We start from the raw sequence: 115343 nt of genomic DNA, 5'->3' as shown, positions 1-115343 counted from the left end.
TGATTGCACCGTTCAACCCGGAAGCCGAATCTGGGTTCGAAGATCTCGGAAACGGGCTGTGGGCAAAACGTATTGCCTATGATGATTCGATGCGGATCTACACCCAACTTGTGGTGGCTCAGCTTTCAGGTATTCCTGTACGCATCATCCGCGCAGTTTCCAGCGAAGAACATGACGTGATGTTCCAGATCGTCTCCCTCCTCACGGATGCTCCATACTGTGCGGAAGTGAATTTCCAGCGCTGGGCAGGTGGAACGTATACGGCACTTTCGTTGCCAGAGCATTTGGAAAACCAGCACAAGCAGGAAGCCACCCCAGTATCGTGGTCGATTGAAGGGCGCCCTGCTGCCACCGCTGTACGCAGCGAACCGTTCCACTCCCACGATCAGAACACGATCGTGCAAGAGGCGTTCAACTTGCTTGGTCAAACGTGCCCGCCAGCGTGGACCGAGGTTGCTATGCAGGCTCAGATCATTGGAGATTCGGTGATTTATGAAGCTAATGCCAAGTTAGAAGGCGATCAGGGTGCTCGCCTTAAGGTGGTGCCTACCGCCATCCTCCACTACATGCGCCAGCTGAAGAAGCTGCGGATCGCATCAGGCGAAGGCCCATTCTTCACTATCGTGATCCAGGCCGTAAAGGACGGCCAAGGTTCTGTTTCGCTGAACGCAGAAGCACAGCCGCCATACGCGGATCAGGTTTCTGATGAGCAGTGGGAAAAGGAATTGGAAATCTTCCGTGCCAGTGGCCATCCGATCCCCGAATGGCTTAGTGCCAAGGCGCTTTCCCTGCCTCGCAGCGGAAGCGCATTCGGCCCAGGTGCGTCGCAGAAAGAAGATATGCCGATCGATTTAACGGCCGATATTTCCCCTGCGCCGGATGAGGCCTAAATATCCGCTCTTTAACTACCCCGCTATCTGTGCCATGCTGTAGATAGCGGGGTAGTTAAATTCGAAAGGAAAATCCCTATGTCTCACACAACCCTTAAAGTTTCTGGTCTTACATGCGGTCACTGTGCACAGCACGTCACCGAAGAGCTCACGGAACTGGGCGTTTCCGCACTCAACGTGGATCTGAACGCTGGCGGTGTTTCTACAGTGACGTTCGAATCCAGCGAACCTTTCACGGACGATACGATCCGCGAAGCCATCGCTGAGGCCGGCGATTACACGGTAGAGAGCATCGAAACCAAGTGAACATTGATCTCAAGATTTCGGGTATGACTTGCGCGTCGTGCTCTGCACGCGTGGAAAAGAAACTCAACAAAGTCCCCGGCGTGAACGCGGTTGTTAATCTGGCAACGGAACGCGCCCACGTCGAATTCCCTGCCACCCTTACCGAAGCTGATCTCATCAGTGTCGTGGAGAAGGCAGGATACGGGGCAAGCGTTGTAGAAGAAGCCGATCACACCGATTCGGCTGCCGCGCGAAGTGCTGATATGCGCCGCAGATTTGTTGTGTCCGCAATCTTGAGTATCCCAATCATTGCGATCTCGATGATCCCTGCCTGGCAGTTTGCCGGATGGCAGTGGGCCATCACCGCGCTGGGCATCCCGGTGGCTTTCTGGGGCGGATGGCCGTTCCACAGGGCGGCGTTTGCCGCAGGCCGGCACGGCACGTCCACCATGGATACGCTGGTGTCATTGGGCGTGATCGCGTCGATGGGCTGGTCAGTGTGGGCGCTGATCTTCGGCGGCGCCGGCCACATCGGCTACACCATGTCTATGAGCGGAATGTTGAGCCTCGATTCGCATGGCCACACGCATATTTATGTTGAATCGGCAGCTATGATCGTCACATTCCTCCTGCTCGGGCGGTGGCTGGAATCGCGATCGCGCCGCAAAGCGGGCGATGCTCTTCGCCTGCTTCTTTCCACCGGCGCACCCGTAGCTCACCTCATCACCGATTCCGGTGAACGCCAGATCCCTGCCGAAGATCTGCAGGTGGGGGACGAATTTATGGTGTATGCCGGCCAGAAAATTCCCACCGACGGCCTGGTAGTTTCCGGTTCCAGCGCCATCGATACGTCGCTTGTTACCGGCGAATCAATCCCTGTTGATATTCAGCCAGGTGGCACGGTTATTGGCGCTACCTTGGTAACCAACGGTTCGATTCGCGTACGCGCTACCCGGGTTGGAAAAGATACGACGTTGGCGCACATGGGCCGCCTGCTCGAACAGGCTCAGGTTGGAAAGGCCCCTATTCAACGGTTGGCAGACCAGATCGCCGCTGTATTCGTACCGGGCGTACTCATCTTGGCCGCCCTCACATTCATTGCCCGAATCGTATTCTTCAATAACTCCACCGATCTGGCTCTGGCCTCTGCCATTACCGTTCTTGTGGTGGCATGCCCTTGCGCGCTAGGACTCGCAACGCCTACGGCGTTGCTCGTCGGCTCCGGAAAACTCTCCCAACATGGAATCCTCATCTCTGGGCCGGAAGCACTCGAAAACGCACACTCACTCACCGCGATCGCACTGGACAAAACAGGAACCCTAACCGAAGGAAAACTGGCCATCACCAGCGTTTCTCCCGCTCCAGCGTCGTTCGATCTGCTCCCGTTACTGGCCGGAATCGAACGCCATTCACGCCACCCGCTCGCGCAAGCGATCGTGGCTCACGCGCGCGAACGGAACGTAACGCTGGCGGACGTATCGAACGTACGCGAAGAAGCCGGCCGCGGAATAACTGCAACCTGGAACGGCACAACGGTGTACGTAGGAAACCCATCGTGGCTGGTCAGGAACGGAATTCCTGTGCCGCAAAACGAGCCGGACGGAACTGTGGTGGCCGCCGGCACGCCAGGCACCGGCGAAACCCCCGGAACCTACTTCGGCCACGTGACGCTCACAGACACACCGCGCGCCCACGCCACCGAATCGCTCGACGCGTTACGAAACCGCGGTATCACGCCAATCATGGTCACGGGCGATAACCCAGCCAGCGCGGCCCCGATCGCAGCCGCGCTCGGAATTACCGAAATCCACGCGGGCGTGCTCCCCGAAGACAAACTCGCGCTCGTACACTCGCTCCAAGCCAGCGGACACAAAGTTGCCATGGTGGGAGACGGAATCAACGACGCCGCCGCCCTAGCCGCCGCCGATCTTTCCATCGCCATGGGCAGCGGAACGGACGTGGCGCAAGCCAGCGCGGACGTGATCATCGTAGAATCGCGCATCACCGCCATCCCCACCATGCTGCGAATCGGCGAAAAAACTCTGCGAATCATCAAGGAAAACTTGGCCTGGGCGTTCGGCTACAACCTGATCGCGATCCCACTAGCGATGTTCGGCGTGATTGCGCCGGGGTTGGCAGCGATCGCGATGGCAAGTTCGTCGGTGATTGTTGTAGCAAATTCGTTGCGCCTTCGTAACGCCTGACACCTCCTGAGAAAACCCCTAATTCCACGCTTGAAGGGGACATCGGGCGGTATTGTGAGGGATAATTTTTAACGTGAGCACTCCTCTTTCTTCACGCACCGTGACCCTCGTTGATGTTCCGCAACGCTGGATGCGCCAGCCTGCGGATCTTGTGGGCGCCATCGTGGCGCTACTGGCGATTGCGGGCGTAGTTGTGTTGTCTGCCTATGCGCGCCTGACTGTCTTGGGTGTGACGAATGATGTTCGCGCAGCCACGTCTAGTTTGATCGAACAATTGTTTTTTGTGCCGATTAACGTGCTGGAAGGCGTGGTGTCGTTTTTCTTACCGCTGGCGCTGATCGTGGAGATGGTGTTCAAGCGCCGGTGGCGAACGCTGGTTACTGCGATCGTGGCGAATCTAACCGCTCCCTTTTTGGCGTGGTTGGCCCATACTGTGGCCGCCGAATTGATTTATGGGGCGGGGTTGCACGGCACTGTCTCGCTTCAGACTTTTATTCACCCTGTTCCGTATTTGGCGGCGATTGCCGCGTTGTTGACTGTTGCGGGGTCGTTCCAGGGTTCGCGTTTGGTGCGGTGGGGCTGGATTTTAACGTCACTTGTGGCACTGTTGCTTGTGCTGCAGGGTAAGCAAACCTTGCCGGGTTCGGTGGCCACAATTTTGTTAGGTGTGAGCGTTGCACTCTTGTTGCGGTTTGTGATTGGTGCACCGCCGCAGCGCGTGACGGGCGCGGCGTTTGTGGATTTGGTTCGCCGCGCTGGTGTGGATCCGGTTGAGATTATTCGTTACGATTCGCCAGATTCAGTCCCAGTTTCGGCATGGTCTGTGGAGGCGCGCGGCCCGGTTGGGTACGTGGATTCGGGTGCGATTCGTAAGTTGGCGGCCATGTGGAACGACGATCCCGCCATCACCCTACCGTCTATTTCTCCATCTCGCGTAGTTTCTTCGTTGGATGGGCATCACGGCCACATGCTGGCTACAACGGCGCGCCATAAATACCCTACGTTTAAGCCCGCATCGGTATCGCGTGTGTATGTGGTTCGGGATGCGTCTGGGGATATTTTCCGAGTCCATGTGTTAGATGACGATCGGATTATTGTTGGAGCTCTTGCGGATTTGTGGCGCCAGCTCCGGTTGAAGATTACATACCATGGCGCGGCACACACCTTGCAGGAGGCAGCACAGCAGCACGTGGTGATGCAGCTTGCGGTTGAACACGCGGGCGTTTCACGGGAAACATTCGTTTCTGATGCTCACGCAGATTCTTCCGTATGCTTGGTGTATCGGATTCCTGACGCTCCGTTACTAGATGACGTCGATGGGGAAGATATTTCTGACTCTCAGCTGGATTCGTTATGGGAACGTTTGCAAAAAGCTCATGCACGTGGTTTTTCCCATGGGGATCTTCATGCAGGGTGCGTACATTTGGATAATGCGGGGCTTCATATTTCCCACTGGCAAGATGGTTCACTAATGGCGTCTGAAACTGTTCGCCTAGTGGATCTTGTTCAGGGATTGGCGATGCTGGCAGGCATTGTAGGCGTAGATCGGGCCGTGTCTTCACTCATTCGTTCTGTTCCATTTGAACGCATTATGTCCCTCGTTCCACTTCTACAAAAGGCAATTCTTCCGCCACGGACCCGCGAAGATTTCCCGAAATCGAAAGACGTTGCGCGGATTCGTGAAGTGTTAGAACAGCGGCTACCAGATGTGGAGCCCATGGAACCTGTGGAGCTCAAGCGCTTTTCACCAAAGACCATCATCACAGTCTCTATCGGCGTTATTGCCGTCTATCTTCTTGCTGCGTCAGTGAATTTCACTGATCTTTCGGCTGCGCTGAAAACTGCCAATCCATGGTGGATGATCGTGTCATTTACTTCCGGTTTACTCACGTACCTTGGTGCCGCGATCACATTGAAGGCCTACACCCAAGAACGAGTTCCGTTAGGCCAATCAATTTTAGTACAGGTGGCAGCATCGTTAGTCACCCTCGTGGCTCCAGCCGGTATCGGCCCGGCGGCCTTAAACCTACGCTTCTTACAGAAGAAGAACGTGGGGATTGCACCAGCAGTGGCTACCGTAACTGTAGTTCAGCTAGCCCAATTCGTTACCACAGTAATCTTCCTGATTCTTCTTACCTTGGTTACGGGCGAATTCGGGGCGCTTTCTATGCCATCTGGTTCAATCATATTAGGAATCGGCGTAACGGCATTGATTCTAAGTTCTGTTTTCTTAATCAAGCCACTACGCACCTGGATCTTGGTAAAAATCAAACCTACAGTGGAGCAGATTTGGCCCCGGCTAGTCTGGTTAGGAACGCATCCTCAACGATTGGCCTTCGGATTCCTTGGCTCAATCATCATGACTATTGCATTTGTTGCCTGCTTTGGCTGTGCATTAGCAGCATTCGGATATCAACTTCCGCTGGTTACGTTAGCTGTCACCTACCTTATTTCCAATTCTGTTGGTTCGCTCGTCCCTTCCCCAGGCGGAATTGGCCCAGTTGAGGCCGCATTGACTGGCGGTCTCGTACTAGCAGGAATTCCATATTCTGTGGCTCTCTCAACTGCCGTACTCTACCGGCTCTTCACATTCTGGGGCCGTGTACCACTCGGGTGGATTGCTCTGCAGATCGCTACCAAGCGTAACTACATTTAAGTGTGACGTTTAGTAGAATAGAGCCATGAACGAACGCGCAGGAACATTGGCTCAGCCATCCGATCTCACTGATATTGATGCACTCGTTAGTGCGTATTACGATATCGAACCAGACCCCTCAAACCCAGCCCAACAGGTGGTATTCGGAACCTCCGGCCACCGCGGATCTGCGTTTGATGGAGCCTTCAACGAAGCCCACATCGTGGCAACAACGCAAGCAATCGTGGAATACCGCCGCGCTCACGGCATTGACGGCCCGCTATACATCGGCCGTGACACCCACGCGTTGTCCGAACCGGCAGAACGTACAGCACTAGAAGTACTTGCCGCGAACAACGTTGAAGTCCGTATTGATGCTCGCCGTTCCTGGACTCCAACCCCTGCAGTCTCCCTCGCCATCCTTACCGCTAACGGCGCCAATACTGCTGACGGTGTTCGTACGTCCGGCCCAGGATTAGCCGACGGCATCGTCGTCACCCCATCCCACAACCCGCCACGCGACGGCGGCTTCAAATACAACCCGCCACACGGCGGTCCAGCAGATTCTGACGCCACCTCGGCTATCGCGGCGCGAGCAAACGACATCCTGCGTGACGGCTGGCGCAACGTGGCGCGCGTCAACTATGACCTGGCGCTCAAGGCAGAAACCACCCGCGGGCACGATTATCTCTCTGCGTACGTCGACGATCTCCAATCGATCATCGATCTGGACGCGATCCGCACCGCCGGCGTACGAATCGGCGCAGACCCCATGGGCGGAGCGTCCGCAGAATACTGGGGTGCAATCGCAGAACGCTACGGCCTTGATCTCACCGTTGTGAACCCCACCGTTGATCCAGCCTGGCCATTCATGACTCTCGATTGGGACGGCAAGATCCGCATGGACTGCTCCTCCCTATACGCCATGGCATCCCTCCTAGAACGCATGAAGCCAGGTGTTGACGGCCGCTCCCCATTCGACATCGCCACAGGAAACGATGCGGATTCGGACCGCCACGGAATCGTGACCCCAGATGCTGGGCTCATGAATCCAAACCACTACCTGGCAGTAGCAATCAACTACCTCTTCACCCACCGTCCACAGTGGCCAGCCAACGCTGGCGTGGGCAAAACACTCGTTTCGTCCTCGCTCATCGATCGTGTTGTAGGAAGCATCGGGCGCGAACTCATCGAAGTACCTGTTGGATTCAAATGGTTCGTCCCAGGCCTTATTTCAGGGAAAATCGGATTTGGCGGCGAAGAATCTGCCGGGGCCTCCTTCCTCCGTAAAGACGGCACAGTATGGACAACCGATAAAGACGGCATCATCATGGATCTGTTGGCATCCGAAATCACGGCAATCACCGGCAAGAGCCCATCCCAACTCCACCGTGAGTTGGTGGAGACGTTCGGATCGTCGTCGTACGCCCGAATCGACGCGGCCGCAAGCAAAACCGAAAAAGCCAAGCTCGCCGCGCTCGCTCCGCAGGACGTGACCGCAACCGAACTCGCCGGCGAACCGATCACCGCGCGGCTCGTGGAAGCACCCGGAAACGGCGCAAAAATCGGCGGTCTCAAAGTGACTACCGAGAACGCGTGGTTCGCCGCCCGCCCATCCGGAACCGAAGACGTCTACAAGATCTACGCCGAATCGTTCCACGGGCCGGAACACCTCGTCCGTGTCCAAAACGAAGCCAAAGCCGTTGTTTCCGCAGCTCTAGGAGCCTAGGTGATCCACCAGTACCAACCCCGCATCGAACTCAATCGCACCTCAGATACCCCACTTCACGTGCAAATATCTGAACCGATTGAACGTGCCATCACCGATGGCACGTTAGCCGCGGGAACTGCCATCGAAAACGAAATCTCGATGGCACGCAGGCTCAACGTATCGCGGCCAACCGCGCGCCGAGCCATGCAAACACTGGTGGAGCAAGGGCTACTCATCCGGCGGCGAGGCAAGGGCACCATCGTGGCGCCCAAGCCTCGCCACCGAATCTTCAAACTCACCTCACTCAACGAAGAGCTACGCGGACAAGGCAAACATCCCACCACACATATCCTCACCTACAATGTGATGCCCGCATCCCACAAGATGGCACACCAACTCGACTGCCTAGAAGGGGCTCCCATCCTCGAACTCGAACGTCTCCGCTACCGCGACGGCGTGCCCGTAGCCGTGCTGTATAACTGGATGCGGGCCGATCTTGCCCCCAGCTTTGCAGACCTCGAAAAACGCGGCCTCTACGAACTCATCCGCGATTCCGGCATCACCATCGCATCCACCACCCAATCCGTCAGCGCCGAACGGCCCTCCCGCCGCCACGCCAAACTCCTCACCATCCCCACCCGCCAGCCAGTGCTCACCATCAACCGCACCGCGTTCGACGAACACGGGGACATCATTGAATGGGGCATCCACACCTACCGCGGGGATCTCTACACTTACGAATCAACCGTGTTTGCTCAAGGTGAGCAGGGATAGGGGCACAGCAGGCGGAAGGGTTGGGCGAGCCCACTATTAACTTCCTCTTTTATAGGCCTATGTGTATAAGAGACACATAGTGACCTTATTCAATCTGTTTTTTGAAACAAACTATGCGCGAACAAAGAATTCCTTTTGAAATTCGCCGCCAACCACCTACCTGTACCAATCATCTCTCAACTTTAGGTAGGCTTGCACCTATGGGTTTTGCACATATGGCACGCACAATCGAAGATTCTATTAACCGACGCGGTATCGTGAAACGGCGCCGCGCCGGCTGGCTACCAAACATCATCGGATACACCGGATACGGTTCAGTTTCCGCAGTTCGCGTACTCGCGCGCGCAGTCATGGCCGATCCCCACGCACACAAAAAACCCGCCACCCTGCCATTCCTGCCAAGCCTCACCCACACATACGCCAGCCAAACAGTCAGCGATATTGCCACATTCGCCGCCGAAACCGCGGCAGAAGCAGAACGCGGATGGCGCCAATTCTTCACCACACAGGTAGGCTTCCTCCCAGTCACAGTTACCATCGGGAACCAAACCATCCACACACGTACTGATCGAAGTGGATACTTGGACATCATCGTCGAAAATCATGGACTCGAACCCGGCTGGCACGAAGCACTCATCACCCCCGCCGCAGGTGAGTCGATCAATGCGCCGATCATGATCGTCTCGCCGGACGCAACCCGTGGGCTCATCTCGGATATCGACGACACGATCGTGGTCACATGGCTCCCGCGCGCGATGCTCGCGGCGTGGAACTCGTTCGTCAAACACACAAACACCCGCCAAGCCGTACCCGGAATGAACAGCTTCTACCGCACACTACTAGAAGACTCTCCCAAAGCGCCCGTTTTCTACCTCTCAACCGGCGCCTGGAACACCTACCCCACGTTCCTCAACTTCATCCAGAAAAACGAACTCCCCATCGGCCCCATGCTCTTCACCGACTGGGGCCCCACCCCAACCGGCCTCTTCCGCTCCGGGCAAGAACACAAGAAAACGCAACTGCGGAACCTGCTCATCATGTTCCCCAACATCGAATGGTTCCTCGTAGGCGACGACGGGCAAAACGACCCCCTCATCTACGACGAACTCGCCCGCGAACACCCATCGCGTGTTCGCGGTATCGCACTGCGCGAACTCAACCCTGTAGAACAAGTCCTCTCCCACGGATCGCCTGAAGCATTCGGGAAAAACCGTGAAGATTGCGATTCGGAAGGCGATGGCGTGCCCGTAATCCGTGGGAAAGACGGATTTGCGTTGGATGTGGCGGCTCGGCGCGGGTTTCCTCGGTAAGGGGGGCGGGTATTGACGAAAAACTCACTTATTTCCGGCGATGGGCCTCTATAGGGGCCTATCGCCGGCTGTGGGTGAATTTTTCGTCAGAAACATACTGATCGCCAGAAACATACTGGCATGGGCAAGATCACTTCGTGCTCAACCGCACCAGCAGGCCGCGGTGATCAGAGCCGCCAACAGTCACGATTGCAGCATCTGCCCCACGGAACGACCCACTATATAAAACCCGATCAATAGGAGCCGAAAGAGTAGCCGGAGTATTCACAGGCCACGTGCCAACAGCGCCAGAGCCAGCATCTTTGGCGCCATCCCCGCAGGTGAAGCCTTGAGCCAGCTGATGATCGATGGTGGAGTTGAAATCGCCGGCCACGATGATATTTGGCCGGGAGCACAGTTCATATACAGAGCGGGTTTGTTTCCGCCAGGAATCCACAAACCGGGGCATGGGTGCGATAGGGTGAACGCCAACGATTTCTGGGCCGTTTCCGGCAACGGGCCGAGCGGATACGGCGGCGGCCTCCGCCGGGGCCGTATCGCTCTGCTCGTATTTCCCGAGGGTCTCGGATATGAGGAGGATTGTGGAGCGGAATTCGGGATCGTATTTGGAGGTGGCGGTGTCAAAGTGTTGAAACCGAAGGCCGCGTTTGGCCAGCAGCCGCACGAGTTCGTGCCCGCGATCCCCTGCCGTTTCGGCCAGTACGATCACGTCTGCGCCGTTGGCTTCGGCTAGCTGGGCGATCTGACCTGGGGTGGTTTTGCCACCGAGCGTATTGTAGGTGAGAACCGTGATGTCCCCGTTTCCGCGCGCGGTGGCGGTGATTCCGTGATCTGGCCCGAGTTTTCCAGGGTTTGCCAGGCCGCGTTCAAGTATCACTCCGAATTGGAGCACGCCGCACACGGCCAGCATGGCGGCCAGCGCGCCGGCGATCCGTCCCATATTCAGGAGTTTCCGGCGTACAACCGCAAAGATCGCTAGGAGTAAGGCGCTGAAAATAAGCCCTGCTCCGATCCAAAATCGCATGGAAATAATTTGGGCGAGTGGGGTGGAAAGCGCCAAGGTGGAGGTGTATTCGGTAAGGTCTGGCCGGCAGAGGAGAATACCGATTGCGGCTATGGCTAGTGAGAGTGTGCCCCACACGAATTTCATAAAGTACCCTTTCTTGGCTGGAATACTTTTTTAGTTTAGGCTACGAGCTGGGGAGAGTTTTGAGCACGTTCGCGCTTCGCTTGATTGAGAGAAAAGTGACGTCCTGACATTGTCGGACCCCCGTGAGAAAATAGTTTCGTGGCAAAAGATTTCCGTACCCAGTTCCGGCGCCGTGGGTGGCGCCCGTTTTCACCTAGCCAGCTTGATGCTCGCCGGGCGGTGTTGCCTGCGATTTCGTATCCGGCTCAGTTGCCTGTTTCTGCGCGCCGTGAGGATATTAAGGCGGCTATTTCCGCAAGTCAAGTGGTGATTGTTGCAGGTGAAACTGGTTCTGGTAAGACTACCCAGTTGACGAAGATTTGTTTGGAGTTGGGGCGTGGTATCGCGGGGATGATTGGCCATACGCAGCCGCGGCGTATTGCTGCGCGGTCGGTTGCGTCGCGTATTTGTGATGAACTGGGTGTGGAGCTTGGTGGCGCGGTTGGCTTCCAGGTTCGGTTTACAGAGCAAGTTTCGCCGTCTACGTTGGTTAAGTTGATGACTGACGGTATTTTGTTGGCTGAGATTCAGTCTGATCCGCTGTTGCGCCGGTATGACACGATTATTATTGATGAAGCTCATGAGCGTTCGCTGAATATTGATTTTCTTTTGGGATATTTGGCGCAGCTTTTGCCGAAGCGGCCGGATTTGAAGGTTATTATTACGTCGGCAACGATTGATTCGCAGCGGTTTGCGGAGCATTTTGGGGCGCGTATGTGTGGCGGAGGGCCTGGGGTTTCGGCGCCGATTGTGGAGGTTTCTGGGCGCACGTTCCCGGTTGAGGTGCGGTATCGTCCGTTGGATGGGATCGACGACGCGGTGGCGGATTCTCCTGATCTTGACCACAGCGTGGATCAGATTTCGGGGATTGTGGATGCTGCATGTGAGTTGATGGATGAGGGCCCTGGAGATATTTTGGTGTTCCTTTCGGGGGAGGGTGAGATTCGTGAAACTCAGAAGGCGTTGCGTGATGAGTTAGGGAATCGGTTTGTTGATCCGGGTGATCATTCGTCGGTCCCGGGCGCGGTGGAAGTGGTGCCGTTGTTTGCTCGCTTGTCTGCCGCGGAACAGCAGCGGATTTTCTTGCCTCATGCGTATCGGCGGATTGTGTTGGCTACGAATATTGCGGAAACGTCGCTTACCGTGCCTGGTATTCGTTATGTGATTGATCCGGGTACGGCTCGTATTTCACGCTATTCCCCACGTACTAAGGTGCAGCGGTTGCCGATTGAACCGATTTCGCAGGCGTCTGCTAATCAGCGTTCGGGCCGGTGTGGCCGTGTGGCTGATGGTATTGCGATTCGTTTGTATTCGGAGGATGATTTCGCAGGCCGGCCGGAGTTTACGGAGCCGGAGATTCAGCGTACATCGTTGGCATCGGTGATTTTGCAGATGGCGTCGCTGGGGTTGGGCACGGTTGCAGATTTTCCTTTTATTGATCCACCAGATATGAAGGCAGTACGTTCTGGCGTTCAGTTGTTGGAGGAGATCGGCGCGTTGGAGCCGGATACTCGCACTCCTGTATTGACAAAGATTGGCCACAAGTTGGCACGGTTGCCGATTGATCCACGGTTAGGCCGCATGTTGTTGGCGGCTGTGGATAATGGTGCGGCTACAGAAGTGCTGGTGTTGGTGGCCGCCATGTCGGTTCAGGATGTTCGCGAGCGCCCAGTGGAGTTTAAGGCGCAGGCGGATCAGCTTCATGCGCGTTTCACGGAGCCGTCGTCGGATTTCTTGGCCTACTTGAATTTGTGGCGCTACCTGCGTACTCAGCAGCGCGATCTGTCAGGTTCGGCGTTCCGGCGGTTATGCCGGGCGGAACACCTGAATTGGTTGCGGTTCCGCGAATGGCAGGATGTGGTGTCTCAATTGCGTGAGCTGGCAAAGCCGCTGGGAATCACGTTGAAGAACATTGCGTTGCCTACGGCTGCGCAGATCCGTCAGGCTGGGGAGAAGAATAATGACGTCTCCCAAAATCGGGATATTGTTCATGCGGTGAAGGCTGTGGGAGCATCGGCGGATGCTCCAGCGGCTGATGCTATCCACAGGTCGCTTCTTGTTGGTTTGCTATCTAATATCGGGTCGTTTGATCAGCGTAAGCGTGATTACCTTGGTGCTCGGGGTACTCATTTTGTGATGTGGCCTGGTTCTGGTTTGGCGAAGCGCACACCTGATTGGGTGATGGCTGCTGAATTAGTAGAAACGTCGCGTCTTTTTGCTCGATCTGTGGCGAAGATTGATCCGGCGTGGGTGGAACGTGCGGGAGCTCATTTGGTGAAGCGCACGTATTCTGATCCGTTCTGGTCGAAGCGTGATGGTGCCGCGAAGGTGCACGAAAAGGTGTTGTTATATGGGCTTACGGTGGCGGCGGATCGTCAGGTTCTGTTGTCTTCGGTGGGTACTGATTCGGCGCGGGAATTGGCGCGCGAAATGTTTATCCGCCACGCCTTGGTGGAGAATCAGTGGCGCACGTTCCACCAGTTCGTGAAGGATAATCGGCAGGCGTTGGCTGATGCTCGCGATGTCGAAGAACGCTTACGTAGTCACGGTTTGGTGGCAGATGAAGCAGCCCAGTTCGTGTTTTTCGATGAACGTATCCCGGCGTCGATAGTCTCTGCACGTCATTTCGATTCGTGGTGGAAGAAGGAACGCCACCAGAACCCAGATTTGCTTGACTTCACGCGCGAGTTTTTGTTGGGCGAAACGGAGGCATCAGATGATGATTTCCCACAACAGTGGCGCCAGGGCGATATCACGTTGTCGATCAGTTATACCTTCACGCCGGGTAGCCATGCGGATGGTCTAACTATCGATGTGCCTATTACTCTTCTCCCTCAACTCACCGATGACGGCTTCGATTGGCTTGTTCCCGGCATGCTTGATGAACTCGTGGTCGCCACAATACGCGCCTTGCCGAAGCGGATTCGCCGGCATCTGGTTCCGGCTCCGGACGTGGCGCGGGAAATCCGCAGCCTCCTGCCAGCCTGGGATTCGGTGGCACACGGGCAACCCGGCGCACCAACCTTCGAAGCGGCATTCACGGATGCTGTACGGAAACTGCGGTCGATCGACATTGATAAGGATGCCTGGGCGGAAGCCTCCTTGCCTCCCCATCTTGTTATCACGTTCCGGGCTCGTTCAGAACGCGGAGCTGTGCTAGATGAAAGCACATCGATTGAACATTTACAGCGATCGTTGGCTCCACAAACCCGATCGGCTGTGGCACAAGTAGTCAAAAGTGCCGTTGCGGCAGCCGTGAACACTCCGGTGGTCGATACGCCTGCACTGGCCGGTACCGGCGTTCCTCTCACCACCTGGCCAGCGATGGATTCTATTCCCGAGGTCATCGAGACCTCCGGCGCGCACGGCCACGCCGTGCGCGGCTATCCTGCTTTGGCCGAAGTTTCAGCCAAAGCAGGCACCGTCGTCGAACTCGTTGTACGTGCACAGCCCGCCGAACAAGTACGTGACCACGCGGCCGGAATCGTGCGATTGTTGGCCGGTGAACTGGCACTGCCGGACGCTCGCGTGAGCACACGGTGGACCAGGCGCGAATCGTTGGCTATGGCGGCGTCTCCTTACAAAACTACGCAAGCACTCATCTCCGATCTGCATATCGCGGCCGTGCGAAACTTGGCTACACAATGGGCACGGGAAAACAAGAAACCGCTCGGTCAACTGCGAGAACGCACTGATTATGAGGCGTTGCGAACCTGGCTAAAGATTCGCGTGGAAGATGAAATCTATCGCGTTGCGCAGATTGTTGTGCGTGTGCTGGAAACGTACGGGGAAGTCGATAGTGCGATCCGTGGAGCGTCATCATTGGCGCTGATAAATACTGTCACGGACGTGCGAGATCAGGTAAATCGCCTGGTAGCCCCCGGATTTATCGCACGCACTCCGTACGAATACCTGGCTCATCTGCCACGCTACCTAGCAGCGGCGCGAATCCGTTTAGAAAAGGCACCCACCAATTCAGCCGACGATTCTCTAGCATGGCAAGTGGCCGACATCAGTGACGCAATAGCCGAAGAAGAGGCGGCGCAAACTATGTATGATCCGGTCAAGGCTGCCGCACTTGTGAAAGCGCGGTGGATGATCGAAGAACTGCGCGTCTCCTTCTTCGCACAGCAGTTGGGAACAAGCGGAAAGGTATCGGTGCAACGAATCCGTAAACTTGTGAATTGATCGGCGATAGCGTGAAAATCCGGCGTAATGTGCTCAAGGTTACGCCACACATAGTTGCATAACTATGCGGTTGTTAGAATATACTTCCATTATGGGCGCGAGCCTGCATACTCATTCCATCCGCGAGGAGAAACCATGAAAACCCTGAAAATTACTGCTGCAGCCGCAGCACTCATCTTCACCCTGGGCGCTTGTGGCTCCGACGCCACGTCAACAGACGCTGACGCCGCAGCTACAACCGGCGACGTCCGCGCCACCGACGTTTCGCACATCAAAAAAGTAGACGAGATCGCAGCACTCCTGCCAGAATCCGTCACCGCAGATGGAACCCTCACGTTCGGAACCAACGCATTCTACGCACCAGCCGAATTCTATGCAGAAGACGGCACCACCTTGCAGGGCTTCGATATTGACCTCGCACACGCACTCGGGCAAGTACTCGGGCTCAAAGTTTCGATCGAAAACGCAGAATTCGCAGCCGTCATCCCCGGCATCGGAAAAACATACGAAGCCGGAATCGCTGCCATCTCCGTGAACCCAGAACGTCAAGAAACCGTTGATCTCCACCAGTACTACGAAGCCGGACTCCAGTGGGCAGTCCCGGCAGGAAACCCAAAGAAGTTCGATCCAGCTGACGTCTGCGGCAAGATCATTGGCGTACAGACCGGTACCGCTCAAGACGAATACTTGACCGAACTCAACACCACCGATTGCAAAGACAAGCCAGTCCAGATCCAGCGCCAAGCAGAACAGCCACGCATCAGCCTGCAACTTGCACAGGGCCAGCTCGATGCCATGTTCGCAGATACGCCCGTCGTCGATTTTGCCGTTCTCCAAACAAACAAGCAGATCGAAAAAATCGGTGACCCAATCGACGTCGTCGGCCTTGCCATCGCAACCCCTAAAGGTAGCCCAACCACGGAAGCCATCAACAAGGCCCTCCAACACCTCATCGATACCGGCGAACTCGCCAAAATCTTCACCACGTGGGGAATCAAAGACGGCGTAGCCACCTCACCCATGCTCAACCCAGCGAAGTAGACATCATGCCAGAAAACAGCTCACCCGAACTCATTCACGCAGTCCCCGTACGCCACTGGGGCCGCTGGATCTCAGCCGCGGTCGTTGCGGTCATCGCCTACGCGATCCTCAACCAGCTCATCGTCAACCCGCAATTCCAATGGGACGTTGTCTGGGCAAACCTGTTCAAGATCCAAATAGTGAAAGCCGTAGGCTGGACTCTGGCACTCACCGTGGCAGCCATGGTACTCGGCATAATTCTTGCCGTCACCATGGCAATCATGCGGCGCTCCGAAAACCCGGTACTCCGCTCCGTAGCCACCGCATACATCTGGTTCTTCCGCGGAACCCCGATCTACACCCAACTCATCTTCTGGGGCCTGATCGGAACCCTCTTCCCTACAATCACTGTTGGAATCCCAGGCGTCATTGATTTCTTCACCTTCGCCCCAAACACCATCTTTGCGGAACGTCAATACACCATGTTCCTCTTCGCGGTACTCGGGCTAGGCCTCAACGAAGGCGCCTACCTGGCGGAAATCGTTCGCTCCGGCCTCAACTCCGTTGATCCAGGGCAAGAAGAAGCAGCCAAGGCGCTCGGCATGAGCAACGGGATGATCCTCCGCCGGATCGTGCTGCCACAGGCCATGCGCGTGATCGTGCCACCAACCGGCAACGAAACAATCTCGATGCTCAAAACAACATCGCTAGTGACCGCCGTTCCACTCTCCCTAGAACTCACCCATGTGACGAACGCCAGCGGCTTCTCCAGCTTCAAGCCAATCCCATTCCTGATCGTGGCCGCCATCTGGTACCTAGTGATCACATCCGTGCTGATGGTTGGCCAATACTACCTCGAAAAGTTCTACGGCCGCGGCGCCGGATCTGGCGCACAAACCCCGAACGCGCGCGGTAAAAAGGCGCGGGCCGGGCGGCAGGCGGCAATCAACGCATCACGCACCACCACCGACGATCCATTCGCCGAATACACGCCATAATCGAGGAACCCCAATGAATACTGCCACTCAACCAAAAGTTCACGTCACTAACGTTCACAAATTCTTCGGCGATCTCCACGTGCTCAAAGGCGTGTCGTTCGACGTCGCCCCTGGAACCGTCACCTCCATTCTGGGGCCATCCGGCTCCGGAAAATCCACCATGCTACGCTGCATCAACCTACTGGAAACCATCCAAGCCGGATCAATCCACGTTGATGGCACACTCATGGGATACAGCGAAAAAGGCAGAAAACTCTACGAACTCACCACCAAGCAGGCCGCACAGCAGCGCGCCAAAATCGGCATGGTCTTCCAGCGATTCAACCTGTTCCCACACAAAACGGCACTAGAAAACGTGATGGAAGCACCCGTGCACGTACTCGGCATGGCAAAGGCCGAAGCCAAGAAGCAAGCCGAAGAACTCCTCACCCGCGTTGGCCTGGCCGAACGTATGGAGCACTACCCGGCCGAACTATCCGGCGGCCAGCAGCAGCGCGTGGCAATCGCCCGCGCCTTGGCCATGAAGCCCGAACTCATGCTGTTCGATGAGCCCACCTCCGCGCTTGATCCCGAACTCGTGGGCGAAGTCTTGAGCGTTATGCAAGATCTTGCACGGGATGGCATGACCATGGTTGTTGTCACCCACGAAATGGGCTTCGCCCGCGAAGTATCCGATCAGGTTATCGTGATGGATGACGGCAAGATCATCGAAGCCGGCTCACCAGCCGAGGTATTCGATCATCCAACCAGCCCGCGCGCTAAAGAATTCTTCTCGAAGGTGCTGTAGGGCGCAGCCCGGCCCCAATCGGCGGCCTGCTGGACAGGAAGCGCTTATATGGCGCTGCTGTCCAGCAGGCCGCTTTTTGAGCACTGGGCACTCTTACCGTCGCCATGCAGCCATGCCAACCAAGCAATGTTTAAGCATTGCTCATGTCCCAAAAACTCGACTGAGCGTGCCGATGTACCCGCTTTTAGCTGCAACGATGTCATTAAATCCGCAGGTCCTAAGCAATAATGAGATGAGCACATATATCAATCTAATCTCCTGCGAGATTCTACGCTTACCGTAAAAATCAGGTTGATGCGTAAATTAGATAAGTGTAAAGCACAAGATAACAGCACCCCCTACGCCTCTCAACGAAGATGAACGAGAATGGCTACCTCGACAAATCGCGTTGGATATCAATGCGACCAGGCGATTGCAACAAATTGCAAAGCAAGATGCTAGACAATTTGCGAAACCTTCAGTGGATAAATCCATACATAAACACTACTAACCGCGTAACGAGCCAACAAAGAGCATCGCGGCAAACGCGGCTCCACCAGCGCAGGCCCACCATTCAACAGCCGCCCACAACGGCGTCCGTTCCAACGGGCCACGCCGCACCGGCAAAATCTCCGCCTTATTTGGCAAGAGCTTCGGACGCTTCACAATTTTATCGATGAGTTCGCGCTGCGCCGGCGTCGTCGTCGAACCCTCCACAAGCTCACCCAAACCCGGCTCCACCTGGAACAACGGAAGCAACGCACCCACCGGCGGCTCCGCCGAACGGACCGTGACCATCGTGCTGAACGGCGCTCCGCCGCCAACCGGAAGCGCAACCACCGGAACCAAAATGCCACGGCCACCACCGGAATGGACTTCGCGGGCGAAGGTCGATTCGTTCGTTCCCACAACTCGCGCCACCACGGGAATCGGCTCCCCACGCGCAGGAATCCACACCCACCAGAAAGCCGCCGCGATCAGGCCAAACGCAACGGCCGGGAGCAGAACCAAAAGCATGCGGAGAAGGGGAACTTCGTCGATGAAAAGGAGCATCCCCACCACGGCGCCAAACAAAAAGCCGGCGGCAAGGGCGGCGCTGGCGCGGCGGGCGTGGTCGATGGGGCGGTTCGCCGGCAATGCTGCGCGGCTCATACGAAGCACAAGATCAGTTCCAGACATGGTTTCAAGTATAGCCAAGCCCGGATCAGAAGTTTCTCCAGCTATACTAAGGAACCGTGAATCTTGACGATGCTTACCGGATGGGGCGGCGGCTCATGGACCAGCACGGGCTGGCGGAGTGGACGCTCGAATTCGACCGCGCCAAACGCCGCGCCGGCGCCACACACTTCGCGCACACGAAAATCACGCTCTCGCGCGCGCTCACCGAAGCCTGCCCCGAAACCACAGTACGGGACACGATTCTTCACGAGATTGCGCACGCGATCGTGGGGCCGCGTCACGGGCACGACGACGTATGGCGCCGGACCTGTGTGAAAATTGGTGGGACTGGGGCGGCGCGGCTGGAAGGCGCGCCGCAGATTCCGGGAGCGTGGGTCGGGAAATGTCCGGCCGGGCATGAGATTCAGCGGCATCGCCGGCCTACTCGCCCGATGAGTTGTGCCACCTGCCAGCCGAAGCGTTTTTCTGCCGAACATCAGTTCGTGTGGCGGCGCCGGCTGGGTGCGGCGGATCAAGCTTAACCCCGCGCTTTCTGCAGATCGCAGGCTAGCTCCGCGACACCCACTCCACGATGCCGCGAGCGCCAACTTCAGCCATCTCTAAGGTGTCGTAGAATCCTGAAGAATCGCCGTACCAAGGATCAAGAACATCAAGTTCTCCGTTGGACGTGTAGAAATCCGATCCGCGCCCAGCCGCCACTTTTTCTTGGCCTTCGAGGGGGCCGCCGGGGCAGAAGGCGCCGCGCGGCGCAACGCGAGTGGTGCCGTCGAACTCTCGCCATAAATGGATACGTTCCACATGGTCCGCCCCGAGCCCAGCCGCCAGCACCATCCGCCGGAGTGCGCGGGCGTGCCCGGTGGTCATAGCCAAGATCAGATCGGCATCCGCAAGTTCAGCCGCACTAGCCTGGTGAGCATAATGATCGCGAGGCACGTCGTACCCCTTTTCCCGCAATACCGCGGCAGCTCGGCGATCGATCGGATTCCCAGTTTCTTCAGCGGACACGCCTGCTGAAGAAACCTCCACCGCCAGCCCTGCACGTGCCGCCACATCGCGCAGCACGATCTCGCCCATCGGAGACCGGCAGATGTTCCCGGTGCACACAACTAAAATCTTCATGCCATCCCTTTCTGTTGGCGGTGTTTGGCCGCCCACGGCCCAAAGTTCCACCAAAATCAGGCCCGCGCGGCCCAATCTTCCACCAAACCCGAGCCTTGCCGGCCCAATCCGACACCGTGAAAGTCCCAAATAAGCGGCACACAGCTCAGCAGTGCCATATAGAACACTGCTGTCCCGCTCCGCGCCGATCGAGCGCCGGCAAGCAGCTTATTAAGCCCCGCCAGCCCCTCCAGCCCCTCAGAAATCCCAGTCTTCGTCTTCGGTGGCTTCGGCAGTGCCAATAACATACGACGATCCCGACCCACTAAAGAAGTCATGGTTTTCGTCCGCATTCGGCGAAAGCGCGGCCAAAATTGCCGGATTCACCGCGGTCTGATCGGCCGGGAAAAGCGCTTCGTACCCGAGGTTCATGAGCGCCTTGTTGGCGTTGTAGCGGAGGAACATCTTGACGTCTTCGGTCAGCCCCATCTCGTCGTACAGAGATTCGGTGTAGCCTTCTTCGTTTTCGTACAGGTCCTCGAGCAGCGAGTACGTGTAGTCCATGAGTTCGGCTTGCCTCTCCGCCGACGCCCTCTTCACCGCCTGCTGGTACTTGTATCCGATGTAGTATCCGTGTACGGCTTCGTCGCGGATGATCAGCCGGATCAAATCGGCAGTGTTGGTGAGTTTCGCGTGGGCGCTCCAGTACATTGGCGCGTAGAACCCGGAGTAGAAGAGGAACGATTCGAGCATGGTGGATGCGACTTTGCGCTTTTCCGGATCGTCGCCGCGGTAGTAGTCCAGAACGATCTGGGCTTTCTTTTGCAGGTATGGGTTTTCTTCCGACCAGCGGAACGTTTCCTCAATCTCCTGCGACGAAATCAGTGTCGAAAAAATCGACGAATACGATTTCGCGTGCACCGATTCCATGAAGGCGATATTCGTTAAGACGGCCTCCTCATGCGGCGTAATCGCGTCCGGGATCAGGGAAATCGCGCCCACGGTCCCTTGCACGGTGTCCAGCAGCGTGAGTCCGGTGAACACTCGCGTGGTCATCAGCTGTTCGTGCGGCTTGAGCGTGTTCCAAGATTGGATATCGTTGGAGAGCGGAATCTTTTCGGGCAGCCAAAAGTTTCCGGTGAGCCGGTCCCATACTTCTTGGTCTTTTTCGTCGATGATTTTGTTCCAGTTGATCGCCTGCACTGAATCAACGAGTTTAATTTTTTCCGACATATTCGCCTCCCGTTTGCTCTGTCTCCCCATTTTCTCACGCCTCGCGCCCGCTTCCAACGGTTTCGTTTGCGGTTTAGGATGGTTTTATGACGACGACGAACGCGCATCCAACTCTTTCCGTTTCAGGTAGCGGGAAATCTCGTATTGGTGGTCTTGCTCTCGCTCGCGGGGTTGCGATCGTAGGAATGTTTTGGGCACATCTAGTGGTATTCGATGAAAATCATGGCATAACTGGGTTTTAGCTCGGATTCCGCATGGTCGTTCGGCGATTTTTTCGTTTCTTGCCGGCGTGTCGATCACATTGATGACTGGCCGGGATGAACCGTATGTTGGCGAGCGTTGCAGGCTCGGTTGCGGATTGTGGGCCGGGCGTTGGTGCTGTTGCGGGGCCACTGTTGTTGGTGCTTATTAAGTCTGCGATGGGTGCGGCCGGCGTTTTTGCTGGTGGCAGGATTGGCGGCTTGGGGCCAGCCCGGATGGCAGAAGCCATACGGGCCAGCGGAATACCTGAACAGGCCAGCAAGGGGGCTGACCTGAAGAATTCCCTTCAGATTCAGCCCCCAGCTACATTCACCAGCAGCTTGTCACAACATGCAGGACACGCAGCCTTCGACTTCCGTCCCGTCCAGCGCCGCCTGCCGGATTCGCATGTAGTACAAGGATTTGATTCCCTTGCGCCAGGCGTAAATATAGGACTTGTTGACGTCACGGGTTGTCACGGTGTCCGGGTAGAACAGCGTGAGCGATAGCCCCTGGTCAACGTGTTGCGTGGCGGCCGCGTACGTATCGATGATCGCTTTCGGCCCGATTTCGTAGGCGTCTTGGTAGTATTCCTTGTTGTCGTTAGTCAGGTATGCGGCCGGATAGTAGACGCGCCCGATCTTGCCTTCTTTACGAATTTCGATCTTCGATACGATCGGGTGGATCGACGAGGTCGAGTGGTTAATGTACGAAATCGATCCGGTTGGCGGCACGGCCTGCAAGTTTTGGTTGTACATGCCGTGAGCCGCCACGGCATCGCGCAACGCAACCCAGTCTGCCACGGTTGGAATGTGAACGTTAGCGAAAAGCTCCCGCACGCGCGCAGTTTCCGGCGCCCATTCGCGTTCAATATATTTAGCAAAGTAAGAACCATCCGCATAGGCAGACCGTTCGAACCCTTCGAACCGCACGCCGCGTTCCTTCGCGATCAGCATAGAGGAACGGATCGCATGGTAGGCCACGGTGTAGAAGTAGATGTTGGTGAAATCGAGCGCTTCGTCGGATCCATAGAAGATCTTCTCGCGTCCAAGATACCCGTGCAGATTCATTTGCCCCAGCCCGATTGCGTGAGACATGTCGTTTCCACGCTCAATGGATGGAACAGCTGCAATATTCGTCTGATCAGAAACGGCAGTCAACGCCCGGATAGCGGTCTCCACGGTTTGCCCAAAGTCCGGCGAATCCATGGTTTTCGCAATATTGAGCGATCCCAAGTTACACGAAATATCTTTACCCACATGTTCGTACGAAAGATCAGCATTGTATCTGGACGGTTCTGATACTTGCAGGATTTCGGAGCACAGGTTGGACATGGTGATACGGCCATCGATCGGGTTGGCACGGTTCACGGTGTCTTCGTACACAATATACGGATACCCGGATTCGAACTGGATTTCGGCAAGAGTCTGGAAGAACTGCCGCGCGTTGATCTTGGTTTTGCGGATCCGCCTATCATCCACCATTTCCTCATACTTTTCGGTAACAGAGATTTCGGTGAATGGCACGCCGTACACGCGCTCCACATCGTATGGCGAGAAGAGGTACATGTCCGCATTCTTCTTGGCCAGTTCGAACGTTATATCAGGGATAACCACGCCCAACGATAACGTCTTAATTCGGATTTTTTCGTCCGCATTTTCACGCTTGGTGTCCAAGAATCGCATGATGTCTGGATGATGCGCATGCAAATAAACCGCACCGGCCCCTTGCCGCGCGCCCAGTTGATTTGCGTAGGAGAATGCGTCTTCCAAAAGTTTCATCACGGGATTCACGCCGGAAGATTGGTTTTCGATCCGCTTGATCGGCGCCCCGAGTTCGCGCAGATTAGAAAGATTAAGCGCCACGCCGCCGCCACGCTTCGAAAGCTGCAACGCCGAATTAATTCCCCGCGAAATAGATTCCATGTTGTCTTCCACGCGCAACAGGAAGCAAGATACGAGTTCGCCGCGCGCCTTCTTCCCCGCATTAAGGAACGTTGGGGTGGCCGGCTGGAATCGCCCGGTGAGGATTTCGTCAACAAGATTCTTCGCAAGCTCCACATTCCCCGCAGCCAGCGTGAGTGCCACCACAACCACGCGATCTTCGAATCGCTCCAGGTAGCGTTTGCCATCGAACGTTTTGAGCGTATAGGACGTGTAGTACTTGAACGCCCCAAGGAAAGTCGGGAAACGGAACTTGTGCGCGTAGGCTTGTTTGTAGAGGGCCTTCACGTCGTCGTCCGAATATGCGTCAAAAACTTTGGGTTCGTAGTAGCCTTCGGTGATTAGGTAGTCGAGTTTTTCTTCGAGCGAGTGGAAGAACACCGTATTCCGGTTCACGTGCTGCAGGAAGTACTGCCGCGCGGCCTCCCGGTCCGATTCGAATTGGATTTTTCCGTCCGCATCGTAGAGGTTGAGTTGCGCGTTGAGGGCGTGGTAATCGAGCCCGTCGCCTACTGTTTCTTCACCGGTATCCGTCATGATCCTGTCCACCATTGAGTTAATCCTTCGCGCACTTTCTGAACGTCTACTGGCGTTCCTAAGAGTTCGTACCGGTACATGTGCGGTACGTGGGTTTTCGCGGAGATAATATCGCCTGCCAGCCCGAACGCTTCTCCGAAGTTTGTGTTTCCACCGGAGATGACTCCGCGGATGTGCGAACGGTTGTGTTCGTTATTAAGAAATTTGATGACTTGTTTGGGTACGGCCCCGCGTTCGTTTCCGCCACCGTACGTTGGCACGATGAGGACGTAGTCTTCGCCCACCACCAGCGGTTTTTCGGTTGGCAGTAGCGGGATGCGATCCGCACGGAACCCTAGTTTTTCTACGAATCGTTTCGTATTTTCCGTTGTAGAAGAAAAATAGACGACGTAGACCACGAGTTTTCCTTATTTTTTTAATTGACGACGACGCTCAGGCGCGCAATGCGACCGGCGCCGATGCTCCAGCTAAACGCTTAATAAGATCAGGGCGGTATCCAGACCAGTGATCGCCATCTGCAAACACAACCGGAGCCTGCTGGTAGCCGAGTGCCTTGACAGTTTCTAGAGCGTGTGGATGCTGTGTGAGGTCCACTTCTGTGAAGTCCAGGCCATGCTTAACAAGGGCTCGCTTCGTTGCCGTGCACTGGACGCATGCAGGCTTCGTGTAGAGAGTAATAGACATCTTTTCCTCCTTGTTTGGCATTTTTTCGCTACGGCACATAACACTACACCTAGTGAAAAATAATCGCTATGGCACTAGATAATGTGTCTCGAACACTTTTCCGCCTAAATCAACACATTGCCTGCCCCGTCGTCGTTACTCGTGAAGAAAACCACCCAACCCAACTCGCGTCAGAAGAAAGAAAAACACTACTCCGTGTGGAAGAATGACAACAAACACAGAAAGTCGAAGGAAAACTCATGCCTCATATGAACGTCGAATCGTTCAACCTGGACCATCGCCACGTCAGCGCGCCATACGTACGAATCGCAGACGTCAAGCGCCTCCCACACGGGGACGTCCTGACCAAATACGACGTACGCTTCACGCAACCAAACGTGGCACACCTCGACATGCCTGCAATCCACTCAATCGAACACTCGTTCGCAGAATACGCACGCAACCATGCAGACGACATCGTTGACTTCTCCCCCATGGGCTGCCAAACCGGGTTCTACCTCATCCGCGCAAGCGAACCAGACATCCCCGGAACACTCGATCTGATCGCCACCACATTCCACGACATCCTCAACGCAACCAGCGTGCCCGCAGCCAACAACATCCAATGCGGCTGGGGCGCCAACCATTCGCTCGAAGCAGCCCAAACCGCAGTTCGCGCCATGCTCGCAGAACGTACCACCTGGGAGAATGTAAACGCATGAAACACATCGATGCCCTCGTCATCTCCGCCATGGATGAAGAAATGGCACCATTCCTTGACCTCGTCCGTGCATGCAACCTCAAACCGATCGAATCGCCTACCGGAACCGCATACCAAGCTTCCAAAGGCAGCATGCGAATGGTGCTGATGGTGACGCGCGTAGGAATGACTGCGTGCGCGAGCGCACTTGGCTGGGCACTGGGGCACTATGCGCCGAAGGTGATTGTGTCGATTGGGTCTGCGGGCGGGCTCGCCGCCGATTCGCGCGTGGGGCACATTGTGGTTGGTGCCGATTACATGAACGGCGGGGCCGATGGCACCGCTTTTGGCTACACCCGCGGGCAAGTGCCTGGGCAGCCTGTATCCTTCCATGGCGATACCACCATGATCGAAACCATCGAACGATTCGTTGCTTCGCCCGAATCCGATGGGCTCACAATCCGTGTGGGGAGCATGCTCTCTTCTGATGCGTTCGTGACCGAAGCCAATGTGACCGATACGCGCGAGGCCTTCCCTGGCGCCCTTTCTGCCGACATGGAATCCCATGCCGCCGCTCAGGTTGCCCACGCGTGGGGCATCCCATTCGTTTCTATCCGCGGCATTTCTGACCTGTGCGGAAAGCCTGATGACCAGGCCGTTTCCTTCCATGCTGAACTTTCCGAGGTGGCCGGGGCCGCTGCCAAAGTGGCGTGCTTCGCTTTGCAGAATAGCGGATACATTTCTATGGCTCGGTGCACGACTCAGCGTTTCGCCGTGCCGACTCTAACGAGCGCCCTGTTTGTCATGTTGGCGCGGCGCTATAGGCTGCCTGCCGGCGATCCGGCCATTTTGGATCCCGAAGCCATGAAGACCGTATATGAGGACATCAGCAGGTTTAGTGCGGATACGATCCGACAGCTGATCGATGACATGTCTGCCGGTAAGGCACTGGCGAAGGCCGAACCGGGATCCGTGTTGACCGTGAAAGATTATGATCGGCTGCGTGCAGAATTCATCGATTCTGTGGCAGGCGCCCAGACCGGCACTTTTGCCTGGCCGCCAACCTCCCAAACTATCATCAAACGGTTCGATGGCTACTGGAACGAAGCTCTCAAGGCCATTGGTTTAATTCCACGCCAGGGACGTACGCGCGGGGGCGTAAAGTATTCGCCGGAAGATTACCGTGATGCTATCGCTACGTATGTGACAAACGCGCAGGCCACAGGCGTACAGCCATCGTTTGCCGGCTATTCGGAGTATGTGAAAGAAGCGCCGGATATGGAGAATCTTCCGTCGGGTGCGGCGGTTCGCCAGCATTTCGGGTCGTGGAGTAAGGCGTTAGAAGCGGCTAACTGAAATCCGGGGCTGGCTTCCGGCTTTGTATGGCCAACCCCGTAGCTCGCTATCGCAACTCGGGCCCGCATCGCGCTAATTCCCGGCCAACTCCGGCACAATCCCGGCCAATCCTGGCCATTCCTGGCCACTCCCGGTGCGATCTCGCCTCACCCCGGCACCCCCGCACCCAAGACAGCCCACTCCCAACCAACTCCGGCACAATCCTGGCCACTCCCGGCCACTCCCGGTGCGATCTCGCCTCACCCCCGCACCCCCGCACCCAAAACGGCCTTGATTCACTCTTCCCTCACCCAAAATCCCGACATATCACCCACCATCTCGTTCCTACCTTCTCCACCCCTGATTATTTCGAGAATAGTGGCAAATATTGCCACTATTCTCGAAATAATCAGCATTACCGAACCGTAAGTTCGTATATTCACGGAATCCTCCGCCGATGCACCCGCTTTTTAAGTAAATTCGAGATATATTCCTGGGTTTTCTCCCACTGAAACCACACATCCCGGTAACTCAGCCGCACAACCGTATATCCCAGACGTAGAGCGACCTGATCCCGGCGCCGATCTTCTGCAACATTCAGTGGTTGAGAGTGAAACTCTTGGCTATCGCATTCGATAATCAACGATGTGCCCACGAGCAGATCCACTCGCCCAAGCTGCGGAATAAAAACTTGCGGCTGCACGGATACTTGGCGTGATTGAAGAAAATTACGCACCCGTGTTTCACTCCCGGATTGAGTCTCCAGCTCATATCTTTCAAGTATTGGGCGCTTTACTTTTTGCGCTATGCCGATCATGGCGTCGGCATGGTTGGGGTAAATGAATCGCTGATACAGTGCGGATTCGAGAACGATCAGCCCGGTTTCAGCATCGTGATAGCGAAGAACATGTTCAATCGCGTCATTAGGCGGGCTGATAATCTGCGACGATCGTGCCGGAGAAAGATGGTTCCCAAAACATCCATGGGCAAGTTGCCGGTGCACTTTACCGGTTCTCGGCTGGTTCCGATTGGATCCGCGCGATTGAATGTAATGGGTATCGGGAGTTGTTAACGACGGCGGGGTCCACAATCCCCAGTGTTCGCATGCGGTCAAACAGCCGATTAGTAAGCCGTTTTCGGCAGCGTAGACGACGCGGGCGTCCAGCCCGCGTCCGAGTTCTTCCGCGAAGGCATACCGGTGATGGCCAACATCAACAACGGTTCCGGCTTTACATAAAGCGTTGATCGATGCGGCGCCACGTGTGTGGACCTGGCCAAGGATGTGCTCCGCTCGATAAATGTGAGGGTGCATGCCTTCATGATCGCACACCGCAGCCGCCCGAAATGTTGCCGGGTGTGGATATGTGGAAAGCCTCCACATATCCACACCCGATTAGTCAAAGCACGTCACATTTTCGGGTTGCGGAACACGAATTTGTGCGGTGCAAGCTTGCAAAACATGCGTCTATGCGAGTCAGTGCGGTTCCGATTTATGTAGCAGATCCTACCCCTTACTTCACCCCGATTTGATCGAAGATGAATGCCAATTGAGCGGCGCGTTCTTCCCACTTCTTGTATCGGCCAGAACCACCGCCGTGCCCGGCAACCATTTCGGTGCGCTGGATGATCGGCCGCGCGATTTCGTCGTTGGTAACGGTGTCACGCAATGCCTGGATCCACTTGGTTGGTTCAATGTAGCTAACCCGAATATCGTTCAACGATGTAGAGGCCATAATCGCCGGATATTCTACTGCCGCCACGTTTTCGTATGGCGTGTAGGACTTCATGTACCGGTAGACTTCTTCGCTTTCGATCGGATTGCCCCACTCTTCCCATTCGCCAACGGTAAGCGGCAACTCAGGTTTCAGGATCGTGTTGAGGGCGTCAACAAATGGCACGATCGCGTGAACCACGCGGAACGCATCCGGCGCCAAATTCGCCACAGCCCCCATGAGCAAGCCGCCCGCAGAACCGCCTTCAGCCGCCAACCTCCCGGCATCAACAAGCCCGCTTTCAGCCATCCACCTAGCACACGCCACGAAATCGGTGAACGTGTTGCGTTTGGAGAGCATCTTGCCATCGTCATACCACGCGCGCCCCATTTCACCGCCGCCACGCACATGCGCCACGGCATACACCACGCCGCGTTCAAGAGCCGAAAGAATGGTTGGGCTAAACCATGGATCGTTGGAAATTTCGTAGGATCCATACCCGTATATGATGCCGGCGTTGCTGCTGTCTTTCACCAGGTCAGCACGGTGAACGATGGTCATTGGAATCCGCGCACCATCCGCAGCGTCAACCCATTCGCGGTACTGCACGAACGCAGATCGATCATAGTTTGGCACCTCGGTTTCCTTCACGGTCACGATCGCGCCCGTATCAAGGTTCCACCGCTGGAACGTATCCGGCGTGAGCACGGATTCCACGCTGAAGCCGACTTCGCGAGCGCCCCACACGTCATTTCCGTAGAAGCCCAGGGTGGCGAGTTCTTCGGTGGGGATAACGATCCCGGTTCCCCACGTTTCGCGCTTCGCTCCCGGCCCAGCATACCCGGCTTCTCCAGAATAGACGCCCAGACCAGAAACGCCTTCGCCTTCTGCCGGAACCGAACGTGGGAAGGCACGCAACTGCATTGCGCCCCCATCACGCATGTTCAACACAGCGAAATCGCGGAATGCCACGACTTCCGCCAACCGTTGCCCCGGCAATGCCTCATATAGTGGCACCCAGGTTTCCGGTTCACTTGGCCCGATCGGCGCCAGCGCCAGATCGAAATCAACGTTGGTGCGGTTGTGTACGATCAGCAAACAATCGCCAGCCGGTTCAACAGTGTAGTGCAGGCCGGATCGGCGTTCACTCACAATAAAGTTGCGTTCTGGCGCTTGGGTGGCGAACAGACGCACTTCGGCAGTCATCTTTGATTCGGACTGCACAACCAGCCATTCGCCATCGCGCGAACCATCGATGCCCACCCAGAAAAGTTCATCATCTTCCTGGTAGAGCAACACATCCTGATCAGCGCTTTCCCCCACGGTGTGCATCCACACCTGGTAGGAACGCCATGCATCATCGTTTCGGGTGTAGTACACGCGGGTAGAATCTTCAGACCACACCAGCCCATACCCCATGTTCAGCAACGATTCGTCCACAGTTTCATCGCAGTCAATACGCGAGATACGAACCGCAAACTGTTCATCACCAGCATTATCTACGCCCAGCGCCAGCAACTTCCCGTTCGGGGAAACGGACGCAATCCCCAAACTGAAGAATTCCTTTCCTTCAGCCAGCACGTTGCCATCGTAAAGAAGTTCGGCTTCCACGGATCCCACATCTGGAATATCTGCAGCCCCGCACCCATCACCTACAGCGGCACAACGGTAGGACGCCGCATACGATTTACCTTCAAACGTACGCCGCCAATACCAATAGTCACCATCGCGCACGGGCACAGAAATATCATCTTCTTTAGTATGCCCGGCAAATTCGCCAACCAAGGTTTCGCGCAGCGGCGCCAGGTGCGCCGTACGAGCATCTGCCCATGCGTTTTCGGCTTCGATATGGGCGATCACGGCCGGGTTTGAATCTTCCCGGATCCATTCATAGTTATCCACCACGTCATCCCCGTGGAAGGATCGCGTCACAGGATTCTTCGCCAATCGCGGCGCGTGCATCATTTCTTCACTCATATTCACAGCCTACCTTTCACCTCCGACACACGTTCGTGTCACCTATTTTTTATATGCGTTCGATTGCTCCACCGCGAGCCGATCGGCCAGGTCATTTCCCGGATCGCCGTTGTGCCCGCGCACCCATTCCACGTCGGTTCGCCCCGTGCGCGCTTCATATAAGTTGAGAATTCGTTCGATCAGTTCACGATTCAGCACCGGCTTCCCGTCCGCCTTGCGCCAGCCGCGTTTGCGCCAGCCCGGCGCCCACTTAGTCATCGAATCGATCACGTATTTCGAATCCACGCGCAGCAGCAGATCCACGTCCGGCCCCGCATATTCGAGCGCCCGCATCATCGCGGTAAGTTCCATAATATTATTCGTGGTTTGCGCCGCGCCGCCAGAAAGCCCGTACCCGCGCGTCTGATCCACGAACGCCCAGCCGCCTGGCCCCGGGTTTCCGGAACAGGCACCATCCGTTGCGATCACAAGAGTGTGGGACGACGACGGACGCCCGATCGGATGCCCAACATTCGTTTCAACGGCTCCCGCTGGAACACGAGGCGTAGAGGCAGACGCAACCGACTGTTCGTCGTCGTCAATCTCCGAAAAAATAGAAAACAACGACTCTTGATGTGAAAACTTCATGCAACAAGCCTATCTCACATGACCTTAACTACGAACCCAGGTATCCTTGAGGTAGCGAGAAAGGTGAATAATGCTGCTACTGTCGGACTATCGTCAAGCGATCAACCTAGACGAACCATTCCCAGAACCAAAAAATGATACTCGATCGGACTACGATCTGCTCATGACTGCCCTCGGTGGCATCACGGAAAAGCACTACACGGGAACGTCATCGCTGGCTCATCTTTCCACGGATGAAGGCCTGCTACGCTGGCTCCAATCCGAACTGGCCGTGCGCGATCCGAAGCCGCTCGATCCGATTTCCTCGCGCGCAATCAACACACTTCTTTTCCGGCAAGTTGGCCGCCACGGGCGCGTTGAAGCCGAAAACCTCCGCCGTGTATCGGACATGATCCCGGACTGCGATTACGGCCCAGCCCCACGCACCGTGCTGTTCCGTGGCGATATGCGTCAGCTTGTTGTGGACGCCGTTGTGAACCCAGCCGTGCCAGATCTCAACGGTTGCATGGTGCCGCTCCACAGCTGCCTCGATTCCATGCTGCACGAACAAGCCGGGCCATGGATGCGCACCGATACCACCACGATTCGCGAACTCAATGGCGGCAAGGGGCTCGAACCTGCCGATGCCATCATCACCCGCGGATACCGCCTGCCGGCCAAGTACGTTATCCACACAACCGGCCCACGCATCAAGAACGGGAAGGTTACCAAGAAGGATCGCGAAACCCTGTTCAAGGCCTACTGGAACTGTATGGAACTCGCCTGTGCTAAAGGTGACATCCGCTCCATCGCCTTCCCAGGCATCTCCACCGGTTACGGTGGCTTCCCACTGGAAGAAGCAACCCAGATCGCGTTGACAGCCGTGGAACGGTGGATCTACCAGCACGATCACATTCTTGATCTGGTTGTTCTTTCTCTGCGTACCGATTCTGACGCCGAAAAGGTTCTTCGTCAGCTCGCCACCTGGATCGAAAGCTAACAATCTCCCCCGTAAAGGCGGTGTTATGGATCCAGAGAGCCTCTTCCGGCTTGTGGATGTTCTGGGCGTTATTGCCAACGCCCTGATTGGTTCGGCTCTTGCCCGAATCCTCGGATACGATCTGATCGGGTTCCTTGTGCTCGGTACGGGAACCGCACTGGGCGGCGGGATCACGCGTGATGTCATGTTGGGCGTTGGTTTCCCCGTGGCGCTCACCGACCCTTGGTATTTGGGTGGGGCGTTCGCTGCATCGATCATCGCCTATCTGATCCCGTTCGAAGGCAAATGGTCCCAACGGATGCTGTCGTTGGCTGATGTGTTGGCGCTCGGTTGCTGGTCCGCAACCGGCGCCTCCAAAGGCTTAAGCGCTGGGCTGGATTGGATTCCGTCTATTTTCTTGGGCGTAGTGACGGCCACGATGGGCGGGTTGTTGCGTGACGTGATGGTGAACCGTATCCCGGCGATCTTCGGCGGCAGCCCGTTGTACGCCACCTTCTCCGTGGTTGCCGCTACCCAAATGGTGATTTTCCAGCATTACGGAATGTATAAGGCCGGCATGGGATCCGCGATTTTGATGTGTGCCGTTTTCGGCTTGTTGGCGCGGAAGTTCGATTGGCAGTTGCCGCGGAACGCCTACGATTTGCGGCAGTATTCGGCGCGGTTGCGGCAGTTGCGGATCAAGCCACGGCATGCCGTTGATTCTACGTCTCCGCTGGCCGAATCCGATATTGCCGCGGCCAGCACCAAGGGCGTGGCCCAGGCTGGGCGCGAGTTCCGGCACAAGATTCGCCCGGATGAACCGCGGGTGCCGCGCAACCTGCGAGACACGTGATCCGGCACCAGCCCCTTCACCATCTCTTCAGCCCCTCTTTGACGAAAAAATCACCCACAGCCGGCGATAGGCCCTTATATGGCCCTATCGCCGGAAATAAGTGAGTTTTGCGTAAACACTGGCCGCCGCCAAGGGGTGTTGGCGGCGTACAAGGCCCCGCCCCAGCCTCCAACAAAAAATCCCCGGTCAAACCGGGGATTTCGTGCTCAAGGGGGGAGTTGAACCCCCACGCCCTTGCGGGCACACGGACCTGAACCGTGCGCGTCTGCCTATTCCGCCACTTGAGCTTTAACTCCGCCATTCTACAACCCACTTCCTCTATCACGCAACTCACGTGACCGCCCCCACCAATCTGCGACTATTTTGGTATTTTTGCTCGCTAATGAGTGCCCGTAGTAGCTACCACACACCAAAAGGACGTAGAGTTAAATAAGTGTGTCGTGTATGCGAGCACTATAGGTGTTTCGTTTACATGAGCGTTACGTGGTTTTAAGGTCAAGGAGCTTAACGTATGGGTGCGTTCGATAAGTTCGAAAAGAGCGTGGAAAACGCGGTTGAGAACGTCTTTTCGCGCGCGTTTAAATCGGATGTGAAGCCGATTGAGTTAGCTTCGGCGTTGAAACGTACGATGGATGATCGTGCGGCTGAGGTGTCCCGGGATCGTACTGTATCGCCTAATGAGTTTACGTTGACGTTGTCATCTCATGATTTCGCGAAGATTTCTGAGTGGGATGAGGATGCGTTGCGTGACGAGCTGGTGGGGGTTGCTACTGATTATGCGTGTGAGCAGGCGTATGTTTTCTTAGGCCCGGTAACGATTGAGTTTGCGGAGTCTGAGGTTCAGCCGCGCGGGAAGATTGAGGTTGCGTGCCATACGCGCCGTGGCCCGGTTGCGCCGGCTACTACGTCGGAGGCGTCGCCGCAGAATCCGATTATTGATGTGGAGGGGCAGCGTTATATTTTGACTGGCGCGATTACGGTTATTGGCCGTGGTTCTGTGTCGGATATTCAGGTGGACGACGCCGGTGTGTCCCGCAAGCATCTTGAGTTGCGTGTTACTCCTGCCGGGGTGATTGCTACTGATTTGGGTAGTACGAATGGCAGTTTTGTTGAGGGGCATCGTATTTCTGCGGCTACGTTGGTGGATGGTAATACGCTGACGATTGGCCGTACGCGTATTATGTTTTGGACATCTGCGGAGCCGGCATGAGTGCGTTAGTTGTTACGCTTTTGCGTTTTGGTTTTTTGGTGCTTGTCTGGTTGCTGGTTATTTTTATGTTGGTGACTATTCGGAACGATATTTTCGGTACAAAGATTCGGGATCGGGCGCGCAAGCCGTCGGCTGTGGCGCAGTCGTCGCGTGAGGAACCGGTGTCGTCGTTGCCTCGCCACCTGGTTGTGGTGCGGGGTCCGTTGACTGGTACGGCTTTGCCGCTTGGTTCGTCGTCGATTACGGTTGGGCGTTCGCCTGATTCGGCGTTGGTGTTAGACGACGGCTATGCCTCTTCCCGCCATGCTCGTTTTTACCGTGAGGGCGATCAGTGGTTTATTGAGGATTTGAATTCCACGAATGGCACATGGGTTGGAACGTCGAAGATTGTTGGCCCTGTCCAGCTTGAGGTCGGTGTGCCGGTTGTTATTGGTAAGACCTCGATGGAGTTACGTCGATGATTCGTTTTGAGTATGCCGCGTTTAGTGATGTCGGCCTGGTTCGTAAGTCGAATCAGGATGCCGGCTACGCGTCGTCTCATCTTCTTGTGTTGGCTGATGGGATGGGTGGCGCTGCTGGTGGCGATGTGGCGTCGTCTGTTGTGGTTGGCCAGATGGCTCAGATTGATGATTCGCATCAGGCTGAGGATTTGTTGCCCTTATTGAAGCGTCAGTTGAATCAGGCTCAGAATGAGTTGCTTGTTCGGGTTGCGGAGAATCCGGAGTTGGCTGGGTTGGGCACCACGTGTATTGCGATTTTGCGTACAGCTAATAAGTTGGGCATGGTTCATGTGGGTGATTCGCGGGCGTATTTGTTGCGTCAAGGGCGGTTGACTCAGATTACGCGGGATCACACGTTGGTTCAGTATTTGGTGGATCATGGCCAGTTGTCTCCGGAGGAAGCGTTACATCATCCGAAGCGTCATGTGATTATGCGTAATGTCGGGGATGCGTCGGGGCCGGTGGAGGCGGATTCGTCGGTTCGTGAGGCGTTGCCTGGGGATCGTTGGTTGTTGTCGTCTGATGGTTTGTTTGATGTGGTTTCGGATGAAACGATCGAAGATACGTTGCGCTCGTATCGCGATGTGGATGAGTGTGGCGAACGTTTGATTGATTTGGCGTTGGCGGGCGGCGCGCCTGATAACGTGACGATTGTGTTGGCGGATGTGATTGACGATTCTGGTACCGGTTCGTCGTATGATCGCGGCCCGCTTGTGGTTGGGTCTGCTGCGGTGGATCGTCGCAAGCCTACGCGGGCTGGTTCGTCTTCAGCGGGGCAGCTTGCTGCGTTGGCTGCGGCGTCGCGCCCTGCGGTTGCGCCGGTTGAGGATGATGACGACGACGCAGCGCCACCTCGTCGCCGTTGGATTGCGCGCCTTGCCGCATGGCTGGTTGTGGTAGTGGCGCTGGCTGTTGGATTGGGGGCTGGGTATATGTGGACTCAGAGCAGATATTACGTAGCGGCTGATCAGGGTAAGGTTGTTATTTTTAAGGGTATTCCTCAAACTGTGGGCCCGTTGGAGTTGTCGGAGAAGTTTGAGGAGACTGGGATTATGGTGAAGAACTTGAACCCGGTTGCGCGGCAGCGTTTGGATATGCCGATTACGCGAAGTAGTCTTGAAGAAGCCCGCCAGGTTGTGAAAGATTTGGCTGCCCAGAAGTTGGTTGTTCAAAATCCTGTGAAGCAACCGTCGCCTTTTTCGCCTTCTGTTGTGCCGCCTCCGGGATATCAGATTCCGGAGCAGAATGATCCTATGGGGTCTGGAGATTCGCGATGAGCGTGGTGAGCACGCGTCCAGCTCGTTCCGGAAGGAATCAGGAGTTGGGGCTGCTTATTCTTGCGTTTGTGATTCCGCTGGCTGCGTGGATTTTGGTTCATTACGGGGTGGCATCGTCGCATCCAGATGACGTGCTCCCGCCGTATTTTGGTGCCATTGCTGGCGGCGGTGCTGTTTTTCTGTTGGCGTGCCACATGGTGATTCGCCGGTTAGCACCGTATGCTGATCCGATTTTGTTCCCTGCTGCGGTAGCGTTAACTGGTATTGGTTTAACGATGATTTACCGGATTGATTTCCAACTGGTGAATCGTGGTGATCCGCCAGAGACTCGCGGCCAACTGGTGTTGACGGTGGTGGCGATCCTGTTGTTGATTGCTACGGTGGCTTTTTTGCGCGATCACCGGTGGTTGCGGCGTATTACGTACAGTTCATTGATCGCCGGCCTGGTTTTGTTGCTTTTACCACTGGTGCCAGTTTTGGGTGTTGAAGTGTATGGCGCCCAACTGTGGATCAATATTCTTGGTTTTTCATATCAGCCTGCCGAATTGGCGAAGATTTTACTTACTGTGTTTTTCGCGGGCTATTTGGTGGCTCAACGTGACAACCTCTCGCTTGCCGGCCCTAAAGTGTTGGGGATTCATTTCCCGCGGCTCCGGCATTCGATGCCGATCCTCGTTGCATGGCTATCATGTATGGGAATTTTGGCTCTAGAACGCGATTTTGGTACTGCTCTCTTGTTCTTTGGCTTGTTTGTGGCGATGTTGTATGTGGCCACCGAACGTACGTCGTGGATCGTGATTGGCGGCGTGCTTTCCTCACTAGGTGTCTATGCGATCGTGCAGATCATGCCTCACATTCAGGCGCGTTTTACAATCTGGCTACACGCGTTAGATCCGGAGGTCTACAGCGCTAAATACGGTTCCTACCAGCTAGTTCAGGGCTGGTTCGGCATGGCATCGGGTGGCCTGTTTGGCACTGGTTTAGGTGAAGGCAGCCCGGCCAATTCGTTCGCAGCAAATTCGGATTTTATTATTGCGTCGCTTGGTGAAGAACTCGGGCTCGTCGGCCTTCTTTCTCTTCTCTCTTTATACGTACTCATCGTCACCCGTGCGATGAAGATTGGCATCACGTTGCGTGATGGGTTTGGAAAGTTACTGGCTGCCGGATTAGGTTTCACAATCGCCCTACAATGCTTTGTAGTGGTTGGCGGCATTACTCGCGTTATTCCATTAACCGGCTTGGCCATGCCGTTCTTAGCCAAGGGTGGATCTGCACTACTCACCAACTTCATTATTATTGGCATCCTTATCCGTATGTCTGATTCTGCACGCCGGCCGTTCACTCCGGCATCAACACCTCTGTCAACAATCAGTACCGGCGAACTGCCTCAAGATCTGCAATCACCACCACGCGACGATCCTAAAACATCGTCTGAAGATTCACTCGAAACCACGGCAGTCCCTCGCATTGGAGGCCATGAGATCTCATGAACCCATCAATCCGTAAACTAACTGCCATCATCATCGTCATGTTCTTAACGCTCATGGCGGCCATCAGCTACATCCAGTTCTTCAAAGCTCCAGAACTGAATGCGGATGCGCGCAATGTGCGCACACTCTGGCGCGAATTTGGCACAGACCGCGGCCCAATCATCGTGGCGGGCGAACCGATCGTCACCTCCGAACCCTTCCCAGATGAATACAAGTTCCTCCGCACCTATCACCAGGCCGAACTGTATGCATCAATCACGGGATACTTCTCTACTACGTTCAACTCCATGACGGGCCTAGAACGCGAAGAAAACGCGGTTCTAGGCGGATCTGATTCCAGCCTGTTCAGCCAGCGAATCGAACGCCTCATCACCGGCCGTCAGCCAAAAGGTGGCGCCGTGTCACTCACGATCAACCCACAGGCACAGAAAGCCGCATGGGATGCGTTAGGGGATCGCCGCGGCGCCGTCGTCGCTATCGAACCCTCAACCGGAAAAATCCTTGCGCTCGTCTCCAAACCCGCTTACAACCCAAATTCGCTCGCAAGCCGGGATTCTAACGTCGCAAACGATGCCTGGAACGCGCTCAATAACGATCCCCACAAACCCCTCATCAACCGGGCAATCGGCGGAGATCTGTACCCACCAGGATCAGTCTTTAAAGTCATCACAGCTGCAGCAATGATCGAACACCTCGGCCTCAATGCCGAATCCGTTGTGGAAGCCCCAGACTCTTTCACACCAGCCGGAACCAGCCACGAAATCTTTAACCCATATAAGGAAAAATGCGGCGACGGTTCAGGGCACGTCCCATTCATCACCGCACTCACCGAATCCTGCAACACCCCCTTTGCCATCGGCGGAACAAAAGTTGGCGCAGAAAAAATGGTAGACATGGCCAAAGCCTTCGGCTTCAACCAAAAACTCTCCATCCCCCTGCCCGTCACCCCATCGCAATTCCCCTACCCGGAAGATAGCGCGGCACTCGCCATGGACTCATTCGGACAACGCGACATCGAAACCTCGCCACTCGCCATGGCAATGGTGGCCTCCGCGGTAGCAAATAACGGTGTCCTCATGAAACCTTACCTGGTAGACCAAACCCTCACCGCAGATCTCGGCGTGCTCTCCGAAACCCAGCCATCCGAACTCAGCACACCAATCAGCCCCAGCACGGCAGATATCCTACGCACGATGATGATCAACGTAGTCAACCACGGCACTGGCGTAAATGCAGGGCTCAAAAACACTCAAATAGCAGGAAAAACTGGTACTGCAGAAATCGGCACGGGCGGCGATGCACACGCCTGGTTCATCGGATTCGATGCGGTAGAACATCCGCAAGTGGCGGTTGCCGTCGTCGTCGAAGAAGGCCAAAGCGGATCGAAAGTGGCCGCACCCATCGCACAACGCGTATTCTCGGCGGTGCTGAATCGTGACTGAATCGCAACCAAACCTATATCCACTTCACGCGCAAGATAAGGCAGACTGGAAAGTATCTATGTCATCCAGGAAGGAATGCGAGTAATGACAAACATCCCACGTATGCTGGGGGGCCGGTACGAAGTTGGCGATCTCATCGGCCGCGGCGGAATGGCGCAAGTCCACATTGGGTATGACACGCGACTTTCTCGCACCGTAGCGATCAAAGTATTGCGCTCCGATCACGTCTCAGATCAAACCTTCGTTGCTCGCTTCCGGCGCGAAGCCCAAAGCGCCGCCGCACTCAACCACCCGGCCATCGTTGCCGTATACGATACCGGCGAAGAACACATCACGTCAGACGAAGGCAAAACCGTCTCCCTCCCCTACATCGTGATGGAATACGTTAAAGGCCGCACCGTTTCAGAACTCCTCAAAAACGGCGATGCCCTGCCAATCAACGAAGCTGTGCAAATCGCCGTCGGCATCCTCTCCGCACTCGAATACTCACACCGCGAAGGTATCGTTCACCGCGATATCAAACCAGGCAACATCATGCTCACGCACGATGGCAAGGTAAAAGTGATGGACTTCGGGATCGCGCGGGCGCTCACCAATTCGTCTGCCACCATGACCCAAACCAACTCCGTGGTTGGCACCGCACAATACCTATCGCCAGAACAGGCGCGCGGTGAAGTCGTGGATTCCCGCTCCGATCTATACTCCACCGGTTGCCTGCTCTACGAACTCTTAACGGGGCGCCCGCCATTCCGCGGCGATTCCGCTGTGGCCGTGGCCTATCAACACGTTTCTGAAATGCCAGTATCGCCTGCCGCGATCGCTCCGGATATTCCAGATAGCATCGATCGCGTTGTTATGAAATCGTTGGCGAAGAAGCGCGAAGATCGCTACCAGCGAGCCATCGATATGCGATCCGATCTACTCAACGCTCTGCGCGGCGGGAACGTGAGCGCTCCGGCGTCCGCTTCGTGGAGCACGCAGGTTATGGCTGCCCCACACGTTCCGGCTACCACAGACGGCGCGGCTACAACAGTGAGCCCCGCCCTCACTCAAACCGGTATCACCCCTGCTGTTGAGCCGAACAAGAAAAAGAACGTGGTGATGATCGTTCTTGCCGTTCTGCTATTGGTACTGGCTGTTGCGGGGCTGGCGTGGGCGTTGACTTCTGGCGGATCTGACGACGAGAAGGCCACCGAAACCGTGACCGTTCCGGATCTATCCGGGACGGATCAAGTGACCGCACGGCAACGGCTGGAGGATGCCGGGCTGGTGTTTGTTCTGGGCGATCCGCAAGAACACAAGGACATTCCCGAAGGGCAGTTCGTTTCATCTGATCCGGCGTTCGGATCCCAAGTGAAGCGCGGTTCGGACGTTGTTGTATCGTTCTCTGCAGGCGCGGGAACCGTGGCAATTCCTGACCTTACCGGCGGCACGTTCAACCAGGATGCAGCCAAGAAGGAACTGGAAAAGCTAGGGTTGAAGGTGGGGCGCGTTGACGTCAAGGACGTGCCTGGCCGCGCCAAGGATACCGTCACAGAAACCTTGCCGGCCGCTGGCCAGCAGGTTGCACCAGGAACATCCATCAACATTGTGGTGGCTTCCGGCGAAATCTTGATCGACGAAAGCGTGACCTCAAAGATCATCGGCCAAACGCGCGAAGCTGCCGAAGCCTATCTGAATGACACCCTGAAGATCTCCTCCATCACGGTAGAAACCGAAGAAAATCAGGCCTTCACCGAAGGAACGATTTCACGCATGGAACCAATGCCTGGCAAGGTTCCGTTCAACACGAAGGTCACTTTGTGGGTGGCGAAGAAGCCGGCCGAACGCGTGCCAGCCCCAAGCCAGCCGGGAACAGGCAATGGCAACGGTAGTGGCAACGGTGGTGGCAGCCACGATCGTCCGGGCAGCAACGATTCTAATAAACCACGCAAGCCTGGCGGCGATCAGGTGCCGGCCCCGCCTGAGGATTCAGAACGGCCTTAAGGGCTGGTAGCTTAAGGGCTGGTAGGCAGGTTCGGCTGGGTTCGGCAAAACCCGCCCGTTACCTTGTTGACAGGTCCTGATTGGCGGGTGTTGATTGGGATTGTCGGCCAGCCGCCCTGGCATGGTGTCTTGCCCCTGTCTATCCAATGATCCGGGGGGTGTTGCCACCAGGGTCGGTTGCCAGCATGTGATCGCTGATTAGGGACTCGGCACCAAGGATGGATGCCTGTCGTAACGTGGATGTGAGGCGTGCTGTCTAGGCTCGGCCGACTTATGGTGCAAACCGAGAGGACAACTGCCATGAGAACTGACCGACCAGACATTTTTCTAGGACTGGACGTCGGCAAGACCGACCACTGGGCCTGCGCACTAACCGATTCCGGGCAGGTGTTATGGAATAAGACCCTGCCCAACAACGAACAAAAACTCACTGATATCTACACGAATCTGTCAGCGAAAGGCTCTGTGCTGGTGGTCGTGGATCAGCCGGCAACAATCGGCGCTCTCGCCATCGCGGTCGCCCAACATATGGGCATCGAGGTCGCCTACCTGCCGGGGCTGACCATGCGCCGGATCGCTGACCTATACCCGGGCGAGGCGAAGACTGATGAAAAGGATGCGTTCATTATCGCTGACGCAGCCCGCAGCCTTCCCCACACCCTGCGCCAGCTCACCAAGACCGACCAGGACGAGGCAGGACTGGCGATGCTCACCGGTTTCGACCTTGACCTCTCACGGCAGGTCAATCAAGTCTCCAACCGGATCCGCGGGCTGTTCACCCAAATCCACCCTGAACTGGAAAGAGTTCTCGGACCACGCCTGGAACATGACGCGATCCTCGAAGTGCTCGCTACCTGGCCAACCCCGCAGGCTCTACGCAAAGCCGGGCGAGCCAGAATGGATGCGAAACTCAAAAAGCACGGAGCTCGCCGCCACGCTGCATGGACCGAGGATATTCTTACCGCGCTAGCGAAGCAGTCGGTGATAGTCACCGGCACCGAAGCCGCGGGCCTAGTCATCCCGCACCTGGCCCGCCAACTGGTGAGCCTGCACGCTCAACGCGCCAACGTCGCTTCAGAGGTAGAGAAGATCGTGGCCACCCACCCTCTTTACCTGGTCCTGAGATCCATGCCCGGCATCGGTCTCAGGACCGCTGCCGTGATCATCGCTGAACTTGCAGGGAAGACCTTCACCAGCTCAGCAGCCCTGGCCTCCTACGCTGGCCTGGCACCGACCACCCGTCAGTCCGGGTCATCGATCAAGTCTGAACGAGTCAGCCACTCAGGCAACAAACGCCTCAAACGCGCCCTGTTCCTGTCAGCTTTCGCCGTGATCCGCACCGACCCGGTCAGCCGCGCCTACTACGACCGCAAACGAGCCCAAGGCAAACGACACAACCAAGCCATCATCGCCCTCGCCCACCGCAGACTCACAGTCCTGTACGCCATGCTCCGAGACGGCACCCTCTACGACGTCCCCGACACCGCCCTGGCAGCTTGACACACAACATAGGGGCACCCCCCAGCCGCGCCCTACTATCACGCTCCAGGCACCCCATGCTGCACCCCATGCTGATTATTTCGAGAATAGTGGCAAATATTGCCACTATTCTCGAAATAATCAGCATTACCTAACCGTAAGTTTGATAAACGAGGCAAAAGCACAGCCACGTAGAGCAATCGAAGGCGCCAGGATGCTCAGCACCCTGGCGCCCCGTACGCGTCGTTCTTGGCGATCTACCCCTTCAACCGTCTCTCGCTCCTAAGCGCACATCACCCAACCGTAGTGTCGAACCAGTTGGTGTTGTAGTAGACCCATGGGTACACGTATTGGAAGAGAACGAAAACAACGCCGGCTAGCAGCAACAATGCTTCGATGGCTTTGAACCATGTTGGGCCGGGAAGGATTTTCCACAGTGCTCGGTACATTGTCAGCCTTCTTTCTTGTTGAGTTCGATGAGTTCTTTTGGCATGCCTTCGGATTTGCTGATCCAGGAGTCGAATTCGCCGTGAACGATCCATCGGTGGGTGGCGTTGTATTGCGGATGGCAGGTGGTGAGGGTGATGAGCCGCTTGGTTGGGGCGGTGATCCCGGTGCCGTTTTCTTCGGCTTCACGTGCCTGGTATGGGTCTGGTTGGATGACTCGTGTTTTGTCTGGGGTTACGAGTTCGTGGTCTGTCATTTTGTAGACGTAGTAGGCGGTTTCGGTTTCAACAATGATGGGATCGCCTGGTTTGAATTCTTCCACGAACATGAGCGCGTCGCCGTTGCCGCGGCGGTGTGCGGCTAGGGAGAAGTTGCCGATTTCGCCTGGCCATGCGGTGCCTTCGTAGTGGCCGAATCCGCCGTGGTCGAGGATGTCCCAGTTGGTGGTGCCTTCTGCCATTGAGCGGGTGGCGCTCTTGCCAAAGGATGGGAAGTGGATGACGCCGAACATTTGCCCGTGTGTTGGGTTGAGTTCGAATGGTGGTGGATCTTTTTTGGCTGGTTCGGCTGCCACGGTTGGTGCGGCGGTGGTTTTTTTGGCGAATTCGTCAAGGAGTTCGGTTTGAACTTGGTTGGCCAGGATGCTTGTCCACCAAAGTTGCCATCCGATGAATCCGGCTACGATGAGGCCGAATGTGATGAGGAGTTCGCCGATAACGCCGATGATGGCAGATAAAATGTTCCGTTTTTTGTGTGGGGGGTTTGGCTGGCTTTGTGATTCTGGCACGCCGACTGGTGGGAATTTGGCGGTGCGGCGCGCTTGTGTAAGATTTTGGTCTGTGTTGACGGCAGGTTGGGTGCCGGTGTAGATTCGGGCTTCGCGTGGGAGTGCAGATCGGCGCCGCGGTGGCACGATCTCTCCAGGTGTCTCTGGCTCGTGTGTCACTGGCCGATTCCTTTCACTGTTCGTTCATTTTCCCACTATACGGGTATCCGCGGGTCTAAACTACCGCGAACGCTGCAATACCGATAGTCTTATACCGGTAGTTTCACTTTTAGCGAGGAAAATGATGCCTGAATCTAAGAAGCGCAAGAAGGTTGAAGAGCGCCGCATTGCTGCGTCGCGTGATCGCCAGGAGCATCCGGCTCCGGAGATTAAGCGTTCGCCTAAGTGGTGGGCGCCGTTAATGGTTACGTTGGCTCTGATTGGTTTGCTTGTTGTTGTGATGGCTTACGTGTCACATGGACAGGCTCCGGTTCCAGGGTTTGGTAACGGGAACTTGTTTATCGGTATCGGTTTGATGCTGGTTGGTTTCTTGATGACGATGGGTTGGAAGTAGTTTCGCCCGCGTTGTGGTTGTGCCCGGTAGTTTTCTATCGGGCACAGTTTTTACCATCCGTGGTTTTGTTGGTTGTGACGACGACGGTGGAGTGGCCACCAGATCCCTGTGAGGATGATGCCGGTGAGGAATCCGCCGAGGTGTGCTTGCCAGGAGATTTGTGGTGTGGTGATGGCGATGAGGGCGTTGATTCCGAGCAGGATGAGGATTCCGCGCATGTCGGTGTGGAGGGCGCGGGTGAGGACGATGAGGGCGCCGAAGAGTCCGAAGATGGCGCCTGATGCTCCTACTGCTGCGGTGTTCCATTCGCCGGTCCAGGCGCTCCAGGCGTAGACTGCGGCGTTTCCGCCGATTGCGCTGCCTAGGTAGAGGGCGGCGAAGCGTCCGGATTTGAGGGCCGGTTCGAGTTCTGCGCCGAGGAAGATGAGGGCCATGACGTTGAAGAGGATGTGCATGAACCCGGAGTGAAGGAAGGCACCAGTGAGGAATCGCCATGGTTCGGCTTCTGCGAAGAGCGGGATGAAGGCGTAACTGAAGAGTACCTCGGGTACTGCGTATGAGGCGAGGGTGGCGATGATGCACAGGGCACTCATGACTGCTGTTACTGGGGGAATGTTGAGTTTAGACATGGGTTTTTCTTTGTGGGTGTGAAAAGAGGATGGCTGGGGTTCTCCCCCAGCCATCCTCTAGTGGTTCAGGTTCATTCAGAGATGGTGACTGATTCGATGAAGATTGGTTCGACTGGGCGATCCATTGGGCCGGTTTCGGTGGTAGCGATCTTGTCTACTACTGCCTTGGATTCTTCATCAACAACTTTGCCGAAGATTGTGTGTGCGCCCTGGAGCCAGGTGGTTGGGGCAACGGTGATGAAGAATTGGGAACCGTTGGTTCCTTTGCCCATGCGCTTGCCGGCGTTGGCCATGGCAAGAACGTATGGTTCGGTGAAGGTGAGTTCTGGGGAGATTTCGTCGTCGAACACGTAGCCTGGGCCGCCGGTTCCGGTTCCGAGCGGATCGCCGCCTTGGATCATGAAACCGTCAATGACACGGTGGAAAATGGTTCCGTTGTAGAGCGGTTCGGTGGATGTTGCGCCGGTTGCCGGATCGGTCCATTCGCGCTTGCCCATGGCAAGTTCTGCGAAGTTTGCGACGGTTTGCGGGGCGTGCTCTGGGAAGAGCTCGATTTTAATTTCACCAACAGATGTTGTCATAAGTGCTTCCATGCACTCCATCTTTCCATACCTTGTGGTTTGAGGCCATAAGAAAACTGGCTTAGAGCGTAATCAGAGTTGTTGGATGTGTGTAATTCGGTTGAGCGCGAACATTTCGGCGGAAATTTACGTCATTATGTGCACGGCATTACACTTTCGTGAAAGAATAGGTAGTAAAGAAGGCTCACTGTAGGAATCTGCAGTGAAGAAACCTGGAGGTGGTGCAATGTCTTTCTTTAAGCGCAAGACTGCCGCGGAAAAGGCAGCAGACGAGGTTACGAAGCTCAAGGATCAGGCCGCTCACGCAACCGGTTCTTTCTTTGCCAAGGTGGCGGATGCTTATAAGGCTTCTCGTACATGGGCTGAACCACGCTTGGAAGAAGCTGCAGAAAAGTTTGTGCCTGTAGCTCAGAATGCTGTGGCTCGCGCGAATGTTGCAGCACGTGATGCTTATGTTCGTACGCGCCCTTATGTTGAGGATGCTGTAACTAAGGCGAAGCCATATGTTAATGATGCTGTTGCGAAGGCCAAGCCGTACGTGGAAGAAGCTGTAGCAAAGGCGAAGCCATACGTGGATGATGCGCAAGCGTTTGTTATTGATAGTGCGGATCGGGTCAAGGATGATTACTTGCCACGCGCAAAGAACGCTGCCAACGCTGCTCTTGCAGAAATTAAGGCTAGCGCGAACGAACAGGCGGAGAAGGCTGTGACTCTTTCTAAAAAGGAACTCAAGAAGGCAAACAAGCTGGCTAAGAAGGCGGAAAAGAAGGCGATGAAGCTTACGAAGAAGCAGGAAAAGAAGGGCCGTGGCAAGAAGGTTTTTGGTTGGACTCTTCTTGTTGGTTCCGCGCTTGGCGCCGCATACGTAGCATGGGCACGTTCTAAGCCTGTTGAGGATCCATGGGCTGAAGCCTACTGGGAAGATCTGGCTGTGCCAACGGATGCTGAAGCCGCATTCGAATCCTTTGAAGATACCGTTGAAACGGTTAAGGAAAAGGTGGAAGAAACGGCAGAGAAGGCTGTTGAGACTGTTGAAGATGCCAAGGAAGCGGTAACTCCTCGCGATATCGCAGAACGCCTTGAGGAAGAAAAGTAAGAGCTAGAAGTTAACAACTAGCTCACCCTTACCTTGCTCACTTACCTGGGGCCTAGAAATTTTCTAGGCCCCAGGCCTGTGCATCCACATAGTTCGCGCATCCACATAGTAAAATGAGCCTCATGATGTGGGGGATTTTCTCAGGGATGCTGTGGGGCCTAGATACGGTTATTTTGAGCATCGCGTTGGCTACCAGCGCATTCGGGCACCTCACTGGAAGCCCACTTGTTACTGCCGCACTCCATGATTCTCTTTGCGCTCTCCTCATGTTGATCGTGATGGCTGGATCTGGGCAGTTGGGCGATACGCGCCGCGGGTGGGCCACGAGCCACGGCAAGGCAGTGAGCGCAGCGGCACTGCTCGGTGGCCCTATCGGAATGTTCGGCTACGCCTTAGCGATCGAGAACCTCGGTGCAGGCTACACGGCCATTCTGTCCACGTTCTACCCGGCCCTTGGCACATTCCTGGCCACAGGATTATTGAAAGAGCAGATGCGCCGCCGGCAACTGTTAGCCCTCGCGGTTGCTATCCTTGCCATCATTGTTGTGGGCTCGTCCAGCCTGGAGGATGCTCCTGGATCTACGCTTCTTGGCGCTATCGGCGCCACGATGTGTATCCTCGGCTGGGGATCCGAAGCAGTTATTTTGGCATGGGCGATGCGCGATAAAGGAGTCGATAACCACGTCGCTCTTCATATTCGTCAAACGACCTCTGCCCTGGCATACCTGTTATTCGTCATCCCTATCACGGGGAACCTCGATTCGCTCTCCCGCGTCATGTTCACGCCAGGCACGGCCATCATCGCAGGTGCCGCAGTAGCTGGCACAATCTCCTACCTGTGCTACTACCGCGCAATCCACACAATTGGCGCCGCCCGTGCTATGGCCATCAACATTTCGTACTCCGCCTGGGCGGTCATCTTCGCATTCATCCTTACAGCGGTCATCCCCGCCCCGATCGAAATCGCCGGCTGCATCGTTATCCTCATCTCAACAATGCTCGCCGCCTCTCACAACTGGCACGAATTCGTTCCGAAACGTTACCAGGAACGCCGCGCCCACCGGCGTCGTCCCTCATCCAAAAACTAACACTCGCCATGTAACCCCACGCGGGCACAAAATACGGAATAATAGTGGGCATATATCAAGCTTGTCCTCACGGAAGGTAACTATCATGCGCGGCATTATTCTTGCAGGCGGTTCCGGCACTCGGCTCCACCCCATCACCCAAGGCATTTCGAAACAGCTTGTGCCGGTGTATGACAAGCCAATGATCTACTATCCAATGACCACGCTGATGCTTGCTGGCATTCAGGACATCCTCGTGATCACCACTCCGCATGACGCGGACGGCTTCAAGCGCCTGCTCGGTGACGGTTCCCAACTGGGCGTGAACCTTTCCTACGTGCAGCAGCCAGAACCAAACGGCCTGGCGCAAGCATTCGTGCTGGGCGCGGATTTCGTAGGAAACGAATCGGCCGCACTGGTGCTGGGCGATAACATTTTCTACGGCCCAGGCATGGGCACGCGCCTACGCCGCCACGTCAACCCGAACGGTGGCGCCGTGTTCGCCTACCACGTGGACGATCCGGAACGCTACGGCGTGGTCGAATTCGATAGCGAATTCCGCGCCCTTTCCATCGAAGAAAAGCCGGCCCAGCCGAAGTCCAACTACGCGGTTCCAGGCCTGTACTTCTACGATAATGACGTGGTTGAGATCGCTAAGAACCTCAAGCCATCCCCACGCGGCGAATACGAAATCACCGACGTGAACAAGCATTACTTGCGCGAAGGCAAGCTCACCGTTGAAGTTCTGCCACGCGGCACCGCATGGCTAGATACAGGCACGTTCGATTCGCTGGCAGACGCCACCTCGTTCGTCCGCACCGTGGAAGCCCGCCAGGGCTTGAAGATCGGTTGCCCGGAGGAAGTTGCGTGGCGTATGGGTTTCCTTAACGACGCCGAACTGGCCGAACGCGCCGAACCGTTGCGCAAGTCTGGGTATGGCGAATACTTGATGCGTATTTTGGCGCGTGGGAAGAACGCTTAATGTGTGAACGTATTGCCGCGGTGATCGTTACATATCACCCTGGTGATGTGTATCCGCTACTGGCGCGCTTTGCTGATCAGTGTTCGGCTGTGTACGTGGTTGATAATTCTCCCACGTTAGATACCGAATTGGGTGAGGCGTGCCAGCGGACGGGCGCTATTTTGTTGCCGCTTGGCCGAAACGTTGGGATTGCTGCCGCACAGAACATTGGTATCACACGCGCGCTAGACGACGGTGCCGATGCTGTTATCCTCTCCGATCAGGATTCGATTCCTGGGCCGCGTATGGTTGCCGATTTGGCAGTTCATTTGGGGCCGGGCGTGGGCGCGGTTGGCCCCGTGCCTTTCGACGGCGATGAGCCTTTGGTGTACACGGATCATACGTGGGGGCCAAAGCGGCCTAACAATTTCGAGATCGGCACGGATCCTATCGAAGCGTCGTTCTTGTTGGCTTCTGGTTGTTTGATTCCGGCGCATGTTTTGCGCGAGGTTGGGTTAATGCCTGCTGAGTATTTTATTGACCATGTTGATTTGGCGTGGTCGATGCGTGCGCGCGCGTGCGGTTATCGCTTATTGGCGATCCCTACGGCACGGCTTGTTCACTCATTAGGCGACCGCGGGATCAAGGTGAAGGGCCGTAAGCGGACTATTCACGTTCACTCCCCCATCCGTAATTACTACCTCACCCGAAACACGATTGAGCTGATGCGCAATCCTGATTTGCCTGCCACCTGGCGTTTCCGGTACGGCTACTGGATCACGCGTTTCGCCGTGTTTACAGTCCTCACCAGCAAGGATCGCACAGAACGCGCCAAACTTATTTCGCGCGGTTTTTACGACGGCGTTCGGCGCAAGATGGGCAAATAGCACACTTATTCTTCCACTTAACTTATAGTTCAAGAAGAAACTTCCATAACGGAGTAACATGAATCTCCACATTCCCTGTATTGATCGTTTCTTCTGTTGAGTGCGTGACAATGCAATACCGCCGCTGTGAGTGTGGATACGACCGTGAAAAATTGATGATGCTCTTAATTTCGCGTTCACGCGTCATCGGATCACCCATGGAGTAGCAAGCCTGAACAACGAATTCCTGATCTGGTACATAGAAATCTAGATCGATATTCTTCGTCGGCTCAAAAAAATATCCTACATTCTCGCCATATTTTCTTCGTAAAGAAATAGCAACGAGGTTTTCCAACAAAACAGAATCTTTGTTCAGAAGAAAAAGATTGAGAATTCCATTATCACTAAAATACTGCTTCGGATTACTCTCGCGTTCAGCAAATTTATCTCGTGTGTTCCGTAGAGAAAAGAGCACATAGGCAGCTTCTAGTTCCGCAACATAGCGAATAACAGTATCTTTACTGAGCTTCATCCCAATTGTTTTGAGTATGTTATGTAACTTGCTGTATGAAAGTAGCTTCGTTTATCAAGATATTTGGGTGCCTCAGGCAAGCCTCCAAAAGCGAGGTATGTATTTTGCGCGTGAAGTAATTTACCTTTTACCTTCGTTGTCAAGTTTTGTAGATGTTCGACGCTCAATCCCGTTGCTTGGCAATACTCACGGAAATTGTATGGTTCAACGTGAAGTGTTAAATACCGTCCACCAAGAGTTGTGTCGATATCATGGCTGAGCATTTTTGCATTAGAGCCAGTTATATATACGCGTTCAAAAGAATCAGCAAGGCGCCGCGCAAATTTTTCCCAACCAGACACATTTTGAATTTCATCAAAAAAGTATATGGGCGTGGAGCGGGCTGAAATCTAGGACCGGGCGGCTTGAGGGCCTCCCTGGGTTAGGTGCCATTGTTTGGCGTACTGCGCTGGCGGGACAAAGCCCAAGCTTGAGTGCGGATGACACGTATTGTAGCGCTTTGACCACAACCTGAGGCAGTGGCTGGCGTGGGCCGGGTCGTCGAACATCTCGTCTTCGAGTAGCTCATCGCGGAGGCGGTTGTGAAACGACTCCACGAATCCGTTGTGCCATGGCCTTCCTGGTGGTATGAACGCCTCAACAGTGCCCTCCTTGGCTGCCCACTTGTTCAGCTCGTGGCTGATGAACTCAGGGCCGTTATCCATGCGCAACACTCGCGGACGGCCACCTCTGGAGGCAGCAAGATTGCTCAACAGTTCAATGACTGACACGGCGGTAATAGACCGCCCGACCTCGAATCCCACGTGCTCACGTGTGAACTCATCGATGACGTTGCAGATCTTAAACGTCTTACCGTGGTAGTCAGTGTCGAACTGGAAGTCCAATGCCCACACATCACCGGGACACGCAGCTGGCTCAACCCGAGGGGTGGATAGGGGCAGACACCGCCGCTTGGGAGCCTTGCGTGGAAACACCCGCAGACCCTCCTGGCGCCATATGCGGCGCACGACATCGCGGCCGCAGTCAAACCCGGCCTCACGAGCCTTAACCCACGCGCGGCGGTAGCCCCAGCGACGATGGGATGCAGCGAAGGTCACCAACCAGCTACGCAACGAGGCGTGCTTGTCGGTGGCAGAAGGCCCGGTTGTGTGGCGTCGGGCGTTGTAGTACGCCCCGCGGGAAACCCCGACAACGCGGCATGCCAAGCGCACTGAGTACCCCAACGATAGGGCATGGTCAATCGCTTCGTACTTGCGTGCCAGGGTCAGAATTTTCCCTCTGCTAACTCCCTAAGCAGCGACTTTTCGAGTTCAGCCTCCCCAAGCAACCGCTTGAGCTTCTCGTTTTCTTCCTGCAGCTCCTTGAACCGCCGTGCTTCACTGCGAGTCATGTCGCCGTACTGTCTCTGCCACCGGTGATACGTTGCCTCACTGATGCCAAGCTCACGGCAAACCTCTGCCACGGTGCTGCCAGATTCCTTCAAGGACCTGGCCTTGTCGAGCTTCACCACGATTTGTTCGGGTGTGTGCTTCGAGAACTTCTTCATGCTCTCCAATCTTCCTGCCCCAACCGGGGCTGTCACGGAAGACACTCTCAAGCCAGATGGTCTAGTTTTTTCAGCCCGGGCCAGGCGCCCCATCACTCATAGAAGCTGCCAACGTAATAATTGAGTTGAAATCTTGAGTTGTAAACTCAACAAGACGTTCGTCTTCAAAATTAATATAGATAATGTTATTCCACGGCGTTCCTTGGGAGATAAGGTCTTGCACAATGCCATATAGGAGCGTGGATTTCCCTGCGCGTCGCAAGCCTGTAACTACCCTCCGCGCACATCCACTACATATCCTGACTTATATACCCTACAAAATAATGTCATTATTGTCGTCCATATATTAAAAATGCCCCCAGTCTACCTAGAGTAGGGGCATTTTTATAGGAAAATAACTGCTGTTACTTCTTGAGCGAGTTCACGAACGCCATCGCTTCTTCATAAGTTGGAAGCAAACCCATACGGCTTGCCGTACCCAAGCCTGGAGCCGCCGTATCCTTTTCGGAAAGCAAGAGTTCCATCGGGTTCCCGTGGCGATCAACAGTTGGCCATTCGATACCCAAAGTGGAACACGTTGGCTTCACGCCGTGTTCGCGCCCGGGAGCGTAAGGTGCTGAGCAGAGATAGGTGGCAACCGTGTTGTCTTCCAACGCAATGAATGCGTGGCCTAAGCCTTCAGAAATGAAGATTGCACGGCGATCGGCGTCGTCCAACAAAACCGATTCGTACTGGCCAAACGTTGGGGATCCCACGCGAATATCCACCACAAAATCAAGAAGAGCGCCCTGTGGGCACATCACGTACTTTGCCTGCGACGGGGCAATCTCCGCGAAATGAATACCGCGAACCGTTCCAGCTTTAGAAACGGATGTGTTGACCTGCTGAACGTCCAATTCACGCCCAACAGCTTCAACGAAGGTCTGCTGCTTGAAAGCTTCAAGGAACAGGCCGCGTGAATCCGGGAACTGTTTTGGGGTAATACGGTATGCACCCTCGATTGATAATGGTTCGATAAGCATGGATCCTCCTTGGGGATAGTTACACTACAAATATTACGCGAAAGATGTGAAATTTTCTCCACTTCAACATATAATGACAACATTATCGCATCCATGAGGAGAACCCTATGATCATCGAATTTACGGTAAAAAACTACCTCTCATTCCATGAAGAACAGTCTCTCAACATGGTTGCTACTCGTGAACAACGATACCGTGACCGTCTCCCATATTTAAGCAAGCGATACCGCAAATTCATCACGCCAACCGCTTCCATTTATGGTGCAAACGCTTCAGGAAAGACCAACCTATTCCGCGCCCTAAAATGCATGCAAGAACTGGTTTTAAAACCTACTTCACCAGGAGAAGCACTAAAGTACAAGCCATTTAAACTCGATAAAAAATCTGGCACTGAACCAACTGAATTTGATCTTCTTTTCCTTGCAGACGATGACATCATCTACCGCTATTTCCTCTCTTATACGGCAGATAAAATCCATTCGGAAAAACTGTGGAAAATCATGAGCAACGGAGACGAACAAGCCGTATTCATTCGCGAAGGACTCTCAGTTAAATCTGATTTAGGGCCGATCGAGAACGCAATACTTCAAGGCGTCTCTCCAACATCAACCATTGCACGTTTTGCGTCCGAATGGGGTACGAATACTGGAAACTTGAGTGCGATCCGTAAGGTCTCTCAATGGTTCAAGCGTGTTCACTTCATTAACCCAACATCGGGCAATGATCCAATTCCACAGGGTTTAGAAACACTTAAAAAGGCTGGGGCATGGCTCCCATTCATCGGTGCAGGAATTTCCGATGTTGTGATCAGAGATATTGATCCCCAGCCCATCGCCATTGACGGCTTATTCGATGATCTCACTGAGGGAAATCGAATACAAGCTAACATCAACGGAAAGTTCCTTGAATTCACGCGCGAATCAAACGGTGAAATCTCAGGTAGTGAAATTTCACTTACTCACACAACAAGCGATGGCCGGCAAGAAGCCTTCGATTGGGACGAAGAGTCTGAGGGCACCCGTTACATTGTGGGAACAGTAGCACCATGGATTCAACGTCTTTTACACCCGTCTTCTAAAGGACACATCCTCATCATTGATGAATTGGATCGAAGCCTCCACACTCAACTCGCGATAGCTTTTGTAAGTATTTATTTGCGAAATGTCCATAAAAACTCACGTTCTCAGCTTATTTTCACTACACACGACCTTATGCTTATGGATCTGGATATTTTCCGCCGAGATGAAATATGGATCGTGGAGAAAAGCATATCTGGAGGATCAACACTCATCGCACTCACAGATTATGAAGGTATCCGTGCCGATAAAGATGTACGCCGTAGCTACCTTGACGGACGCTTCGGCGGTGTGCCTCACGTACAGCCCGATCTCCTATCAACTAGTATTTTTCTTGAAAAAGAATAAGGAATTACTGAGATGGCACGGTTAACAAGAGAGAAGCGACCTAAGCGGGACATCAAAAAGATCTATCTGCTTGCCGTCGAAGGAGAAACGGAAAAACGCTACTTTGAACTAATGCCTTCCCATCTACCATACAAATTATCGTTAGAACTGGGCGCCACTCCGATCCACATTCCCTTATAGATCAAGTCGATAAGATGGTAGAAGAGCAGAAGAAAAATGGTAGGTTACGTTCTGGCGATCCGGCATGGATTATCTCTAGATAAAGATCAATGGACCGAACCCCAGCTAAAAAAGTATCTGCCGACTAGTTTTACTCTCTATTGCCAACTCCATGTAAGATCAATTTATAGAATGATCAAAAACATAGAGGAGATCTACTGCAATGACGTGGATGGTTGTTGGCGCTAAAGGAATGCTCGGAACTGATCTTGTGGCCCGAATTAAGGAAGATGGCCACGACGTTCGCGCAGTAGACATCGACGATATCGATATCACCAAGATGGACTCGGTAGAACAGGTTGTGCAGGGCGTCGACGTCGTCGTCAACTGTGCCGCGTTCACCGCAGTTGATCCTGCCGAAGAAAACGAAGGAACAGCGTTCCGCGTCAACGCAACTGGCCCCGCGAACTTGGCCCGCCAGTGCGCGAAAATCGGCGCCCGCCTAGTCCATATCTCAACCGACTACGTGTTCCGTGGCGACGGCGAAACCCCATGGACCGAAGAAGCCCCCATGGATCCAGTCTCCGCCTACGGCCGCACCAAAGCAGCCGGCGAATGGGCAGTACGCACCTACACTAACGATTTCTTGATCGTGCGCACCGCGTGGCTGTACGGAAAGTTCGGAAACTGCTTCCCGAAAACCATGGTTCGCCTTTCCGAAACACACGAAACCCTCAAGGTGGTTGTGGACGAAGTCGGCCAGCCTACCTGGACTGTTGATTTAGCAGATCTGATTGTGCGCCTTGTTGACGCTAAAGCGCCGTCTGGGGTTTACCATGGCACCAGCCAGGGGCAGACGTCGTGGAACGGGTTCACCAAGGAAATCATGCGTGCGGTTGGCAAGAGCCCTGACATGGTTCACGAAACCACCGCAGCAGCCTTCGATCGTCCAGCCAAGCGCCCATCGTTCTCAGCACTCGGCCACGATGCACTCACCGCGATCGGGGTTGAACCAATCGGTGAGTGGAACGAACGCTGGCAGGTAGCTGCCTCAATCGTGCTTGGGGAGTAAACCGCGCAATACCTAAACTGCTACGCGATGCAGGGAGTGCCTTTCAGAACGCACTCCCGCATCCGCAATCACTCCTTCAGATCTTCAGGCAAGGTTACCGGCGGGTCCGTCATTTTACGGTAATCAAGAACAAAGAAAACTGCCATCACAAGCAAACCAACACCGTAAGCAATGACGCCTACCCAACTCACGCCATTCATACCAAACCGCATAACACACTGATAGGAAATCGTAACGGCAACAAGCGCCGCTACAGCGTTGCCAACAAACGCGCCTCGATAGTCACGAATGGCCAGCAGAAGATCGTTCATAAACCACACTGCGGCGGTCACTAACGTACAGAGAATTGCTGGTTGCAACAGATACGTGTGCTCTCCAATCTGTTGTCCGAACATCAGCTTCAAAATGGGATCGCCAACAACCAATAAGGTCACAGATACGAAACTTGTTGCCGCAATAACGATCCCGGCCGTCTTCCGCAAGAGCTCCAGCCCGGAACTCTTCACGTTGGCGAACCGTTCCGCAAACTCACCCATTAACGGGCTATACACATAGGTTGCGCCCATTTGAACGATAACAACTGGCGAAGCCACAGAAGAATAGATACCGAGCGCAGAAGAACCCAGGATCAGCTCAAGGTGCTGTTTGGGGATCGTCAGTACAGCAGCGCTACAGACTTGCGCAAAAACGAGCGGGGACAGAACTAGTAAAGTCTTGACCGCGGAACGCAGTTCAATACTCGGGGTGATCGGCTCGAAGTAGGCCGAACGCGGCATATCATAAAGCGCACCCACCAGCACCGTTGTCACAATAAGTGAAACGATAGCCAGTATCAAAGAGTTGGTTCCCCACAACACCAAGCAGAACGCGGTAAGGTTCGATACGCCTTGCAGCATATATGACGTGCCTGAAATGTCCATACGCTTGTGGCGCCAATCGATCGCATGGAAAGCCTCGATGAAATTTACTGCTATTGTGTATATGCAATACAAAAAGATGACAAATATCGATTCCCATGCCACTGTCACAAGTGCATATATTAAGCCAACACTCACAGCAAATAGTGAAGTCAGAATTCGTAAACCGACATATTCACCAGACGAATGTTCATTATGTACATCAGTGATTTGCACAGTTCTGAGCCGAAAATCGGCAAGTGGCCAAATCACATTCGAAATTGACATTGCAAGCGCCAAAGAACCGGCCGCATCAAATCCAGAAGAAAGACGAACAACCGCAATCGTTATGAGATAATTACAGGCTAATCGTGTCATAGACCCTGCAGAGTTCCAGACCATATTTTGCCGCAGAGAGATATTCTTATCACGCATCATTCAAATCTAACGGAATATTTCCATATTAATCAAGACATTATACGATAGGCAAAGATGCGCCATATTTTACATTCCTTAAATTAGGCGCTCACTCTCCCTAAACCGCGTTTGCCCCCAGTAGATTCACGCCCGACTTTCGCTACACTTAGTGTCATGAGAATAGCGCTGATCGTGAATAATTATCCGCCGATGGTGGGCGGGATCGAGTACCATGAAGAAAATTTAGCGCATAGTTTGGCCGATTTAGGGCATGACGTTTGGGTAATCAACCTTGCTGGGCCAACCGCTACTCGCCGCGATGGTTCCGTTACGGTCATCACCCACCAAGGCCATTTCAATATTTCGGATATCATCCGCACTCCCGGCCTCGGAACCACACGAAAACTGGCGCGTTTCCTCAAAGCTCACGCGATCGAGGTCGTCTCTACCCACACTCGCTTCTTCCCCATGAGTTTCGTGGGGCTTCGTGCCGCGAAACGCGCGGGAATTCCCGTAATACATACCGAACACGGGAGTGGTTTTGTAGCAACGAAGAATCCGATTATTTGGCTTGGTTCGCGCACTGTGGACCTCACGTTGGGACGCTACACGTTGCGTCACGCGGATAAAGTACTGGGAGTTTCCGAGCAAGTTACCACATTTGTTAAGAAACTTTCCGGCGTGGACGCGTCCGTTTTCTACAACGCGATCACACCGCCACAACTGCGTCCGCACACTCCGGATCGTTCCACTCACCTTGTGTTCGTGGGACGCATGGTTGCGGGGAAAGGTTGGGATACGTTTATCGACGCCGTAGCCCGGTTACGTACCGAAGGTTACGATATCGACGCCGAAATCTTAGGTGACGGTCCACAACTTGCGGATGCTCAGCGTATCGTTGCAGAACGTGGGCTTGAGCAGGTTATTTCCGTACCGGGGCGAGTTGCCCCACAGGAGGTTCGGAAACGGTTACGCGGGGCAACGTTAGTTAATCCCACAGTTCTTTCTGAAGGGTTCCAAACAACTCTAGTGGAAGTGTTGGCTGAAGGCGGGCAGGTTGTCACGTTCCCTGTTGCTGGCGCCGCCATGTTGGCAGAACGCGGAGCACCAGTTGAGATCTGTTCCGAAAAATCTGCGGAAGCCCTTATCGCTGGCCTGCGGAACATCTTGGCACATACGCGCCCACGCGCCAGCCAGGAACTCATCACTGAGTTCACGTGGCCACGGCAAGCGCGGGTGTATGCACACATTTGCGGTTCGCTTTTATAAGCGAAAAATTCCTTTACATTCTATTTCACACATAAAACAGAATCTCCTTGTTCAATTAATTCACTTCATAGTGTAGATTTGAACACGACATAGGTGATCCATAGGGGGACGACTGTTATGCGTAAAACTTTAACCGCCGCGGAATTCGACATACTCCACGTGCTTACAGGAGAAAATAAGACACTCACTCAACGCGAACTCGCATCCTATACCGGGCTTTCACTCGGCCGAGTAAACACCACTATTCGCGAGTTGACAGAACAAGGATTAATCCGCGACCGTCTCATCACGGATGCAGGCCGTGTAGCTCTTACTCCTTACAAAGTAGACAATGCGATCATTATGGCAGCTGGACTTTCTTCCCGCTTTGCTCCAATCTCCTATGAACGCCCGAAAGGCACACTCCGTGTCCGAGGAGAAGTGCTCATCGAACGTCAAATCGAACAACTTCACGAAGCGGGGATTACGGATATCACCGTCGTCGTTGGATACAAAAAAGAATATTTCTTCTATCTAGCGAAGAAATATGGAGTAAAAATCGTCGTTAATAAGGAATACACAACCCGCAACAACAATGGTTCCCTGTGGCTAGTGCGCGATAAACTAGCACGAACTTTTATCTGTTCTTCCGACAACTACTTTGCAGAAAACCCATTCGATTCTCACGTATATCAAGCGTACTACTCAGCTGTTTACGTACACGGCCAAACAAATGAATGGTGTATAAAAACTGGTAGCGGAGGGCGTATCACCGGATGTACGATCGGAGGAGAAAATGCCTGGACTATGCTCGGGCACGTATATTTCGATCAGCAGTTCTCAGAGAAATTCTGTGAAATTTTAGAAGACGTCTACACTTTGCCCGAAACAGCATCAAAGCTGTGGGAATCTATCTATTTAGATCACATCAAAGATCTTCACATGGTCATCCGAAAGTATCCCGATGGCGTTATAAATGAGTTCGATTCTGTGGACGAACTTCGTGAATTCGATCCTCACTTTATTGAAAATGTCGATTCAGAAGTATTCGATAATATTGCGTCCGCCCTTGACTGCGATAAATCAGAAATTCGCGGATTCGAACCATTGAAACAGGGTCTCACTAACCTTTCTTGCCGTTTTTCCGTTGGAGATAAACACTATGTTTACCGGCACCCCGGAGTGGGAACGAACAAGATAGTCGATCGGCAGGCAGAACATACCGCTCTGAACGCAGCTAAAAAACTCGGTTTGGACTCCACGTTTATCACAGGCGATCCGCACAAAGGCTGGAAGATTTCGCAGTATCTACCTGAAGTGAGAAATCTGGACGTCACAAATGACGACGAACTCGAAAAAGCCATGATGATGGCACGCAATCTACACACATCTGACATCAAGCTCGATCGGGAATTCGATTTTATCAAAGAGGCGCAACGCTACGAAGAACTTCTTGAACAATTCGAACCAATCGATGTTCCCGGCTATGCGGAGCTCAAAGAAAAAGTTTTCCGCCTCAAAGAATATGCGGATGCAGACGCTTTCCCCGTCGTTCCAAGCCACAATGATTTCTTTCCAATGAATTTCCTTGTTGCCCCTTCCGGAAAGATCGATCTTATCGATTGGGAGTATGCAGGAATGTCTGACGTAGCCGCCGACTTTGGCACAATGGTTGTCTGTTCTGAAGAGCTCGGAGATGTCCGAGCCGATCAAGCACTGTCCTACTATTTTGGGCGCACTCCTACGGCAGAAGAACACCGACACTTCTGGGCATATATCGTTTTTGCTGGGTGGTGTTGGTATGTTTGGGCTTTACTCAAAGAGGCCGAAGGCGATGACGTAGGCGAATGGTTACTCACCTATTACCATTATGCCTCTCAATATATTGATGCAGCTTTGGCAGCATACGAATTCGCATCTGCCAACACGCAAATCGAGAGCCTATCGTGAAATTTGGAATTTTATCTGGCTCACTTTGGGGCCTTGACACTGTCATTTTGGGAATCGCTTTTACGATAATCCCTTTCTTGTCCTCACCACATGCTGCTTTGGCAAGCGCCGCAATCCATGACACTATTGCCGCGCTCTTACTTCTTGCGTTTATGGGAGTTCGCAGGCGCTTAACAGACACATATAACGCTGTTAAGAGCCACTCGGGCCGAGCAGTTATGATCGCAGCCATTCTTGGCGGACCAGTAGGAATGACCGGATACCTAATTGCTATTAACCATATCGGCCCAGGTTTCACCGCAATCATTTCCACGTTCTACCCTGCGGTTGGCACTTTTCTCGCATATTTATTCCTAAAAGAACGGATGTCTTTCAAACAGATTATTGCTTTAGTAGTAGCCTTGTGTGCGATCATTGCAGTTGGCTGGTCTTCGTCAACTACTGCTGAAGGTTCTACACTCATAGGAATAATTGCAGCTCTCGCGTGTGTATTCGGATGGGGATCAGAAGCAGTTATTCTTGCCTGGGGAATGCGCAATGAGGCTGTTGATAATCAAACCGCTTTGCACATCAGACAGACAACATCAGCGTTAACTTATCTTCTGGTAGTGATTCCTTTGATGGGAACATTGCCTTTTATCTCTCACGCAACATTTAGCTGGGGGACCGTAGTCATAGGCATCGCGGCGCTAGCAGGCACTGCGTCTTATCTGTTCTATTATCGAGCCATAGACACCATCGGAGCTTCTCGAGCTATGGCGGCCAATATATCTTATTCAGCTTGGGCGCTACTCTTTGCGTTCATTATATTTGGTACTATCCCTACTGCCTTCCAGATGATCTGCTGTGTAATTATCCTATGCGGAACTACTCTTGCAGCAACCTCTGATTGGAAAACGATAATAGCACCCTCGCGTTTAAACCGCTCAACTCATCAATCTTAAGGAATTTCAGTGATTAATCAGGCTTATGATCCTAAAATGTTAAGCAAAATCCAGCAAGCCATGCGCTTGTCTCTTGTTGAGTTTGACCGCATCTGCACCGAACTTCAATTAAGATATGTCGTCTATGGCGGTTCAGCTATCGGGGCCGTACGACATCAGGGTTTGATTCCATGGGATGATGACATCGACATTTGCATGCCTCGTGCAGATTATGATCGTTTTTTCACTGAAGCCCCTGCGCTACTGAACGAAGCCTTCGTTGTTATGGATTCTCGTACCAACCCTGATTACCCCAAGACTTTCGGTGTGCTAGGTCTTAAAGGTAGTCGTTTTATTCCTGGAATAGCTGCAAATAGGTCTTTCCCTATCCCGCTTGGCATTGATCTTTTTCCACTGGATCCAATTCCCTCGCATCCAAAGCAGTTCGCGAAACAGTCACGCGCCACATGGTTCTGGGGTCGTCTCTTGTACCTTCAAGGAACCCCACACGCTGAGCTTTCTCTCCCTAGGCCAGTAAAAGCCATAGTTTCTGTAGCTACCCATGTGATCCATTGGGGCATCAAGTCCACCCGTATCACACCAAAAGCATTAGTTCGCAAGTGGGAACGGGCAGCACGCCAGTATGAAAATTCTGGCTCCACCTTATTCGGTGACTTTTCTACCCGCGATCCCAAACGCTGGTCTGCTTCTCTGGAAGAAATGTTTCCCGCACAGCGCGTCCCATTTGACGATATAACTGTGATGCTTCCTCGCGATGTGGATGCAATTTTAACTCGCGGGTACGGCGATTACATGACTATCCCACCCGAAAATGAACGAGTTAACCATGCTGCCGCTCTGATCGATTTCGGGCCTTATATGACCATTTAATACACTTAAGTGGATCAGCTGTGTTGTGGATACTTTTTCTTGAATGCAATCCCTAGCATTTTAGCTGTAAACGCGGTACCGAAAATGCGTGCCATCATTCCCGCTATTCGAACAACTGGGGTGTTACAGTGTGCGAATATGTGCGGCATTTTGGCACGCAAGGCCTTCCTTGAACGATCTCCATCTTTAAAGAGAGACAACGCTGACGCTTGGCCTGCCCAAACGAAAAGAGGGTAAGCCAAGAAGGCTTTTAGAGCTTCGCCTTTTTCGGCGTCAAGCTGCTCTGCAATAAGAAGATTTTCTTCAATGATTTTTTGTAAATCGTTTACGGACGAAACAGCAAGTTTGTGGGCTGTTTGCGCATAGCTATGCCCTACGCGATAGGCATAGAACTTTTGATCAATCCAACCGATCGATGTGCAATACGCTAGTACCTTCGCACTCCAATCTGTATCTTCATTTCTCATTCCGGTTGGGAATTCGATTGAATGGATGTCCAGCAATTCACGCCGCACCACTTTAGTCCAAACTGCGCGCGTTAAAACGTCTTTATCAACCAGGAATTTTATCGCATCGGGGGTTGATAACGAATCAATTATTTCTGCATAATGAGTTTCTTCCCCATAGTCAATATCTTTGCCGCCACTTGATGCCAACAGGCTGTTATGGCACAAAATATCTACCGGATGCAATGTCAGTTTTTGATAGATATTTTCCAAACAATTAGAATCAATCCACCAATCGTCATTATCGACGAACGTTACGTATCCACCTTTCGCAGCAGCGATTCCGGCATTGCGCGCACCGCTTGTACCTGTGTTGGCTTGGTGAATCACCGTGAAACGCGAATCTTTTTCCGCATATCGATCACACAATTCTGGCGATGAATCCGACGAACCATCATCCACCAGCACCACTTCCCAGTCTGTAAATGATTGGGCATGGATACTATCCAAGCAGTGGGCTAGATATGTTTCCGAGTTGTAGACCGGAATAATGATACTGATAAACGCCATAGATTCTTGTGCTCCCCACACGTTTTGGGCATCGCGTACTTGCGTTCCCTTGTGTTCTCACGGTTTATTTTACTATATGTGGATTGACGCGACGTTCGCTCCAGTTGCGCTGTTCACTCACCGTTGTTTATCGGATAAGGTGATCGAGGATCATTTTCATTCCAGAAAAATCACGGTGAATAAGAGCATTCGGCATTCTTAATCCTGCGTGGATACGCGACGTGATATGGAAACGTGCGGCACGGGCTGCCTTTTTCCATCCTTTTTCCGCAAAAAGGCGAGCCACGAGCGCAAAATACGCACGTTCATCAACGAAGCGTTTCCCGTCAATGGCTGTTTTTCCTGATACTGACGATGCGGAACGGCGGTATTCGAAGCATATTTCTTCAAGAACGTATAAGCGTGCTCCGTCTAAAATCATGTCTACGATAAGGCCTAGATCTAGCATGATGAAGAAATCACGGAAGCCGTGGGCTAATGCTTTTTCTCGTTTAATCATCAAAGATGGCCAGTAAAGCCAATTCCCACGCATGAGGGATGTTGCAACAATTTCGCCTTCTAATAAGTGGCTATCTTTGGGCTGGATGAGAGTCTTTACTTTTTCGGTTAGCCCGGAAATGACTGTGCCGTTTTCATCAATGGTTCTCACACCTGGTTGCACAATGTCAGGCTGTTCCTGCGCTATCGTGCGTTGCATCGCTGAAATGTAGTTGGGTAAGAACCGATCGTCACATCCAGGAATAACAACGTATTCAGCAGATGATAGTTCTAAGCATCGTTGGAAGTTCTTTGCCAGGCCAATATTTTCTTCATTGCGTATGTATGAGATTCGATCATCGTCGCATTGGTCAATGAATTTTTTAGCAGCATCTCCAGGGTAACAATCATCGATGATAACAAGACGCCAGTGATCACAATCCTGTGCTTTCACCGAAGAAACTAGTTCTTCAAGCCAATCAACGCGGCCCCAATATGGAACCATAATATCGATAACCATTGCATATTCCTTCATCAACGATAAACTAAACCAAGTCTAGCAATGGAGGTATCATGGCCGAAGCGACAACCCCTAAGTCAAGTGCAATCGTATCGGTCGGTGCCATTTTTGCCGCACTTAGCGGATTTTCTATTCTCATCATCACGGCACGTACACTTACGGCCGAAGATAATGCTATTTTCTTGGCGTTCTGGTCCACGCTCTTCCTGATTACAGGCATTCTTTCGGGAATTCAGCAAGAAGTCACCCGCGCTGTTGCGAACGAAAGCCTCATATCGCGTAAGGAAGAATCAGTACGTCCACTGATTCTTGGGATCTCCATTGGCGTTCTGGCAAGTCTTGCCTTTTTAGCCGTCTCTCCGTTGCTTTCTCATGTTTTAGAAACAGATTATCCGGCCGCATTCACCTCACTTTTAATCGCGTGTGGGCTTACACTTTACGCTGGCCAAGTCAGCTTGTTGGGAGTTCTTGGCGGAAATAAAAACTGGAACTTGTTTGCTTCTATAACGTCTTGTGAAGCGCTTGGGCGCCTCACGTTCATAACTCTCGTGGCTCTAACTGCAGCAACGACGTTACGGTTCGAAATTGCAACCGTGATCGCTTTCGCTCTCTGGCTTTTGTTCTTTTTACATCCTCAGGTATGCCGATCGAGTCACTTCTTAGTGAGCGTATCGTGGAAAAAAATGACACGTCAGATCGGACTCGCACTTGCTGCCAGTGGCGCCACCGCGCTACTCATCAATGGTTTCCCCCTACTTATGGCGCTCACGACCTCGCTTGACGAGTATAAGAATTCAGCAGATCTTGTGATGGCCGTATCTATTACTCGTGCCCCTTTACTGGTGCCTATTTTCGCGTTCCAATCAGTAGTCATTGCACACTACGTCACTCATCCCGAAAAACGTCGGTCAACTACGCGCACGTTATTTTTAGGATTATCAGGGTTCGCCTTGTGTGCTTCCCCTATCGTTGCCTTGATTGGACCCACGATCATGCATGCTGTTTTTGGTGCGAGTTACCGTTCCACAGGCATGATATTGGGAATATTGATTGTGGATGCAACGCTTCTTGCACTTCTTGTTTTAGGCGGAACCATCACCATTGCCCTCACTAATTACAAAGCATGCCTTCTAGGCTGGTACACCACAGCAACGGTAAGCTTCGTGCTCATGTTACTTCCGTTCAGCTTAGAGGCCCGAACGCTCAGTACATTAACGTTCGGGCCTCTATTAGGCATCGCTATTCATTTTTCAACAATTTTACGTTCAGACCGCGAGCGTAGAATCTGATACTTCACGATTCGCAAGAACCTCTTTTTCTTCCGGGGCTCTGGATAAGAGCATCCCAGCCACAATAGCTATCAGGAAGCCAACTGTACCAACGAACCACACACCCATTGGAGAAATTGGAATATCCCACCACCAGTGCATGTGAGCATCAATATTAACTGGACGTATTCCTTGCGCTCCTGAAACGTAACGCCACAACACTGCGTGAAGCGTATAGGAATTAACGATAAAAAGAATCCCTGCTAGAACCACTTTTTGTGAGAAATCGAGAATACGGATTCGTTCTTTACTCAGTACGAATAGGAAGAAGAAAAGTACAGCGAACAAAGGCAACATATACCGGGGCTGGTATGGCCCCAGATGCGGATAAGAACCAACTGCCACGATAAGCACTGGAATACCGCACATGGCACCTGCGATCATCAACACTGCCATCCACTTTCGCCATGTTCCTCTACGGAAGCCCGCCATAAGCAAAGAACCTGACGCAAAGAGAGCCAAGAGTGGGAATGTTACATCAAGTGGAACATCAAACCATCCTGGACCATAGCCAAAGCTCACAAATCCAGCAAAGTATCGCGGAAGATCCATTGTTGTTCTCAAAACACTACCGATGAAGTTATCTGAAACAGTGGCATGATTGGCAACAATGTTTGCTTGGCCACCGCCAAGCATCATGTAACAACCGAAGATACTCAACGCACCAGCTAAGCTCCACAAACGCCAATCAGATCGTTTAATCTTGATTGCCCAGAGCAACGCTGCAGTTACAACAAAAATATAGAACGCAGAATCTCCACGGGAAGCAAAGCTCATGAATGCGCCAATAATGGCACACGCTAAGAGCCCCCAACGGCGCTTACCTTCTGCAAAGAAAGCCGCATACATTGCTGTTGCGTATGCAAAAACTCCTGTAATCGCCCATGCACTTGGATTCATCGAGGTAAGGAAGTAGAAACCCATGGGTACCCATGCGCCGAGCATGGCGAATACATACGCTGGGCGGTGCTCCGGCCGCAATAACCAACCGATTGTGCCAAGAAGAAAAACGGCGATCAGGAAATTCACTGTTCGCATCAAGATCACAGAATCTGCTACAGAATGAGAAATAAGTAAATGATGGAAACGATAATATGTGGTGGGGTAATTCCCCTCATCGTAACGATACGTGAATGCTAGCTTGTCATTTGATAATTCTCGCGGGCAACTTGCAGGTTGGGCTTCTTTGAACGCGTGGCATTCTGTAGCTAGGGCAACAGGTTCTGGAACTTGAACTCGAAGAGTGCCATCAACCATTTTGGATGCACATGACTCACCTGCCGGGCGAGGACACCAGATAGACCCCATATGGAAATCATCATCGGGAGAACCTCCAATCGGTGATGCCACGATCCAAGAAAAACCGGCACTCAAGAGGCCAAGTAAACAGACAACAGCAAGGATTCGCGGATTACGCATCTTTTGCGCAGTATTCGCGAAACGACTGTGTGTAGTAATCTCCATTAATACAAATTCTCCTCGCTGCCAGTGACCGATTATTACTTTTACGTCATCTCGCACAATCTTATCGCGAGTGCACTATATGACTTCGTTCTCTTAGCCTAACCTGGTGTAGAATTTCCCACAGTATGGAAGGTAAAGCTTTGACTCATAACGAACTCCTTGTGATTATTCCGGCCTGGAATGAAGAAAAATCAATCACTGATGTTATTCATGCGATTACAACGCATGTTCCGTTTGCAGATTGCATCGTTGTTAATGATGGGTCTCGTGATGCCACTGCCACAGTAGCGGCTCAAGCAGGAGCAGCAGTCCTCGATTTACCGATTAATCTTGGCGTCGGCGGCGCAATGCGTGCAGGTTTCCGGTATGCGGTTCGTAAAGGATACACGTATGCGGTCCAGGTTGATGCCGATGGCCAACACGATCCGCGTTACATCGCCCAGATGCTCACGGAAGCTCAGCAAGGAGCCGATGTTATTATCGGCGCGCGCTTCGCTGGCGTTGGAACATACACCGCAAGTGGGCCACGATGGTGGGCAATGGTTGTTATGTCTAAAATTATGAGCCGCCTTGCCAAAGTGAAGCTCACAGATGTAACGTCCGGATTCAAACTCTATTCACGGCGAGCACTGGAATTTTACAGTGAAAACTACCCTGCAGAATATCTTGGCGATACGATCGAAGCACTTGTTTTAGGTATTAAATCTGGCCTTGTGGTTAAACAAATTGGTGTTGAAATGCATGCACGAACTGCAGGTACGCCATCTCATTCTCCAATCAAAGCAGCAATTTATCTTGTTCGAGCAACACTCGCACTTGGCATCGCGTTAATGAGCCGAAGCCGGAAAGCATAATAATGACCACCATTCAGATTATTTCTCTCATTGCTACGTTACTCATCGGTATTCAGCTTATTCGGTTCGTCCGCCACCGCGTGATTAAAGAAAAATACGTCTGGCTTTGGCTCTGCCTCGATATTCTGGCCATCATCTTTATTCTGTGGCCAAGCGGATTAACAAAAATTGCCGATTTTGCAGGCTTCGATGTCCCATCCAACATGGTTTTCTTTGTTGTTATGGCGGTGCTCGTGTTCGTCGAAATCCATCAGGCTTTTACCGTAAGTAAGTTAGAAGAAGATCGACGCCGCTTAACGGAAGAAATTGCTATCTTGCGCCACGACGTCGATCGCCTCACTTACCTTATAAATAAACAGTAACGTTTACAGGTACGTCATCCCGCTGAAAACCACGTAGATCCACGCTCCTGCCGCAACTGTGCCCATAAGCCATCGGGCACCTGCCCATCTAATCGACAGCCCCACACATAAGAACATCGCCGGGAGAATCGCTGCGGCATAACGCGCTGGAATCGAGAATGGCAGCACAAGCCGTTGCACAATGATAAATAAGATCGGCAAGAATATTACTGCCGCGATTCCTGTAGCCCACGCTAGCGCAAACTCTAATTGAGATGCCGGTTTCTTCAGCATCATTCCGATTACCGCCGCGATGATTAAAAAGACTAGGAAACGCGAAATCAGGAACGAAAAGGGGGAGGATATGCTCTCTCCGTGCCCGTTGCTCACCAACGATCCAAAACCTGATTGGGCTTGATTGATCAATTCACCAATAGTATTTCGCTCCATTGAAATACCTTGATCTGGAGAATCTCCGAGCGCAATCAAACGGCGAATAACTTCCCAGGTTACATGTGTTCCTAACGCAGCAAAAACTGACACGAGACCTGGAACAAGCCAGGAACGAAGCGGTAGCTTCTGCGCAGAAGAATCAGAACTGAACCGTTCAAAAGCAACGTACATCAGCACGATCAAACCAGCCAAACCAATAGCTAAAATATTCGTGATCTTGAGCGCCATGCCAAGCACACCAACCGCAACCAGCGGCCACAAACTTCCAGCTCCTTGCAAGAATCGTATAGTCACAAACAAAGCAAGAGCACCAATAAGCAAGACGGTTGAATCGGTTGTCACGAACGTGTACGTCCACCACACAAACGGTGATGTCAGAGCGAAAGCAATGGTTGTATATCCAACAGCAATAGGAACGTTGAGCATACGCATGGTCTTGTAGAGAACCAGGAACGCGGCCGTGCCGTAGATAATCATGGCCAAGCGAGCGCCAACCATCATATCGATACCAAAAACCGAAAAAACTCGAGCAAAAACCCACGTTACCCAGAAAAAGATCGGCGTGTAAGCGTCGGCGGTATTCTTTCCATACTGCGGAAAACGCTCAACCTCAGAATAGTCTCCTCCACATGGGGGGCCAGAAGTTCCGAAGTAGTAAACGCCGTCGCACGCAAACTTCTCCCTAATATCATCCCCGTAGAACTCACCACGTTGAGCGATCATGTTATCGGGCAAAGAAAGAATGGAATCAAGATACGTCGCCTCGTCAAAAGGCGACATAGTCGCGGCATACCGTGCCCGATACGACAGCATCGTTGCGACGATGAGGAATCCAAGCACCCAGTACTGGCCACTCCCTAAGAACCACAGGTAAAACCGGCTATACGATTCTTTATATTTCTGTGCGATCGCTGTCATTGTTCATCATTCTCCAAGGCGGTGATTATCTGTGCGAAGTTCAGCCTCAAGCAGGGCGTATTTACGCGAAAGCAACGTCAACTTGCGATCTAACTTTCGCATATGACTCCCCGTAGCGAACGCAAAACCAATAAAGAACACAATCGATAGATACAAAATCAGATCTGCACCCCGGCCCACGCCAACAAAATTAGCTACATGATCGGTCATCGATGGGAAGATAACAGCGATAATCGCCAAAAAGATACCTAACAGCCAGGAAATTCGCCGGATGGCCAATCCACGAGCGCTTTCACGAGGAACAATAATTGCCAGAGCTAACACGATAAAAATCGTTACGAGAATGACTTTGATGAGGATTTGTCCAGAACTCATATTTTCACTCACTTAAACAACAGATCTGACAGGATATTGATCGAATTCCACAATGATTGGCCTTTTGCACGCGAATAATCGGTGTATTCAATCAGCACGGGTTCTTCGGCGTAGCGTAATTTGTGTGCGGAAATTGCCGATACGATTTCGGATGCGTGTGCCATGCGGTCTTGCTGAATATCGATAGATTGCGCAGCATGCCGATTGAGGGCCCGCAAACCGTTGTGCGCGTCCGTCAAGTTCATTCCCGTGGTCATGCGTTGGAAAACAACAGCCATCTTCAACACGATTCGTTTCAAGGTCCCAGGTTTCGTTCGGCCATCAAGGAAACGAGATCCGATGACGACGTCGAGTGGCTCATTTTTCAGGCGAACTACCATTCGTTGAGCGTCGTCGACGCGGTGCTGGCCGTCCGAATCGAAAGTAACGAAATATTCCGAGCCTTCTTGCATAAGGGCGTAATCGAGCCCTGTACGCAACGCAGCACCCTGGCCAAGGTTGATTGGATGCCGAACAACAGCCACGCCTGCGCGGCGGGCTTCTTCTACTGAATTATCCGACGATCCATCGTCAACACAGACAATACGCGGAAAGACGCGTTTGGCCTTGTCCAAAACGTCGAAGATAACCTGACCTTCGTTGTAAAGCGGAATAACAAGCCACGTTTGATCGGCCAGCTTTTCATTCCACCCATCAATTTTGTGTTCAGAATCAGATAATGACAATCGTCTACATCCTTTTTCGCCCATCATTTACGGAAGCATCTTCCGCAACCGGGATTGCACCTTATGAATAAGCAACTTTGGCCCACCGGCCTTCAAATGTGAGGCTACCAGTTTAACGTCACGCAACAGGTTAAACTTCACCTTCACAAACCCCAAGAAACTCTGTGGCAAATGCCCTGCAGTCATATATTTCATGTCTGCTGCACGCCGAGGATTCTGAGCAAACCTCAAAAGCGGGGCCAGCGCATTGTTCCATTCAAACCGAACCGAATACCGCGCAACGTTTTCACGGCAAACGCGAGCAAAATCGTCGTCGAACAAAACTTTTTCTAACGCATCGGACAGTTCGTTGACGTCTTCAGGCGAAACCGAAACACCAATCTTCTCCGAATCAAGAACGTTACCGAAGGAATCCCCATTCGTTGCCACAATCGGCAAACCAGCCCACAAGTAATCCAAAATTCGGGTGCGGAACGAATACTGCGTTTCAATGTGTTCAAAATGAGTAGACACGCCACAATCGGCGTCAAGCAGATAGTTGTGCCGATCGTTGTAATCAACCCAATCGTGGTTGAAGAACACGTGCTTGCCAGTCAAACCAAGCGAATCAGAAAGATCCATCGCTTCTTGAGTCATACGCATCTTCGGAACCCCAGGATTCGGATGCTTAACGCCCAAGAAGTACAAACGAACATTGTTATGCTTCTTAGCAAGACGATCAACGGCGCGAATCAAGGTCAATGGATCAAACCAGTTGTATACGCCACCGCCCCACAAAATCACCTTATCATCAAGCGAAATGCCCGGAACCTTGCCCTTAATCGCATGGTAATCCTGCGTTGGTCGTTCCTCGTTCAAGCCAAAAGGAACAATCTCAATCAACGAACGCGGATCTTCTACTCCATCAAGAAGATTAGCATTCAAACGCCCCATAGCCGCCAGCTGCCCCATCCAGAACGCGCGCTGTTTTTCTGACGCACACAAGAACAGATCCGCTCTGGCGATCTGACGGTTGAGCACGTCGGTCACAGCTTGAATCGTTTCTTTTCGTCCCTGCGGCCCCAAATCCTTGGCCTGTTCAAGCTGTTCAAGGTGCATCGGATCATAAATATCCGCAACGATAACCTTCGACGATTCCATCAACCACGGCGCCTTCTCCAGGGCAAAACCCTGGAAAATAATGAAATCAGCCCAGTCCGTCAAACCGTGGAACACGGCTTCGCTACCACTGAGAACCTCAAACAAAGGAGACTGAGCTTTAGCGGTGCCAGCCGTGGAGAAAAGGCGCACATCGTGCGTCAAACTGAGGCGCGTAGCCATTTCCCACGCACGAATAGCAGGACCAGCCATCTTCTCTGAAATCGAATCATCCGTAATGATCAAAACTTTAGATTGATTCGAGAAGGTATCGAACAGGCCAAAATGCTTGGTCAGATTTTCGTACAGATCAAGATACTTGGGGAAAGAGAAAAGCGGCTCATATGCATTTCGCATGAGGCGCAAGATCTCTGCATCCGTGCGTTTACGGGCACCTTGGATGCTTTCACGTTGAGCACGGAAATAATCCATGTGTTTAGTGAACCAAGCAATAGCGTATGGGCCTGTTGCCGCATCCTTGCTTATCGTACCGCCATCATAAGCATCCATCGTAGAGTGCTTTTCAACGCGCGCAGCAGAACGTTCGTTCGTCAACAACAAAGTTGCAGCGAAAACCGCTTGGAGGTGTTCGTCGTCAAGATTCTTGTATAGGCACGCGAGCGCATTGCGTTCAAGAAGGTAGTTTTCCCTGAATTTCCCGTGTTTGTTCATGGAAACGTGATGGCGATGGAACGCTACTGAGGTGGGAACGTAGCGGACGTCGTAGCCCGCGAGCGTTACGCGCCACCCGAAATCAACATCTTCATAGAACATGAAGAATCGTTCATCGAACCCGCCAAGTTCGTCAAAGATTGCACGAGGCACAAACATTGCTGCACCCGTTGGGAAGAGGACGTTCTTCGGGGTGTTCCATTGCCCTTGATCTTCTTGTTCAACTTGTTGCTTGTAACTCATACCAAACCAGGTCAAGGCACCATCGACGTAGTCGATTTTGTGCCCGCCCCAGTCAAGCACTTTGGAGGCAACACAGCCGATAGACGGGTCCGATTCGAGCGCCTTCACCGCTTCTTTGATCCACTGGCTATCCGGCCGAGCATCATTGTTCAGAAACGCAACGATATCGCCTGAAGAATGAGCGACGCCGGTGTTACACCCCGCAGCAAACCCAAGATTCTTCCCCGCATCAACAATGACTTCGTTACCAACAGCCTGCTGAAGCCGTTCCAGCGAACCATCCCCGGAGCCGTTTTCAACAATAACGATTTCCAGATCTTCTTTGGGCCAATCGCATGCGCGCAGGTGTTCGACGGCAGCAATCGTGTCATCACTACCGCGGAAATTCACAAGAATTACTGAAACTTTAGTCATTTCTGTATCACTTTCTTCATCACGCCAGCAGCGGCTGAGCCAATGCTCTTTACACCATCAGTAAACGACAACTTCCGTTTTGCCAGTTCTCCGTACGGAGTTGTTTCAAAGAGTTCAACAGATTTCACGGTATCGAGTGACTTTCGTGGTTGCGAAAGTACAGATTCGATTTGCTCCACCCCGTTTTCAACGGCTACCAAGTTACTGTAGGAGTGGTCTTCGTCGTACGCCATAGGATTCAATCGCCCTAAACCAGCGATGAAGCCCAAGTAGAGATCGCGTTGTTCGCTATCTGAAACCACGATCCGATCGGCGCGGCTAAACGTTTCACCCCACATGGTGCTTCGTGGCCCAAGGAAATCGGCACCGAATCCCGTGGGGTCCAGACGAATATCGGAAATCAGATCCACGGTAGTCATATCAGCAACAACCATGCCTTTATATTGCGCAATCCAGGGCACTTGGCGCGCTTGCGTACCAACAAGGATGAGTAACGTTTCGTTGACTAATTCTTGAGTTTCGATCGACGTTTCCACAAGCTTTCCGTTTTCAGGCGTAAGCACGCGGCGCGTAGCCACATCCCAGACGACGATGGACGCCTGCGTATGTTCACAAATCTGCATAACGCGCTCTACAGAGTGAGTATCTGTAGAGGACACGGCGATAACACAACGGCGTTCAGTTTCACGTGAAACATGGAAAAGATTATGCAAATAGCACGATTTCTCTGGCGTGATTCCACTTGCATCCCACATCTCTTGAATAAAAGCATCGCGGCCAGCAAGATCTCCATCAGGAATACGAGCCATTGTTTCATTTAACTCAAAAGCAGTACGGGCTTCTCCGAAGCTGGCACTCCACATGTGCAATGTACGAGCACCATCGAGTGCTTGTGGAGAAACGGAAAGAAATTCGTCGTCGTCATTCCCCGGCGATAACTGCAAGTCAAGCGCATCCGTATCCGTTCCTTCCAACGGGACCGAAACCAAACCCAGATAAAGAGGCGCCAATTCAGCCATCTGTTCTTCTATCGCCATATTTCGCGAAACCACATCAAGATAATCCGTAATCGGCGCAAGAGAATAAGCGGAAAGTTGCCGCGATACCGTGCACGTAACCTTCTCACCTCGCCTATTTAGGCGATACATAATATCCATACCAATACCCTGAGCGGACAACGACGTATCAATGCCACCTGCGTGATGCACATGCTCAGAATTGAAGAAATATATGGGCGCGGACGTACTAACAATCGGCATATCTTTAGCAGAATCCACATACGCGACGTTAGTTCCCGCTAGCGCCGAAGCAACACCCGATGTTACTAATTCTGCTATACCGCCATTACGAACAGCACGCTGACCAGGAAGAACAATCAGAACACTGGAAGGTTCAAGATGATCCAGCGCCATTCCAACGCCTTTCGGAGTAGCCTCACGAATGATCGCATCTTCGGGAAGCGCTTTCTTCCACGCTGGTGATAGAGCCTCACCTTCGTTAATAATAACGAGTACACTCACTGAGATTTCCTCCGCACTAGAGACAGACATAGTACTGTGTGCAATGCTACCGTCGATTACCTATTGGTTCTGCTGGGACATATTACCGTGTCTAGAGCCACACCTATATTTCATCCCCTATTGAGCATTACTATTACTCTATCGAGCATTACTATTAATCTCAGTAGATTATTACCTAGGATTGGATGCCATGCGAGAACATACCTCCGGCAAAGCGCCAACCACGGCCGCCCAGCAACGTTTCGAACGTCTTGCCAGCCAAGAAATGCGGAGCGTTTCACCGGATTCCGGTTTCTTGAGTGGAATGATTCCCTCATGGATCACGATCTGGGAACATAAAAATCTCCTATGGCTCTTAGTTCGCAGGGAATTAAAATCCAAATACAAAGATTCTTTCCTTGGGTTTGCGTGGACCCTCATCCGCCCCCTCGTGCAACTCTTTATCTACTATTTCGCCATCGGTAAGATTCTTGGTGCAGAACGCGGCATCCCTGATTTTGGTGTTTACGTGTTCGCGGGGCTTACCGCCTGGGCACTGTTCAATGAAATCGTCTCTATGGGAACAAGTTCCATCGTTTCTAATGGCGGAATCATCAAAAAAGTTTATTTGCCTCGTGAGATCTTCCCACTTGCAGCCGCTGGGGCTGCGCTCATCAACTTCGGGGCACAGTTAATCGTCCTCCTAACTGGCGCGTTCTTTATCCGCGGCATCCTCATTGTCCCGTTCCTTATCTATGTTCCTATTGGCGTAGCTATTCTTGTTGTGTGGGGATCAGCACTAGCTCTCTGGCTATCAGCTGTCAATGTTCGTATGCGTGACACCCAATATCTTGTAGAAGTTGGCCTTTTGATTGGCATGTGGCTCAGCCCTATTGTCTACTCATTCGAGATGGTCAAAAACGCAGCAAATTCCACAATCGCAGCGATTTACAGTTGGAACCCAATCACGATCGCCGTATCAGATTTCCAAGCAGGAATCTGGAAGCAAGGCACCCTCACCGGAGCAGAATTGCCATCTGAACTCCTAGCTAGGAGTTTCACCGTTCTTGCCATCGGACTTCTGCTAGGCATCCTCGCTCAACGCTATTTCGCACACGCCCAACGTAACTTTGCTCAGGATCTGTAAAAATGACGACTTCGCCTAATTCCTCACTTGATGTCATCAGCGTCGAACATGTTTCTAAACATTTCACCCTTCGTAAAGACAAATCTCTGAAAGAACGTATCGTTAATGCCGCGCGCAACCGCCAACATATTGAACATTACATGGCACTCGATGACGTATCTTTTTCCGTTGCCGCCGGAGAATCACTCGGCCTCACAGGGGCAAACGGGTCCGGAAAATCAACCCTTCTCAAACTGATCGGCGGGATTATTTCACCCGATTCTGGGCACGTAAAAGTACGCGGTAGGCTCGCCGCACTTTTAGAACTAGGTGCAGGTTTCCATCCCGATCTCACTGGTATGGAAAATATTTTCCTCAATGCGTCAATCATGGGCCTTTCCGAAAAAGAAATTGATTCCCAAATCGACTCCATTATTGATTTCTCAGGCATTTCAAAGTTCATTGATACCCAAGTGAAGTTCTATTCCTCAGGAATGTATGTGCGCTTGGCCTTCGCTGTCGCAGTTCACTCAGATCCAGATATCCTGCTTGTCGATGAAGTGTTGGCTGTAGGCGATGAACCATTCCAACGCAAGTGCATGGAACGCATCCATCAGTTCCAAGACGACGGCCGCTCCATTATTCTCGTATCTCATTCCCCAGATCAGATCGTGGAAATGTGCGACCGTGCTGTGGTGCTCCAACAAGGAAAACTCGTCACGATTGGCCCTACCCGCGAATCGATGAATATTTTGCACAAATCGTATGCCCAACAGATCCAGGCTGATCGCGCAGCCCAATCCACCCCTGAACTACCAGCCGAAGCGGCACACGAGCTAACAATCGACTGCGTCCGAGCAGAAGGCTTCACAACCCTTCCAAGCGGTATAGATCTCTTCCTCTCCGGATCCGATCTCACTATTTTGGCTGACGTCACCACTCAATCCCCACTATCTAACTACAACGTTGAACTAACTATCGACGCTCTTGATGGCACTCGCGTATTCGCCATGGATACTCGGAAACTCGATTATGCACTCCCGCCAATTACCACATCTGGAACTATCAACATCCAGATTCCACAATTCTTCCTTGGCGAAGGCCAATTCGTATTCGGCGTCGTTATTAGCGACAGCACTGGGATCGTCCTTGCCCATAAAGAAAACGCGCTTGTACTCCAGGTTGGATCCGACGCTAAAACCACCGGCCTAGTCAAGGCATTCCCTGAAGTTTCTGTATCCGCCAGCTAGTATTTTAGTTGTTACATTAAGGAGAAATAATGAAAGTACTCGTCACCGGCGGAGCCGGTTTCATTGGTGCAAACTTCGTTCACCAAACGGTTGAAACGATGCCGGACGCCGACGTCGTCGTTCTTGATAAACTCACGTACGCTGGGAACCCGGCGTCGATTGCAGGTTTAGACCGCGTGACGCTCGTCGAAGGTGATATTGCGGACCGTGACACGGTAGATCCGCTGGTGAAGGACGCCGACGTCGTCGTCAATTTCGCCGCCGAATCCCACAACGATAACTCTCTCAACGACCCGTCCCCGTTCATTCGCTCGAATATCGTGGGCACGTTCGAACTTCTGGAAGCTGTACGCCGCCATGGAACCCGCTTCCACCACATCTCCACGGACGAAGTCTACGGCGATCTGGAAATCGACGAACCACGCCGCTTCCAGCCAGGCGATGCCTACGTGCCATCCAGCCCATACTCGTCCTCCAAGGCAGCCTCAGACCACCTCGTGCGCGCCTGGGTACGCTCCTTCGGCATCGAAGCAACCATCTCCAACTGCTCGAACAACTACGGGCCATACCAGCACGTCGAAAAGTTCATCCCACGCACCATCACCAACCTGATGGACGGCATTCGCCCACGTATCTACGGAACCGGCGAACAGATCCGCGACTGGATCCACGTACGTGACCACAACACCGCCGTGTGGGCAATTATCAACAAGGGCCGCCTTGGCGAAACCTACCTGATCGGTGCCGACGGCGAACTCAACAACCTCCAAGTCACCCAAATGATCCTGGAAGAATTCGGGCGCGACGCGGGCGATTTCGATCACGTCAATGACCGCCCAGGCCACGATCAGCGCTACGCAATCGACAACTCCAAGTTGGTTGAAGAAACCGGCTGGGAGCCATCGTTCAAGAACTTCCGCGACGGCCTCCACAACACCATCGAATGGTACAAGACCAACGAAGCCTGGTGGCGCCCAGCAAAGGAAGCTGTTGAAGCAAAGTACGCCAAGAACGGGCAGTAAGCTGCGCGATTGAGTGGGGGCTTCCTCTTCATTGAAGAGGAAGCCCCCATTACACATTGAACTAGTCCCCGGAAGTTGGACTGGCTTAATTCTAGGCGGTTAGGGCCTCAAGGGTCTGATTCCGATATTGCATCGGGGTCAGGCCCTTGAATCGTTTTTGAAGCCGGGCGTTGTTGTACCAGAAGATGTAATCATCTACGGCCCGGTAAAGCTCATCAACACTGGCGAAGTACTCGCCATACTACATTTCAGTCTTCAGATAACCGAAGAAGTTCTCCATCACCGCGTTGTCGTAGCAGTTGCCCTTTCACGACAACGACTGGATGCCACCAACGGACTCAGTTAACTGGCGCCAACTGGAATGCTGGCAGTGGACCTCTTGGTCAGTGTACACCATCAACCCTCCACCAGGTTCATGCCACGTGATCACATTCTTTAACGAGATAGACGTGAACTTCGTTGACAGGGATGCCGACAACTCGTGTGCCAGAATGCTCCAGTCGCTCAGATCCGGGGATGCCTCAGCGAGGGCTTGTCCAAGCAGGCCGACAGAGTCGACAATATGGGGTGCGGTCATCATGATGACTCCTCGAGGATTCTTTAGAATGTTGATTCGAAGGGTCACACGGTGACCGCTCTACAATCCGTGTGCAACACTAACCTGTAGACAATCTCGGCCACCGAGTTACACCACTCTACGGGGCACTACTTCCAGAAGACCCTCAGAAAGTTCCAAGTTATTTACCAGATTCGGCGGTTATTTTATAGATAGTCAATTTCCGACACGTCGGTTTTAGGGAGCATTTTTATCCAAAGAACGGTTCTCTAAAGTATTAGTAAAGGAGAAACTGAGTGTCTAAACCTTCACGAATCGTGGGGCTTGATGTGGCGCGCTCACTCGCGATCATCGGAATGATAACTATCCACATGGCCTCGCTACTTTGGAGTACCAAAGTAATGCTCTCTGGCCTACCTGCATCATTATTTGCCATTATCGCCGGCGCGACGATGATGATTATCGGACGAAACTACACCAGCACCGCTTTCTTGCGGCTGATCGCCCGAGGCGCCTTAATCATCCTCATCGGCCTGGCATTATTGCCCGTGGGTGGACAAATTCAAGTGGTTCTCATCGTGATGGGCCTAGTAATGATCCTGGTTTCCTGGATACCCGCATTGGGAACATGGTGGAGGCTCGGTCTATTCATTGCCGCCACAATCGCCGCAACAGTCGTTTACGCACCTGTCGACCTGTTGATTTATCCGCTACTGGCGTGGATTGCATACTTCATCGGCGGCATGCTTCTTTTCGATGTGTACCTGCGCGGCCGCCTACAGCGCGATTCTGGATCGAATACCAGCACTAACACTCGACTGAGCTGGATCGTGACCGCTATCAGCGCTGTCATCACGATCATTGGATTGTACTACCGGTTTGACCCAAACATTCCTAGCTGGCTCAGATTTACCGGTCACACCGGTGTTGCCGGAGAAATTATCCTCTCCGTTGCCGTTGCAGCCGTAGTGATCCACCTATGTGTGCTCATAGGCAATCTCTCTTCAACCTTGGTTTACCCTTTCGCTGCCATGGGAACAATGTCACTAACCGTTTACATTCTGCACATTCTCACCGCTTTCTACTGGCAGCAAAATGTCGCGTTGCATTCCACCTTGTCAGCAATCGGTTTCATCGTATTCTTCCTCGTCGCAGCCACCCTCTGGAAGAAGTTTGTAGGACAGGGTCCTGCTGAGAAACTCGTTGCCACCGCAATCAAGGCCATTGTTCCTTCCAAGAAAGGGAAATAACCGTGAAAAAAACATCTTTTTCGATCGCGGCCATTGCCAGCGCCGTCCTCCTAATGACTGCCACTCCGGCTCTCGCACTCGAATATGGAGATCCGGCGCCCGATAATGCGGAAAGCAGTTCCGTTGCCGCGCTCAAAATGGGCAAAATCGGCAACTTTGGTGACTGCACAGGCACACTCATTGCCGACCAGTGGGTACTGACAGCGCGCCACTGCCTAGAGTCAGTCAACAATGAAGGAACCCAGGCACGGATCGCTGGAAAGATCTACAACGCTGATTCCTGGGCCGTTTCGCCCACATCTGACGCAGGGTTACTTCACCTGACTGAAAAAGTCACTAACGCTACCCCCGCAAAAATCTCCCACGATACTCCAAGCTCAGGGCAGACAGGAACTCTATACGGTTGGAGTAGCAGCTCGTCCATGGCACGATCCGGACAGCTACCAATGGCCAAAATGGTTGTCAAAGAAATATTAGGTGGCGCGCCTTCCGGTTCTGACACGCCGAGTGCTCCCGAAACTCCTTCCGATTCCAAGGCACCTACCGGCGCTGATGCGTCTACAGAGACTGCCCCGCCACAGGCTTCACAGTCAAAACCTGGAATGTCAGAATCCGGCCAAACAGCTGACAACTCCATGCAGCCTAGGATCGAGACCTCTATCCTGGATGTGCAGTCAGTTTCTGGAGCTGGCATGCAGGGCGGTGACTCTGGCGGCCCGTTCTTTGTTAACGGAAAGCTTGCAGGACTTGCTACCGCTGGAACTGCCAATGGGGATCCGGACCTTCCCTCCCCTAGTGCTGCAATCACCACTATCGCAGGCATCACCGAATGGATCGACAACATTGTCTCTGGCCGCGACACCCAAAGCGTTCTAACTGCAGAAAACACTCCTGCACCGCCGAAGAACGTTCAAACCAGTGGCGATAACATTTGGGGCTACCTCGCGATCGCACTCGTAGGCCTTGCGGTTGCAGCAGGCGGATCACGTATCCGAAATGCACGCCAGTAAGGATTCCTACTGGACTGTTTAGCGAATAGCATTTCCCCCTTGAAGCCGTCTCCCAGAAAACTGGGTGGCGGCTTCAAACATTAGCACTTTGCGCTACTGCGACCCGTATCTGCCTCCCTTGCCTACTGAAGTTCACAACCGATCAGTATTTCTGAACCAACCGGGAAGCCATACGTGTCATACAAGCGCCGAATAACCCGGTGAGTTCTGGGCACGCGCTCTTCCAGCCACTGCTCAAACGCATTGGACACAAGAAGCTGGCACCAACTGGAGTGCTGGTAATGGATCCCTTGGTCAGTGTGCACCATCAACCCTTCACCAGGTTCATGCCACATGATCGCATTCTTTAACGAGGTAGACGTGAACTTCGTTGACGGGGATGTCGACAACTCGTGTGCCAGAATGCTCCGGTCGCTTAGATCCATGATCGGTCAGAGATAGACCTTCGTGCCAGCCACCCGAAACGTCGACCACTTCCTTCTTGACCTCGAAGGAGTATTGCTTCTTGGTTGGTTTCTCCACAAGACATAGCCTGCCATGTAGAAGCCAGCGACGGTACAGGCTACAAGCCGGGTCGTGCCGGACCCCAATCCGACTTGCCGCAGTCACAAAACCCAAGTCTTGCTCAAATAGGCCAACGAGCTGTTCTCGTTATTCCTCTGACAAAGAACTTCGTACTCTCAAAAGAAACACTCCCCATTAGTCGGTGTCTGATTTCCCAGTCCAACTAAAGGGGAGCAGTTCACATAAAGGCCCCGCCCTTCTGCAGAAGGGCGGGGCTGAGTCTATATAGCGCAACAACACATGCGCACTGGAGTAGAGATACTCTCTTTTCCAGATCAAGTGAGTACTGACTGTTTAGATCAAGATCACTCAACAAACCGATTATTGCACCAAATACAACAATAATCAAAATATCTTAATGAGGAATTTATTATATTTTGACTATTAAAATAATGTCGAATCCCCTACACAGGGCCGTTGCATCGTAAGAATATTTACCTTTCCCTCCCGCACATCACTAAAATCCAAAAGCCCCAATGCCCGAGCAAGCCTTAACGCAACTTGCCTCTTCACTGGAACTTTCTTCTGGTTAACAACCTCTTCATGCGTTCGAAGATAGTTGATAGAACTAGCCACAACATCTGCTAGTTGAACGAGATCCACAGCCCGAGAGTCAACATCATCTACAAAACCCAGCGAAGCATCGTAAACAGACCCACCAACACGTAAGTTCGCAGCCCCAATAGCCTCTACAATATCAAAATAAAACCGGACATTGCCCCCATTAATGCTTGAGAATTTTATTTCATCATAATATTGATTGCGCTGGCGAAGATCCCGTATTTCACGCGATAGAACCGCTGGTGAACTCGTTTTAAGGAAGCCCACAACAAACGAACCCCCTCGAGTATTCTTAGCACCAGATTCATCAATAAATATTGAGCTAACGCGTTCATCTCCCATAGCGTCCCCAAACGAAGTCGCATAGATTAAACAAGTATGAACTACACACTATCCACAAACCTACATAAATACGATATAGGCAGCGCCCGCACCATGACGCATCTTCCACGTCACGCTGCGGGCGCTCTCTCATGCGCGTGATCAACTCGCGCACATCTCACGTTTCTGTAGTCTCACGTTTCTGTATCAGAGAATCGTGGAACCTTCGCCAACAACTTCAGCCTTAACAGCTAGCGGATCGTTTTCACCGTGGTCTTCCAGCATGCCAGCCTTGTCCATACGATTGTTCACGATCGCAAGTATCAATGCACAGGCGGCCCCGATACCAGCAACAACAATTGTGATCCACAAAATCTGCTGGTAGCCTTCATAGACGTTGTTCTTGTGGGATTCCACAAGGCCTGCGGTCATAGGATGCGCCCAGAAAACCGAAGCGAATGCCAAAAACGAACCAACAGACATGGCAGAACCAGAAATGTGTTCAGGCAAATGAAGCTCAGCAATCGGCGCCAAAATAACGGCCTTGCCCATAAAGATACCAATTGCCATCACCATCAAGAGGATCATAGCCAGCCACATAGATTCTGAACCAGCAGGCAACAATGACACGGTGAATGCGCCGCCAGCGGTCACAGCCAAGGAGATACCAAGCATCACCGTAGAAGACTTAAACACGTAATCGGCAACAGCTCCGGAAACCAATCCAGCAAACACGCCAATCAACCCAGTATTGAAAATACCAAAGGCGCCTGCAACGGCGTCGGACGCGTTGAATACGAGCTTAATATATGGGGCAGACAGGTAGATAAGGTTCACGTACGTCCAGTAAAGGCACATAGCCGCAACGCCTGCCATCCACACACGTGGCTTCAACAAAACGTTCACCAAACCAGCAAGTGCTGCAACGTTCTTTCCAGCTTTCTTCTCACCGATCTGAACGCTTTCAGCAACAGCATTCTTCGGCACATAACGGAGAAGCGCGAAGATCAGTGGGATGAGAAGAAGTGCGTAACCGATTGCAAATCCCTTGAGAATCGACACCGCACTATCTGGGAACATCCCAATAAACACTAAAATCACGGCATTCATGGCAAATTCGACTGCGCGCCGCACCGTTTCCAAAAGGCCCATCGCCAAACCGCGGCCCTTCGTATCTTCGTCCTTAGCAACAAACACAACGCCGTTCACAACGGCCGGCCACCCGATCGCATCCCAAATACCCCAGCTGGCCGCGATAGCAACCATGATTTTAAAGGAAAGCCCCGGAACAAGGAAAAGGATAAGGAAAGTGATCAGGCGCCATCCAGCGAAGGCAATCAGGATCGATCGGATCGTGAATCGGTTGTTGACCCAGCCAGCTGGCACATAGAAAAACATTGCGATGCCAATCCAGCCCATGAGGATACCGAATTGGTCCACACTGATTCCGAGCGATTCCGACAACGGCAACAACAGCGATCCCTTGAACGCTTCAAAAGATACGTAAACAAGTTGCCCCGTCAAAACAACAGTCAGGAAAGCGCCGAGTTTTCCGCGCTGGAGGAATTTTGGAAAGCGCTTTGAGAGCACTCCAGATTCGTTCATAGTAGTAACTTTCATGGTTAAGTTTGTGGGCAACTTTGCCTCACATGTGCGTGAAAGTGTAGACGACGAGGCCGCCGTCGTCGTCTACCTCAAAAGATACGTAAATTCCGTACCTTCGTCAGGAAACCGGAAGTTTACTGACGGAATTCGTTAGCGATATCGGTGAAAACGCCGGTCACACCCCAATTGAAGAGTTCGTTGGCGCGGTCTTTTCCGTTCACCGTCCAGACGTTTACGCCATAACCGGCTTCGCGGAATGCCGCGACTTTGTGCGGGGTGAGGCCTGCATCTTCAGGGTGAATGTAGGTGGCGCCTACGAGTTCGAGGATGGATTTCCAATCTTCCCACAGGTTGTCTACAACGAAGAGCGCGCCGATGGGGATGTCTGGGCGTGCTTCATGGACGTGGTGCAAAAGTAGGTGATTGAACGAGGAAATAATGATCTCGCGCTCCGGATCAAGCCGATCGAGTTCTGCGAGTGTGTTATCGATGAGCTGCATCGATGTTGCTTTGCCGCGTTCATTCGATTTGAGTTCGATGTTTGCGTTAAGGCCAGTTTCGTTCATAAGGTCAACCAACTGGCGGAGAGTTGGGATGGGTTCGCCAGCATACTGTGACGAGAACCAGGATCCGGCGTCGATGTTGGCGACGTCGGTTGAGTCAAGATCGTAGAAATAGCCGGTGGCGTTCGTTGTGCGGTCAAGGAGCGTATCATGCATGATGATTGGCGTGCCGTCTTTGAGGATGTCAACATCGGTTTCGATCCATTGGCATCCGTGTTCTGCCGCTAAACGGAAAGCAGCCAGCGTGTTTTCTGGCGCAAGACGGTTCAGGCCGCGGTGGGCGATGACCTGCCTTTTCAACAACGAATGTTTCATATTTTCACTATCCCCTTTGATATGTTCCACATAGAGACTACGCTGTCTGTATTTTCCATGAAAAGTTGAGAATGCACGTTGAGCATTCGCGCTTCCGCCTGCACTTTTTAATGAACAAAATTTCACCGCGCGTCGCGTGTTTGCCACCATGCGCGAAAGTTCAAGGCGGTGCCGAGCAGCGCGCGGAGCGGAGCGTAGCGCGCGCCGGAATATGTTCCGGCGAGGTAGCGTTTGGCGGAATCGTGGTGGGCGCGGATCATTTTGGCTGGGCGCTTCTTCCAGGAGGCACCTTGTTCGTGAGTAACAACGGCTGAAGGCACATAGATATTTAGATAACCTGCTTCGCCTGCTCGCCTGCCTAAATCGACATCTTCGAAGAACATGAAATAGTTCGGATCAAATCCGCCAAGCTGGTTCCATACCGTGGTGCGGATGAGGAGGCAGGCGCCAGATAACCACCCGGCCGCATGTTCTTTATCTGTGCGACCATGGTAGGCCCGAGTCCATGGGTTTGATCGCCAAATGTGAACGAAAAGAGCATGGCCGATGCCGTTACTGAGCAATGGTAGCGCGCGCGCAGATGGATACGTTGATCCATCGTTTTCTAATAATCGCGGGCCAAAAACACCGCCCTTATCCCAGCGTTCACCTGCAGAAACAAGTTGGGCGAGCGAACCGGGATGAAACACCGTGTCCGGGTTAGCCACGCACACCCACGGCTCTGTGGCGTCTTCTAAACCAACGTTGGCAGCCCGCCCATAGCCCACGTTTTCCCCGGTGCGAATAACGCGAACACCTAAACGCTCCGCGTATTCGTATGCGAGCCGATCTACACGCTGCGGATCTTCGCCGTTATCCACGATTGTCAACCGAACAGCAACTCCTGCCACATCGCCTGTTCCATCACCGGCATGACACAGCGACTCGATCATCGCATCGAGTTCTGGCCCTGGATTGAAGGCAATCGTAACAACATGGATTGTTGAGAGCGTAGCTGACATGGTTCTATTGTATGCACGTGGTGGTCTTCATGACGAATAGCATCAAATAGCAGGCCAAATAAGCGGGATACGCGACAGGAGTGCCGCATATGGAACTCCTGTGCTGTGTGCCGCCGATCGAGCATCAGAATCGATCTTATGCCCGAACTGCCGCCACCCATTTCTCCACCAATAACGGATCAATCGGACTATCAAAGCTGTCACGCACGGCAGAACCAACGTGAAACTTCCCAATTCCGGCAGCTTTCAGCGTTGGAAGATGCTCCAACCGCAAACCGCCGCCTACCATCATCAAATCAGCGATCCGTGGATCCGCAGCCTGTGCCAACACATTCTTCATCCCAGTATCTACACCAGCAGAAGATCCCGCAGTCAACACGCTCGTCACATTCGGCAACCCCAGAATTGCGCGCCATCCCGCCGCATAATCCGCCACATTATCAACAGCCCGATGAATAGTCAGTTCGCACCCACCAACGCGAGAAATAAAGGAATGCACGGCAGCGTGGTCAAAAATCCCATCACGGACCCAGCCAATCACCAGAGCCTCCGCTCCAGCATCACGCAAATCACACCCAACCTGCGCCAACGCCCCCAGATCCCGCGGCACAAACCCCGCCTGATCGCGCACCATCGCACGAATCGGAATCGAACACGCGGCCCGAATCTGGCGAACCTGCTCCACCGTGGCAGAAAGCCCATCAGAATCCATCGTGCCAACCAACTCAATACGATCCGCACCGCCTTCTGCGGCCGCCAGCGCGTCCTCCACGTTCAACGCAATTATCTCAAGCATAAAACCCCCTAAGAAAAACCCGGGCGAAGCGCCCTATCCGACACGTTAAAAATTGAGCAACACTGCTCCGTCAGCTATTCTACTTCTCTATGCGTCATGGAACTGAGGTGGCACAATAAACCGGTTCCACACCTATAAAGCCACACCGCAACACCGGGCTCGCGGCCCACAGTCCGCACTTTTAGTGTTGCTCGCGCTCATTTCTTGCGCCGCGGATATCACCCCACTTGGGCGAATCTAACCCCCGAAGTCCCATCACAGCTCACCGCCGCCCTGACTCTACCCCCCTACTTTGTTGGTCTTCTGGCCCCAAAACCCGCACCTTTTGGCTCCAAAAAAGCGGCTGGCGGGACAGGAGTGCCATATACAGCACTCCTGTCGCGCTGGGCGCCGATCGGGCGCCGGCTATACCTCACCCCACGCCGGCTATGCCTCATCCCGCACGAATTTCCCCACCACAATCGGGTGATCGCGGCTACCGATCCATTCGAAATGCCAATCTTCGAGTTCGGCAGGCACAACACGTGGATTTTTTGGCCGTTGCAACATGTACACAACGTCAGGGTTGCCCTTCGGCTGGGTGAAGTAGCAATCTCCCAAGGTGCCTGGCCCCCACGGGCGGGTGGAATAGATCGCTTCACCGAAGATGTCCAGCCATTCCCCCATTTCTTGCAAGGCGCGCCGCTGAACATCGGGGATACTACCGTCAGCACGTGGGCCAATATTGATCAGAAGGTTGCCGTTTTTGGCCACAACATCAACAAGGTAGCGGATCAGATCTGCACCGCTAAGGCTCACGCTCTCTGCCTCGTCGGCGTTGTATCCGAACGATCGTCCGATCCCACGCACGGCCTCCCACGGCCGATCCATCACACCATCAACGTCCCGGTATTCCCGGGTAATAACACCCTGAGCGGGAACTCCCCATCGGTCATTGATCGTACCGTGCGGAACCTTCGCAAAATAATGTGTAAACAGCGACGCCAGCCCATAATCCTCATGGCCCTTTCCGCCATCAGGCCAATCGATATCATTCCACACGTAATCCGGCGAATATTGATCGATTAATTCTCGCAGTTGAGTAGCCGCATACTGTGAAAATTCGGCATCGTTACGGCGGAATGCGAACAGTTCTTCATCAGACGTGATCGGCCCAAAATCGCTCACGTGCCAATCCAGCGCACCAGAAAAATAGAGCCCCAGCCGTAGCCCCTCCGCACGCACAGATCGAGCAAAATCCTCGATCAGATCCATGTGAGGGCCTCGGCGAACAGTGGAAAAACTGGTTGTCTGCGTATCCCACAGGCACAGGCCATCGTGATGCTTCGTCGTCGGCACAACATAACGCGCCCCTGCCGCAGAAGCCAACGCAACCATGCCTTCGACTGCGCCGGAGCGAATCTGCCAGCGATCCACCAAGTCCTCATACGCCACGGAACCGTAGCGCGCCCGGTGAAGAAGCGCGGTAGGCGAACCTGGAATCCGCACCGTGTTCCCATACCATTCGGCGTAGCGATGGAAGGCGTATTCTTCGGCGGCGCTGAAACGTTCGTCGCTGGTCACGGCCCAAGCGGGAATCGAATAGATCCCCCAATGGATCATCAACCCAACCTTGGCATCCTGGAACCACTCCGGAACGGTGGTATCGGGATACGCCACGTCGGTGCGATCGCCCTGGCGTTCATCAAAATTCAGCATGCTAACTCTCCTTTGCGGGCGGCGCCGATAAGCACGGCATCCCCACCCAAGGTGGACTTGTGAATGGTCAGGTCAGCGCCTGAAATAAGAGGATGGCGCGAAGTCACTTCAGCAATCCCAGCACTCACAAAATCCCAATCACGGGTTACACCGCCGCCGATCACCACGCTGGACAAATCCACGATCGTGGCCACCTGCAAGATCGCGAGCGCCACCACCCTGCCGGCGTCCTTCAGGATTTCCTGGGCCACGTGATCCCCGGATCGGGCGGCGTCAGAAACAACACGGGCGCTCGGCACGTGTTGGCCGGTCGCTCGGCCGTAGCGATCTGCGATGCTACGGCCGGAGGATGTACATTCCACATGCCCGTTTCCGCCGCATGTGCATGGTGCAGTGCCGAACCCTGGCATGTGCCCGATTTCGGCGGCGGCCCCGCGGGCACCGTGGAGGATCTGGCCGTCGATCATGATGGCTCCGCCCACGCCGGTTCCGAGCATCACGCCTAGGCAGGTGGTTTCGCCGGCCACCACGCCGCAGGTGGTTTCGCCAAGGAGGAAGGCATTCACGTCGTTCTCTACGCCCACAGGAATTCCAAGCGCAGCTTCGGTTTCTTCCCTGAGGTGGAATCCGGCCCACCCGTTGAAGGAATCGGAGGCGGTGAGGATGCGTCCGTGGGAATCGATCACGCCGGCGGCGCCGATCCCTAGGGAGGCGGCGCCCGGCCAGTTACGGGTAACGATATCGCGCAGTTCCCGTACCACTGCGGCTCCTGATATGCGCGCTGGGCTGGGGATTTCTATGCGTTCCGTGATTTTTCCGCCGCTGTGTATCCGTGCCACGCTCATGGTGGTTCCGCCGATGTCTACGCCTATCCGGATGGTTTCGTGGTTATCCATGGGAATCACCGGAGAGGGTAGTGGCAGGCAACCGAGTGCGCATCACCTGTGGGCACCGGTTCCGTATCGCACAGTTCCGTAGCGAACGGGCACCGGTTTTTGAAACGGCACCCTGCTGGCGGGTTGATTGCGGAGGCGGGTTCGCCGGTGAGGTGAACGATTTCTTCGCGTTTGTGGTGCGGGTCCGCTACGGGGATCGCTTCGATGAGGGCTTGCGTGTACGGGTGGCGTGGTTGTTCGACGACGCTGGCTGCCGGCCCGATTTCAACAATCTTTCCGAGGTACATAACGGCGATACGATCCGAAATGTATTTCACCACTGAGAGATCGTGTGAGATGAATATGTAGGTGAGTGAGTGTTCTTCTTGGAGTTTCCTCATCACGTTGAGCACTTGGGCTTGTACCGAGACGTCAAGTGCGGATACTGGTTCATCGCAGACGATCAGGCGTGGTTCTAGCACGAGGGACCGTGCTAGCCCGATGCGTTGGAGTTGGCCGCCGGAGAATTCGTGGGGGTATTTCCACATGGCTCCATGATCGATGCCGATTTTTTCAACGAGTTCATCGGCGCGTTCTTGTTGTTGGCGGGCGTTTCCGATTTTTTGGATTTTGAGTGGTTCGGTGAGGATTTCGTCCACTCGCATGCGTGGATCCATAGCGGCGTAGGAATCTTGGAACATCATTTGTACATCGCGATGCATCTTTTTCAGTTCGTTGCGGGACGCTTGTGCGATGTCTTTCCCGCCGATGAGCACGCTTCCGCCTGTGGCTGGTTCGAGCGCGGTGACAACCCTGCCGAGAGTAGATTTTCCACACCCGGATTCGCCGACGATGCCGAGCGTTTCGCCTTCGTGAACATCCAATGACACGTCCGATACCGCATGAACGGATCCGATATTGTGCCGGATAATCTTTCCGCCCATCGCAGGATAGTGTTTGGTAAGGTTGCGGATCGAACAGATCACGGGACGATTGGTGAGATCGCGTTCTGGGCGCATGGTTGTTGGGCGTTCCAACGGAGCACCGGCGGGATGCCAGCAGGAATAGGTGTGGGCGCTTTCTCCCACGGCCACGAGTTCCGGGGCATCAGTGCGGCACACGTCCGTTGCCCGCGGGCAGCGCGGCGCGAACGGGCATCCAACGATGTCTTCACGGAGCGACGGCGGCATGCCCGGAATCGCGTAGAGTTCCTGGCGTGAATCCTGCGTATTTTCTGGCAGAGCAGCCATCAACGATCGGGTGTATTGGTGTTGCGGATTCGTGAAAATCTCATCCGTTGTGCCAACTTCAACAACCTTGCCTGCATACATCACGGCAACTCGATCAGCACGGCCGGCAACCACACCCAAATCGTGGGTTACCAGGATAACTGACGTATCAAATTCTTTTTTCAGAGAATCGATCAGATCCAGAATCTGGCGTTGAATCGTCACGTCCAAAGCCGTTGTTGGTTCGTCTGCAATCAACAACGACGGCTGGCAGATCAGCGCCATCGCGATCATCACGCGCTGGCGCATGCCGCCCGAAAGCTGATGCGGATAATCGTTGACGATCGCTTCTGGACGTGGCATACCAACCTTGCGTAGCACGTCAATCGCGGCCTGACGCCCTTCAGCTTTCGACACTCCCCGATGCACCCGGAGAGGTTCAGCAACCTGATCGCCGATCTTCATGGTCGGGTTCAAACTGGTAAGCGGATCTTGGAAAATCATGCCGATATCCAGCCCACGAATCCGCCGAGCTTCCTTTGGAGCTAGCCCGGTCAAATCCCGCCCCTTGAACACGATCTTGCCGCCAGAAACCTTACCCATCTGGGGCAACAAACCCATGACGGATAACGCAGTCATCGTTTTTCCGCACCCGGATTCACCCACAATGCCTAAGGTTTCACCCGGAAGGACTTGAAGATTAACTCCACGCAACGGCTGAACGTGCCCCTTGCGGAGAGTGATCGTGACGTTCAAATCGTCAATACTGAGCAACGGTTCGCCTGTCATAATTCCTCCTAACGGCTGCGCAGACGCACTTCAAACGCGTCACGCAAACCGTCACCAACGAAGTTAAACGCAACAACCAGCATGATGATCATGATTCCTGGAGGATACAACAGCCACCAATGCCCGTTGTAAACCTCGTTCATGCCTGTAGACAACATGCCGCCCCAGTTCGCGGCCGGTGGTGGAACACCAAGCCCCAAGAACGATAGATAGGCAACGTAAAGAATCGCGTCAGCCACCTGGAACGTGGCATTCACAATCACTGTTCCAATCGCATTACGAACAATATGTGTACGAACCGCGCGCATAGGAGAACCACCCATGCCACGCATCGCCACAATATATTCACGCGATCGCAACGCCAACGATTCACCACGAATCAAACGAGCCGGATTCAGCCACGCAAACGCGCCAATAGTCAACACCAGCAACGGCACATTTGGCGTAATCACAGATGCTATCAAGATAAACAAGAACAAGGCCGGAACAGCCATCATGGCATCCACGATGCGCATCATGGCCGAATCAACCCAGCCACCAATAAAGCCCGCGATTGCACCCCAAATCGTGCCGATCGTCGTTGCCAAAATCCCCGCAGCTAAACCGATAATAATTGAGGTCTTTCCGCCCTCCATCAACCGGCCCAACTGATCGAACCCAACCCCATCCGTACCCAACGGATGCTGGGACGAGAGCGGAAGATACGCGTCAGAAAGCGACGAATACTGTTGCTCCGTCACCCACACGTACGGGCCAACGAACGAAAACAAGGTAAACGCAATAAGAATAGACAACCCAACAACTGCCAAACGGTTCGACATGAAAACCGAAACGCCCTGGCGGAAAACGTTCTTCGGAGCACTCATCGCGCATCACCTCCTCCATAACGAACACGAGGATCAGCAATCGCATACATGATGTCCGCCAACAAGGCACCAATCACAGTAGCAATCGAAATAATCGTGGTCACAGCCAACAAAATCGGGTAATCGCGCCCCTGCGCAGCCTGCCAATACATCAAGCCCATACCCGGATAATTAAACAGCGACTCCACAACCAAGCCGCCCGAAAACAAGCCAGGAAGAGACATGCCAAGCAACGTGATCACCGGGAACAACGAATTACGCATCGCATGCTTCATCACCACACGCGACTCCGATAAGCCCTTCGCGCGCGCCGTACGAATGTAATTTTCTTCCAAATTATCAACCATCGACGAACGAACATACCGCGTATAGGCAGCCAACGATACGATCGCCAATGTAACCGACGGCAAAATCAGACCCTGCCAATCAGCTAACATCTCCGACACGGTAAAGCCCTGCGGAGCTTCCGGCGGCAAAATCGGCCACACCTGCGAAAACGCGACGATCAGCAGCAAACCCATGAAGAACAACGGTGTAGAATACATCAACAAAGCCAGCGCCGTAATCAAATAATCTGGCCAACGGTTACGCTTCCACGCCTGCAACATGCCCAACGGAATCGCGATGATCACCGCGAGCACGAGGCCACAGAAGCTCAAGAGCATGGTTTTCGGCAAGCGTTGCGCGATCGCCTGAGACACGTCCATATTCAGCGCAAACGACGTGCCTAATTCGCCCCGGATAAGCTGACCGAGGTACGAAATATACTGCTCATAAATTGGGCGATCATACCCCATCTGGTGGGCGTAGGCGTCTAGTTGTTCTTGAGTTGCCTGCAGGCCCAACGCCGAACGAGCCGCACCACCCGGAAGCATGTGCAAAATCGTAAACGTAATAACCGTGACAAGAAGAACTACGACGAACGATTGTAGAAGCCGGCGAGAAATATAGCGGACCATACTACCCTCCTTCGATGAAAATTAAAGAGTGCGCGTCAGGCTGGACTGGTATCAGGCCCAGCCTGACGCTCATGGTGTGTCACTTCGTGTGCGCCCAATCCTGTGGGAACAGGCCAAGCATTGGATCCTGCGGGCTAATACCTGCAATATCCTTCTTCCATGCCGAAATCTGGGCTACCGGGTTAGGCATCCACAGCACCGGCAGATCCTCCGCAAGGAAATCGTTGTATTCCTTGAGTGCGGACGTATCCTTGGCGCGCAGCGACGCTTCGATCAGCTTGTCTGCATCCGGGTTTGAGTAGGATCCCAGGTTCACTGGAGCGTCCGTTTGGAAGAGGCGTTCGCCCGATGCGTAGACCGGGTAGTACCACGACGATTGCGATCCGAAGAAGGACAGATCCCAATCACACGCTTCGTTTGGCTTGCACTTTTGCGAAACGGCCACTGAATCTGGGACTTCTTGGATGTCTAGTTTGATGCCGACTTCGGAGAAGCGGGAGTTGATTTCAGTCATCATACGGGTGGTGGCTGGGAAGCCAGATTGCGAAATCATCTTGAAGCGCAGTTCAGCACCCTTGTCGATGCCGTCGCCACACTTTCCATCGCCACTACCTGGCTTTTCACATACGGACGTACCACCACCGTTGATCTTCCAGCCGTGGCTTTCCAAGAGCTTCTTTGCCTTGGCTGGATCAAACTTGTAGGCACAACCTTCAGTGGAACCGGCCGTTCCTGGCTTCTGTGGGACTGGGCCACAGGTTGGGGTAGCCGTTCCAGCCCACACCGTCTTAGCGATCGCTTCCTGATCGATCAGCATCTGCATCGCTTGGCGCACGTACTTCTGTTGGAAGATCGGGCCGGACTTCGGATTAGCAAAGTTAAATGGCATGTAGGTGATCGACCAGCCAGCCCACGGTTCAACCGAATAGCCCTTGCCTTCGATAGCAGAACGCTGGTTAATTGAGCCTGCTGGAATATAGCCATGATCGATTCCACCCGAACGCAGCACGTTGAACTGAGCATCATCAGACGTAAACGGACGGAATGTGATCGAATCTAGGTGTGGCTTATCCGCGCCTTCATAGGCTTTGTTTGCCACCATCTTGACTTCACCATTTGGTACGAACGATTCGATTTTGAACGGACCAGACACAACCTGCCACAGCGGGTTAGTCCCGTATGATTGCAGATCCTTCGATGCCTCAGTGAGCATCGTGAAAATTGCTTGAGCACCTTCAGGGGTACGATCGTGATCACCGATCTCACCATCAGGCGAGGTCTTACCCCACACGTGCTGCGGTAGCGGCTTTACTGAAGAAAGTTGGTTATCAACAAACCATCCGGGATTAAACAGTTCCTTCGTTGTGAAAGAAACAGTTCTATCATCAATGATCTTGAATTCGGCAACATTATCCGGGAAGTTACCCTTTCGGTAGCCCGACCATTGTTCCTTATTCGCATTCAGAATATTCCACCAGAACTCCACATCACGGGTAGTGATCTCCTTACCATCAGACCACTTAGCAGGTTTCATCTTCAGCGTGTAGGTGAGGCCATCATCCGATACCACCGGATCTTCTGCCAAAGAACGCTTATCAAGGTTGAACTTATTATCTGTATCAAGCTTGTAATCGAAGAATGACTTGTACAGCATCGTGATAAAAATGCCATTTTCACCTTGAGTTTTACCCGGTGCTGAGATGGGAAAAATCCAGGTTGGAGTACGCAATGCAATCGTAGCTTCCCCACCTTCTTGGATATCACCAGTGGGCGCTACGCTTCCGTTGTTAGAGGGCGTGTTTGCAGTTGGTTGGCCAGAACACGATGCGACCAGCAACATCGCGCTAGCGAAAGCAGCAACTTTAGCTACTCGACTAAAAGAACGCATAGTAATTCTCCTCATTGAGATACGCGTGGTGGTGGTTCCCACCGGCTGTTACATCAACACTAGCACTCAAAACCAGACTTCGTTGACTTTTTACAAATTTATTTCAAACTTTGTTCACTTAGGCTAGGATAAGTATCAAACAAACAAGAATTACTATGAGTTAAACATCCACAAAAGGCAGAGTACATGGAAACGATCACCCTCAACTCGATCGCAGCCCCCAGCAGTTCGTCACTAACCGACGCCCGTTCAAACGATTCCATCCTCCTTGCCGAACTCTCCCACGGGCCACAATCACGCACCGATCTTGCCCAAAAAACCGGCCTGCCCAGATCCACAGTGCACGCCTGTATCCGCCGGCTAATCGCCAACAATGAGGTAGAAGAATTCCAACTCGCATCATCCACCGGCGGCCGCAGAGCGGCACTCATCCGCATCTCCCCACTACGCGATATCGCAGACGTCGTAGAACTCGGATCACACCACGCCCGGCTCGGAATCGTTGATCTCTTCGGAAACGTCCGCGCCACCACCAACATCCCGCTCAACATTGCGGACGGCCCCGAAGCAACCATCACCACCCTCTACAACGGCTGGGCTCAACTCCACAAAGAACACCCCACAATCCCCCAAGCGTCCGTCATCGGCGCAGCAGTTCCTGGCCCCGTCAACGCCCAAGGCCACGTTATCTCCGCAGCCCGTATGCCCGGCTGGAACAATACCAACCTCGCAACCCTCCTGGCGGACGCAACTGGCCGCCCCGTCGTCGTTGAAAATGATGCCCGCGCAGCCGCAGTAGGCGAATGGGCAAAACGCGGCGAAACCACAGAATCCGCAATCTATATCAAAGCCGGTGCAGGAATCGGCGCAAGCTGGATCGCGGACGGAATCGTGTTCCGCGGCCACCAAGGCTTCGCAGGCGAACTCACGCACACGCGCGTCGAAACACTCAACCCCATTCTCTGCTCGTGCGGAAACACGGGCTGCCTCGAAACCGTAGCCTCTGGCGCCGCAATGCTCCGCCACCTTGCCTCGATCGGTTCCCCCATCACTACCACGGCAGAACTCATCGAAGCCGCCCAAACAGGCGATTACACGGTGGCACCGCTCGTACGCAACGCAGGCGCGCACATCGGCGAAGCCCTCTCCGGCCTAGTCAACTTCCTCAACCCACAACACATCATCATCGGCGGATCCCTCTCCCAAACCCGCACACTCATCGCGGGCATAAGATCAGAGCTCTACCAACGATGCCTCCCCCTATCTACGGCCAACCTCACCGTAGACACCGCAATCTCAGGGCCAGACGCACCCCTCATCGGGCTCGCCATCCTGGCCCGCCAAAAAACCATGTAATTCCACGAGAGCAAAGGAGCCTCACATGCGCATCGCAATCTGCGGAATCCACATCGAATCATCAACATTCACCCCCTATCTATCAGTGGAGTCAGACTTCACGGTGCGGCGCGGTGAGGAGCTGCTCGAACGCTACCCCTTCATCACCGAATCAGACATCCCCCTAATCGATCGCGTGCCCGAAAACCTGGCCGGCGCCGAATGGGGCGTGACCGGGCACCGCGAATGGACCGACGGCGTGGAATGGGTGCCGATCCTGCACGCCTCCGCGCTTCCTGGCGGGCCGATCGATCCGCCGGCGTTCCTTGCGTGGCGGCGCGAAATCTGCGAACGGCTGGCGGAGGCCGGGCCGTTGGACGCGATTTTCTTCGATATTCACGGGGCGATGAGCGTTCCTGGTTTTGACGACGCCGAAGGCTACCTGATCGACGGCATCCGCATGGCGATCGGGCCGGATTTGCTGGTGGGGGCGTGCATGGATTTGCACGGGAACGTTTCGCACAAGCTGTTTGAGCAGACCGACATGCTCACCTGCTACCGCATGGCGCCGCACGAGGACGCCTGGGTTACCCGCGAGCGCGCCGCCCGCACGCTGGTGGAGCGGGTGCGTTCCGGCAAGGGGCGCCCGAAGAAATCGCTTGTTCACGTGCCGATTTTGTTGCCTGGCGAAAAGACGTCCACGCGCATGCAGCCTGCCGCCCGGCTGTACGACGCCGTGGCTGAGTTTGCCGATCACACCGACGGCGTGATTGACGCCAGTTTCTGGATCGGGTTCGCGTGGGCTGATCAGCCGCGTTGTTCTGCCGCGTTCGCCGCGTATGGTGACGATCAGGCCGTGCTGGATGCTGGCATGATGCGGTTTGCGCGGGCGGCGTGGGAGGCGCGGCACGAATTCGTTTTTGTGGCGCCTGTGGATGAGATCGACGTGGCCGTGACCAAGGCGATCGAATCTGATAAGCGGCCGTTCTTCATTTCTGATTCTGGGGACAATCCGGGCGCGGGCGGCGCAAATGACGTGACCGTGGCGCTGGCCGAAGTCTTGAAGCGGCCTGAGGTGGTGCGCGGGGACGTGTCGGTGATTGTTGCGTCGATCTTTGATCCGGCGGCGGTTGCCATGGCAGCCGGCGCCGGCATTGGTGCCGACGTAACCGTTTCTGTTGGTGGCAAGGTTGACACCCGCGATCCAGGGCCAGTGACCATAACTGCTAGAGTTGACAACCTTGTGGACGATCCGGCTGGATTGCTCACGGCTGTTCTTGCTGTGGGTGGGTTGCGCCTAATCGTGACCACCCGGCGCAACCAGTACACGATGCGCGAACAGTTCACTCGCCTTGGGTTGGAACCTGAATTGACGGACATCGTGATCGTGAAGATCGGCTACTTAGAGCCATATCTGCATGATATCCACGCGGATTGGATCCTGGCTTTGACCCCAGGCGGCGTGGATCAGAACCTGGTACGCCTGGGCCATTCACACATCGAACGGCCAATGTTCCCGTTCGATGATCCAGAAAATGTGGAGCTTGAGGTGGTTCGGAGGTAGGCAACGCCTACCCTCCCCGGCCGTATCCCAGCGCTGCGGCGCCCGCAACACCCTGCCCGGCGTCCGCAACACCCTCTACATTGCCTTTACCCTATGGGCCGCGGCGCCAAAAGGCGGCACCCAGCACAGCAGTGCCACATACGGCACTGCTGTGCTCTGTGGCGCTTATTGGGCACCAATACCAGTCTTATCCAGCACTCACAACCAGCTATTCTTCCCTCTGGAACGACATCGTGGCATCATAACTCTGCTCCGATGGCCACCGGGTGGTGATTACCTTAGCCTTCGTATAAAAGTTAACGCCTTCCGGCCCGTGAATATGGTGATCGCCCAGCAAGGATTCTTTCCAGCCACCGAAGGAGTAGTAGGCAACAGGTGTTGGGATAGGAACGTTGACGCCTACCATTCCTGCTTCCACATCGAGCTGGAATCGGCGTGCCATCCCGCCATCGTTGGTGAAGATTGCAGATCCGTTGCCGAACGGCTGCTTGTTCACAACGTCGATCGCTTCGTCGTATGATTCGGCGTCATGGATGGTGAGGACTGGCCCGAAGATTTCTTCACGGTAGATATCGGCATCGTATCCAACGCCGGTAAGAATAGTTGGCCCAACAAAGTGGCCGTTTTCGTATCCTGGCACGGTGATATTCCGCCCGTCAAGCACAACAGTGGCCCCGCGCGCTTCTGCATCATCGATGAGTCCCACAATGCGTTCTTTGGCGGCACGATCGATCACTGGCCCCATCTGTACACCGTCGTCGAGCCCCATTCCAACGTGAATTTTTTCAGCGTGTTTCTTGATTTTTTCGGCCAGTTTCGCGCCGATTCCGCCAACAGCCACAACGGCAGGTAACGCCATGCAGCGTTCGCCTGCAGCGCCGAAGGCCGCGGCTGAGATGTGTTGAGCAGCAAAATCCAGGTCTGCGTCTGGCATGACGATCGCGTGGTTGTTTGCTCCGCCGAGTGCCTGCACGCGTTTGCCGTTCTTTGTGCCAACTTCTTGGATGATGTGGGCAACTGGCGTGGATCCTACGAAGGAGATGGCGTCGATTCCTGGGTGTTCGAGGATTCGGGTAACGGTGGTGCGACTTCCGGAGAGCACGTTGAAGAGTCCGTCTGGCAGGCCGGCTTCTTTGTAGAGACGTGCGATGATGAGCGAAGCCGACGGCGTTGTGGTTGCCGGTTTAAGAATGAAGGCATTTCCTGTGGCGAGTGCGATGGGGTGCATCCACATGGGCACCATGACTGGGAAGTTGAATGGGCAGATTCCTGCAACAACGCCTACGGGTTGGCGAATGGTGTGGACGTCTACCCCGCGTGATACGTCGAAGGAGTAGTTACCTTTGAGAGCCGTGTTGATGGAGCATGCGAAATCGAGCGTTTCGCGGCCGCGTTGAATTTCGCCGATGGCATCTGAGTAGTCTTTTCCGTGTTCGGCAACGATTGCGCGGGCTATATCGTCTTGATGATCGAGTACTAGTTGACGCATGTTGAACATGATTGCGACTCGTTGTGCGAGCGATGTTTTTGCCCATTCTTTTTGGGCTTTTTGCGCTACGGCAACAACGTGGTTGAGGTCTTCTTCGCTCGCGAGCGCTATGCGGTTTTCTACGGTTCCCGTGGCTGGATTTTCAACATCCGCATATTTTTCTGGGGATCCAATGTAAGGTTCGCCGGCTACCCATTGGGTTAGGTTTTCCATGTTAACTCCTTTGTTTTTGCACGCCGATGTACAATCACGAACATTACAATCGTAGCACATTCACGTTCGTTTGTATTAACATTTGGACCTACGTCCCCTTCTTGAGAGGGTGTGGAACGGGCCCATTACCCGCGTTTTCAGGGGTAATGGGCCCGCTTTTCTCTAATGGAGAGGAGAAAAGTGAGAAGAAAGTTTGTTTAGAAATAGTGGCGTTGTGGCTTCACCCCTTCGCGATAGTCAAGGTATGCCTGTTGCGTCGATTCCAGACGGGACACTTGCGCCACAGGCACGTCCCAGTAGGACGACGACGGGGGGTTTGGCCCATACAAATCGGTTTCAATATAGATCATCACAGCCGATGTCATGTCAGCTGCCTGACGGTATGCTTCCTTGAAATCGGCAATGCTCTTCACGCGAAGAACAGTGAGGCCCCACGATTCTGCATTCTTGGCAATATCGACTGGAATGAGTTCGCCTTCTTCGTTGTGTGGATGCCCACCCATACGATAGCGAGTACCGAAGCGTTGCGATCCGCGCGATTCAGAAAGCGCACCGATTGATGCGAAGCCGTGGTTTTCCAGAAGAACATAAATAACCTTCAGTCCTTCTTGTGCTACGGTTGCCAATTCCATTGGGAGCATCTGGTATGTGCCGTCACCAACGATTGAGACAACCTCAGATTCTGGGCATGCCATCTTCACACCAATGCCTGCAGGGATTTCGTATCCCATGGTGGAAAAGGCGTACTCTACATGATACTGGACCGGAGTCTTTGCTTGCCAGAGCGCTTGAAGATCTCCAGGCATGGAGCCTGCAGCATTGATAAGAATATCGTTGTCACCCATCATTTCATTTAGGGCACCAAACACCTCGATTTGAGCAGGAAGTGGCCCATGACCAATGTGAGTGAGTTCGTCAACGATCTTCAACCATGCAGTGCGTTCGCTGTCCACCTTCGCCGCATACTCGTCTGAAACATGATAATCAGCAAGCATCGTGGTGAGATCTGCGAGCGCTTCGCGAGCGTCCGCAACAACCATCTGAGCACCGTTCTTGACCGCATCAAAGGCCTTCACATTGATATTAATGAAGGAAACGTCTGGGTTCTTGAATTGGGTTCGTGATGCCGTGGTGAAATCCGAATAACGGGTTCCAATACCAATAATCAGATCGGCTTCATCAGCCAGGTGGTTTGCAGAATCTCCACCTGTGGAGCCAACACCACCAACTGACTGCGGGTGATCGCAGTTGATTGCCCCCTTACCTGCCTGAGTATCAGCAACAGGAATTCCTGTGACTCGTGCGAACTCGCGCAACTCTTCCGAGGCCTTCGAATAGATAACGCCACCACCAGCGATCACAAGCGGTGCCTTCGCGGCTCTGATCTTTTCCGCAGCAATCTCCAACTGAGACTTTTCGGCAGGTGGGCGGCGGATATGCCACACGCGCTTCGCGAATGCTTCTTGCGGGAAATCGAATGCTTCGGCTTGCACATCTTGCGGCATCGCAATGGTCACTGCGCCAGTATCGGCAGGATCAGTAAGGGCGCGCATCGCCTGCATGAGAGATGGAAGAAGCTGTTCTGGCCGGTTAATCCGATCGAAGAAAACGGATACTGGACGGAATGCATCATTCACCGATGTATCAAGCGTTTGAGCGTTCTCAATTTGTTGCAATACTGGATCAGGAACGCGAGTCGCAAACTGGTCTGATGGGAACAAAAGAACCGGAACACGATTGGTTGTTGCTAACGCAGCACCCGTCACCATGTTCAACGCACCAGGTCCTATAGACGACGTACACATCAGCGTCTGAGTACGATTCTTCGCCTTCGCGTAAGCGGCTGCGGCGTTCACCATTCCTTGTTCATTACGAGGCATGTAGTACGGCATCGAACCGCCATCTGGTTCCGGATCGATCTCATTTTGCAAAAGTGCTTGGCCGAGTCCAGCAACGTTGCCGTGACCAAAAATGCCGAAAGCGCCAGCAATAAGGCGATCTTCATGCCCATCAGATTCTACGTACTGGTTCACGAGGAAACGGATAGTAGCCTGCCCAACTGTAAGGCGTACTGTAGTCATAGCTTCTCCTTAGTTAATGGCATGAACGGGAGTCGTGGATCCACATCTTCGCCTTCCCACGATTGCCGTTGCCATGTGTGAACTGGATCGTCCGTCATCATCCAGACGGAATCTTCTGCAGGGCCCGCCATGACATTCAGGTAGTACATGTCATGTCCTGGAGCCGCAACAGACGGCCCGTGGTATCCAAATGGAACAACCACGGTATCGCCTGAACGTACTTCGGTGCAGACGTCGATCTCTTTACCCGCAGATGGGTAAACTCGCTGCAAACCAAAACCATCAGTGGCCCGTTCTGGCCCACCTTTACGAAGTTCAAAGTAGTAGATTTCTTCTAATACTCGTTCGTTTTCGTTGTGCTCATCGTGCTTGTGCGGAGGATAAGAGGACCAGTTTCCGCCTGGCGTAAGCACTTCCGTTACAAGAAGGTGCGACGTTTCTACGTCATTTCCCAACGCATAGTTATTCACTTGGCGGGAGCACACGCCAGCGCCGCGGAGGCCTGAGTTTACTTCACTGGCCGGGCAGTATCGTACGGGCAGATCCCGCGTGGCGCGGGCGCCAGGCACCGCGAACCGGCCAGAAGTTCGCGCGATCAACGTTACGTTCTTTCCACGCGGCACATAAATATAGTCAGTTACTGACGTAAATACTGACTCACGTCCCGCAAGCGTGTACGACGTTTCGTCCACAACGACGTCGATGCTGCCAGAAAGCGGAAGAACCAACACTTCGTCGTCGCCCGTGTCCAGTTCAACCGACTCTCCCTGTTCTAACCGGGCAATACGCAAACTGGAAAACTCCCATCCTGCCTGCTTAGCCGTAATGTATGTATCAAATTGTTCACGTGCCGTACTCCCAGCTGGAAGTACGTACTTATCATTGTCATTCATAGCAACTCCACTGCGTTGTCGACTGCTTTTTGAACATCCCCATCAGGAGGGAAAAGTAGGGAACGGCCAATAACAAGGCCACAAACGTTTGGTAAGGTCATCGCCTTGGCCCATCCAGAAAGTGCCGTATCAGGATCTTGCGAAACCTCACCGCCAAGGATCAATGACGGAAGCGTAGTACTGCTCATAACACGCTCCATGTCATTCACATAAGGCAACTTCAGCCATGTGTAGGCACTCGTGTCACCTAATGCAGACGCGATCGTTATTGACTTAATAACGGCTTCTGGACTCAAATCGTTGACGGTCCGGCCATCATTCCATGTGGAAATAAACGGTTCAATCATCGCGATTTTCTTGCGCCTTGCTAGCTCGTTGACTGCGTTCGCGGTCGCTTCAAGCGTTCGTGGCGTGTTCGCATCTTCGAAACAGATACGGGTTAATGTTTTTCCGCCGTCTAGCCGATGCCGTTCGATCGCGTCAGGTGTGTAGCAGCCGAAACGATCGTCGATCTCAAATGATGATCCCTGCAAACCAGTGCGATTCATCGAACCGAACACCAGTTTTCCTTCCAAAGCACCGAGCAGCGTGAGATCTTCGATCATATCTGCCGAGCCTAAGAAACCGTCAACACCTGGCCGTGACAACGCCTCCTGGCATCGTGCCAGCAGTTCTTTTCGATTTGCCATGGCGTTCGGATCTTTACCTGCCCCCAGCGCTCCGCGAGCCGGGTGATCACACGCGATAATCATGAGTTTTCGACCATTAGGATACGTTCCCGGCACACGTTCCACAAGCTTCTTTTCAATAACCTCAGGGGAATGAAGGCGAATCTGTGCTAGTTCATTGATCGTCATCATGGGAGCTCCTGAACTCGAGGATTCGTTTCAGGACGCTGATTCATGAGGTCCAAAACCTCTTCCTCAGAGGCCATTGCAGTGGAGCACTCAAGGCGCGACGAAACAATTGCTCCCGCTGTGGATGCAAAATGGATCGCTTTCGGGAAATCCCAGCCCGTAAGCAAAGCGTGGGACAGCGCACCGCCGAATGCATCTCCAGCACCCAAACCGTTAAGAGTGTCAACGTGCGTTACCGGCACTTCAATTCGCTGCTCACGTGTTTTGGCCAAGGTTCCCTTAGGTCCTTGCTTCACGATTGCCAACGTGACGCCGCGTTCCAGCAAAGCATCTGCCGCACGGTCCGGTTCAGTTTCGCCAACCGCGATGCGGCACTCTTCTTTGTTACCTACTGCAACGTTGACATATTCGAGCATTGACCCGATTTGTTCAGTGGCAGTTTCTTCACAATCCCAGAACATCGGGCGGTAATCCAGATCTGCGATAGTCCAGCCAGTGCTCTCTTTCCGGGCGCGGAGCGCAGCCCAGTGCGCCGAACGGGAAGGTTCATCTGATAGACCTGTGCCAGAAAGCGAAAACACCCGTGCTTGCTTAATCGCCTCGCAGGGCAGATCTTCTTCTCGTATTTGTAAATCTGGTGCCGATGGTTCACGGTAAAAATAGAGAGGGAATGTATCAGGAGGGAAGATTTCACAGAATGTCACAGGGGTTTTGTAACTGTCAGTGGTGATGACGTATTCGTCTGATACACCTAGCCTGCGCATTTCCTGGCACACAAAACGTCCAAACGGATCGTCACCTACGCCAGTGATAACAGCGGCGCTATGCCCCATTCGGGCGGCTGCTACAGCCACGTTTGTTGGCGATCCACCAAGGAATTTTCCGAAGGTTTCAACGGCTTCCAAGCCAACGCCTGCCTGGAGGGGATAAATGTCTACCCCGGAGCGTCCCATAGTAATAACTTCCGGGTATTGAGATTCACGCGTCATTGCGGACTCCTTTCTCACGCATTTCACATTCTTCCCCAATAGAGATACTATGTCAAGGTAATGTCCTAACATGGGTGTTACAAAGTGAGAAGATTCGGAAAAATGGTTACATGATAGCCTAAAGCTGACTAGAATATCTTCATATTGCTATATCAACGAAGGAGACTGCCGTGGAGGATACCGAAAAAGACGCTTCGCTCGACTCGCCCTTCATTTTAAATGTTAAGCTCAACCGCAACTCTGCCGAGCCGTTATATCAACAGATCCTCATGCCGATCTCCCAGCTCATCAAAAGCGGCAAACTGAAGCCCAACCAACTTCTAGAAGATGAGATTTCGATGGCCCATCGGCTAGACATCTCGCGCCCTACAGCACGGCGCGCGCTCCAGGAACTCGTCGATTCTGGTTTACTGGTACGGCGCCGCGGGGTGGGAACTCGCGTCACCCCTTCCCACGTTCACAGACAACTCGCACTCACCTCGCTCAACGATGATCTGCTCAAAGCAGGTCACAGCACTCGTACCGAAGTCCTGAAGTATCAGATTCATTTAGCGACTGCCGAAGAAGTAGAGTTCCTCAGCTGCGAACCAGACGAAGAATTGGTGACCATTCAACGTTTGCGGTGGATCGACGATCGCCCGCTGGCCATTCTCAACAACACTATCCCTAGCCGGATCGCACCAACACTCACCGAACTTTCCCACTACGGCCTTTATGAGTCCTTCGGACACAACAACATTACGCCGGTCTCCGCCCTACAGACCCTCGGGGCAAAAAATGCATCGCGTGCAGAAGCTGACATGCTTAATATCGAACCGAACATGGCACTCTTTACTATGCAGCGCACAGCCTACGATGCCTCTGGAAAGGTGATCGAGCACGGAAACCACGTGTATGACGCACAACAATATAAGATGACGTTTCCGCTAGTTACACCGCTTAACTAGAAACTTATCTCCTATTACTGAAGGACAAACTGGTCACGTTTCCCACAGGAACGTGACCAGTTTTCATATAGAACCACTAAAATAATGCTCCACCCCACCAAATGTCCAAACATATGCTTGACATTAGCTAATAATGTAAGTAACGTATGTCTCACACGATACGTCACCAATGGGGGTGACCGTGAGTTGACTCAATTTGCGTGACCTACCTCAACTTGGTTTAGGAGCGACCATGTCAGATACAAAACACATACCAGGTCCACTACTCACCGCATGCCAGAACTTTGACACGGTGTTGTGGAACGATTCTTCAGATCTAGAAGAACTTCGCACGTCAATTTCTTGGGGCGGTGTTGGGGCAACCTGTAACCCAGTCATCGCTTACACAACCATCGCAAAGCACCCGGAAATCTGGACAGAACGAATCCAGAAGATTGCAGACGATCACCCAGCATGGAGTGAATCCGCTATTGGCTGGCAGGCAGTCATGGATATGTCTATCGAAGCAGCAAAACTGCTCGAACCCGCTTTTGATCGAACAAACGGCCACGATGGTCGCCTTTCGGTACAAACAGATCCTCGCCTTCACCGCGATGCGGAAGCACTTGCAGATCAGGCAGAGGCTTTCCATAACCTAGCGAAAAACATCATCGTAAAGATCCCAGCAACAAAGACTGGCATTGAAGCAATCGAACTTGCTACCGAACGTGGCGTTTCCGTTAACGTCACGGTATCCTTCTCGGTCCCTCAAGCAGTAGAAGCCGCCGCGGCAATTCAGCGTGGTCTTGAGAAGCGTGAAGCCGCCGGCCACGATACATCTCAGATGAGCCCGGTTGTCACGATCATGGTTGGCCGCCTTGATGATTGGCTCAAGCACGTCGTGAAGCGTGACAAGATTTTCGTCGATCCTTCAGCCCTTGAATGGGCAGGCGTTGCCGCAGTGAAGCGAGCATACAAGATTTTCCAGGAACGAAACTACCGTTCCCGCGTCCTTGTGGCTGCGTTCCGTAACGTGTTGCAGTGGAGTGAATTCCAGGGCGGCGATCTGGTTGTTTCGCCGCCATTCGGTTGGCAGAAGCTCATCAACGATTCGGATTACGAACCACTTGAACGCATGAGCGCCGACGTCGATGAGCACTACCTCGAACAGCTCCGCCGAATCCCAGATTTCAACCGAGCATACGAAGTCGATGGCATGAACATCGAAGAATTCGAAACGTTTGGCCCAACTGCCCGCACATTGCGTCAGTTCCTTAATGCAGATAACGATCTTGACATTCTTATTCGGAACATTTTGGTTCCAGCTCAGTAAAAAATTTCCGTTAACAACGACGTTAGGACATTCATCATGATTCGTATTGGACTTGTTGGCGCTGGGCGTATTGCTCGCGTTCACGCACGTACCGTTGAAGCACATCTCAACGCAGAATTGGTATTTATTGCAGATCCTGTTGAGGACGCAGTCAAGCCTTTGGCTGAAAAGTATGGGGTTCGCTATTCTTTGAATCCCGACGACGTTTTCACTGACCCTGCGGTAGATGCAGTTATTATCTGCTCACCTACCCCACTACATGTTGATCATATTCTTAAGGCTGCTAAGGCTGGCAAGCCAGCGTTGTGCGAAAAGCCTGTTGCAATGGAAACTGAGACTGTTACCCAGTTGATGGCTGAGCTTGAGGGCATTGAGCACACCACCATGTTGGGCTTCAACCGCCGGTTCGATCCAACTTTTGCTCGGATGCACAAGTTGGTTGATGAGGGCGTTGTTGGCAAGGTTGAGCAGGTGACAATCATTTCGCGTGATCCAGCCGCACCCCCTAAGGAATACATTGCAGTTTCTGGCGGAATCTTCAAGGATATGACGATTCACGATTTTGATACGGCGCGCTTCTTCTTGGGCGATATTACGTCTGTTTACGTTGTGGGTCAGAACCTTGATCCTGAATTAGCAGACACCGGCGATTTCGATGCAGCAGTTATTACACTGACGAATTCTGATGGCGCAACGGCCACCATCACCAATTCCCGTCACTGCTCTTCTGGTTACGATCAGCGTCTTGAAGTATTCGGCGATAAGGCCACCTTGAATGGTGAAAATATGCGTTCCCATCAGGTTCGCGTATCAAACGGCGAATACACCGATGCAAAGGACGTCTACCTTGACTTCTTCTTAGAGCGCTATGAAGAAGCATACGCAATTGAATTGAACGAATTCTTTGCCGCGATTGCAGAAAACCGCAAGCCAGCGACCTCGATCGAAGATGGTGCGAAAGCACTGCGCATCGCCGAAGCCGCCGAAGAATCCGCACACACCGGAAAAATCGTTTACCTCTGAAACACAAACTAACTGACGAAAATTCAAAGGAGAATTTCTCATGAAAATTGCAGGTGCACCAATTAGCTGGGGCGTATGTGAAGTTCCGAACTGGGGATACCAGCTATCGCCTGAACGCGTCCTCACCGAAATGAAAGAGATGGGCCTTACCGCCACTGAATTCGGCCCACAAGGCTGGTTGCCGCAAGAACCTAGCGAGCGTGCTGAAGCAGTATCTCGCTACGGCTTGGAGGCAGTAGGTTCGTTCTTCTTGGCAATTATGCACGATCCGGACGTCGATCCAATTCCTGCCGTAGAAAAAGAACTCGATGCATTTGAGGTCGCTGGTGGAACCAACCTGATCTTGGCTGCAGATTCTGGTCAGGATGGATACGATAGCCGCCCAGTGCTTGATGAAACCGGCTGGAACACCCTGTTCACCAACCTGTCACGGATCACTGAAGTTGCTGCCGCACGTGGAGTCACTGCATCACTCCACCCACACTGGGGCACGATGGTGCAAAACGTTGATGAAGTAGAGCGCGTCCTTGATAACTCTCAGGTGGGCCTCTGCCTCGACACGGGCCACTTGGCTTGTGGCGGTGCCGACGTTCTTGAACTGGTTCGCAGGTATGCGGATCGCGTCAAGATCGTTCACGCGAAGGACATCCACAAGGACATGACCGATCAGCTTCTACCAGGCGCGATCACATGGGGCCAGGGCGTTAAGGCTGGCATGTTTGCACCTATTGGTCAAGGCGATATTGACTTCGCTGCTGTTGTTGCTGAATTGGACAAGGTTGGCTTCGATGGTTACTACGTTCTTGAACAGGACATCATGATCGACGGCGAACCAGCACCAGGTGAAGGCCCAATTCTTGACGCAAAGAAATCGTTCGATGCACTCCGTGCACTCGCACACTGAGCTATAAAACATTCCACGGACACTGAAGAGTAATCTTCATGGAATGTTGTAAGTGAGTTTGTTACTTCGTCAATAGCTCATCGGATAGGCCGGATCGGAACAATAAGTTCCGATCCGGCCTTTTGCGCGCCCAGAACAGAGTTTCAAATGTATGTTACAAATGGGCGCACGTGATAGAACATACACTATCAAATCTTGATGACCGGCTTTCTTTTCACTAAAGTGAATACCGGCGAAACAAGTGAAATTTTTCAGAAAAAAATTTCACCTGGCATAACAACAGACAGGCAACCTAGAACAAGGAGCGATCGTCACTAACTAATGGCTGACATATCGCCACATAAGATTGAAATAACGATCGCCCACTACAGCCCACAACAGTTACCCCACAAAGCCCCAGTTTCTACAGAAGATGAATACGATGCAGGAGAAGAAATGACCACCACGTTCGCACCAACCCTTAACCCAGCCAAGGTTACGATTCGCACGAACTCCACCAGCGAACCAAACGCACAGACCCCAGCTACCGCGCTCAACCTCACACCAGCCCTATTCATCTTGGGAATGCTCTTTACCGCAACCATCCTTGCGGTTGTTGCACAAGCATCCATGATTGCATTCCTCACAGGAATTGCGGCAGCAATCATGATCCCAGTGTTCGCATTCGTTGATCTCTACATGCGTCTACAGCACTGAAAATAAACCGTTGTGGGGCCCTCGGCAATGCCGAGGGCCCCACAACAGTATGATCACATCAGTTAGAGTACTTCCGCTCCATGTAAACTTCGATCTCTTCCAATGACTTGTTTGAGGTTTCTGGCATGATCTTCCACAAGATCACTGCGATCACCAAGTTCATGACACCGTAGATCGTGTAGGTCAGACCGCCACCTAAGCTGTTCATCATCGTTGGGAAGGTCCAAGTGATCAGAGCGTTGACCATCCACATGCAGAAGATTGCCGTACCGTTCATGACACCACGAACAGATGCTGGGAACATTTCACCAAGCATTGTCCACACAACCGTTCCATTGGAGGACTGAACAACCAGCATGAAGAACGCCATCATTCCCAAAATTGCGTATGCGGCCCATGCTGGCGGAACAGTTCCCGCATTCATGTAGGGAGCAATAGCAAACTGGAAAATACCTGCGATGCTGAGCAGAGCAACACCCACCAAGGTCACATCCCAGATCAGAATCTGACGGCGCGAGAACTTCGTAATCAAGATCAGACCAATTGCCGAACCAATCACGGACATGATGCCGTTAGCAACCTGAGCACTAATCGCTGCTGACGTGCCCATACCTGCATATCCAAGCACCTTTGGAGCATAGTACATAACCGTGTTAACACCAGTCGTCTGGTTAACAATCGCCAAGAAAATACCAACCAAAAGCAACTTTCGTAGCCATGGAGTACGCCAAACTTCGCGCAATCCCTTTGCGTGGGCCTGCTTAGCAGCCTTCTGGCGGTTCTCAACCATCTCGTAAAGTTCATCGGTTACTGCAGCATTCGTTTCACCTTCACGAACGGTCTTGAGCGAACCAATAGCTGCGTAAACTTCGGTACGCAACACGTACCAGCGCGATGATTCTGGCATGAAGTGCATGCCAATCCACAACAAGATGGCCGGGATAGAACACAGAACAATCATCCAACGCCAAGCCGCACCGTTACCGGTTCCTTCTTGAATAGATAGCTGCATCGCAAAATCACGAATAACATTCATATCCGTTGTATTGGTTGCCTGCTCAATAGCCTTCTGCAAAGCATCCCAGGAGTAAGCACCGGCTTCAATCTTCCCCGAAGGATCAGCAGCAACAGTTAACTGTGGACCGCCATGAGCGGCGTTAATACCCGCATTCATAGCAAACGCAAGAAGCTGACCAGTCACAATCATCAGCTGATCCAACGCCACAATCGTTCCACGAATACGCTTAGGCGCAGTCTCCGCCAAATAGACCGGAACTGTTGCGGAAGCACCGCCAACAGCCAAACCTAAAATGAGCCGGAACGGATACATTACCCACACATTTGGCGCAAAAGTATTTCCAATCGCCCCGATAAAGAACAAAATAGCAAGCAGAATAATATTGTGGCGCCGGCCGTAGCGATCAGACAAACGGCCGCCGAATAGAGCACCAAAAGCAGCACCAACAGTCAAAACACCGCCAATTGCACCCTCTTCAGCAGCAGTCAATCCCAAACCGCCAGCCCCAGTTGGCATATGCATATACGGCAACGCCCCGGAAATAACCCCCGTATCATAACCAAAAAGTAATGATCCAAGAGTTGCAACGCCAGCAATCGCGATGACCCCACGATGCTTGCCAGAAGCTGGAGTTTCCTCCACCATCTGCCGCAGATCATTCTTACTTAACCCCTCAATAGGGACTCGTTTCATGTCCTGGTGAACCATCAGATCTCCTTAAGTGATGGTTATTTCAGAATAATGAACCCCAACACTGCGATCCACGATAATTCTGAAATATGTTGACAAATTCTGAGAGTAGTTAAAGACGCTGATCGGAAATTCGACCCAACGTCGTCGTTCAAATCCGCACCCGAATCGAACAGTACGAAAAGTAATGACGCTCCGAAAACGCTAAGAGACCTCCTTTTAGCCCACCACCATTGGTGATCGTTCTTGAAGACGCCGCCACCTCCGTAGTCACACTCCAATTGTAAGTTTAATTACACATAATGTCTATAACATTTCAAAGAAAAAATTAATTTAGTATCAAACAAACTGCGTGCGATTGGTGATATGAAACCCACAATCGCACGCAGGAAAACCGGCCAGTAAACCGGCCCTAAAGCGACATATCAACAACTGCTCGTCCCTGAATCTTGCCCTGAGACAAAAGCTCATACCCAGATCCAGCCTCCTCGAGCGAGAACTTGCGAGTCACAATATGCCGATAATCGATACACCCCTCAGACGCCATCTTCACAACTGTAGGCAGATCCTGACGCGTCCGAGCGCCATACGAACCCAAAATCGACTGCGAACGGCGCACCGTACGATTAATCTCAACAGCAGCAGTCTGAACCCCAGCACCCAAACCAATCGGAACCATCCGCCCACCATCACGCAACGAATCCAAGGCAGACGCCCACGTTTCCGGCCGGCCAAGCGCCTCAAACGCCACATCCACACCGCGACCATCAGTCAGAGCAAAAACAGCTTCACGCACGTTCTGTACGGACGAATTAACAACGTCGGTAGCACCCAAACGCTTCGCAGCCTCAAGCTTGTCATCAGCAACATCAACCGCAATAATCTTCGACGCACCAAACGCTTTCGCAACCTGAATAATATTCGACCCAATGCCACCAGTAGCAACAACCGCAACGGTTTCTCCATACTGCAAATTCGCACCGCGGCGAACCGCACCATACCCCGTCAAAGCCGCACAACCCAGAATAGAACCAGAAACCATATCCATAGTCTCATCAAGCACAGCCACAGACGTTGACGGAATCACACAATACTCAGACAAAGCCCCCATCGAATACATAGCAATAGGTTCACCATCCAAGCCGAAGAGGCGCGTGTGCCCATCATAAAGCTGCCCCTTCAAACGATTCATATCAAAGAAAGGCGCACACAAATCATCCCGCCCTTCAGCGCAAAACTCACACTGACCACACGGCATCAAGAACGCGCCAGCAACACGTTGCCCCACCTCAAGCCCCGTATGCTGATTACCTGGGCCAACTTCAACAATTTCACCCGTCACTTCATGACCAAGCACGCACGGCATAGGGAATGCAATTTTTCCACCGATAACATGCAGATCCGAATGACACATTCCGCACGCAGCAACCTTAATAAGAACTTCGCCATCGCGCGGCTTGGGCGTTTTAATAACTTCTACTTGTAACCCTACTTTTGGATCACGTAATACAGCGGCCCGCATCGTTGCGGGTATTTGTGCAGACATTATGCCCTCCATTGGAATATCTATCTGACTTTGCCGTTCCTGACAACGCTTTCAGTTTATCCACAACAATCAAATAATGTCTATCTTTTACTAGAATTTCGGGCATTTTCTAAAATGAAACGATGGAAAACCTCATGCTTTTCACCACTTTTATTTGTATCTAACAAATAAAATTATGGGGCTGAAGTCTGCCGCCCGGGCCACCTCCGCCATCCGCAACACCCCGGGCGCCCGCAACACCCTACCCGGTGACCGCACCCACCCCTACATCCCGGCAACACCCCGCCCGGCGCCTGCACCCACCCTGCATCCTGGCAACACCCTACCCGGTGTCCGCACCTACCCCTACACCGCCTTGCACTATGGGCCGCGGCGCCAAATAAGCGGCAGGGTGCACAGGAGTGCCGTATATGGCACTGCTGTGCTCTGTGGCGCTTATTGGGCGCCACAACCAACCTCATCAGGCACCACAACCGACCTTATCCGGGCGCCGGCGCCAGCTTTACCGACACCAGCCCCCAACCAGCCTTACCGGCACCAGCCCCCAGCCAACCTCCCCAGCCTCCCCACACACCCGGACACCCCTAGCCTTACTAAACCGTTTTTGTTAGGCTTTTGGTAGTGAGTTTGGCGCCATCGCGGCCTGAACTTCAGATCGAAACCGGCCGATTACTTGACAAGGAAGTCTCATGGTCATTGACGAAACAACCCGCACGTGGCTTGCGGATGAATTCACTGCACTCGTTGATTTTGCACGGAAGTCCCGTTGCGAACACGGTTTTTCTACGCTCGATGCCAACGGCCAGGCCGATCCTGACGCCGGCCTGCAGCTGTGGATCAACTGCCGCATGACCCACGTTTTCTGCCTCGCCACCTTGAAGGGCGATGAATCCGCTCGCGAATTCGCCCAGCATGGGATCGATTGCCTGCGTACGCATTTCTATGATGCAGAGTTCGGCGGCTTCTTCACGAACCTGCGTTTTGACACGAACGAACCTCAAGGCCCTGACGGCGAACGCAAAGCCGCCTACGCCCACGCCTTCGTCCTGCTGGCGGCAAGTTCTGGTTTGCAGGCTGGCATTGAGGGCGCCCGTGAATTGTACGACTTGGCCCGCGCAGCCCATGAGGATCATTTCTGGGAGTCGCGTTTTGGCCTGGCTCGCGAATCGTGGAACCGTTCCTTCACGGAAACCGAGAATTACCGCGGCGCGAATGCCAACATGCATACGTTGGAAGCATCGTTGGCCGCGTGGGATGCGACGGCGGATCCGCGCTGGCTGGAGAAGTCGGCATCGATTTTGATGTTTGTGCTTGGCGAGGCTGAGAAGATCGGTTGGCGTATTCCGGAGCATTTCGATTCGTCTTGGAACCTTCTCAAGGATTTCAACAAGGATCGCCCGGCGGATCCGTTCCGCCCGTTTGGTTTAACCCCAGGTCACGGTATTGAATGGGCACGATTGGCGTTGCATTTCTGGGCGGCGATCCACCGGCTGGCTGGCGATTTTGCCGCGGATTTCATGGAGTTTGTGGATTCTCTTCCGGCCGCCGCATATTCCCTGTTCACGGTGGCTTTGGCGGACGGCTGGGATGCGGATGGCGCGCCTGGCATTGTGTACACGACTGATTTCGACGGCGAACCGGTAGTCCATGAACGCATGCATTGGACTATCTGTGAGGGAATTGCGGCGTCGGCGGCGTTCGCAACGTATGCGGAGCAGTCTGGCGATCAGGAGAAGGTTGCTGAAATGCAGCTCTGGTTTGATACGTTCATGGATTATGCTCGCGAGTATTTGATCGAGGCACCGGGCCGCTGGATTCATGAACTGGATCAGACGAATACGCCTTCTGGCATCACCTGGCCTGGGAAACCTGATGTTTACCATGCGGCACAGTGCATGTTGATGCCTGAGCTTGGCTTGACTCCGTGTTTCGCTGGTTGGCACAGCCACACCTCGCCTGCCTTCTAACCAACCTTCTAGCCAACCTTTTACATCTGGATCTGACACAAAATTCACCCACAGCCGGTAACAGCCCCATATAGAGGCCTATCTCCGGCTGTGGGTGATTTTTTCGTCAAAGACCAAGGTTAAGGCAAGGCTCAGATGCCGGGCCGGGTCAGTTCGGTGAGGCGCGGCGGATTCGCCCCGGCTCGCGAGACGGTCACATCGGCCACGCGAGCAGCGAATTCGGCGATCTCCCGGAGGTCCTCCACGCTTAGGCCAGCGATTCCGGCACGGTTGCCAGCAAGGCCTCGCACGGAGAGTTGGTACACCAGCGCGCCCATGAAGGAATCGCCAGCTCCCACGGTGTCCACAACCTTGACGGCCGGATCGGCGGCCACATGCACATTTTCACCGGCAGCGTTCACGGCGATAACCCCGTCTTTACCTGCGGTGATGGCAACAACTAGCGGCCCGTGCCCGGCAGCTCGCCCCTCAGCGATCCAATTCTTGGCCAGTTCAATGGCTTCGTCCCGCGAAAGTGCGGAGCGCTCAAACAGGAAGCCCAGATCTTCATCGGAGCATTTCACAACATCGGCCTGCCTCACAAGATCCAGTACCTGTGCGCGCACGGCCTCCATGTCATCGATCAGTGCGGGCCGAATGTTGGGATCGTAGCTGATGGTGGCCCCAGCAGCGCGCCCGGCGGCAACGATCCGGGAAACGTCGCCGGCGCCCGGCTGAATGTAGGCGGCGATGGATCCGGTGTGGATGTGTGAAACGCCAGCCAGATCGGGTTGGATCCCGGCCAGGTCCCACCCCATGTCGAAGGTGTAGGTGCTGGCTCCGGAGGCGTCCAGGGTAGCAATCGCAGTGGCTGTCCGTTCGGTTTCTACAAAGGTGGTGTGCACGGCGTCTTGTGCTAGCCATTCGCGGATCACCGCTCCGCGCCGATCCGCGCCCACCATCGTCAGCAGTTCTGGTGCAACGCCGAGCCGGCTTGCCCCGATGGCCACGTTGGCCGGGCTGCCACCTGGGTGTTCGTTGGTGGTGCCGTCGGTTTGTTTGATGATGTCGATGACTGCTTCACCAATGATAAGGATGCTCATGGTTGTCCCTTCAGTTTCGATGATTGGTTCACGCCCAAACGTCCGCGTCCCTAGGCCCGCGCGCTTGCACTACGTCCTAGCCGTTTGGTCGATTCCCGGATGAGGATTGGCGCGGGGTCGAGTTTTTCGATGCGTGGTTTTTGCCCGCCGAGCACGTCGAGTAACAATCCTGCAGCCTTCCGCCCGAGTACGGATGGTTCGCGGTCGATGACTGTGATTGCGGGGGTGACGATTCGGCAGAGTGGCGAATCTTCGCAGGAGCATATGAGCACGTCACGGCCGATTTCTTTGCCTGCTTCGCGGAGTGCGTTGAATCCGCCGAGGGTGAGGATTTCGTTGTCGAAGATGATGGCGTCGGGTTGGGTTTTTCCGGCGAGTAGTTCTGCGATTGCTTTGCGGCCGGCTTCTTCGGTGGCGTTGGTTCCGCTGGCAACGATTGCGGTGAAACCGCGCCTGGCTGCGTATTCTTCGAGTGCGCGGATTCGTTCTTGGGTGTGGATGAGGTCTGGGATGCCTGTAACGAAGCCGATTGTGCGGGCGCCTTGTTCGTAGAGGTGGTCGGCTAGCGTGGTGACGATTGC

At 53.4% G+C, this 115343-nt stretch carries 100 protein-coding genes, 1 tRNA gene and 2 pseudogenes (2 of these 103 cut by a window edge); 52 read left to right on the top strand and 51 right to left on the bottom strand.

Annotated features, from left to right (window positions below; genetic code table 11):
* The 7 genes from ARCH_RS00685 to ARCH_RS00655 form a co-directional block, all read left to right on the top strand.
* Positions 1–890, top strand: partial view of a hypothetical protein gene (locus ARCH_RS00685; protein ID WP_013169396.1) — the 3' portion only. Its footprint begins 580 nt before the window's first position; the window shows 890 of its 1470 coding nt (coding positions 581–1470); its start codon lies off the left edge, out of view; the stop codon is at positions 888–890.
* A 78-nt stretch (positions 891–968) separates the two neighbouring features.
* Entirely contained in the window at positions 969–1196 is a 228-nt protein-coding gene (locus ARCH_RS00680; RefSeq protein ID WP_013169395.1) for a heavy-metal-associated domain-containing protein, read from the top strand.
* A complete protein-coding gene (locus ARCH_RS00675; protein WP_013169394.1) occupies positions 1193–3379 on the top strand; it encodes a heavy metal translocating P-type ATPase in 2187 nt (728 codons plus the stop codon). Before ARCH_RS00680 ends, ARCH_RS00675 begins: the two co-directional genes overlap by 4 nt.
* 73 nt (positions 3380–3452) lie before the next feature.
* Positions 3453–6035 (top strand): lysylphosphatidylglycerol synthase transmembrane domain-containing protein, encoded by a 2583-nt coding sequence (locus tag ARCH_RS00670; RefSeq protein ID WP_013169393.1) that lies wholly within the window; start codon positions 3453–3455, stop codon positions 6033–6035.
* Positions 6036–6060: 25 nt separating this feature from the next.
* Positions 6061–7743, top strand: coding sequence for a phosphoglucomutase (alpha-D-glucose-1,6-bisphosphate-dependent) (pgm, locus tag ARCH_RS00665; RefSeq protein WP_013169392.1), 1683 nt, complete (start codon positions 6061–6063; stop codon positions 7741–7743).
* Positions 7744–8499, top strand: coding sequence for a GntR family transcriptional regulator (locus ARCH_RS00660; protein WP_013169391.1), 756 nt, complete (start codon positions 7744–7746; stop codon positions 8497–8499).
* Between the two features lie 200 nt (positions 8500–8699).
* Positions 8700–9809, top strand: coding sequence for an App1 family protein (locus ARCH_RS00655; protein WP_013169390.1), 1110 nt, complete (start codon positions 8700–8702; stop codon positions 9807–9809).
* Between the two features lie 130 nt (positions 9810–9939).
* On the opposite strand, the gene ARCH_RS09180 is transcribed toward ARCH_RS00655, so the two are convergent.
* Entirely contained in the window at positions 9940–10959 is a 1020-nt protein-coding gene (locus ARCH_RS09180; protein WP_013169389.1) for an endonuclease/exonuclease/phosphatase family protein, read from the bottom strand.
* Positions 10960–11097: 138 nt separating this feature from the next.
* Here ARCH_RS09180 and hrpA point away from each other — a divergent pair, with 138 nt between their 5' ends.
* The 4 genes from hrpA (at position 11098) to ARCH_RS00630 (ending at position 17991) form a co-directional block, all read left to right on the top strand.
* Positions 11098–15186, top strand: coding sequence for an ATP-dependent RNA helicase HrpA (gene hrpA / locus ARCH_RS00645; RefSeq protein ID WP_013169388.1), 4089 nt, complete (start codon positions 11098–11100; stop codon positions 15184–15186).
* A 135-nt stretch (positions 15187–15321) separates the two neighbouring features.
* Positions 15322–16227 (top strand): ABC transporter substrate-binding protein, encoded by a 906-nt coding sequence (locus ARCH_RS00640; protein ID WP_013169387.1) that lies wholly within the window; start codon positions 15322–15324, stop codon positions 16225–16227.
* A gap of 5 nt (positions 16228–16232) precedes the next feature.
* Positions 16233–17204, top strand: a complete 972-nt coding sequence (locus ARCH_RS00635; protein ID WP_013169386.1) for an amino acid ABC transporter permease — start codon at positions 16233–16235, stop codon at positions 17202–17204.
* A gap of 13 nt (positions 17205–17217) precedes the next feature.
* Positions 17218–17991 carry an amino acid ABC transporter ATP-binding protein gene (locus ARCH_RS00630; RefSeq protein WP_013169385.1) on the top strand — a complete coding sequence of 258 codons (774 nt, stop codon included), beginning with the start codon at positions 17218–17220 and terminating at the stop codon, positions 17989–17991.
* Between the two features lie 486 nt (positions 17992–18477).
* Here ARCH_RS00630 and ARCH_RS00625 read toward each other — a convergent pair whose 3' ends face one another.
* The gene (locus ARCH_RS00625) at positions 18478–19149 is read right to left on the bottom strand and encodes a hypothetical protein (protein WP_013169384.1); all 672 of its coding nucleotides are present in this window, start codon (positions 19147–19149) and stop codon (positions 18478–18480) included.
* Positions 19150–19205: 56 nt separating this feature from the next.
* On the opposite strand from ARCH_RS00625, the gene ARCH_RS00620 reads away from it, so the two are divergent.
* Positions 19206–19670: a SprT-like domain-containing protein gene (locus ARCH_RS00620; protein WP_013169383.1), complete on the top strand. Its 465-nt coding sequence runs from the start codon at positions 19206–19208 to the stop codon at positions 19668–19670.
* A 25-nt stretch (positions 19671–19695) separates the two neighbouring features.
* On the opposite strand, the gene ARCH_RS00615 is transcribed toward ARCH_RS00620, so the two are convergent.
* Positions 19696–20268: a low molecular weight protein-tyrosine-phosphatase gene (locus tag ARCH_RS00615; RefSeq protein WP_013169382.1), complete on the bottom strand. Its 573-nt coding sequence runs from the start codon at positions 20266–20268 to the stop codon at positions 19696–19698.
* A gap of 237 nt (positions 20269–20505) precedes the next feature.
* The gene (nrdF, locus tag ARCH_RS00610) at positions 20506–21480 is read right to left on the bottom strand and encodes a class 1b ribonucleoside-diphosphate reductase subunit beta (protein WP_013169380.1); all 975 of its coding nucleotides are present in this window, start codon (positions 21478–21480) and stop codon (positions 20506–20508) included.
* Positions 21481–21566: 86 nt separating this feature from the next.
* Here nrdF and ARCH_RS10045 point away from each other — a divergent pair, with 86 nt between their 5' ends.
* A complete protein-coding gene (locus ARCH_RS10045) occupies positions 21567–21722 on the top strand; it encodes a hypothetical protein (protein ID WP_170121717.1) in 156 nt (51 codons plus the stop codon).
* 342 nt (positions 21723–22064) lie between these two features.
* Here the strand turns inward: ARCH_RS10045 and nrdE are convergent, their stop codons facing one another.
* The 3 genes from nrdE to nrdH are packed head-to-tail and all read right to left on the bottom strand — an operon-like array spanning position 22065 to position 24884.
* Positions 22065–24215 (bottom strand): class 1b ribonucleoside-diphosphate reductase subunit alpha, encoded by a 2151-nt coding sequence (nrdE, locus tag ARCH_RS00605; protein WP_013169379.1) that lies wholly within the window; start codon positions 24213–24215, stop codon positions 22065–22067.
* Positions 24197–24598, bottom strand: a complete 402-nt coding sequence (gene nrdI / locus ARCH_RS00600) for a class Ib ribonucleoside-diphosphate reductase assembly flavoprotein NrdI (protein ID WP_013169378.1) — start codon at positions 24596–24598, stop codon at positions 24197–24199. Before nrdI ends, nrdE begins: the two co-directional genes overlap by 19 nt.
* A 34-nt stretch (positions 24599–24632) precedes the next feature.
* Entirely contained in the window at positions 24633–24884 is a 252-nt protein-coding gene (gene nrdH, locus ARCH_RS00595; protein ID WP_013169377.1) for a glutaredoxin-like protein NrdH, read from the bottom strand.
* A 68-nt stretch (positions 24885–24952) separates the two neighbouring features.
* Here nrdH and ARCH_RS10040 point away from each other — a divergent pair, with 68 nt between their 5' ends.
* From ARCH_RS10040 to mtnN, 3 genes are read left to right on the top strand one after another with little or no spacing between them, the layout of a single operon-like run.
* Positions 24953–25093 carry a hypothetical protein gene (locus ARCH_RS10040; RefSeq protein ID WP_170121718.1) on the top strand — a complete coding sequence of 47 codons (141 nt, stop codon included), beginning with the start codon at positions 24953–24955 and terminating at the stop codon, positions 25091–25093.
* A 30-nt stretch (positions 25094–25123) separates the two neighbouring features.
* Positions 25124–25585, top strand: coding sequence for an S-ribosylhomocysteine lyase (locus ARCH_RS00590; protein WP_013169376.1), 462 nt, complete (start codon positions 25124–25126; stop codon positions 25583–25585).
* On the top strand, positions 25582–26919 hold the full coding sequence (gene mtnN / locus ARCH_RS09175) for a 5'-methylthioadenosine/S-adenosylhomocysteine nucleosidase (RefSeq protein WP_013169375.1): 1338 nt from the start codon (positions 25582–25584) through the stop codon (positions 26917–26919). The genes ARCH_RS00590 and mtnN overlap by 4 nt, the downstream gene beginning before the upstream one ends.
* 418 nt (positions 26920–27337) lie before the next feature.
* On the opposite strand, the gene ARCH_RS00580 is transcribed toward mtnN, so the two are convergent.
* From ARCH_RS00580 to ARCH_RS00570, 3 genes are all read right to left on the bottom strand, one after another.
* Entirely contained in the window at positions 27338–28210 is an 873-nt protein-coding gene (locus tag ARCH_RS00580) for an endonuclease domain-containing protein (RefSeq protein WP_049765783.1), read from the bottom strand.
* 199 nt (positions 28211–28409) lie between these two features.
* A complete protein-coding gene (locus ARCH_RS00575; protein ID WP_013169373.1) occupies positions 28410–30587 on the bottom strand; it encodes a S9 family peptidase in 2178 nt (725 codons plus the stop codon).
* 42 nt (positions 30588–30629) lie between these two features.
* A complete protein-coding gene (locus tag ARCH_RS00570; RefSeq protein ID WP_013169372.1) occupies positions 30630–31214 on the bottom strand; it encodes a ribonuclease H family protein in 585 nt (194 codons plus the stop codon).
* A gap of 70 nt (positions 31215–31284) precedes the next feature.
* On the opposite strand from ARCH_RS00570, the gene ARCH_RS00565 reads away from it, so the two are divergent.
* Together ARCH_RS00565 and ARCH_RS00560 are read left to right on the top strand one after the other, a co-directional pair.
* The gene (locus tag ARCH_RS00565; RefSeq protein ID WP_013169371.1) at positions 31285–32193 is read left to right on the top strand and encodes a macro domain-containing protein; all 909 of its coding nucleotides are present in this window, start codon (positions 31285–31287) and stop codon (positions 32191–32193) included.
* A 25-nt stretch (positions 32194–32218) separates the two neighbouring features.
* Positions 32219–33025: a trimeric intracellular cation channel family protein gene (locus ARCH_RS00560; RefSeq protein WP_013169370.1), complete on the top strand. Its 807-nt coding sequence runs from the start codon at positions 32219–32221 to the stop codon at positions 33023–33025.
* Positions 33026–33228: 203 nt separating this feature from the next.
* On the opposite strand, the gene ARCH_RS00555 is transcribed toward ARCH_RS00560, so the two are convergent.
* A tRNA-Leu gene (locus ARCH_RS00555) sits at positions 33229–33312 on the bottom strand.
* A gap of 224 nt (positions 33313–33536) precedes the next feature.
* On the opposite strand from ARCH_RS00555, the gene ARCH_RS00550 reads away from it, so the two are divergent.
* From ARCH_RS00550 to ARCH_RS00520, 7 genes are all read left to right on the top strand, one after another.
* Positions 33537–34235, top strand: a complete 699-nt coding sequence (locus ARCH_RS00550; RefSeq protein ID WP_013169369.1) for an FhaA domain-containing protein — start codon at positions 33537–33539, stop codon at positions 34233–34235.
* Complete coding sequence (locus ARCH_RS00545) at positions 34232–34696, top strand: FHA domain-containing protein FhaB/FipA (RefSeq protein ID WP_013169368.1); 465 nt, start codon at positions 34232–34234, stop codon at positions 34694–34696. The genes ARCH_RS00550 and ARCH_RS00545 overlap by 4 nt, the downstream gene beginning before the upstream one ends.
* Positions 34693–36012 carry a PP2C family protein-serine/threonine phosphatase gene (locus ARCH_RS00540; protein ID WP_013169367.1) on the top strand — a complete coding sequence of 440 codons (1320 nt, stop codon included), beginning with the start codon at positions 34693–34695 and terminating at the stop codon, positions 36010–36012. The genes ARCH_RS00545 and ARCH_RS00540 overlap by 4 nt, the downstream gene beginning before the upstream one ends.
* A complete protein-coding gene (locus tag ARCH_RS00535) occupies positions 36009–37502 on the top strand; it encodes an FtsW/RodA/SpoVE family cell cycle protein (protein ID WP_013169366.1) in 1494 nt (497 codons plus the stop codon). Before ARCH_RS00540 ends, ARCH_RS00535 begins: the two co-directional genes overlap by 4 nt.
* Complete coding sequence (locus ARCH_RS00530) at positions 37499–38944, top strand: penicillin-binding transpeptidase domain-containing protein (RefSeq protein WP_013169365.1); 1446 nt, start codon at positions 37499–37501, stop codon at positions 38942–38944. The genes ARCH_RS00535 and ARCH_RS00530 overlap by 4 nt, the downstream gene beginning before the upstream one ends.
* Before the next feature lie 84 nt (positions 38945–39028).
* Complete coding sequence (gene pknB / locus ARCH_RS00525) at positions 39029–40930, top strand: Stk1 family PASTA domain-containing Ser/Thr kinase (RefSeq protein WP_013169364.1); 1902 nt, start codon at positions 39029–39031, stop codon at positions 40928–40930.
* Between the two features lie 300 nt (positions 40931–41230).
* Positions 41231–42430 carry an IS110 family RNA-guided transposase gene (locus tag ARCH_RS00520; RefSeq protein ID WP_013169363.1) on the top strand — a complete coding sequence of 400 codons (1200 nt, stop codon included), beginning with the start codon at positions 41231–41233 and terminating at the stop codon, positions 42428–42430.
* Positions 42431–42702: 272 nt separating this feature from the next.
* Here ARCH_RS00520 and ARCH_RS10035 read toward each other — a convergent pair whose 3' ends face one another.
* Positions 42703–42858 carry a hypothetical protein gene (locus ARCH_RS10035; protein WP_013169362.1) on the bottom strand — a complete coding sequence of 52 codons (156 nt, stop codon included), beginning with the start codon at positions 42856–42858 and terminating at the stop codon, positions 42703–42705.
* 2 nt (positions 42859–42860) lie between these two features.
* Complete coding sequence (locus ARCH_RS00510) at positions 42861–43802, bottom strand: class E sortase (RefSeq protein ID WP_013169361.1); 942 nt, start codon at positions 43800–43802, stop codon at positions 42861–42863.
* A gap of 121 nt (positions 43803–43923) precedes the next feature.
* On the opposite strand from ARCH_RS00510, the gene ARCH_RS00505 reads away from it, so the two are divergent.
* Positions 43924–44196, top strand: a complete 273-nt coding sequence (locus ARCH_RS00505) for a cell division protein CrgA (RefSeq protein ID WP_223804399.1) — start codon at positions 43924–43926, stop codon at positions 44194–44196.
* A gap of 50 nt (positions 44197–44246) precedes the next feature.
* On the opposite strand, the gene ARCH_RS00500 is transcribed toward ARCH_RS00505, so the two are convergent.
* Positions 44247–44825 (bottom strand): rhomboid family intramembrane serine protease, encoded by a 579-nt coding sequence (locus ARCH_RS00500; protein WP_049765782.1) that lies wholly within the window; start codon positions 44823–44825, stop codon positions 44247–44249.
* Positions 44826–44896: 71 nt separating this feature from the next.
* Entirely contained in the window at positions 44897–45418 is a 522-nt protein-coding gene (locus ARCH_RS00495; protein WP_041640264.1) for a peptidylprolyl isomerase, read from the bottom strand.
* Between the two features lie 190 nt (positions 45419–45608).
* Between ARCH_RS00495 and ARCH_RS09170 the strand changes: the two genes are divergently transcribed.
* From ARCH_RS09170 to ARCH_RS00475, 4 genes are all read left to right on the top strand, one after another.
* Positions 45609–46502: a hypothetical protein gene (locus tag ARCH_RS09170; protein ID WP_049765781.1), complete on the top strand. Its 894-nt coding sequence runs from the start codon at positions 45609–45611 to the stop codon at positions 46500–46502.
* Positions 46503–46627: 125 nt separating this feature from the next.
* A complete protein-coding gene (locus tag ARCH_RS00485; protein ID WP_013169356.1) occupies positions 46628–47590 on the top strand; it encodes a DMT family transporter in 963 nt (320 codons plus the stop codon).
* An 85-nt stretch (positions 47591–47675) separates the two neighbouring features.
* Positions 47676–48551, top strand: a complete 876-nt coding sequence (gene rfbA, locus ARCH_RS00480; RefSeq protein WP_013169355.1) for a glucose-1-phosphate thymidylyltransferase RfbA — start codon at positions 47676–47678, stop codon at positions 48549–48551.
* Positions 48551–49417, top strand: coding sequence for a glycosyltransferase family 2 protein (locus tag ARCH_RS00475; RefSeq protein ID WP_013169354.1), 867 nt, complete (start codon positions 48551–48553; stop codon positions 49415–49417). Before rfbA ends, ARCH_RS00475 begins: the two co-directional genes overlap by 1 nt.
* Positions 49418–49439: 22 nt before the next feature.
* Here the strand turns inward: ARCH_RS00475 and ARCH_RS00470 are convergent, their stop codons facing one another.
* From ARCH_RS00470 to ARCH_RS00455, 5 genes are all read right to left on the bottom strand, one after another.
* Positions 49440–49928 carry a DUF4143 domain-containing protein gene (locus ARCH_RS00470; protein ID WP_049765780.1) on the bottom strand — a complete coding sequence of 163 codons (489 nt, stop codon included), beginning with the start codon at positions 49926–49928 and terminating at the stop codon, positions 49440–49442.
* The gene (locus tag ARCH_RS09545) at positions 49925–50296 is read right to left on the bottom strand and encodes an AAA family ATPase (protein WP_261974481.1); all 372 of its coding nucleotides are present in this window, start codon (positions 50294–50296) and stop codon (positions 49925–49927) included. Before ARCH_RS09545 ends, ARCH_RS00470 begins: the two co-directional genes overlap by 4 nt.
* A 21-nt stretch (positions 50297–50317) precedes the next feature.
* A protein-coding gene (locus tag ARCH_RS00465; protein ID WP_389400668.1) for an IS3 family transposase occupies positions 50318–51474 on the bottom strand; the annotation gives its coding sequence in 2 pieces (ribosomal slippage) (positions 50318–51198 and positions 51198–51474; 1158 coding nt in all).
* Positions 51475–51544: 70 nt separating this feature from the next.
* Complete coding sequence (locus tag ARCH_RS09540; RefSeq protein WP_197712422.1) at positions 51545–51736, bottom strand: AAA family ATPase; 192 nt, start codon at positions 51734–51736, stop codon at positions 51545–51547.
* Between the two features lie 142 nt (positions 51737–51878).
* Entirely contained in the window at positions 51879–52496 is a 618-nt protein-coding gene (locus ARCH_RS00455; RefSeq protein ID WP_013169352.1) for a dTDP-4-dehydrorhamnose 3,5-epimerase family protein, read from the bottom strand.
* Positions 52497–52603: 107 nt separating this feature from the next.
* On the opposite strand from ARCH_RS00455, the gene ARCH_RS00450 reads away from it, so the two are divergent.
* Positions 52604–53920: an AAA family ATPase gene (locus ARCH_RS00450; RefSeq protein WP_013169351.1), complete on the top strand. Its 1317-nt coding sequence runs from the start codon at positions 52604–52606 to the stop codon at positions 53918–53920.
* Positions 53921–54302: 382 nt separating this feature from the next.
* Entirely contained in the window at positions 54303–55151 is an 849-nt protein-coding gene (rfbD, locus tag ARCH_RS00445) for a dTDP-4-dehydrorhamnose reductase (RefSeq protein ID WP_013169349.1), read from the top strand.
* A gap of 68 nt (positions 55152–55219) precedes the next feature.
* Here rfbD and ARCH_RS00440 read toward each other — a convergent pair whose 3' ends face one another.
* On the bottom strand, positions 55220–56425 hold the full coding sequence (locus ARCH_RS00440) for a lipopolysaccharide biosynthesis protein (protein ID WP_231957971.1): 1206 nt from the start codon (positions 56423–56425) through the stop codon (positions 55220–55222).
* 213 nt (positions 56426–56638) lie between these two features.
* Between ARCH_RS00440 and ARCH_RS00435 the strand changes: the two genes are divergently transcribed.
* The 4 genes from ARCH_RS00435 (at position 56639) to ARCH_RS00420 (ending at position 61476) form a co-directional block, all read left to right on the top strand.
* On the top strand, positions 56639–57733 hold the full coding sequence (locus ARCH_RS00435) for a glycosyltransferase family 4 protein (protein WP_013169347.1): 1095 nt from the start codon (positions 56639–56641) through the stop codon (positions 57731–57733).
* A gap of 117 nt (positions 57734–57850) precedes the next feature.
* Complete coding sequence (locus tag ARCH_RS00430) at positions 57851–59662, top strand: phosphotransferase (RefSeq protein ID WP_013169346.1); 1812 nt, start codon at positions 57851–57853, stop codon at positions 59660–59662.
* Positions 59659–60606 carry a DMT family transporter gene (locus ARCH_RS00425; RefSeq protein WP_013169345.1) on the top strand — a complete coding sequence of 316 codons (948 nt, stop codon included), beginning with the start codon at positions 59659–59661 and terminating at the stop codon, positions 60604–60606. Before ARCH_RS00430 ends, ARCH_RS00425 begins: the two co-directional genes overlap by 4 nt.
* A gap of 9 nt (positions 60607–60615) precedes the next feature.
* The gene (locus ARCH_RS00420) at positions 60616–61476 is read left to right on the top strand and encodes a LicD family protein (protein ID WP_013169344.1); all 861 of its coding nucleotides are present in this window, start codon (positions 60616–60618) and stop codon (positions 61474–61476) included.
* Between the two features lie 14 nt (positions 61477–61490).
* Here the strand turns inward: ARCH_RS00420 and ARCH_RS00415 are convergent, their stop codons facing one another.
* Positions 61491–62492, bottom strand: coding sequence for a glycosyltransferase (locus ARCH_RS00415; RefSeq protein WP_013169343.1), 1002 nt, complete (start codon positions 62490–62492; stop codon positions 61491–61493).
* Positions 62493–62619: 127 nt separating this feature from the next.
* Positions 62620–63489, bottom strand: coding sequence for a glycosyltransferase family 2 protein (locus tag ARCH_RS00410; RefSeq protein ID WP_013169342.1), 870 nt, complete (start codon positions 63487–63489; stop codon positions 62620–62622).
* A gap of 53 nt (positions 63490–63542) precedes the next feature.
* Here ARCH_RS00410 and ARCH_RS00405 point away from each other — a divergent pair, with 53 nt between their 5' ends.
* On the top strand, positions 63543–64778 hold the full coding sequence (locus tag ARCH_RS00405) for an MATE family efflux transporter (protein ID WP_013169341.1): 1236 nt from the start codon (positions 63543–63545) through the stop codon (positions 64776–64778).
* On the opposite strand, the gene ARCH_RS00400 is transcribed toward ARCH_RS00405, so the two are convergent.
* A complete protein-coding gene (locus ARCH_RS00400) occupies positions 64755–66281 on the bottom strand; it encodes a DUF2142 domain-containing protein (protein ID WP_013169340.1) in 1527 nt (508 codons plus the stop codon). The genes ARCH_RS00405 and ARCH_RS00400 overlap by 24 nt on opposite strands.
* A gap of 125 nt (positions 66282–66406) precedes the next feature.
* Between ARCH_RS00400 and ARCH_RS00395 the strand changes: the two genes are divergently transcribed.
* Positions 66407–67135, top strand: a complete 729-nt coding sequence (locus ARCH_RS00395) for a glycosyltransferase family 2 protein (protein ID WP_013169339.1) — start codon at positions 66407–66409, stop codon at positions 67133–67135.
* A 2-nt stretch (positions 67136–67137) separates the two neighbouring features.
* Positions 67138–67497: a DUF2304 domain-containing protein gene (locus tag ARCH_RS00390; RefSeq protein WP_013169338.1), complete on the top strand. Its 360-nt coding sequence runs from the start codon at positions 67138–67140 to the stop codon at positions 67495–67497.
* Between the two features lie 3 nt (positions 67498–67500).
* On the opposite strand, the gene ARCH_RS00385 is transcribed toward ARCH_RS00390, so the two are convergent.
* Genes ARCH_RS00385 through ARCH_RS00365 form a run of 5 tightly spaced genes read right to left on the bottom strand, consistent with a single transcriptional unit; the run spans position 67501 to position 73933 of the window.
* A complete protein-coding gene (locus tag ARCH_RS00385) occupies positions 67501–68847 on the bottom strand; it encodes a glycosyltransferase family 39 protein (protein ID WP_013169337.1) in 1347 nt (448 codons plus the stop codon).
* A 6-nt stretch (positions 68848–68853) separates the two neighbouring features.
* Positions 68854–69222: a DUF2304 domain-containing protein gene (locus ARCH_RS00380; RefSeq protein WP_013169336.1), complete on the bottom strand. Its 369-nt coding sequence runs from the start codon at positions 69220–69222 to the stop codon at positions 68854–68856.
* A gap of 8 nt (positions 69223–69230) precedes the next feature.
* Positions 69231–69947 (bottom strand): glycosyltransferase family 2 protein, encoded by a 717-nt coding sequence (locus tag ARCH_RS00375; RefSeq protein WP_013169335.1) that lies wholly within the window; start codon positions 69945–69947, stop codon positions 69231–69233.
* A 27-nt stretch (positions 69948–69974) separates the two neighbouring features.
* A complete protein-coding gene (locus ARCH_RS00370; RefSeq protein ID WP_013169334.1) occupies positions 69975–72413 on the bottom strand; it encodes a glycosyltransferase in 2439 nt (812 codons plus the stop codon).
* On the bottom strand, positions 72410–73933 hold the full coding sequence (locus tag ARCH_RS00365; RefSeq protein WP_013169333.1) for a hypothetical protein: 1524 nt from the start codon (positions 73931–73933) through the stop codon (positions 72410–72412). The genes ARCH_RS00370 and ARCH_RS00365 overlap by 4 nt, the downstream gene beginning before the upstream one ends.
* A 190-nt stretch (positions 73934–74123) precedes the next feature.
* On the opposite strand from ARCH_RS00365, the gene ARCH_RS00360 reads away from it, so the two are divergent.
* Genes ARCH_RS00360 through rfbB form a run of 3 tightly spaced genes read left to right on the top strand, consistent with a single transcriptional unit; the run spans position 74124 to position 77310 of the window.
* Positions 74124–75059 carry an ABC transporter permease gene (locus ARCH_RS00360; RefSeq protein WP_013169332.1) on the top strand — a complete coding sequence of 312 codons (936 nt, stop codon included), beginning with the start codon at positions 74124–74126 and terminating at the stop codon, positions 75057–75059.
* Between the two features lie 2 nt (positions 75060–75061).
* Positions 75062–76288 (top strand): ABC transporter ATP-binding protein, encoded by a 1227-nt coding sequence (locus ARCH_RS00355; protein ID WP_013169331.1) that lies wholly within the window; start codon positions 75062–75064, stop codon positions 76286–76288.
* Positions 76289–76317: 29 nt separating this feature from the next.
* Complete coding sequence (gene rfbB, locus ARCH_RS00350) at positions 76318–77310, top strand: dTDP-glucose 4,6-dehydratase (RefSeq protein ID WP_013169330.1); 993 nt, start codon at positions 76318–76320, stop codon at positions 77308–77310.
* 91 nt (positions 77311–77401) lie between these two features.
* On the opposite strand, the pseudogene ARCH_RS10415 reads toward rfbB, so the two are convergent.
* Positions 77402–77821: pseudogene (locus ARCH_RS10415) on the bottom strand (transposase); the annotation flags it as partial.
* A gap of 341 nt (positions 77822–78162) precedes the next feature.
* Between ARCH_RS10415 and ARCH_RS00340 the strand changes: the two are divergent.
* Together ARCH_RS00340 and ARCH_RS00335 are read left to right on the top strand one after the other, a co-directional pair.
* Positions 78163–79116, top strand: a complete 954-nt coding sequence (locus ARCH_RS00340; RefSeq protein ID WP_013169329.1) for a DUF418 domain-containing protein — start codon at positions 78163–78165, stop codon at positions 79114–79116.
* Between the two features lie 2 nt (positions 79117–79118).
* On the top strand, positions 79119–80126 hold the full coding sequence (locus ARCH_RS00335; RefSeq protein ID WP_013169328.1) for a trypsin-like serine protease: 1008 nt from the start codon (positions 79119–79121) through the stop codon (positions 80124–80126).
* Positions 80127–80272: 146 nt separating this feature from the next.
* Here the strand turns inward: ARCH_RS00335 and ARCH_RS10245 are convergent.
* The 12 genes and pseudogenes from ARCH_RS10245 to ARCH_RS00270 all read right to left on the bottom strand — a co-directional run.
* Positions 80273–80632: pseudogene (locus tag ARCH_RS10245) on the bottom strand (DUF6688 family protein); the annotation flags it as partial.
* Between the two features lie 442 nt (positions 80633–81074).
* Positions 81075–81593: a DUF3800 domain-containing protein gene (locus ARCH_RS00320; protein ID WP_013169327.1), complete on the bottom strand. Its 519-nt coding sequence runs from the start codon at positions 81591–81593 to the stop codon at positions 81075–81077.
* A 186-nt stretch (positions 81594–81779) separates the two neighbouring features.
* Positions 81780–83192: an MFS transporter gene (locus ARCH_RS00315; RefSeq protein ID WP_013169326.1), complete on the bottom strand. Its 1413-nt coding sequence runs from the start codon at positions 83190–83192 to the stop codon at positions 81780–81782.
* Between the two features lie 119 nt (positions 83193–83311).
* Positions 83312–84055, bottom strand: coding sequence for a glycerophosphoryl diester phosphodiesterase (locus ARCH_RS00310; protein WP_013169325.1), 744 nt, complete (start codon positions 84053–84055; stop codon positions 83312–83314).
* 122 nt (positions 84056–84177) lie between these two features.
* A complete protein-coding gene (locus ARCH_RS00305) occupies positions 84178–85056 on the bottom strand; it encodes a glycosyltransferase family 2 protein (RefSeq protein ID WP_013169324.1) in 879 nt (292 codons plus the stop codon).
* 136 nt (positions 85057–85192) lie between these two features.
* Positions 85193–85852: a copper homeostasis protein CutC gene (locus ARCH_RS00300; protein WP_013169323.1), complete on the bottom strand. Its 660-nt coding sequence runs from the start codon at positions 85850–85852 to the stop codon at positions 85193–85195.
* Between the two features lie 426 nt (positions 85853–86278).
* Positions 86279–87550, bottom strand: a complete 1272-nt coding sequence (locus ARCH_RS00295) for an alpha-L-fucosidase (protein WP_013169322.1) — start codon at positions 87548–87550, stop codon at positions 86279–86281.
* The gene (locus ARCH_RS00290) at positions 87544–88446 is read right to left on the bottom strand and encodes an ROK family protein (RefSeq protein WP_013169321.1); all 903 of its coding nucleotides are present in this window, start codon (positions 88444–88446) and stop codon (positions 87544–87546) included. Before ARCH_RS00290 ends, ARCH_RS00295 begins: the two co-directional genes overlap by 7 nt.
* A gap of 5 nt (positions 88447–88451) precedes the next feature.
* On the bottom strand, positions 88452–90443 hold the full coding sequence (locus ARCH_RS00285) for an ABC transporter ATP-binding protein (RefSeq protein ID WP_013169320.1): 1992 nt from the start codon (positions 90441–90443) through the stop codon (positions 88452–88454).
* A gap of 8 nt (positions 90444–90451) precedes the next feature.
* Positions 90452–91309, bottom strand: a complete 858-nt coding sequence (locus ARCH_RS00280) for an ABC transporter permease (protein WP_013169319.1) — start codon at positions 91307–91309, stop codon at positions 90452–90454.
* A complete protein-coding gene (locus ARCH_RS00275; protein WP_013169318.1) occupies positions 91306–92268 on the bottom strand; it encodes an ABC transporter permease in 963 nt (320 codons plus the stop codon). Before ARCH_RS00275 ends, ARCH_RS00280 begins: the two co-directional genes overlap by 4 nt.
* A gap of 79 nt (positions 92269–92347) precedes the next feature.
* On the bottom strand, positions 92348–94156 hold the full coding sequence (locus tag ARCH_RS00270; protein ID WP_013169317.1) for a peptide ABC transporter substrate-binding protein: 1809 nt from the start codon (positions 94154–94156) through the stop codon (positions 92348–92350).
* 186 nt (positions 94157–94342) lie between these two features.
* Here ARCH_RS00270 and ARCH_RS00265 point away from each other — a divergent pair, with 186 nt between their 5' ends.
* On the top strand, positions 94343–95512 hold the full coding sequence (locus ARCH_RS00265) for an ROK family transcriptional regulator (RefSeq protein WP_013169316.1): 1170 nt from the start codon (positions 94343–94345) through the stop codon (positions 95510–95512).
* 25 nt (positions 95513–95537) lie between these two features.
* Positions 95538–97055: a M81 family metallopeptidase gene (locus ARCH_RS00260; protein ID WP_013169315.1), complete on the top strand. Its 1518-nt coding sequence runs from the start codon at positions 95538–95540 to the stop codon at positions 97053–97055.
* A gap of 208 nt (positions 97056–97263) precedes the next feature.
* On the opposite strand, the gene ARCH_RS00255 is transcribed toward ARCH_RS00260, so the two are convergent.
* The 5 genes from ARCH_RS00255 to iolC all read right to left on the bottom strand — a co-directional run bounded on the left by ARCH_RS00255 (position 97264) and on the right by iolC (position 103577).
* Entirely contained in the window at positions 97264–98757 is a 1494-nt protein-coding gene (locus tag ARCH_RS00255; RefSeq protein WP_013169314.1) for a CoA-acylating methylmalonate-semialdehyde dehydrogenase, read from the bottom strand.
* Positions 98758–98954: 197 nt separating this feature from the next.
* Positions 98955–100838, bottom strand: a complete 1884-nt coding sequence (iolD, locus tag ARCH_RS00250) for a 3D-(3,5/4)-trihydroxycyclohexane-1,2-dione acylhydrolase (decyclizing) (RefSeq protein ID WP_013169313.1) — start codon at positions 100836–100838, stop codon at positions 98955–98957.
* Complete coding sequence (gene iolB, locus ARCH_RS00245) at positions 100835–101731, bottom strand: 5-deoxy-glucuronate isomerase (RefSeq protein WP_013169312.1); 897 nt, start codon at positions 101729–101731, stop codon at positions 100835–100837. The genes iolD and iolB overlap by 4 nt, the downstream gene beginning before the upstream one ends.
* Positions 101728–102591: a Cgl0159 family (beta/alpha)8-fold protein gene (locus tag ARCH_RS00240; RefSeq protein ID WP_013169311.1), complete on the bottom strand. Its 864-nt coding sequence runs from the start codon at positions 102589–102591 to the stop codon at positions 101728–101730. Before ARCH_RS00240 ends, iolB begins: the two co-directional genes overlap by 4 nt.
* Positions 102588–103577 (bottom strand): 5-dehydro-2-deoxygluconokinase, encoded by a 990-nt coding sequence (gene iolC, locus ARCH_RS00235; protein ID WP_013169310.1) that lies wholly within the window; start codon positions 103575–103577, stop codon positions 102588–102590. The genes ARCH_RS00240 and iolC overlap by 4 nt, the downstream gene beginning before the upstream one ends.
* A gap of 170 nt (positions 103578–103747) precedes the next feature.
* Between iolC and ARCH_RS00230 the strand changes: the two genes are divergently transcribed.
* The 5 genes from ARCH_RS00230 to ARCH_RS00210 all read left to right on the top strand — a co-directional run bounded on the left by ARCH_RS00230 (position 103748) and on the right by ARCH_RS00210 (position 108459).
* The gene (locus ARCH_RS00230) at positions 103748–104524 is read left to right on the top strand and encodes a GntR family transcriptional regulator (RefSeq protein ID WP_013169309.1); all 777 of its coding nucleotides are present in this window, start codon (positions 103748–103750) and stop codon (positions 104522–104524) included.
* 232 nt (positions 104525–104756) lie between these two features.
* Complete coding sequence (locus tag ARCH_RS00225) at positions 104757–105836, top strand: transaldolase family protein (protein WP_013169308.1); 1080 nt, start codon at positions 104757–104759, stop codon at positions 105834–105836.
* Positions 105837–105872: 36 nt separating this feature from the next.
* Entirely contained in the window at positions 105873–106859 is a 987-nt protein-coding gene (iolG, locus tag ARCH_RS00220) for an inositol 2-dehydrogenase (RefSeq protein WP_013169307.1), read from the top strand.
* Positions 106860–106899: 40 nt separating this feature from the next.
* A complete protein-coding gene (locus tag ARCH_RS00215) occupies positions 106900–107763 on the top strand; it encodes a sugar phosphate isomerase/epimerase family protein (RefSeq protein ID WP_013169306.1) in 864 nt (287 codons plus the stop codon).
* A gap of 321 nt (positions 107764–108084) precedes the next feature.
* Entirely contained in the window at positions 108085–108459 is a 375-nt protein-coding gene (locus tag ARCH_RS00210) for a hypothetical protein (protein WP_041640253.1), read from the top strand.
* A gap of 58 nt (positions 108460–108517) precedes the next feature.
* Here the strand turns inward: ARCH_RS00210 and ARCH_RS00205 are convergent, their stop codons facing one another.
* Positions 108518–110170 carry an MFS transporter gene (locus ARCH_RS00205; protein ID WP_041640515.1) on the bottom strand — a complete coding sequence of 551 codons (1653 nt, stop codon included), beginning with the start codon at positions 110168–110170 and terminating at the stop codon, positions 108518–108520.
* 409 nt (positions 110171–110579) lie between these two features.
* A complete protein-coding gene (locus ARCH_RS00200) occupies positions 110580–111713 on the bottom strand; it encodes a zinc-binding dehydrogenase (protein WP_013169303.1) in 1134 nt (377 codons plus the stop codon).
* A gap of 689 nt (positions 111714–112402) precedes the next feature.
* Here ARCH_RS00200 and ARCH_RS00195 point away from each other — a divergent pair.
* Positions 112403–113680 (top strand): AGE family epimerase/isomerase, encoded by a 1278-nt coding sequence (locus tag ARCH_RS00195; protein WP_013169302.1) that lies wholly within the window; start codon positions 112403–112405, stop codon positions 113678–113680.
* 131 nt (positions 113681–113811) lie between these two features.
* Here ARCH_RS00195 and ARCH_RS00190 read toward each other — a convergent pair whose 3' ends face one another.
* Both ARCH_RS00190 and ARCH_RS00185 read right to left on the bottom strand, forming a co-directional pair.
* Positions 113812–114762, bottom strand: a complete 951-nt coding sequence (locus tag ARCH_RS00190; protein ID WP_013169301.1) for a carbohydrate kinase family protein — start codon at positions 114760–114762, stop codon at positions 113812–113814.
* 50 nt (positions 114763–114812) lie between these two features.
* Positions 114813–115343, bottom strand: partial view of a LacI family DNA-binding transcriptional regulator gene (locus tag ARCH_RS00185; RefSeq protein WP_013169300.1) — the 3' portion only. 498 nt of this gene lie beyond the right edge of the window; the window shows 531 of its 1029 coding nt (coding positions 499–1029); its start codon lies off the right edge, out of view; it ends in the stop codon at positions 114813–114815.

The sequence above is a fragment of the Arcanobacterium haemolyticum DSM 20595 genome (genome assembly GCF_000092365.1).
GTDB classification, from domain to species: domain Bacteria; phylum Actinomycetota; class Actinomycetes; order Actinomycetales; family Actinomycetaceae; genus Arcanobacterium; species Arcanobacterium haemolyticum.
Note: the sequence above shows the minus strand (reverse complement) of the source record. Positions and strands in the feature narration are given on the sequence as shown.

Coding starts and splice junctions, on each gene's coding strand:
- ARCH_RS00530 (WP_013169365.1), top strand. CDS start 37,499: ATGAACCCATCAATCCGTAAACTAACTGCCATCATCATCGTCATGTTC.
- ARCH_RS00290 (WP_013169321.1), bottom strand. CDS start 88,446: ATGGATAACCACGAAACCATCCGGATAGGCGTAGACATCGGCGGAACC.
- ARCH_RS00560 (WP_013169370.1), top strand. CDS start 32,219: ATGGATCCAGAGAGCCTCTTCCGGCTTGTGGATGTTCTGGGCGTTATT.
- rfbB (WP_013169330.1), top strand. CDS start 76,318: ATGAAAGTACTCGTCACCGGCGGAGCCGGTTTCATTGGTGCAAACTTC.
- ARCH_RS00520 (WP_013169363.1), top strand. CDS start 41,231: ATGAGAACTGACCGACCAGACATTTTTCTAGGACTGGACGTCGGCAAG.
- ARCH_RS00310 (WP_013169325.1), bottom strand. CDS start 84,055: ATGAAACATTCGTTGTTGAAAAGGCAGGTCATCGCCCACCGCGGCCTG.
- ARCH_RS00635 (WP_013169386.1), top strand. CDS start 16,233: ATGCCAGAAAACAGCTCACCCGAACTCATTCACGCAGTCCCCGTACGC.
- ARCH_RS00370 (WP_013169334.1), bottom strand. CDS start 72,413: ATGACTAAAGTTTCAGTAATTCTTGTGAATTTCCGCGGTAGTGATGAC.
- iolB (WP_013169312.1), bottom strand. CDS start 101,731: ATGAATGACAATGATAAGTACGTACTTCCAGCTGGGAGTACGGCACGT.
- ARCH_RS00265 (WP_013169316.1), top strand. CDS start 94,343: ATGGAAACGATCACCCTCAACTCGATCGCAGCCCCCAGCAGTTCGTCA.
- ARCH_RS00390 (WP_013169338.1), top strand. CDS start 67,138: ATGACCACCATTCAGATTATTTCTCTCATTGCTACGTTACTCATCGGT.
- ARCH_RS00470 (WP_049765780.1), bottom strand. CDS start 49,928: ATGAAGCTCAGTAAAGATACTGTTATTCGCTATGTTGCGGAACTAGAA.
- ARCH_RS00500 (WP_049765782.1), bottom strand. CDS start 44,825: ATGTCTAAACTCAACATTCCCCCAGTAACAGCAGTCATGAGTGCCCTG.
- ARCH_RS00545 (WP_013169368.1), top strand. CDS start 34,232: ATGAGTGCGTTAGTTGTTACGCTTTTGCGTTTTGGTTTTTTGGTGCTT.
- ARCH_RS10040 (WP_170121718.1), top strand. CDS start 24,953: ATGGCACTAGATAATGTGTCTCGAACACTTTTCCGCCTAAATCAACAC.
- pgm (WP_013169392.1), top strand. CDS start 6,061: ATGAACGAACGCGCAGGAACATTGGCTCAGCCATCCGATCTCACTGAT.
- ARCH_RS00195 (WP_013169302.1), top strand. CDS start 112,403: ATGGTCATTGACGAAACAACCCGCACGTGGCTTGCGGATGAATTCACT.
- ARCH_RS00285 (WP_013169320.1), bottom strand. CDS start 90,443: ATGACAGGCGAACCGTTGCTCAGTATTGACGATTTGAACGTCACGATC.
- ARCH_RS00590 (WP_013169376.1), top strand. CDS start 25,124: ATGCCTCATATGAACGTCGAATCGTTCAACCTGGACCATCGCCACGTC.
- ARCH_RS00260 (WP_013169315.1), top strand. CDS start 95,538: ATGCGCATCGCAATCTGCGGAATCCACATCGAATCATCAACATTCACC.
- ARCH_RS09180 (WP_013169389.1), bottom strand. CDS start 10,959: ATGAAATTCGTGTGGGGCACACTCTCACTAGCCATAGCCGCAATCGGT.
- ARCH_RS00400 (WP_013169340.1), bottom strand. CDS start 66,281: ATGGAGATTACTACACACAGTCGTTTCGCGAATACTGCGCAAAAGATG.
- ARCH_RS00415 (WP_013169343.1), bottom strand. CDS start 62,492: ATGGCGTTTATCAGTATCATTATTCCGGTCTACAACTCGGAAACATAT.
- ARCH_RS00190 (WP_013169301.1), bottom strand. CDS start 114,762: ATGAGCATCCTTATCATTGGTGAAGCAGTCATCGACATCATCAAACAA.
- ARCH_RS10045 (WP_170121717.1), top strand. CDS start 21,567: ATGACGACGACGAACGCGCATCCAACTCTTTCCGTTTCAGGTAGCGGG.
- ARCH_RS00440 (WP_231957971.1), bottom strand. CDS start 56,425: ATGACACGATTAGCCTGTAATTATCTCATAACGATTGCGGTTGTTCGT.
- ARCH_RS00275 (WP_013169318.1), bottom strand. CDS start 92,268: ATGGTCCGCTATATTTCTCGCCGGCTTCTACAATCGTTCGTCGTAGTT.
- ARCH_RS00615 (WP_013169382.1), bottom strand. CDS start 20,268: ATGAAGATTTTAGTTGTGTGCACCGGGAACATCTGCCGGTCTCCGATG.
- nrdF (WP_013169380.1), bottom strand. CDS start 21,480: ATGTCGGAAAAAATTAAACTCGTTGATTCAGTGCAGGCGATCAACTGG.
- ARCH_RS10035 (WP_013169362.1), bottom strand. CDS start 42,858: ATGTACCGAGCACTGTGGAAAATCCTTCCCGGCCCAACATGGTTCAAA.
- iolD (WP_013169313.1), bottom strand. CDS start 100,838: ATGACTACAGTACGCCTTACAGTTGGGCAGGCTACTATCCGTTTCCTC.
- ARCH_RS00280 (WP_013169319.1), bottom strand. CDS start 91,309: ATGAGTGCTCCGAAGAACGTTTTCCGCCAGGGCGTTTCGGTTTTCATG.
- ARCH_RS00295 (WP_013169322.1), bottom strand. CDS start 87,550: ATGCTGAATTTTGATGAACGCCAGGGCGATCGCACCGACGTGGCGTAT.
- nrdE (WP_013169379.1), bottom strand. CDS start 24,215: ATGGTGGACAGGATCATGACGGATACCGGTGAAGAAACAGTAGGCGAC.
- ARCH_RS00535 (WP_013169366.1), top strand. CDS start 36,009: ATGAGCGTGGTGAGCACGCGTCCAGCTCGTTCCGGAAGGAATCAGGAG.
- ARCH_RS00485 (WP_013169356.1), top strand. CDS start 46,628: ATGTGGGGGATTTTCTCAGGGATGCTGTGGGGCCTAGATACGGTTATT.
- ARCH_RS00225 (WP_013169308.1), top strand. CDS start 104,757: ATGTCAGATACAAAACACATACCAGGTCCACTACTCACCGCATGCCAG.
- ARCH_RS00300 (WP_013169323.1), bottom strand. CDS start 85,852: ATGCTTGAGATAATTGCGTTGAACGTGGAGGACGCGCTGGCGGCCGCA.
- ARCH_RS00355 (WP_013169331.1), top strand. CDS start 75,062: ATGACGACTTCGCCTAATTCCTCACTTGATGTCATCAGCGTCGAACAT.
- ARCH_RS00395 (WP_013169339.1), top strand. CDS start 66,407: ATGGAAGGTAAAGCTTTGACTCATAACGAACTCCTTGTGATTATTCCG.
- rfbA (WP_013169355.1), top strand. CDS start 47,676: ATGCGCGGCATTATTCTTGCAGGCGGTTCCGGCACTCGGCTCCACCCC.
- ARCH_RS00270 (WP_013169317.1), bottom strand. CDS start 94,156: ATGCGTTCTTTTAGTCGAGTAGCTAAAGTTGCTGCTTTCGCTAGCGCG.
- ARCH_RS00255 (WP_013169314.1), bottom strand. CDS start 98,757: ATGGAAAACCTAACCCAATGGGTAGCCGGCGAACCTTACATTGGATCC.
- ARCH_RS00435 (WP_013169347.1), top strand. CDS start 56,639: ATGAGAATAGCGCTGATCGTGAATAATTATCCGCCGATGGTGGGCGGG.
- ARCH_RS00430 (WP_013169346.1), top strand. CDS start 57,851: ATGCGTAAAACTTTAACCGCCGCGGAATTCGACATACTCCACGTGCTT.
- ARCH_RS00320 (WP_013169327.1), bottom strand. CDS start 81,593: ATGGGAGATGAACGCGTTAGCTCAATATTTATTGATGAATCTGGTGCT.
- mtnN (WP_013169375.1), top strand. CDS start 25,582: ATGAAACACATCGATGCCCTCGTCATCTCCGCCATGGATGAAGAAATG.
- ARCH_RS00240 (WP_013169311.1), bottom strand. CDS start 102,591: ATGATGACGATCAATGAACTAGCACAGATTCGCCTTCATTCCCCTGAG.
- ARCH_RS00455 (WP_013169352.1), bottom strand. CDS start 52,496: ATGCTTATCGAACCATTATCAATCGAGGGTGCATACCGTATTACCCCA.
- ARCH_RS00200 (WP_013169303.1), bottom strand. CDS start 111,713: ATGTCTGCACAAATACCCGCAACGATGCGGGCCGCTGTATTACGTGAT.
- ARCH_RS00565 (WP_013169371.1), top strand. CDS start 31,285: ATGCTGCTACTGTCGGACTATCGTCAAGCGATCAACCTAGACGAACCA.
- ARCH_RS00315 (WP_013169326.1), bottom strand. CDS start 83,192: ATGAAAGTTACTACTATGAACGAATCTGGAGTGCTCTCAAAGCGCTTT.
- ARCH_RS00410 (WP_013169342.1), bottom strand. CDS start 63,489: ATGGTTATCGATATTATGGTTCCATATTGGGGCCGCGTTGATTGGCTT.
- ARCH_RS00450 (WP_013169351.1), top strand. CDS start 52,604: ATGATCATCGAATTTACGGTAAAAAACTACCTCTCATTCCATGAAGAA.
- ARCH_RS00630 (WP_013169385.1), top strand. CDS start 17,218: ATGAATACTGCCACTCAACCAAAAGTTCACGTCACTAACGTTCACAAA.
- ARCH_RS00405 (WP_013169341.1), top strand. CDS start 63,543: ATGGCCGAAGCGACAACCCCTAAGTCAAGTGCAATCGTATCGGTCGGT.
- ARCH_RS00385 (WP_013169337.1), bottom strand. CDS start 68,847: ATGACAGCGATCGCACAGAAATATAAAGAATCGTATAGCCGGTTTTAC.
- ARCH_RS00305 (WP_013169324.1), bottom strand. CDS start 85,056: ATGTCAGCTACGCTCTCAACAATCCATGTTGTTACGATTGCCTTCAAT.
- ARCH_RS00625 (WP_013169384.1), bottom strand. CDS start 19,149: ATGTCTGGAACTGATCTTGTGCTTCGTATGAGCCGCGCAGCATTGCCG.
- ARCH_RS00575 (WP_013169373.1), bottom strand. CDS start 30,587: ATGAGTGAAGAAATGATGCACGCGCCGCGATTGGCGAAGAATCCTGTG.
- pknB (WP_013169364.1), top strand. CDS start 39,029: ATGACAAACATCCCACGTATGCTGGGGGGCCGGTACGAAGTTGGCGAT.
- ARCH_RS00655 (WP_013169390.1), top strand. CDS start 8,700: ATGGGTTTTGCACATATGGCACGCACAATCGAAGATTCTATTAACCGA.
- ARCH_RS00205 (WP_041640515.1), bottom strand. CDS start 110,170: ATGAAACGAGTCCCTATTGAGGGGTTAAGTAAGAATGATCTGCGGCAG.
- ARCH_RS00475 (WP_013169354.1), top strand. CDS start 48,551: ATGTGTGAACGTATTGCCGCGGTGATCGTTACATATCACCCTGGTGAT.
- ARCH_RS00550 (WP_013169369.1), top strand. CDS start 33,537: ATGGGTGCGTTCGATAAGTTCGAAAAGAGCGTGGAAAACGCGGTTGAG.
- ARCH_RS00570 (WP_013169372.1), bottom strand. CDS start 31,214: ATGAAGTTTTCACATCAAGAGTCGTTGTTTTCTATTTTTTCGGAGATT.
- ARCH_RS00215 (WP_013169306.1), top strand. CDS start 106,900: ATGAAAATTGCAGGTGCACCAATTAGCTGGGGCGTATGTGAAGTTCCG.
- iolG (WP_013169307.1), top strand. CDS start 105,873: ATGATTCGTATTGGACTTGTTGGCGCTGGGCGTATTGCTCGCGTTCAC.
- iolC (WP_013169310.1), bottom strand. CDS start 103,577: ATGACGCGTGAATCTCAATACCCGGAAGTTATTACTATGGGACGCTCC.
- ARCH_RS00380 (WP_013169336.1), bottom strand. CDS start 69,222: ATGAGTTCTGGACAAATCCTCATCAAAGTCATTCTCGTAACGATTTTT.
- ARCH_RS00495 (WP_041640264.1), bottom strand. CDS start 45,418: ATGGAAGCACTTATGACAACATCTGTTGGTGAAATTAAAATCGAGCTC.
- ARCH_RS00580 (WP_049765783.1), bottom strand. CDS start 28,210: ATGCACCCTCACATTTATCGAGCGGAGCACATCCTTGGCCAGGTCCAC.
- ARCH_RS00360 (WP_013169332.1), top strand. CDS start 74,124: ATGCGAGAACATACCTCCGGCAAAGCGCCAACCACGGCCGCCCAGCAA.
- ARCH_RS00640 (WP_013169387.1), top strand. CDS start 15,322: ATGAAAACCCTGAAAATTACTGCTGCAGCCGCAGCACTCATCTTCACC.
- nrdH (WP_013169377.1), bottom strand. CDS start 24,884: ATGTCTATTACTCTCTACACGAAGCCTGCATGCGTCCAGTGCACGGCA.
- ARCH_RS00210 (WP_041640253.1), top strand. CDS start 108,085: ATGGCTGACATATCGCCACATAAGATTGAAATAACGATCGCCCACTAC.
- ARCH_RS00505 (WP_223804399.1), top strand. CDS start 43,924: ATGATGCCTGAATCTAAGAAGCGCAAGAAGGTTGAAGAGCGCCGCATT.
- ARCH_RS00680 (WP_013169395.1), top strand. CDS start 969: ATGTCTCACACAACCCTTAAAGTTTCTGGTCTTACATGCGGTCACTGT.
- ARCH_RS00540 (WP_013169367.1), top strand. CDS start 34,693: ATGATTCGTTTTGAGTATGCCGCGTTTAGTGATGTCGGCCTGGTTCGT.
- rfbD (WP_013169349.1), top strand. CDS start 54,303: ATGACGTGGATGGTTGTTGGCGCTAAAGGAATGCTCGGAACTGATCTT.